General features: G+C 58.2%; 107 protein-coding genes and 1 tRNA gene (1 of these 108 only partly in view). 59 read left to right on the forward strand and 49 right to left on the reverse strand.

Features of this window, described 5'->3' with window-relative positions; all coding sequences use genetic code 11:
* Positions 1-92: 92 nt before the first annotated feature.
* On the reverse strand, positions 93-1,763 hold the full coding sequence (locus J7447_RS05275; RefSeq protein ID WP_152511225.1) for a formate--tetrahydrofolate ligase: 1,671 nt from the start codon (positions 1,761-1,763) through the stop codon (positions 93-95).
* Positions 1,764-1,907: 144 nt separating this feature from the next.
* Complete coding sequence (locus J7447_RS05280) at positions 1,908-2,276, reverse strand: hypothetical protein (RefSeq protein WP_062491737.1); 369 nt, start codon at positions 2,274-2,276, stop codon at positions 1,908-1,910.
* A gap of 132 nt (positions 2,277-2,408) precedes the next feature.
* Between J7447_RS05280 and J7447_RS05285 the strand changes: the two genes are divergently transcribed.
* Positions 2,409-2,969 carry an XRE family transcriptional regulator gene (locus J7447_RS05285; protein WP_023003870.1) on the forward strand — a complete coding sequence of 187 codons (561 nt, stop codon included), beginning with the start codon at positions 2,409-2,411 and terminating at the stop codon, positions 2,967-2,969.
* 24 nt (positions 2,970-2,993) lie between these two features.
* Here the strand turns inward: J7447_RS05285 and J7447_RS05290 are convergent, their stop codons facing one another.
* Entirely contained in the window at positions 2,994-3,524 is a 531-nt protein-coding gene (locus J7447_RS05290) for an Lrp/AsnC family transcriptional regulator (RefSeq protein WP_209168998.1), read from the reverse strand.
* An 84-nt stretch (positions 3,525-3,608) separates the two neighbouring features.
* Here J7447_RS05290 and J7447_RS05295 point away from each other — a divergent pair, with 84 nt between their 5' ends.
* The 4 genes from J7447_RS05295 (at position 3,609) to tdh (ending at position 7,047) form a co-directional block, all read left to right on the forward strand.
* Positions 3,609-3,992 carry a RidA family protein gene (locus J7447_RS05295; protein WP_152507695.1) on the forward strand — a complete coding sequence of 128 codons (384 nt, stop codon included), beginning with the start codon at positions 3,609-3,611 and terminating at the stop codon, positions 3,990-3,992.
* Between the two features lie 46 nt (positions 3,993-4,038).
* Entirely contained in the window at positions 4,039-4,665 is a 627-nt protein-coding gene (locus J7447_RS05300) for a LysE family translocator (RefSeq protein ID WP_055653531.1), read from the forward strand.
* 157 nt (positions 4,666-4,822) lie between these two features.
* Positions 4,823-6,010, forward strand: coding sequence for a glycine C-acetyltransferase (locus J7447_RS05305; RefSeq protein WP_209168999.1), 1,188 nt, complete (start codon positions 4,823-4,825; stop codon positions 6,008-6,010).
* An 11-nt stretch (positions 6,011-6,021) separates the two neighbouring features.
* Entirely contained in the window at positions 6,022-7,047 is a 1,026-nt protein-coding gene (tdh, locus tag J7447_RS05310) for an L-threonine 3-dehydrogenase (RefSeq protein ID WP_208993601.1), read from the forward strand.
* Positions 7,048-7,171: 124 nt separating this feature from the next.
* Here tdh and J7447_RS05315 read toward each other — a convergent pair whose 3' ends face one another.
* Positions 7,172-7,375 (reverse strand): YgaP-like transmembrane domain, encoded by a 204-nt coding sequence (locus J7447_RS05315; protein WP_031270681.1) that lies wholly within the window; start codon positions 7,373-7,375, stop codon positions 7,172-7,174.
* Positions 7,376-7,629: 254 nt separating this feature from the next.
* On the opposite strand from J7447_RS05315, the gene J7447_RS05320 reads away from it, so the two are divergent.
* Positions 7,630-8,694: an NUDIX domain-containing protein gene (locus tag J7447_RS05320; protein WP_077290151.1), complete on the forward strand. Its 1,065-nt coding sequence runs from the start codon at positions 7,630-7,632 to the stop codon at positions 8,692-8,694.
* Positions 8,695-8,750: 56 nt separating this feature from the next.
* Positions 8,751-10,157: a nicotinate phosphoribosyltransferase gene (locus J7447_RS05325; protein WP_209169000.1), complete on the forward strand. Its 1,407-nt coding sequence runs from the start codon at positions 8,751-8,753 to the stop codon at positions 10,155-10,157.
* A 65-nt stretch (positions 10,158-10,222) separates the two neighbouring features.
* Here the strand turns inward: J7447_RS05325 and J7447_RS05330 are convergent, their stop codons facing one another.
* Positions 10,223-11,440, reverse strand: a complete 1,218-nt coding sequence (locus J7447_RS05330; protein ID WP_209169001.1) for a crosslink repair DNA glycosylase YcaQ family protein — start codon at positions 11,438-11,440, stop codon at positions 10,223-10,225.
* A gap of 212 nt (positions 11,441-11,652) precedes the next feature.
* Between J7447_RS05330 and J7447_RS05335 the strand changes: the two genes are divergently transcribed.
* Together J7447_RS05335 and J7447_RS05340 are read left to right on the forward strand one after the other, a co-directional pair.
* Positions 11,653-12,459, forward strand: a complete 807-nt coding sequence (locus J7447_RS05335; protein ID WP_209169002.1) for a transporter substrate-binding domain-containing protein — start codon at positions 11,653-11,655, stop codon at positions 12,457-12,459.
* A gap of 37 nt (positions 12,460-12,496) precedes the next feature.
* On the forward strand, positions 12,497-13,264 hold the full coding sequence (locus J7447_RS05340) for a sulfite exporter TauE/SafE family protein (RefSeq protein WP_209169003.1): 768 nt from the start codon (positions 12,497-12,499) through the stop codon (positions 13,262-13,264).
* 264 nt (positions 13,265-13,528) lie between these two features.
* On the opposite strand, the gene J7447_RS05345 is transcribed toward J7447_RS05340, so the two are convergent.
* Together J7447_RS05345 and J7447_RS05350 are read right to left on the reverse strand one after the other, a co-directional pair.
* Positions 13,529-14,563 carry a GlxA family transcriptional regulator gene (locus J7447_RS05345; protein ID WP_023003882.1) on the reverse strand — a complete coding sequence of 345 codons (1,035 nt, stop codon included), beginning with the start codon at positions 14,561-14,563 and terminating at the stop codon, positions 13,529-13,531.
* 117 nt (positions 14,564-14,680) lie between these two features.
* The gene (locus J7447_RS05350) at positions 14,681-15,526 is read right to left on the reverse strand and encodes a LysR family transcriptional regulator (RefSeq protein ID WP_209169004.1); all 846 of its coding nucleotides are present in this window, start codon (positions 15,524-15,526) and stop codon (positions 14,681-14,683) included.
* Between the two features lie 106 nt (positions 15,527-15,632).
* Here J7447_RS05350 and J7447_RS05355 point away from each other — a divergent pair, with 106 nt between their 5' ends.
* The 6 genes from J7447_RS05355 to J7447_RS05380 all read left to right on the forward strand — a co-directional run bounded on the left by J7447_RS05355 (position 15,633) and on the right by J7447_RS05380 (position 21,254).
* Positions 15,633-16,073: a hypothetical protein gene (locus J7447_RS05355; RefSeq protein WP_023003884.1), complete on the forward strand. Its 441-nt coding sequence runs from the start codon at positions 15,633-15,635 to the stop codon at positions 16,071-16,073.
* A 213-nt stretch (positions 16,074-16,286) separates the two neighbouring features.
* The gene (locus J7447_RS05360; RefSeq protein ID WP_023003885.1) at positions 16,287-17,099 is read left to right on the forward strand and encodes a ferredoxin--NADP reductase; all 813 of its coding nucleotides are present in this window, start codon (positions 16,287-16,289) and stop codon (positions 17,097-17,099) included.
* 244 nt (positions 17,100-17,343) lie between these two features.
* Positions 17,344-18,207 carry an N-acetylneuraminate synthase family protein gene (locus J7447_RS05365; protein ID WP_023003886.1) on the forward strand — a complete coding sequence of 288 codons (864 nt, stop codon included), beginning with the start codon at positions 17,344-17,346 and terminating at the stop codon, positions 18,205-18,207.
* A 65-nt stretch (positions 18,208-18,272) separates the two neighbouring features.
* Complete coding sequence (locus J7447_RS05370) at positions 18,273-19,022, forward strand: class I SAM-dependent methyltransferase (RefSeq protein ID WP_209169005.1); 750 nt, start codon at positions 18,273-18,275, stop codon at positions 19,020-19,022.
* A 31-nt stretch (positions 19,023-19,053) separates the two neighbouring features.
* Positions 19,054-20,235, forward strand: a complete 1,182-nt coding sequence (locus J7447_RS05375; RefSeq protein WP_055653552.1) for an acylneuraminate cytidylyltransferase — start codon at positions 19,054-19,056, stop codon at positions 20,233-20,235.
* Positions 20,236-20,351: 116 nt separating this feature from the next.
* Positions 20,352-21,254: a class I SAM-dependent methyltransferase gene (locus J7447_RS05380; protein WP_209169006.1), complete on the forward strand. Its 903-nt coding sequence runs from the start codon at positions 20,352-20,354 to the stop codon at positions 21,252-21,254.
* A gap of 72 nt (positions 21,255-21,326) precedes the next feature.
* Here J7447_RS05380 and J7447_RS05385 read toward each other — a convergent pair whose 3' ends face one another.
* The 3 genes from J7447_RS05385 to J7447_RS05395 all read right to left on the reverse strand — a co-directional run bounded on the left by J7447_RS05385 (position 21,327) and on the right by J7447_RS05395 (position 24,062).
* On the reverse strand, positions 21,327-23,183 hold the full coding sequence (locus J7447_RS05385; protein WP_209169007.1) for a tetratricopeptide repeat protein: 1,857 nt from the start codon (positions 23,181-23,183) through the stop codon (positions 21,327-21,329).
* Between the two features lie 125 nt (positions 23,184-23,308).
* Entirely contained in the window at positions 23,309-23,743 is a 435-nt protein-coding gene (locus J7447_RS05390) for a hypothetical protein (protein ID WP_209169008.1), read from the reverse strand.
* Between the two features lie 244 nt (positions 23,744-23,987).
* A tRNA-Val gene (locus J7447_RS05395) sits at positions 23,988-24,062 on the reverse strand.
* 386 nt (positions 24,063-24,448) lie between these two features.
* Between J7447_RS05395 and J7447_RS05400 the strand changes: the two genes are divergently transcribed.
* Entirely contained in the window at positions 24,449-26,404 is a 1,956-nt protein-coding gene (locus J7447_RS05400; RefSeq protein WP_209169009.1) for a DUF4139 domain-containing protein, read from the forward strand.
* 18 nt (positions 26,405-26,422) lie between these two features.
* On the opposite strand, the gene J7447_RS05405 is transcribed toward J7447_RS05400, so the two are convergent.
* Positions 26,423-27,085 (reverse strand): HAD hydrolase-like protein, encoded by a 663-nt coding sequence (locus J7447_RS05405; RefSeq protein WP_055656436.1) that lies wholly within the window; start codon positions 27,083-27,085, stop codon positions 26,423-26,425.
* A gap of 412 nt (positions 27,086-27,497) precedes the next feature.
* Between J7447_RS05405 and J7447_RS05410 the strand changes: the two genes are divergently transcribed.
* Complete coding sequence (locus J7447_RS05410) at positions 27,498-27,929, forward strand: hypothetical protein (RefSeq protein WP_209169010.1); 432 nt, start codon at positions 27,498-27,500, stop codon at positions 27,927-27,929.
* A 324-nt stretch (positions 27,930-28,253) separates the two neighbouring features.
* On the opposite strand, the gene J7447_RS05415 is transcribed toward J7447_RS05410, so the two are convergent.
* On the reverse strand, positions 28,254-29,897 hold the full coding sequence (locus tag J7447_RS05415; protein WP_209169011.1) for a methyl-accepting chemotaxis protein: 1,644 nt from the start codon (positions 29,895-29,897) through the stop codon (positions 28,254-28,256).
* A 353-nt stretch (positions 29,898-30,250) separates the two neighbouring features.
* On the opposite strand from J7447_RS05415, the gene rpiA reads away from it, so the two are divergent.
* The 3 genes from rpiA to gor all read left to right on the forward strand — a co-directional run bounded on the left by rpiA (position 30,251) and on the right by gor (position 33,148).
* Positions 30,251-30,943 (forward strand): ribose-5-phosphate isomerase RpiA, encoded by a 693-nt coding sequence (gene rpiA / locus J7447_RS05420; RefSeq protein ID WP_209169012.1) that lies wholly within the window; start codon positions 30,251-30,253, stop codon positions 30,941-30,943.
* A 55-nt stretch (positions 30,944-30,998) separates the two neighbouring features.
* Entirely contained in the window at positions 30,999-31,514 is a 516-nt protein-coding gene (locus J7447_RS05425; RefSeq protein WP_031270696.1) for a DUF2059 domain-containing protein, read from the forward strand.
* Between the two features lie 257 nt (positions 31,515-31,771).
* Entirely contained in the window at positions 31,772-33,148 is a 1,377-nt protein-coding gene (gene gor, locus J7447_RS05430; RefSeq protein ID WP_055656438.1) for a glutathione-disulfide reductase, read from the forward strand.
* A gap of 58 nt (positions 33,149-33,206) precedes the next feature.
* Here the strand turns inward: gor and J7447_RS05435 are convergent, their stop codons facing one another.
* The 3 genes from J7447_RS05435 to J7447_RS05445 form a co-directional block, all read right to left on the reverse strand.
* The gene (locus J7447_RS05435) at positions 33,207-34,754 is read right to left on the reverse strand and encodes a diguanylate cyclase (protein WP_209169013.1); all 1,548 of its coding nucleotides are present in this window, start codon (positions 34,752-34,754) and stop codon (positions 33,207-33,209) included.
* A 196-nt stretch (positions 34,755-34,950) separates the two neighbouring features.
* Positions 34,951-36,414: a diguanylate cyclase gene (locus J7447_RS05440; protein ID WP_209169014.1), complete on the reverse strand. Its 1,464-nt coding sequence runs from the start codon at positions 36,412-36,414 to the stop codon at positions 34,951-34,953.
* Between the two features lie 170 nt (positions 36,415-36,584).
* Positions 36,585-37,778 (reverse strand): aminotransferase class V-fold PLP-dependent enzyme, encoded by a 1,194-nt coding sequence (locus J7447_RS05445; protein WP_209169015.1) that lies wholly within the window; start codon positions 37,776-37,778, stop codon positions 36,585-36,587.
* Positions 37,779-37,831: 53 nt separating this feature from the next.
* Between J7447_RS05445 and J7447_RS05450 the strand changes: the two genes are divergently transcribed.
* A complete protein-coding gene (locus J7447_RS05450; protein WP_209169016.1) occupies positions 37,832-38,428 on the forward strand; it encodes a hypothetical protein in 597 nt (198 codons plus the stop codon).
* A gap of 14 nt (positions 38,429-38,442) precedes the next feature.
* Here J7447_RS05450 and J7447_RS05455 read toward each other — a convergent pair whose 3' ends face one another.
* The gene (locus J7447_RS05455) at positions 38,443-39,174 is read right to left on the reverse strand and encodes a VIT1/CCC1 transporter family protein (protein WP_209169017.1); all 732 of its coding nucleotides are present in this window, start codon (positions 39,172-39,174) and stop codon (positions 38,443-38,445) included.
* A gap of 278 nt (positions 39,175-39,452) precedes the next feature.
* Between J7447_RS05455 and J7447_RS05460 the strand changes: the two genes are divergently transcribed.
* The 5 genes from J7447_RS05460 to gltX all read left to right on the forward strand — a co-directional run bounded on the left by J7447_RS05460 (position 39,453) and on the right by gltX (position 46,156).
* Positions 39,453-40,835 carry a class II 3-deoxy-7-phosphoheptulonate synthase gene (locus tag J7447_RS05460; RefSeq protein WP_023003903.1) on the forward strand — a complete coding sequence of 461 codons (1,383 nt, stop codon included), beginning with the start codon at positions 39,453-39,455 and terminating at the stop codon, positions 40,833-40,835.
* Between the two features lie 165 nt (positions 40,836-41,000).
* A complete protein-coding gene (locus tag J7447_RS05465) occupies positions 41,001-41,534 on the forward strand; it encodes a response regulator (protein WP_209169018.1) in 534 nt (177 codons plus the stop codon).
* Positions 41,535-41,678: 144 nt separating this feature from the next.
* Positions 41,679-43,346 carry an NAD+ synthase gene (locus tag J7447_RS05470; protein WP_152506975.1) on the forward strand — a complete coding sequence of 556 codons (1,668 nt, stop codon included), beginning with the start codon at positions 41,679-41,681 and terminating at the stop codon, positions 43,344-43,346.
* Positions 43,347-43,524: 178 nt separating this feature from the next.
* Positions 43,525-44,742, forward strand: a complete 1,218-nt coding sequence (locus tag J7447_RS05475) for an MFS transporter (RefSeq protein WP_023003906.1) — start codon at positions 43,525-43,527, stop codon at positions 44,740-44,742.
* Positions 44,743-44,794: 52 nt separating this feature from the next.
* Positions 44,795-46,156, forward strand: coding sequence for a glutamate--tRNA ligase (gltX, locus tag J7447_RS05480; protein ID WP_209169019.1), 1,362 nt, complete (start codon positions 44,795-44,797; stop codon positions 46,154-46,156).
* Here gltX and J7447_RS05485 read toward each other — a convergent pair.
* Together J7447_RS05485 and J7447_RS05490 are read right to left on the reverse strand one after the other, a co-directional pair.
* Complete coding sequence (locus J7447_RS05485; protein WP_209169020.1) at positions 46,119-47,459, reverse strand: DUF2865 domain-containing protein; 1,341 nt, start codon at positions 47,457-47,459, stop codon at positions 46,119-46,121. The two genes, gltX and J7447_RS05485, sit on opposite strands and share 38 nt — an antisense overlap.
* 136 nt (positions 47,460-47,595) lie before the next feature.
* Positions 47,596-48,096 (reverse strand): MarR family winged helix-turn-helix transcriptional regulator, encoded by a 501-nt coding sequence (locus J7447_RS05490; RefSeq protein ID WP_209169021.1) that lies wholly within the window; start codon positions 48,094-48,096, stop codon positions 47,596-47,598.
* Positions 48,097-48,466: 370 nt separating this feature from the next.
* Here J7447_RS05490 and J7447_RS05495 point away from each other — a divergent pair, with 370 nt between their 5' ends.
* Together J7447_RS05495 and J7447_RS05500 are read left to right on the forward strand one after the other, a co-directional pair.
* Complete coding sequence (locus tag J7447_RS05495; protein WP_209169022.1) at positions 48,467-49,717, forward strand: MBL fold metallo-hydrolase; 1,251 nt, start codon at positions 48,467-48,469, stop codon at positions 49,715-49,717.
* A 136-nt stretch (positions 49,718-49,853) separates the two neighbouring features.
* On the forward strand, positions 49,854-50,369 hold the full coding sequence (locus J7447_RS05500; protein WP_152506971.1) for a CreA family protein: 516 nt from the start codon (positions 49,854-49,856) through the stop codon (positions 50,367-50,369).
* A gap of 27 nt (positions 50,370-50,396) precedes the next feature.
* Here the strand turns inward: J7447_RS05500 and J7447_RS05505 are convergent, their stop codons facing one another.
* Together J7447_RS05505 and J7447_RS05510 are read right to left on the reverse strand one after the other, a co-directional pair.
* Positions 50,397-51,041, reverse strand: coding sequence for a glutathione S-transferase family protein (locus J7447_RS05505; RefSeq protein ID WP_209169023.1), 645 nt, complete (start codon positions 51,039-51,041; stop codon positions 50,397-50,399).
* 2 nt (positions 51,042-51,043) lie between these two features.
* Entirely contained in the window at positions 51,044-51,328 is a 285-nt protein-coding gene (locus tag J7447_RS05510; RefSeq protein ID WP_209169024.1) for a DUF4242 domain-containing protein, read from the reverse strand.
* Positions 51,329-51,399: 71 nt separating this feature from the next.
* Here J7447_RS05510 and J7447_RS05515 point away from each other — a divergent pair, with 71 nt between their 5' ends.
* The gene (locus tag J7447_RS05515) at positions 51,400-52,425 is read left to right on the forward strand and encodes a LysR substrate-binding domain-containing protein (RefSeq protein WP_286189065.1); all 1,026 of its coding nucleotides are present in this window, start codon (positions 51,400-51,402) and stop codon (positions 52,423-52,425) included.
* Between the two features lie 9 nt (positions 52,426-52,434).
* Here J7447_RS05515 and J7447_RS05520 read toward each other — a convergent pair whose 3' ends face one another.
* From J7447_RS05520 to J7447_RS05530, 3 genes are all read right to left on the reverse strand, one after another.
* Complete coding sequence (locus J7447_RS05520) at positions 52,435-52,776, reverse strand: metalloregulator ArsR/SmtB family transcription factor (protein WP_023003916.1); 342 nt, start codon at positions 52,774-52,776, stop codon at positions 52,435-52,437.
* A gap of 171 nt (positions 52,777-52,947) precedes the next feature.
* Entirely contained in the window at positions 52,948-53,136 is a 189-nt protein-coding gene (locus tag J7447_RS05525; RefSeq protein WP_023003917.1) for a hypothetical protein, read from the reverse strand.
* A gap of 139 nt (positions 53,137-53,275) precedes the next feature.
* Positions 53,276-54,883, reverse strand: a complete 1,608-nt coding sequence (locus tag J7447_RS05530) for a L,D-transpeptidase family protein (RefSeq protein WP_209169026.1) — start codon at positions 54,881-54,883, stop codon at positions 53,276-53,278.
* 439 nt (positions 54,884-55,322) lie between these two features.
* On the opposite strand from J7447_RS05530, the gene cysS reads away from it, so the two are divergent.
* The 5 genes from cysS (at position 55,323) to rarD (ending at position 60,463) form a co-directional block, all read left to right on the forward strand.
* Positions 55,323-56,738 (forward strand): cysteine--tRNA ligase, encoded by a 1,416-nt coding sequence (gene cysS / locus J7447_RS05535; RefSeq protein ID WP_209169027.1) that lies wholly within the window; start codon positions 55,323-55,325, stop codon positions 56,736-56,738.
* Positions 56,739-56,900: 162 nt separating this feature from the next.
* Positions 56,901-57,395: a GFA family protein gene (locus J7447_RS05540; protein WP_209169028.1), complete on the forward strand. Its 495-nt coding sequence runs from the start codon at positions 56,901-56,903 to the stop codon at positions 57,393-57,395.
* The gene (locus J7447_RS05545) at positions 57,392-57,889 is read left to right on the forward strand and encodes a GFA family protein (protein ID WP_031270712.1); all 498 of its coding nucleotides are present in this window, start codon (positions 57,392-57,394) and stop codon (positions 57,887-57,889) included. The genes J7447_RS05540 and J7447_RS05545 overlap by 4 nt, the downstream gene beginning before the upstream one ends.
* A 32-nt stretch (positions 57,890-57,921) precedes the next feature.
* Complete coding sequence (gene cimA / locus J7447_RS05550) at positions 57,922-59,517, forward strand: citramalate synthase (protein WP_055653593.1); 1,596 nt, start codon at positions 57,922-57,924, stop codon at positions 59,515-59,517.
* A gap of 40 nt (positions 59,518-59,557) precedes the next feature.
* Positions 59,558-60,463 (forward strand): EamA family transporter RarD, encoded by a 906-nt coding sequence (gene rarD, locus J7447_RS05555; protein ID WP_206906096.1) that lies wholly within the window; start codon positions 59,558-59,560, stop codon positions 60,461-60,463.
* Positions 60,464-60,503: 40 nt separating this feature from the next.
* Here the strand turns inward: rarD and J7447_RS05560 are convergent, their stop codons facing one another.
* Both J7447_RS05560 and J7447_RS05565 read right to left on the reverse strand, forming a co-directional pair.
* Entirely contained in the window at positions 60,504-61,757 is a 1,254-nt protein-coding gene (locus J7447_RS05560) for a diguanylate cyclase (protein WP_055653596.1), read from the reverse strand.
* A gap of 125 nt (positions 61,758-61,882) precedes the next feature.
* On the reverse strand, positions 61,883-62,500 hold the full coding sequence (locus J7447_RS05565) for a TIGR00730 family Rossman fold protein (RefSeq protein WP_031270713.1): 618 nt from the start codon (positions 62,498-62,500) through the stop codon (positions 61,883-61,885).
* Positions 62,501-62,761: 261 nt separating this feature from the next.
* Here J7447_RS05565 and J7447_RS05570 point away from each other — a divergent pair, with 261 nt between their 5' ends.
* From J7447_RS05570 to J7447_RS05580, 3 genes are all read left to right on the forward strand, one after another.
* Entirely contained in the window at positions 62,762-64,357 is a 1,596-nt protein-coding gene (locus J7447_RS05570) for a LysM peptidoglycan-binding domain-containing protein (RefSeq protein WP_209169029.1), read from the forward strand.
* A gap of 244 nt (positions 64,358-64,601) precedes the next feature.
* Positions 64,602-65,000 (forward strand): metalloregulator ArsR/SmtB family transcription factor, encoded by a 399-nt coding sequence (locus J7447_RS05575; protein WP_031270715.1) that lies wholly within the window; start codon positions 64,602-64,604, stop codon positions 64,998-65,000.
* A gap of 111 nt (positions 65,001-65,111) precedes the next feature.
* Positions 65,112-66,995 carry an ABC transporter ATP-binding protein/permease gene (locus J7447_RS05580; protein WP_055656442.1) on the forward strand — a complete coding sequence of 628 codons (1,884 nt, stop codon included), beginning with the start codon at positions 65,112-65,114 and terminating at the stop codon, positions 66,993-66,995.
* A gap of 173 nt (positions 66,996-67,168) precedes the next feature.
* Here J7447_RS05580 and J7447_RS05585 read toward each other — a convergent pair whose 3' ends face one another.
* Positions 67,169-67,360, reverse strand: a complete 192-nt coding sequence (locus J7447_RS05585; RefSeq protein WP_145903400.1) for a hypothetical protein — start codon at positions 67,358-67,360, stop codon at positions 67,169-67,171.
* 96 nt (positions 67,361-67,456) lie between these two features.
* Here J7447_RS05585 and J7447_RS05590 point away from each other — a divergent pair, with 96 nt between their 5' ends.
* From J7447_RS05590 to J7447_RS05605, 4 genes are all read left to right on the forward strand, one after another.
* Positions 67,457-68,398 (forward strand): LysR family transcriptional regulator, encoded by a 942-nt coding sequence (locus J7447_RS05590; RefSeq protein WP_209169030.1) that lies wholly within the window; start codon positions 67,457-67,459, stop codon positions 68,396-68,398.
* A gap of 71 nt (positions 68,399-68,469) precedes the next feature.
* The gene (locus tag J7447_RS05595) at positions 68,470-69,240 is read left to right on the forward strand and encodes a phosphatidylserine decarboxylase (RefSeq protein WP_353653743.1); all 771 of its coding nucleotides are present in this window, start codon (positions 68,470-68,472) and stop codon (positions 69,238-69,240) included.
* Positions 69,241-69,247: 7 nt separating this feature from the next.
* Entirely contained in the window at positions 69,248-70,120 is an 873-nt protein-coding gene (locus tag J7447_RS05600) for a phosphatidylcholine/phosphatidylserine synthase (protein ID WP_062489071.1), read from the forward strand.
* 81 nt (positions 70,121-70,201) lie between these two features.
* Entirely contained in the window at positions 70,202-70,951 is a 750-nt protein-coding gene (locus J7447_RS05605; protein ID WP_286188938.1) for an SDR family oxidoreductase, read from the forward strand.
* A 97-nt stretch (positions 70,952-71,048) separates the two neighbouring features.
* Here the strand turns inward: J7447_RS05605 and J7447_RS05610 are convergent, their stop codons facing one another.
* From J7447_RS05610 to J7447_RS05625, 4 genes are all read right to left on the reverse strand, one after another.
* Positions 71,049-72,002 (reverse strand): helix-turn-helix domain-containing GNAT family N-acetyltransferase, encoded by a 954-nt coding sequence (locus J7447_RS05610; RefSeq protein WP_055653607.1) that lies wholly within the window; start codon positions 72,000-72,002, stop codon positions 71,049-71,051.
* A 154-nt stretch (positions 72,003-72,156) separates the two neighbouring features.
* On the reverse strand, positions 72,157-75,720 hold the full coding sequence (locus J7447_RS05615; protein WP_209169032.1) for an efflux RND transporter permease subunit: 3,564 nt from the start codon (positions 75,718-75,720) through the stop codon (positions 72,157-72,159).
* Positions 75,717-76,820, reverse strand: coding sequence for an efflux RND transporter periplasmic adaptor subunit (locus tag J7447_RS05620; protein ID WP_023003939.1), 1,104 nt, complete (start codon positions 76,818-76,820; stop codon positions 75,717-75,719). The genes J7447_RS05615 and J7447_RS05620 overlap by 4 nt, the downstream gene beginning before the upstream one ends.
* 27 nt (positions 76,821-76,847) lie before the next feature.
* Positions 76,848-77,405 (reverse strand): helix-turn-helix transcriptional regulator, encoded by a 558-nt coding sequence (locus J7447_RS05625; RefSeq protein WP_023003940.1) that lies wholly within the window; start codon positions 77,403-77,405, stop codon positions 76,848-76,850.
* Between the two features lie 307 nt (positions 77,406-77,712).
* Between J7447_RS05625 and J7447_RS05630 the strand changes: the two genes are divergently transcribed.
* Both J7447_RS05630 and J7447_RS05635 read left to right on the forward strand, forming a co-directional pair.
* Positions 77,713-78,099, forward strand: a complete 387-nt coding sequence (locus J7447_RS05630) for a hypothetical protein (RefSeq protein WP_209169033.1) — start codon at positions 77,713-77,715, stop codon at positions 78,097-78,099.
* A gap of 560 nt (positions 78,100-78,659) precedes the next feature.
* Complete coding sequence (locus J7447_RS05635; RefSeq protein ID WP_209169034.1) at positions 78,660-79,064, forward strand: hypothetical protein; 405 nt, start codon at positions 78,660-78,662, stop codon at positions 79,062-79,064.
* Positions 79,065-79,075: 11 nt separating this feature from the next.
* Here J7447_RS05635 and pcaF read toward each other — a convergent pair whose 3' ends face one another.
* Together pcaF and J7447_RS05645 are read right to left on the reverse strand one after the other, a co-directional pair.
* Positions 79,076-80,278 carry a 3-oxoadipyl-CoA thiolase gene (pcaF, locus tag J7447_RS05640; protein ID WP_209169035.1) on the reverse strand — a complete coding sequence of 401 codons (1,203 nt, stop codon included), beginning with the start codon at positions 80,276-80,278 and terminating at the stop codon, positions 79,076-79,078.
* A gap of 118 nt (positions 80,279-80,396) precedes the next feature.
* Positions 80,397-81,800 (reverse strand): mannose-1-phosphate guanylyltransferase/mannose-6-phosphate isomerase, encoded by a 1,404-nt coding sequence (locus J7447_RS05645; protein WP_209169036.1) that lies wholly within the window; start codon positions 81,798-81,800, stop codon positions 80,397-80,399.
* Between the two features lie 171 nt (positions 81,801-81,971).
* On the opposite strand from J7447_RS05645, the gene J7447_RS05650 reads away from it, so the two are divergent.
* The 9 genes from J7447_RS05650 (at position 81,972) to J7447_RS05690 (ending at position 90,554) form a co-directional block, all read left to right on the forward strand.
* Positions 81,972-82,814, forward strand: a complete 843-nt coding sequence (locus J7447_RS05650) for a metal ABC transporter ATP-binding protein (RefSeq protein ID WP_055653619.1) — start codon at positions 81,972-81,974, stop codon at positions 82,812-82,814.
* Positions 82,804-83,631, forward strand: a complete 828-nt coding sequence (gene znuB / locus J7447_RS05655) for a zinc ABC transporter permease subunit ZnuB (RefSeq protein WP_023003946.1) — start codon at positions 82,804-82,806, stop codon at positions 83,629-83,631. The genes J7447_RS05650 and znuB overlap by 11 nt, the downstream gene beginning before the upstream one ends.
* The gene (locus tag J7447_RS05660) at positions 83,628-84,035 is read left to right on the forward strand and encodes a Fur family transcriptional regulator (RefSeq protein ID WP_209169037.1); all 408 of its coding nucleotides are present in this window, start codon (positions 83,628-83,630) and stop codon (positions 84,033-84,035) included. Before znuB ends, J7447_RS05660 begins: the two co-directional genes overlap by 4 nt.
* Positions 84,036-84,121: 86 nt before the next feature.
* Positions 84,122-85,261: a Gfo/Idh/MocA family oxidoreductase gene (locus J7447_RS05665; protein WP_209169038.1), complete on the forward strand. Its 1,140-nt coding sequence runs from the start codon at positions 84,122-84,124 to the stop codon at positions 85,259-85,261.
* Between the two features lie 100 nt (positions 85,262-85,361).
* The gene (locus J7447_RS05670; protein WP_062489062.1) at positions 85,362-85,946 is read left to right on the forward strand and encodes an NnrU family protein; all 585 of its coding nucleotides are present in this window, start codon (positions 85,362-85,364) and stop codon (positions 85,944-85,946) included.
* 201 nt (positions 85,947-86,147) lie between these two features.
* Positions 86,148-86,831 carry a tetratricopeptide repeat protein gene (locus tag J7447_RS05675; RefSeq protein ID WP_023003950.1) on the forward strand — a complete coding sequence of 228 codons (684 nt, stop codon included), beginning with the start codon at positions 86,148-86,150 and terminating at the stop codon, positions 86,829-86,831.
* A complete protein-coding gene (locus tag J7447_RS05680) occupies positions 86,828-88,180 on the forward strand; it encodes a PQQ-binding-like beta-propeller repeat protein (protein ID WP_023003951.1) in 1,353 nt (450 codons plus the stop codon). Before J7447_RS05675 ends, J7447_RS05680 begins: the two co-directional genes overlap by 4 nt.
* A gap of 47 nt (positions 88,181-88,227) precedes the next feature.
* Positions 88,228-89,649, forward strand: coding sequence for a ribosome biogenesis GTPase Der (der, locus tag J7447_RS05685; RefSeq protein ID WP_023003952.1), 1,422 nt, complete (start codon positions 88,228-88,230; stop codon positions 89,647-89,649).
* Positions 89,650-89,756: 107 nt separating this feature from the next.
* Positions 89,757-90,554, forward strand: coding sequence for an inositol monophosphatase family protein (locus J7447_RS05690; protein ID WP_023003953.1), 798 nt, complete (start codon positions 89,757-89,759; stop codon positions 90,552-90,554).
* Between the two features lie 6 nt (positions 90,555-90,560).
* On the opposite strand, the gene J7447_RS05695 is transcribed toward J7447_RS05690, so the two are convergent.
* The 12 genes from J7447_RS05695 to rpsF all read right to left on the reverse strand — a co-directional run bounded on the left by J7447_RS05695 (position 90,561) and on the right by rpsF (position 101,328).
* Positions 90,561-90,932 carry a VOC family protein gene (locus tag J7447_RS05695; protein ID WP_209169039.1) on the reverse strand — a complete coding sequence of 124 codons (372 nt, stop codon included), beginning with the start codon at positions 90,930-90,932 and terminating at the stop codon, positions 90,561-90,563.
* Between the two features lie 47 nt (positions 90,933-90,979).
* The gene (locus J7447_RS05700; protein WP_209169040.1) at positions 90,980-91,594 is read right to left on the reverse strand and encodes an HAD-IA family hydrolase; all 615 of its coding nucleotides are present in this window, start codon (positions 91,592-91,594) and stop codon (positions 90,980-90,982) included.
* Between the two features lie 92 nt (positions 91,595-91,686).
* Positions 91,687-92,415: an SDR family NAD(P)-dependent oxidoreductase gene (locus tag J7447_RS05705; protein ID WP_209169041.1), complete on the reverse strand. Its 729-nt coding sequence runs from the start codon at positions 92,413-92,415 to the stop codon at positions 91,687-91,689.
* An 82-nt stretch (positions 92,416-92,497) separates the two neighbouring features.
* Positions 92,498-93,970, reverse strand: a complete 1,473-nt coding sequence (gene purF, locus J7447_RS05710; protein ID WP_023003957.1) for an amidophosphoribosyltransferase — start codon at positions 93,968-93,970, stop codon at positions 92,498-92,500.
* A gap of 221 nt (positions 93,971-94,191) precedes the next feature.
* Positions 94,192-94,800 (reverse strand): CvpA family protein, encoded by a 609-nt coding sequence (locus tag J7447_RS05715; protein WP_023003958.1) that lies wholly within the window; start codon positions 94,798-94,800, stop codon positions 94,192-94,194.
* Positions 94,801-94,874: 74 nt separating this feature from the next.
* On the reverse strand, positions 94,875-96,269 hold the full coding sequence (gene radA, locus J7447_RS05720; RefSeq protein WP_062489055.1) for a DNA repair protein RadA: 1,395 nt from the start codon (positions 96,267-96,269) through the stop codon (positions 94,875-94,877).
* A gap of 28 nt (positions 96,270-96,297) precedes the next feature.
* Complete coding sequence (gene alr / locus J7447_RS05725) at positions 96,298-97,440, reverse strand: alanine racemase (protein ID WP_353653744.1); 1,143 nt, start codon at positions 97,438-97,440, stop codon at positions 96,298-96,300.
* Between the two features lie 157 nt (positions 97,441-97,597).
* The gene (locus J7447_RS05730; protein ID WP_023003961.1) at positions 97,598-97,873 is read right to left on the reverse strand and encodes a PilZ domain-containing protein; all 276 of its coding nucleotides are present in this window, start codon (positions 97,871-97,873) and stop codon (positions 97,598-97,600) included.
* Between the two features lie 203 nt (positions 97,874-98,076).
* Positions 98,077-99,561 carry a replicative DNA helicase gene (locus J7447_RS05735; protein ID WP_023003962.1) on the reverse strand — a complete coding sequence of 495 codons (1,485 nt, stop codon included), beginning with the start codon at positions 99,559-99,561 and terminating at the stop codon, positions 98,077-98,079.
* Between the two features lie 365 nt (positions 99,562-99,926).
* Entirely contained in the window at positions 99,927-100,511 is a 585-nt protein-coding gene (gene rplI, locus J7447_RS05740; RefSeq protein WP_023003963.1) for a 50S ribosomal protein L9, read from the reverse strand.
* Positions 100,512-100,627: 116 nt separating this feature from the next.
* Entirely contained in the window at positions 100,628-100,876 is a 249-nt protein-coding gene (gene rpsR / locus J7447_RS05745) for a 30S ribosomal protein S18 (protein ID WP_023003964.1), read from the reverse strand.
* Between the two features lie 5 nt (positions 100,877-100,881).
* Positions 100,882-101,328 (reverse strand): 30S ribosomal protein S6, encoded by a 447-nt coding sequence (rpsF, locus tag J7447_RS05750; RefSeq protein ID WP_023003965.1) that lies wholly within the window; start codon positions 101,326-101,328, stop codon positions 100,882-100,884.
* A gap of 576 nt (positions 101,329-101,904) precedes the next feature.
* On the opposite strand from rpsF, the gene fabD reads away from it, so the two are divergent.
* From fabD to gmk, 7 genes are all read left to right on the forward strand, one after another.
* Positions 101,905-102,849, forward strand: coding sequence for an ACP S-malonyltransferase (fabD, locus tag J7447_RS05755; RefSeq protein ID WP_209169042.1), 945 nt, complete (start codon positions 101,905-101,907; stop codon positions 102,847-102,849).
* A 69-nt stretch (positions 102,850-102,918) separates the two neighbouring features.
* On the forward strand, positions 102,919-103,656 hold the full coding sequence (gene fabG / locus J7447_RS05760) for a 3-oxoacyl-[acyl-carrier-protein] reductase (protein WP_031270724.1): 738 nt from the start codon (positions 102,919-102,921) through the stop codon (positions 103,654-103,656).
* Between the two features lie 245 nt (positions 103,657-103,901).
* Positions 103,902-104,135, forward strand: coding sequence for an acyl carrier protein (locus tag J7447_RS05765; RefSeq protein ID WP_006931822.1), 234 nt, complete (start codon positions 103,902-103,904; stop codon positions 104,133-104,135).
* Between the two features lie 84 nt (positions 104,136-104,219).
* Positions 104,220-105,485 carry a beta-ketoacyl-ACP synthase II gene (fabF, locus tag J7447_RS05770; RefSeq protein ID WP_031270725.1) on the forward strand — a complete coding sequence of 422 codons (1,266 nt, stop codon included), beginning with the start codon at positions 104,220-104,222 and terminating at the stop codon, positions 105,483-105,485.
* A 124-nt stretch (positions 105,486-105,609) separates the two neighbouring features.
* Complete coding sequence (gene mltG, locus J7447_RS05775) at positions 105,610-106,740, forward strand: endolytic transglycosylase MltG (protein WP_023003969.1); 1,131 nt, start codon at positions 105,610-105,612, stop codon at positions 106,738-106,740.
* A 54-nt stretch (positions 106,741-106,794) separates the two neighbouring features.
* Complete coding sequence (locus J7447_RS05780; RefSeq protein WP_209169043.1) at positions 106,795-107,688, forward strand: YicC/YloC family endoribonuclease; 894 nt, start codon at positions 106,795-106,797, stop codon at positions 107,686-107,688.
* 5 nt (positions 107,689-107,693) lie between these two features.
* Positions 107,694-108,401 carry a guanylate kinase gene (gene gmk, locus J7447_RS05785; protein ID WP_023003971.1) on the forward strand — a complete coding sequence of 236 codons (708 nt, stop codon included), beginning with the start codon at positions 107,694-107,696 and terminating at the stop codon, positions 108,399-108,401.
* 44 nt (positions 108,402-108,445) lie between these two features.
* Here the strand turns inward: gmk and J7447_RS05790 are convergent, their stop codons facing one another.
* The 5 genes from J7447_RS05790 to J7447_RS05810 all read right to left on the reverse strand — a co-directional run.
* Complete coding sequence (locus J7447_RS05790) at positions 108,446-109,396, reverse strand: LysR family transcriptional regulator (RefSeq protein ID WP_209169044.1); 951 nt, start codon at positions 109,394-109,396, stop codon at positions 108,446-108,448.
* A gap of 279 nt (positions 109,397-109,675) precedes the next feature.
* Positions 109,676-110,527: a 16S rRNA (adenine(1518)-N(6)/adenine(1519)-N(6))-dimethyltransferase RsmA gene (gene rsmA / locus J7447_RS05795; RefSeq protein WP_023003973.1), complete on the reverse strand. Its 852-nt coding sequence runs from the start codon at positions 110,525-110,527 to the stop codon at positions 109,676-109,678.
* A 14-nt stretch (positions 110,528-110,541) separates the two neighbouring features.
* Complete coding sequence (gene pdxA, locus J7447_RS05800; protein ID WP_209169045.1) at positions 110,542-111,561, reverse strand: 4-hydroxythreonine-4-phosphate dehydrogenase PdxA; 1,020 nt, start codon at positions 111,559-111,561, stop codon at positions 110,542-110,544.
* Between the two features lie 6 nt (positions 111,562-111,567).
* Positions 111,568-112,488, reverse strand: a complete 921-nt coding sequence (locus J7447_RS05805) for a peptidylprolyl isomerase (protein ID WP_075281556.1) — start codon at positions 112,486-112,488, stop codon at positions 111,568-111,570.
* 148 nt (positions 112,489-112,636) lie between these two features.
* A protein-coding gene (locus J7447_RS05810) for an LPS-assembly protein LptD (RefSeq protein WP_035907990.1) crosses the window boundary here: on the reverse strand, positions 112,637-113,712 show its final stretch. 1,246 nt of this gene lie beyond the right edge of the window; only the last 1,076 of its 2,322 coding nucleotides appear in the window; its start codon lies beyond the right edge, outside the window — the gene reads right to left on this strand; it ends in the stop codon at positions 112,637-112,639.

Raw genomic sequence — 113,712 nt, forward strand, 5'->3', positions numbered from 1 at the left:
CGCAGGCTGAGAGACCGTTGGCCACACGCCACACAAAAAAAGGCAGGTCCTGAGACCCGCCTTTTCTGGTATTCGGCATCAATTCCGAATGCTCAGAACAGACCTTCGATCTGACCTTTTTCGTCCAGTTTGATGTGGTTAGCTGACGGCACGCGCGGCAGGCCGGGCATGGTCATGATTTCCCCGCAGATCACCACGATGAAGCCAGCCCCTGCCGACAGGCGGACTTCACGAACCGGCAGGCTGTGGCCGGTCGGGGCGCCTCGGCGCTGCGGGTCTGTCGTGAAGGAATACTGGGTCTTGGCCATACAGACCGGCAGATGACCGAACCCGTCGGCTTCCCAACGCTTGAGCTGGTCGCGCACAGACTTGTCTGCCAGAACTTCGTCTGCCCGGTAGATCCGTTTTGCGATGGTTTCGATCTTCTCGAACAGGGACAGGCTGTCGTCGTAGAGCGGTGCGAATTGCGCCGCGCCGCTTTCGGCAAGGGCTGCCACACGGGTGGCAAGTTCTTCGGTGCCTGCGGAGCCGTTGGCCCAATGGGTCGCCAGGATCGCTTCAACGCCGAATTCGGCGCAGTAATCCCGCACGGCCTGAACTTCCGCTTCCGTATCTGCTGTGAAGTGGTTGATGGCCACAACTGCCGGAACACCGAACTGTTTGACGTTCTCGATGTGGCGTCCCAGGTTGGCGCAGCCTTTTTTCACGGCCTCGACGTTCTCGCTGCCGAGGTCTTCCTTGGCAACGCCTCCATTCATCTTCAAGGCCTTGATGGTGGCGACGATGACAACCGCATCCGGGCTGAGGCCTGCCTTGCGGCATTTGATGTCGAAGAACTTCTCGGCACCGAGATCTGCGCCAAAGCCAGCTTCCGTCACCACATAGTCGGCCAGCTTCAGGGCTGTCTGGGTAGCAACCACGGAGTTACAGCCGTGTGCGATGTTGGCGAAAGGGCCACCGTGAATGAATGCGGGATTGTTTTCCAGCGTCTGCACCAGGTTCGGCTGCATTGCTTCTTTCAGCAGCACGGTCATGGCGCCGTCTGCTTCCAGTTCGCGCGCGGTGATCGCCGTGCGGTCGCGCCGGTAGGCAACGATGATGTCGCCGAGCCGCTTCTGCAGATCTTCGAGATCGGTGGCCAGGCAGAGGATGGCCATGATTTCGGAGGCGACGGTGATGTCGAACCCTGCTTCACGCGGAAAGCCGTTGGCAATGCCACCAAGCGAACAGACGATGGAACGCAGTGCGCGATCGTTCATGTCCATCACCCGGCGCCAGACCACGCGGCGAATGTCGATGCCCAGTTCGTTGCCCCAGTAGATGTGGTTCTCGATCAGGGCGGCGAGCAGGTTGTGGGCCGAGGTGATGGCGTGGAAGTCGCCGGTGAAATGCAGGTTGATGTCTTCCATCGGGACGACCTGTGCATAGCCGCCACCGGCTGCGCCGCCCTTCATGCCGAAACAGGGGCCGAGCGAAGGTTCGCGCAGGCAGATCATCGCGTTCTTGCCGATCCTGTTGAGGCCGTCGCCAAGACCGACCGTTGTGGTCGTCTTGCCTTCGCCGGCCGGGGTCGGGTTGATCGCCGTCACCAGAATCAGCTTGCCGTTCTTGCGGCCATTGAGGTTGGCAATGTAGTCGGCGGAAATCTTGGCCTTGGTGCGCCCATAGGGCAGGAGAGAGTCTTCGGGAATATTCAGCCGTGTGCCGATCTCCTGAATGGGTTTCATCTTGGCTGCACGGGCAATTTCAATATCGCTGGCCATGGGTTCTCTCTCCGAAGCGTTTCCGATTTCTTGTTTTCCGGATGCGGTTTTGCACCGCCCCGACTTGTGCCGGAACGCTATGGGAGAGGGCGGTGCAGCAAATGTTCCGAAAGCGACAGGATGCGCCCCGGAAGCGACGGCAATTCAATCGGCGCGGTTGCGCAGCACTGTTGCGAGAAAAACCAGCATGGTCAGAACCGCCAAAACAGAGCCGGCCTTGGCCATGATTTCCCCTTCGGCGTTGATCGCAAATACGATCCCGGGCACCAGCACGATGACGGTGAGAACCGACAATCCGTAGTGGATGAGCGCAAGGCGCGAGGCGGCAGCCTTTGGTGCAAGGGCGTAGTAGGCACCAAAGACGGCCATCATCACGAAGCCGATCAGGTTGAGATGCCCATGCGCTGGCGCAAGTGTGTGATCAGTGGTCGCGGACATGTGGATGCCCCAGGCCATGCCGATCAGGGCAAAGAGTGCGGCCGTGGCAAAATATAGACGTGGTATCGCTTTCATGTGTTCCCCCCGGAAGACGATGGCCATTTCTGTTTTCAGGTCCTGGCCGAGGGAAAGCTTACATGATTTGTGACATTTGGATGACGGGAAAAGTAAATTGCAATATCTGGCGAAACGGATTTTAGTTCCGCAATGACAGATTCAGACATTCTCTCCCGTTTGCCGGCCCGCCTCAAGAAAGCGCGGCGTGCCCAGGGGCTCTCGCTCGAGGCCGTTGAAAAGCTCTCCGGCGTTTCCCGCTCCATGGTCAGCCAGATCGAGCGCGGGGAGTCGAACCCGACTGTCGCGACCCTGCTCAATCTGACCAGAGCCCTGAATGTCGACTTTGCAGGTCTTTTGGGGGAGGAGGCAGCCGAGGATCGGGTCGAGATCGTGCACGAACATCAGACCCCGGCGCTCGACAGGGCGGGAGACGGCTGCAAGATCCGCATCCTGTCACCGCCTCAGGACACAGGCCGGTTCGAAATCTATGAGCTGATATTCGCGGCAGATGGCAAACTCGACAGCAAACCGCACGAACGTGGGACGCGGGAGCAACTGATAGCCGAAGACGGCCAGCTTGAAGTCACGTCCGGTGTGGCCAAAGGTGTCATCGGAAAAGGAGACACGGCTCGCTATGCCGCCGACGTGCCCCATTGCATTGCAGCCGTTGGCGGCCCGGCCCGGGCGATCCTGATGGTGATTAAGTTCTGAAGGCCGCGAGCGCTTCCTTGACCTTCACGCAGCCGGCAGCGGCACATCAGGCCAGGTTTCCGTGACTTCCGCCTGCACCGGCCGGTCGAGATACGTCGTCAGCACCACATAACTTCTGGTCGCCCTTACACCCGGCAGGGCATAGACCTGTGCAAGGAAGCGTTCCATCGCGTCGGCATTGGCCGTCCGCACCTTCAGGATGACACAACAGTCGCCCGTGACCGAATGGAGCTCTTCCACTTCCGGAAAGTCCCGCAGCTTCATCATCCGCTCGCTCTTGCCCCATCCGCTGGCATCCACATGCACGAAAGCCAGAAACGGTTTGCCGACAGACATGGGATCAATGGCGGCGTTGGTGGAGGAGATAGTGCCGGACGCGATCATCCGCTTTACCCGGTCATGCACCGCTGGTGCGGACAGCCCGACCTTGGTCCCGATCTCGGCATAGGTCTGCCGGGCATTGCGCACCAGCTCGCTTAATATTCTTCGGTCGAATGCGTCCACGGGGCGGCCGGGGGTGCTGTTTTTCTGAATGGTCTCTTTATTTGATTTCATTCGGCCAGATCCTTGTTGCGGTGAATCGTGTTCGTCTGAACAGTCATTTCCGAAACAGATTTCGGAAGAAGGATCTTCGACTTGATGGAGCGGACAATCAACCCGGACAAGGGCATTTACCCGGCAACACCGGATTATGTGCATGCCCTGGAAGTGACTGGTGCAGGGCGGTTGCTCTTCGTCAGCGGCACCATGGGGCTTGATGTAATCGGCCGGGCTCCAGAGAGCCTGGAAGAGCAGCTTGATCTGGTTTGGGCGAACCTGCGCCGGATCCTGACTGAAGCGGATATGACGACCGACAATATCGTCCGCGTCACCAGTTATCTTTCAGATCCCGGCCATGCCGAAAAGAACCAGGCCGCGCGACTGGAGGCACTGGGCACCCGACGCGTCCCGACCACGGCCATTGTGGTTCGAACGCTGACACCCGAGTGGATGATCGAAATCGAAATTGTCGCGGCCGCTTAGGCGAAGCAGCAGTTCTCGGCAAATCTGGCGAGCGCAGGAGAAAGCAATGCAGTTCGAGACCTATCTGATCTTTCTTGTCACGACAGCTGTCGTGGTATTCTCTCCCGGTGCGGCGGCCGTGGCCGTTGCGTCGCAAGGGGCGGCGAATGGTGGGCGTCGGGCACTTGGTGGCGTTTTTGGTATTGCGTCTGCCAATGCCGTTTATTTTGCGCTTTCGGCAACCGGCATTGCCTCACTGATCATTGCTTCCAACCTGGTGTTCTCGGTAATCAAATGGGCTGGTGTAGGATATCTCGTCTGGCTGGGTCTGACCGCACTCTTCACGCCGGCAGGCGCAATCCGCGTCAAACGGTCCGGGCGGCAGTCCAGCCTGAAGGCGTTGTTCGCCCAGGGGTTTGTGATCGAGTTCGCCAATCCGAAGGCACTGCTCTATTTCGCAGCCATTTTGCCCCAGTTTCTCGACATCAATGCCCCCATTGTTCCGCAGATCCTGATCATGGGCATGACGACTTTCCTGATCGACCTGACATCCTACACGGCATATGCCTTTCTGGGGGACCGCCTGACTCGTGGCGAGATGAAGAACTGGGTTGTAGGTCTCGTCAACAAATGCGCCGGGATTGCCTTGCTCTATGCAGGTTTTCGAATGGCGGGTGTCACTGTAATGCGTTAGTATCTGCGGATATTTCCTGGCCGGAAAGGCTGACGCGATCGCCTGGATCTTGCAGAAGGGCAGTTGCAAGAATCCGTGATACCGGAAATCGAATCTTTTATTCCGGACAAATATCCGGCATAGTGGAGGAAATATCCATTTTGCCGGAGGAAGCCCTGTGTCCGATGCCTTTCTGTCGCATATTTCCGAGACGCTTAGAGAAATCGAGGCCGAAGGGCTCTACAAACGCGAGCGGTTGATCACCTCGCCGCAGGGCGGTTTGATCACGGTTGGCGGGCGCGAGGTTATCAACCTTTGCGCAAACAATTACCTGGGTCTGGCCGATCATCCGGCTCTCGAGGAGGCGGCCCGCAAGGCTCTTGAGCCGAAGGGTTACGGGATGGCATCCGTGCGCTTCATTTGCGGAACCCAGGACATTCACCGGCAACTTGAGCAACGCCTGGCCGAGTTTCTCGGCAAGGACGATTCCATTCTGTTCGCTGCCTGTTTTGACGCAAATGGCGGCTTATTCGAACCTTTGCTCGGTCCTGAGGACGCGATCATATCGGACGCGCTCAATCACGCATCGATCATAGACGGTATTCGCCTGTGCAAGGCCCAGCGCTATCGCTACGCCAATTCCGATATGGCGGATCTGGAAGCGAAGCTGAAGGAAGCCCGGGCCACCGGTGCCCGCCACATCATGATCGCGACCGACGGTGTCTTCTCGATGGACGGCTATCTGGCCAACCTGCCGGGGGTGACCGAACTCGCCAGGCAATATGATGCCGTGGTGATGGTCGACGATTGCCACGCGACCGGTTTCATGGGGCCGAAGGGCGAGGGCACACCGGCGCATTTCGGGGTTGATGTCGACATCCTGACCGGAACGCTCGGCAAGGCGCTGGGCGGCGGCATTGGTGGTTACATTGCCGGGCCTCAGCCGGTTATTGACCTGCTGCGCCAGCGGGCAAGGCCCTATCTCTTCTCCAACTCCCTGCCACCGGCAGTGGTCATGAGCGGTCTTGAGGCCATCCGCCTGGTGGAAGAGGGTGACGATCTGCGCAAGAACCTCTTCGACAATGCCGGCTATTGGCGTGCAGGCCTCGAAGCGCTCGGCTTCACGCTTCTGCAGGGTGAGCATCCCATCATTCCGGTAATGCTGGGCGAGGCAAAGTTGGCCCAGGAAATGGCGGCAAAGCTGTTTGAGGAAGGCGTCTATGTCTCCGGTTTCTTCTTTCCTGTGGTGCCGCGCGGTCAGGCCCGCATTCGCACGCAGATGAACGCGGCTTTGACCCGGTCCGATCTGGATCGCGCACTGGAAGCCTTCGAAAAGGCCGGCAAGGCGACGGGGGTTCTGTCATGACCAGCAATCAAATGAAGGCGCTGTCCAAGTCCGAGCCGAAAGAGGGCCTCTGGATGACCCGCGCGCCGGTGCCGGAAATCGGTCCGGACGACGTTCTGATCAAGATCCATAAAACCGGCATTTGCGGCACGGATATTCACATCTGGAACTGGGACGACTGGGCGTCGAAGACCGTGCCGGTGCCGATGATCACCGGTCACGAATTCGCCGGCGAAATTGTCGAACTCGGCAAGAACGTCACCGACCTTGAAATCGGCCAGCGATGCTCAGGTGAGGGGCACCTGATCGGACGGCACTCACGCCAGTCTCGCGCGGGCAAGTTTCATCTGGATCCGGAAACCCGCGGCATAGGCGTCAACGAGCAGGGTGCCTTTGCAGAATATCTGCGCTTGCCGGCCTTCAATGTTGTGCCTTTGCCGGACGAGATCGACGATGAGATCGGCGCCATTCTCGATCCGCTCGGCAATGCGGTTCATACCGCACTCAGTTTCGATCTGGTTGGAGAGGATGTTCTGATCACCGGAGCCGGTCCGATCGGCATCATGGCCGCTGCTGTTGCCCGTCATGTTGGGGCGCGCAATGTCGTTATCACTGATATCAATCAGGCGCGTCTCGACCTTGCAACGAAGGTGGCCGACGTGGTGCCGGTCAATGTCGCCCGGGAAGATCTGAAAGGCATCGAGAAGAAACTCGGCATGAAGGAAGGCTTCGACGTCGGCCTGGAAATGTCCGGCAGTCAGGTAGCGCTCGATCAGATGGTCGAGAACCTCGTGATGGGCGGGCGAATTGCACTGCTTGGTATCCCACCCGGAAAGTCGCCAGTCGACTGGTCACGCATCGTGTTCAAGGCCATCACGATCAAGGGCGTTTACGGCCGGGAAATTTTCGAGACCTGGTACAAGATGATTGCCATGCTGCAGAACGGTCTGGACGTGCGCAATGTCATCACGCACCGGTTTGGTGTCGATGATTTCGAAAAAGGTTTTGCTGCCATGAAGTCCGGCGAAGCTGGCAAGGTAGTCCTCAGCTGGACCTGAGCCGGCTGAATGGCGAAGGGAACTTCAGCAGCTACATCAACAATCAAGTGACGCAAGATCGCTCTCGATCAGATCGAAGGCGATCTTTTCGCGCGCGTTTCTTTCCTGGCGGCGTTGCACCGTCTCAGGCAAAGCCGGATTTCTGCGGCAAACCCAGCTTTTTCAGGACCATCACCACCGGGCAAAGTCCGGTAAAGGACGCCTGGACGAGATGGGCGCCGAGAATTCCGGTGAGCCAAAGCCAGTTGAGATTGACGTAGACAGCCAGCAATACCGACGCAAGTATCAGCAGGCCGACCACGAGAAGAATGGCGCGTTCGACGGTCATCGTATTCTCCCAAGTTTCATTCATTCGAAACAGAGAAATTATGCGCCCATTTTACCGCGTTGAACAGGTCCTTGGTTCCGGCGTGACATATCGCCAGGTGGGGATCTCACGGGCGTAATCGCGGCAATTTCCGGATCGACAAGAGAATAATACTCATTTTGAGCATTATTCTCTTGCTAATGCTCAAAATGAGTATTAGATGAGATGCAGCTGAGGAGTTCGGCTGCATTCCAAAAAATTCGAGGGAGGCTCGAATGTCAAAATTTCACTACGGCGTTTTTGTCGGCCGCTTTCAGCCGTTGCATGCCGGCCATGAGGCCGTCATCAGATCTGCTCTGGAACAAGTCGATACGCTGATCGTGCTGATCGGGTCTTCCGGTCAGGCGCGCAGCCCGCGAAATCCCTTCACTTGCGCCGAACGCGAAGAAATGTTCGCAAAGGTGTTCAAGCACGAGCTGACCACCGGCCGTCTGATCCTGAAGCCTGTTTCGGATCATCCCTATTCGGATGCTGCCTGGTGCGCCGAGGTTCAGCGGGCCGTCAATGAAACCGTGCTTGCCGATTACAACAAGGGCGGTGTCGTTCTGCATGGCTTGCAGGATATCGAGATCGCACTTGCAGGCTATGGCAAGGACCGCACGAGCTACTATCTCAAGCTGTTTCCCGAATGGGGCAATGTGCAGTTGGCCAGCCAATACGGCACCTTCTCGTCGACAGACGTGCGCAGGCAGTTGTTCCAGCGCATCCCGGTCATATCGCGGTCGGTTCTGTCGGCCGGCGTGGTGGAGTGGCTGGAAGCCTTCGTTCTGACGGAGACCTTTCGTGCACTTCTGGAAGAGGCCGAGTACCTGGATGCCTATCCCGGGCAATGGGGAAGGGGACCGTTCGTGACGGTGGATGCCGTCGTCATCCAGTCCGGAAACATTCTTCTGGTCGAGCGCGGCCAGGCTCCCGGCAAGGGATTGCTGGCTCTGCCCGGCGGTTTCCTTGATCCCAGTGAAAGCATAAAGGATGCCGCGATCCGCGAGTTGAAGGAAGAAACCGCCATCAGCGACCACAAGGGAGAAATCCCCCCGGCGATGCTGGCGTCTTTCATAGACGGAACCAAGACAAGGGTCTTCGACCATCCTGACCGGTCGTTGCGTGGCCGCATCATCACCCACGCGTTTCTGTTTCGCCTGCCTGAACGGCGCGAACTGTTTTCAGTCACGGGTGGTGACGATGCCAGGTCAGCCAATTGGCATCGCCTTGGCGATCTGAAGTCCGAGCAGTTCTTCGAAGATCACTGGTCCATCATCCAGCTGATGGCGGACCTGTAACAGCGCCCGCGGGGGAGGCCCGCAGGCAATCGCACCTGTCACGTGAGGAGTTCACAATGACAAATCCACTTCTGGCGACTGATAGCTACAAGCAGTCGCATTTCAAGCAATACCCTCCGGAAGCCCGCAGGATTTCTGCTTACCTGGAAGCAAGGCCAAATCCGTTTTCGGACAGCGTCCTGTTCTTCGGGCTGCAAACCTACCTGAAGGACGTGCTTCTCAAGCCGATCACGACATCGGACATTGCGGCGGCTGATCGGATCTGTGCCGCCCATGGCGTTCCCTTCAACCGGGAAGGTTGGGAACAGATCCTGACAGATTACGGTGGCCTGTTTCCGCTGGAGATCAAGGCGCTGCCGGAAGGAACACTGGCACCGAGTGGTGTGCCGCTGGTGCAGGTGGAAAACACCGACGAGCGCATGCCCTGGCTGACGACCTGGGTGGAAACCGCCTTGTTGCGGTCGGTCTGGTACCCGTCGACGGTTGCGACGTTGTCTTTCAAGTGCAAGGAGATCCTGTATCGCGGTCTTCTGGACACATCCGACGATCCGGACAGTCAGATTCCGTTCAAGCTGCACGATTTTGGCGCGCGCGGTGTATCTTCTGCCGAAAGCGCCGCTCTTGGCGGCATGGCCCATCTGGTCAACTTTGCCGGCACCGACACCATGGAAGCTCTGGAAGCGGCCATGACCTGGTACGGCGCGGATGTGGCGGGCTTTTCGATCCCGGCAGCTGAACACTCGACTATGACGAGTTGGGGCCGTGAGCGGGAAGTCGACGCGTACCGGAACATGCTGGTGCAGTTTGGCCATCCCAATGCTCTGGTGGCGGTCGTTTCAGACAGCTACGATCTCGGCAATGCTGTCGAGAACCTGTGGTGCGGACGGTTGAAGGACGAGGTGCTGAAATCGGGGGCAACGGTCGTCATCCGCCCGGATTCCGGCGACCCTGTCGAAATGCCGTTGAAGGTTATGGAAACCCTTTGGCAGCACTACGGCGGCTCTGAAAACAGCAAGGGGGCGCGCGTATTGCATCCGTCGGTTCGCGTCATTCAGGGTGACGGCATGAAGCTCGACACCATCAGGCAACTGGTGGAAGAGCTGGTGCGTCGCAATTGGTCGGTCGACAACATCGCCGTCGGAATGGGCGGGGGACTGTTGCAGCAGGTCAACCGGGACACGATGCGCTTTGCCATGAAGGCAAATGCGATGAAAACTGCTGATGGCACCTGGCGCGATGTCTCCAAGAACCCGGCGACCGATCCCGGCAAGGCGTCCAAGGCCGGTCGGCAGGTGACGGTCCTGGAAAACGGAGTGCTGAGCGCGGTTCGTCTCGAAGCGGTTGGCGGCAGAACCGATCAGTTGCAGACGGTCTACCGCAATGGCGTACTGGTGAAGGACTGGACTTTCGAAGAGGTACGCGCTCTGGCCCGTAAGCACCTGTTGGAAAGGGTGGCGAGCTGACCACATGATTGACCCATGGTGTTGGCCGGATGACCGGCCAGCACTGGAAACAACGGTGCGGACGGCTAAAGGGCCGTCCGTTGCCAATCCGGTTCGTAGGTGATGTCGGAAACGCCGGCAAAGCGGGCGGTGCGTTCCAGCTCCGCCTGTAGTTTGGCCTCTCGGCCCTTTGAGGCTCTGATGCCTTGTTCCGGCCAGTAGGCCCGCACATGAAGCCTGTTCTCGCTCCTGAGTGCCTTCATGTCGATGCGGCCGATCAAACGGTCACCTTCCAGGACAGGGAAGACGTAGTAGCCGTATTGGCGCTTCGGTTCAGGAACGAAGATCTCGATCCGGTAGTAGAAACCGAACAGGCGCTCGGCCCTTTTGCGGTCGCGAAGTGCAGGATCGAACGGCGACAGGATCCGCACCCGCGAAGGCGGTTCGGGAAGCTCGGAAACGGTATCCAGCGTCTCCGGATAGGCGAACACCTTCCGCCAGGATCCATCGACACACTCAACTTCAATCTCGGTAATCGTGCCCGCAGCCTTTGCTGCCGTACACCAGTCCTTGGCTTCCTGTGGCGTGATCAGGTCCCAGAAAGCAGCGATCTCGCCGGAGGTCGCAAAGCCCAGCCTGTCGAGCGCGGAGCGGGCTGCCCAATCTGTCGTTTCTTCAAAGTCATGAACAGCATTGAGATGTTGCGCCGGAATGACCCGTTCCGTCAGGTCGTAGACTTTCTGAAATCCGTTCCGGCCGGTTACCGACAATTCGCCGGTGCGCCACAGAAACTCGAGAGCTGCCTTTGAGGGGTGCCATTCCCACCAGCCGCCATTGCTGCGTTGCTCGTCTTCTCCGACAGATGCCGACGTGACCGGACCATGGTCGCTGATCTTGTTCAGAATCTCGTCGAATTTCCGTTCGAACTCGTTCTGGTGCCAGTTGCGCCACCTGTTGATGAGGTTTTCCTTGTCCCGACTGAATCGCAGGCGCCAATGCCGGAAAAACTCTGTCGGTATGACCGACGCATCGTGCGTCCAATGCTCGAACAGATGCCGGTCACGCTCGGCAAGAAGCTTGAGGTTCTTTTCCTTGTAGGCTGGTCGCCGGGCAGCCAGGATCATGTGGTGCGCGCGGGCGACAGTGTTGATGCTGTCGAGCTGCACGAAGCCGATCTGGTCTATGACCGCAGCAAGATCATCGCCTTTTCCGGTTCCCTTGGGGGCGGATGCAAGGCCGTGTCTTTCGAGGAAGAGGTGCCGAGCAATACGATTCGGCAGCCGGGGCAGGGGGGAGGCACTCATGCGGCAAGGCTAGCATCTTCCAGGTTTCAAAGAAAATGACCGCAGGGATCTTATTGTGAATTTTTGCAAGAGCGACAGATGCCGTTGTCAAAATGAAACCGCAAATACAACGCGTGCACACGTAAAACGTGTTTTTTTGATTGACCGATTAGTCAAAAGAAGTTTCACTGATTTGTCTGACTTCATTCATGGCTTTGTTTGAGCGGTATAAAATGAGTGTTTTCAATCATTTGAGAAAGAGAATACTGGTTTCGGGTCTTGCTTGCCTGGCTTTGACGCTGTCCTCTGCTGCCAGTGCCGACACGAATGACTGTTCCTCCGTCAAGTTGAACGGTTCCAGTGTCTGGTACCCGATTTCCATGCGCCAGGAAGCCGATGTCGGCCTCAATGGTGTGTTTCCCGACCTCGCAATTGAAATCTTTTCAGCATTGGATTTGCCTTTGGTCATGGGGCCGGATCTGCCGTGGAAACGGCTTTTGACATTGCTTGAGCATGGGCAGATCGACGTCCTGGCGGGGGCCTATCTGACTGACGAAAGGCTCGCCAAGTTCGGCGTCAGTCTGCCGGTCATGCGCGAAGATGTCGGTGTCTTTGTCCGCACCAGCCTGGATATCCGCCCTGCATCTCTTGAAGACCTTGCGGGACTGAGAGGCGTTGCACCGTTCGGGGCATCGTTTGGCGAAGAATTCGAAACCTATGCGGCTGCCAAACTGTCCATCGATCGGCAACCCTTCGACGACTTCAAGACCAACATGTACCTGCTGGCAGAGGATAAGGCCGACTATCTGGTCATTGCACGCCGGGACGGCGAGATGATGATCCAGGAAGCCGGGGTCGAAGGGAAGGTCGAAGTCCTGCCGTGGTCTGCGGCTGTCAACACGGTTCATTTCCTGTTCTCCCGCGCGACACCGTGTATAAGAATGCTGGAGTCCTTTGACGAGGAACTGCAGCGTCGCCGTGAATCCGGTGAGCTGAACAAGCTGATCGAAGGCTACACTCTGCCCACGGGCGACGGATAGAAGAAGCAAGAGACCCCATGCAGCAACAGGTGATGGCGTGACGGATTTAGGCGCAGCCGGTCCGGGACTGATACTGATTGCCGTGCTGGTGTTTCTGAGCGCAGGGTTCATCAAGGGGCTTGTGGGCTTCGGATTGCCGACAATCGGGCTTGGCCTGATGACTGTGTTTGTCGGTGTCGAAAAGGCGATGGTCCTTATCCTCTGGCCGGCATTCCTGACCAACCTCTGGCAAAGCCTGTCCGGTGGTTACCTGCGGGTTCTCTTGCCCCGTCTCTGGCCGTTTCTGGTGTCAGCCGTGGTGATGCTCGCCGCCGGAACCTTCATCCTCACCCAGTTGCCGGAAGGCGGCGCCGATCTGCTTCTGGGGGTACTGATGGTTTCCTACGCGGTGCCGATGCTTGCAGGGCTGGTGCTGCATATTCCGGAAAACCGGGTCGTCCCGGTTGGAGTGGTCGTCGGGCTGGTTAACGGTGTCCTTTCGGGACTGACGGGGTCCTACACGGTGCCCGGTGTCATGTATCTGCAGGCGCTGGGGCTCACGCGAGACGAACTTATCCAGGCAATGGGTCTCTTGTTCCTGCTGTCGACGACGGCGCTCGGTATTTCACTTGGCGGTTTCGGACTGATGGGAGGCCAGGAAGCCGTGGCCTCTGCTGCGCTGGTCGTACCGGCCCTGACCGGCGTCTGGTTTGGACAGCGCGCACGCAAGAAAGTGTCGGAGGCCGGTTTCCGCCGGCTCGTGCTGGCAGCCATCCTCGCCCTTGGCCTTTACCTCATTCCACTGGGTCTCTGGCGGCTGCTCTAGCTTTTCCGGCAGAAGTCTCGGCGGGAAATTGTGGCGCTTGGGAGCGCAGCCAAGGACTTGCGTTTCCAACGACATTCCGGCCAAGCGAAGCGCGAGCCGGGACAGAGACAACGTTGTGTTCGCTGTCTTCTTCGGCTTGTTTCGCCAGATCTCGGCACACCGATCACGGATCTTCGCTACGCTACGTCCTGGTTGACCATGGCGGGCTACAAAAAAACGCCGCGAAGACCGCGGCGTTCGAGGACTGGTTTTTCAGGCCGCGTCTTACTTGGCGATCAGCCGCATGGGGGTGGCGGTGCCGACCCCGGATGTCGTCTTGGTGTTGGCCCACTGGTAGGACTGACGTTCCTCCGTCGGTGTGCACAAGAAGCGCTCGCGGTAGCATTTGGTGAAATGCGAGGTGGAGGCAAAGCCGCAGGCCAAAGCGACATCCAGCACCGGGCGGCTGGTCCGGCGCAACAGGTCGCGCGCGGTTTCAAGGCGCAGGCGCAAGTAGTACTGGCCGGGCGTGCAGTTGAAATGACGCCGGAACAGGCGCTCCAGCTGGCGCGGCGACAGGTTGACCGTCATCGCAAGTTGCTGGCAGCTCAGCGGGTCTTCGATATGCAAATCCATGATCCGGATCGCGTCGAGGATCTTGGCATTCGAAATGCCGGTCCGGGCCTCGATGTCATGGCGCTGTGCAGATTCGCCGGAACGCATGTTCTGGTAGAGCGCGACTTCGGCAACTTCATGGGCAAGATAGGCACCATGCTGGATCGCGATCAGGCGCAGCATCATGTCGAGCGACGCCATGCCGCCGGCACAGGTGATGCAGTTGCGGTCGATCGCAAAGATATCGGACGTTACTTCGACATCCGGAAATTCTTCTCGCAGGGATCTCAGGTTTTCCCAATGGATCGTGCAGCGGCGACCATCGAGAAGATGATACCGGGCAAGCAGATAGGCACCGGTGCAGATGGCGCCAAAGGTGCGGCCCATTGCGTTCAGACGGCGCAGCTTGTTGCCGAGTTCCGTGTCCAGCGGCAGGCGCTCGACGTCGATGCCGGTGCACAAAAGTGTAATGTCTGCATCGTGCAGGTCGCGAATAGATTTTTTGACCGCGACTTCGCAGCCGTTGCTCGCCGTGACGGGATTCCCGTCAAGCGAATAAGTTGTCCATTGGTAGTACTCTCTTCCCAAAAGGCGATTTGCTATTCTGACAGGTTCGATAACGCTGGCGAAAGCGTTCATGGAAAATCGCTCCATGAGCACGAATGCTATCTTCTGGCCTGATTCATCGTGCGCGCGTCCGGACATTTACTGTGCCTCTATGGAAGGTATTATTGCCATTTGTCTTTGGCTTTCAGCAAGTTTTGCAGTTTGTATTTATCTGTCAAATAAAAAACGCTTACAGACCTGATATTCTCGTAAATGTCACAAACGAATTGGCAACGTTGCCCAGCCCGTCATCCAGGTGCGGAACATTTCATCGGCAAATGCTGTCTTTTTCACCGCGATGCCGACGCTGCGCCGCTCCAGGCCTTCATGGTCGAGCGGGACGCCTGTCAAAGTATCCTTCATCTTCAAATGACCGGCTGGAAGGATGGCAGCGCCAAAGCCTAATCCGGCCAATTCCAGTACCTGCTGATCGTTGACCGCTTCAGCTGAAACGTTCAACGGCAGGCCCGCCAGGGCGAATTCAGCCAGCAGGGCATCGTAATTCGGGCAATATCTGCGGGAGATCAGGGAAACGGACTGAAGGTCGTTCATGGAAATCCTGTTGCTCCCGGCCAGCGGATGAGACCTTGCAACGGCAAGTACATAAGGTTCGCTGTAGAGTTCCCGGTACTTGTGGCTCTTGGGGGAACAGGCCTTGTCGACCAGAGAAAGTTCCGCGTCCGCCGCTGCCTGCTCGAAACGCATCTCAAGTGTCGGATAAGTGGTGCGTAGGGCATGGAATGCCCCTTGAAACGCGGGAAGCAGAATATCGGGCGCCGTATAGAGGCTCAGGCGAAGCGGGGGCTCTTTCAGGAAGCGGTTCTCGGCGTCTCCGACAGCCCGGAGGATAGACTGGGCATGGTGATACAAATCGCGGCCAGCCGGTGTCGGGCGTAACCCGGTGCGGGAACGGACAAACAGCGACGTTCCAATTGCGTCTTCAAGTTTTTGCAAGGCCTGGGACAAGGACGGTTGGGAAATGCCGTGTCCCGAGGCAGCCGCGCTGATCGTTCCCAATTCGAAGGCGCTGACGAAATAGCGAAGCGGGGTTACTTCAAGCATAGGAATTGCCTATATCAACGATAGAAAGCATAGGAGTATACTGTAAAGCAAGCTGAGGGCACAACTCGGGCGGTCAATTGCAACGCCGTACCGAAGGAACTTCCGAATGAATTCCGCAATACCCCTGTCTCCGTCAGAAACCTTTCCGCTGCCTCGAACCGAACCGATCGCCATTCATCGTGTGCTTGATCTGTTTGAAAAAGGGTCACCGGAACTCTTCGGCGAACTGTCGGAACAGTTGGACTTCCGCATCGACCACTACCGCGATGAAACCGACGTTGCCTGGCAGGTGGCCTCCGGGCTGGAGGAAATGGCTGGTGTCCTGCAGCGCCTTGCACAGGACGTTTTTCCGAAGGGAACACATATTCTCGCTCTCGCCTCCCAGGCATTGGGGCAGGGATGGTTCCTGACCCGGTTCGAGCAAAGGTTCTTCTATCCTGTCAGGAACTGCGAATGCGAAAGCATCACCTATATCCTCAGCCACGAAGACAACGGAAAGCTCGATTTCTTTCGGGAAACCGTGACGACAATTGAAGAAAGACGCTGACGTGTAATGCAGGTGGCGTGGCCGTCCGGCATCGCCGGATGGCCTGTCAGGAAAGGCCAGCGAATGCCTGCAGGCCGGAATCTTGAACATTTTTAGAATGATTTTTTTGAACTAAGTGCGTTTAGTGGATCGCAGTTGCTTCAAGTCAAGGCTGGACTAGTGCTACATGAGGCACAATCTAATACGAGCGCTGACATACGGACCAAGATTGACATGAACGTACTTGCCAAACCCGCCGACCTCGAAGCTGCCGCCCCGGCTGGCGCTTTCGTCGAGGAAGTGAAATCCGTCCAGCATTACACGGACCGCCTGTTCCGCTTTCGCATGACACGCCCGGCGAGCTTCCGCTTCCGGTCTGGGGAATTCGTGATGATCGGTCTGATGATCGACGGCAAGCCGCTCTATCGCGCTTATTCCATCGCCAGCCCGGCATGGGACGAAGAACTCGAGTTCTTCTCCATCAAGGTTCCGGACGGCCCGCTGACGTCTCATCTTCAGAAGATCCAGCCGGGTGATGCCGTGCTGATGAAGAAGAAGCCGACCGGCACGCTGGTGAACGATGCGCTCATCCCCGGCAAGCGCGTCTACATGTTCTCCACCGGAACCGGCATCGCACCGTTTGCGAGCCTGATCCGTGACCCGGACACCTACGAAAAATTCGACCAGGTGATCCTGACCCATACCTGCCGTGAAGTTTCCGAGCTGAAATACGGCGAGGACCTCGTGCAGGAAACCATCAACGATCCGCTGATCGGTGAGTTCGCAAAGGACAAGCTGGTCCATTACACCTCCGTGACCCGGGAAGACTTTCCGCGTCAGGGCCGTATCACCGATCTGATCAAGTCCGGCAAACTGTTTGAAGACCTCGGCGTGCCGCCGCTCGATCCCGCCGTTGACCGCGGCATGATCTGCGGTTCCATGGACATGTTGAAGGACACCAAGGCGCTTCTGGAAGAAGCAGGCCTCACCGAAGGTGCAAACAACAAGCCGGCAGAGTTCGTTGTCGAGCGTGCGTTTGTCGGCTGAGTCGGCAACGGCTTAATCTGTTATTAATGCTTAGATCTTTGGCCGGGGGCGCGTGTTTAACACGTGCCCCCGCGGCTTTATTAATGATCTATTTTGGGTTTTCCAAAGAAAGCAGGGTCGATACACCCTAATATGGGGTTCGCGGGTGGACAGACATTGCCTGCAGTGGCAAGAATCTGTCTTAAAAATGGCAAGTCAGCAGGGCCACTTGAACGCTGCAGGCCAAACATCAAGGTACTGAGCCATGATCTCCGACAGTCGAACCTATGTGATTGCCGAAATCGGTATCAACCATAATGGCGATATCGACCAGGCCCTCGAAATGATCCGCAAGTCGAAGGAGGCCGGGTGCGACGCAGTCAAGTTTCAAAAGCGTACGATCGACGTCGTCTATTCCGCTGAAGAGCTGGCGCGTCCCCGTGAAAACGTCTTCGGCGCGACGAACGGTGATCTGAAGCGCGGTCTGGAATTCGGCAAGGCCGACTACGACCGCATCGACAAGCTGTCGAAGGAACTGGGCATCGACTGGTTTGCCTCGCCATGGGACGAAGGCTCAGTCGATTTCCTGCTGGACTACGACACGCCCTATATCAAGGTCGCTTCCGCGATGGTGACCGATCGGGATTTCCTGGAGTATTGCGCTCGCAGTGGCCGGCCCTTGCTGGTTTCCACCGGCATGAGCGACATGGCTATGGTGAAGAGCTTCGTTGACGTGATCGAGCGCTCCGGCGGCGAGATCGCCTGCCTGTACCACTGCACCTCCACCTATCCGACGCGCGATGACGAGATCAATCTGCTCGGCATTTCGACCCTGAAGGACGCTTTCCCTCATCTGAAGATCGGTTTTTCCGGTCACGAAGAAGGCATCCTGCCAAGCGTCTGTGCCGCCGCTCTTGGGGCGTGTTCCATTGAACGGCATGTCACGCTGGATCGCTCGGACTGGGGGTCCGACCAGAAGGCGTCGCTTGAAATGCCGGAAGTCGCTGAGCTGGTTTCGCAGGTGCGCCGGGTGGAAGTGGTCCGGGGTGACGGGGTTCTGCGCTTCTATGAAGACGAGAAGCCGATTGCGGAAAAGCTTCGCCGGAAAGTCACGCTGCAGGCGGCGTGAGACAATTGAGGTATTGGTGGGCTGACCGGAACCGGTCGGCCCTTTTTTTTGTTCAAGAGCCATTTATGTCCATCATTGACCGCTGCCTGAATCTTTACCGGGGGGAGAGCTATTATGTGGCTTATCCAGCCCGGCCGCTCCCGCAGGACTATTGGGAAGCAAAGACGGATCCGGACGGCAAGGTCAGGGATATTGAAGCCGAGCGTGATCAGCGCAAGGAAGATGTTCGCTATATCGCGGACTACGTCAACGCACGGTCGCCGGGACGAGTGCTTGATATCGGCTTCGGCCTTGGCGAATTGCTTGAGCAGCTCACTGGCAAGAACGAGTGTTTCGGCCTGGATCCTTCCGAGAAGGCGGTAGAGGTCGCTCGCCAATGGTGTTCGGCAGAGCTTCGGCACGGTGTTCTGGAGAAGGGTACGTTTCCTTCAAGCACGTTCGATGTGGTGACCGCCAACCATGTCATCGAGCATGTCGACGAGCCGATCCCCTTTGTTGAAACCATCTTCGAGATCCTGAAACCGGGTGGTGACTTCATTTGTGGCACGCCGAATTTCGCTTCAGCGGCCGCCCGGGTCTACGGTGATCGTTTCCGGTTGCTGCATGACCCAACTCATGTGAGCCTGTTCTCTGACGATTCTCTTGTCAGGCTGCTGCGTGACACGGGATTCCGCATCGAAATGGTCGAATATCCCTATTTCGGAACGCGTTTTGCCACGCGCGAAACGTTCGACAGCATGGTACGGGGCGACGCGGATGTGTCGCCGGCGTTCTGGGGATCTTTCGTAACCGTGTTCGCGCGCAAACCAGAGTGACTCCAGCTTCCCCGAGGTGGTTGAGCAGAAAATGAAAATAGTAGCGGCCATTCCTGCCAGAGGCGGTTCCGTCGGTCTTCCGGGCAAAAACATCCGGCCCTTGAACGGCATTCCGCTTGTCGGCCGGACCGTGCGTGCTGCACGCGGGTCGCGTTTCGTGTCTGAAGTATTCGTTTCGAGCGATTCAGCGGAAATTCTGACAGTCGGTGAGAAATACGGGGCAAAATCCGTTTTGCGCCCGACCGAGCTTTCCGGACCGACCGCGAGCTCGGAATCCGCGTTGATCCATCTTCTGCAGAACGAGCCAAGCCTTGTCAGCGAACCGCCGGACATTCTGGTTTTCCTGCAGTGCACGGCCCCTTTCACGCAGGCGCATCATGTCGATCATGTTGTGGAAGCGCTGCTGGCCAAGAATGCGACCAGCGCGATCTCGGTGGTCGATGACCATGGCTTCTACTGGGAAGTCGGCCCCAGCGGCGAAGGCGTCGGTCTCAACCATGATCCGAGCAAACAACGCGTGCGCCGGCAGGATATCTCTGCAAGATACAGGGAAAACGGTGCCGTCTACGCCATGCGTGTTCCCGAATTCCTGGAAGCAGGCAACCGTTACTGCGGAAAGACGATCCTGGTTCCGGTGGATTCGACCTGGATCGAGATCGATACTTCGCAGGACTGGGACATGGCCGAGGCTTTCATCCGGTCAGAACCCTTCACCGGCTTTCTGACCGAGACTGAGACCCAGCCCTTGCGGGCGGTGGTGACCGCCTTTGCCGGTGTGCACACGGACAATACGGTTTTCGTCAATCGAGACGGCACGGAGTCAATCGTCTGCAACCGGTATGATGAAATCGGTCTCGATCGTCTGCTTGGCCGCGGCATGATGTTGCTGATGCTGGATCGGGAAGAGGACAGTCTCGCTGTCCAGCGCGCCCGCAAGCTTGCCATGGATTACAAGCATCATCTGTTCGACAAGATGGAAACCCTTTCGGACTGGCGCACCAAAAAGGGGCTGGAGTGGTCCGAGATTGCCTATATCGGCGCAGACATTGCGGATCTCGACTGCATGAAGGCTTGCGGTCTGAGCATCGCGCCGCGCAATGCGCCGGCTGAAGTGAAGGCAACGGCAACGGTGGTTCTGGAAAGCGCCGGCGGTGCCGGTGTGCTGAATGAAGTCTCCGAGCTGCTGATTGCACGGGGCATGATTGCCAACTGACAGGACCGTCATCACTCCAGGTGGTGACATGGAAGAATTTGGGTTCGGGGATCGCGATACGTGCAATCTGCAAACGTCTTCGCTCTCCGGGCACCTTGCGACTGAGAAGGTGAAATATGGCCGTAGACCCACTGCAAAAGAACGTTTCGGTGTTCGATACACTGCAGCAGCTCGGCCTTGCATCCCTTGAAACCCAGAGTGTTTTTGCACCCCGGACCCGCGACAAGGAGGGTTTGACCGTCTATCGCGACACGGTTTCAGGTGTTGTCTACATAAATGATTACTATGTCGGTGACGAGACCTACGAAGGCGCTGAACACCGCAAGGACGACTTCTACAAGCGCATCGACTGGGACTATGAATACCAGCAGGATCAGTACCGGCGTCTGGATGCCTACAAGCAGTTTTATACGGGCAAGACGGTCACCGAGTTTGGATGCTGGAAGGGACTTTTCCTGAGAGAGGCAGCCAGTCGTGGTGCCGATGTCACGGGGATCGAGCTGCACAGGGGCTACATCGAGGCGCTGGTTGCCGATGGCTATCGCTGCGTGGACAATCCAAACCAGATCGCTCCGGCAACGCAGGATGCGGTCTTTGCCTTTCATGTGCTGGAGCATCTTCCCGATCCGCTTTCAACCTTGCGAGACTTGCGCGCACTGCTGACAGACACTGGAACACTCGTTGTCGAGGTTCCGCATGCTTCCGATTTCCTGTTGTCCAATCTTCAGAACGAAGCTTTCAAGAATTTCACCCTCTGGAGCCAGCACCTTATTCTTCACACCCGCGAAAGCCTGAGGCGCCTGCTTGTCGCTGCCGGCTATGCGGATGTCGTGATTGAAGGGGTGCAGCGGTATCCGCTTTCCAACCATCTCGGCTGGCTTGCCAACGGCAAGCCCGGAGGCCACAAGTCAAGCCTGTCCGCATTGGAAACACCGGAACTCAGGTCGGCTTACGAGGCCGCGCTCCGCAAGATCGACGCGACCGATACGCTTGTTGCGATTGCCAGAAAGGCTCGCTAAGGCGGGGCGGCCAGTTCAACGAATGATCGCACTGCTTTGCCGCAGGTTCACTGGCAGCGCCTGCAAAGCTTTCTACAGGCCCAGCCGTTCGTTCCGTTTGCCAGGATAACCGGCTGCCAGTTCTTCACGCATGACCTGAACGACCTGCGGTACCATCTCCACCGTCGGATGCGTCTCGTCGATGTAGATGTACTTCATGCTTGGATACCAGGGCGGATTGGCCTGGCCGAGCAACAGGGCGGGTTCCACCGGGCCGAAGCGCACGCAGGGAACACCCAGAATGCCCGCCATGTCTGCAACACTGGTATTTGCCGAAACCACAACATCGCAAATGGCGGTCAGGTCAGCGGCCGCCATCAGGTCGTTGAAGAGATCGACGTCCGGGAAATAGGTGAACTTTCCTTCCGAGCGGGCCACCAGGAAGTCGAGCTCCTTTTGCAGGGCCATGTACTGAAGATTGACGTAGATCGCGTCTTCAGCATCAAGGATCGGCGCAAAATCAGGCGCGGACAAGTAATAGCGCGCGCGGTATTTTTCCAGGTTCCGTGAGCGCCAGGAGACGCCGATAATCGGTTTCTTGTCGGCGTCCGGCAGCCTGCCGAGATATTCGCGGGCCTTTTCCTGGTTGAATTTGTAGACCGGGTAGGGGGCGTTCTTGAAGCTCTTGAAATCTCGCCGGAAATAGCGCGCAAGATCGACCATGTTGGCCGTTATGTCGTAATCCGCATCCTCCGGGGCCTGGTCGTCCTTTGGCGTGCCGGGCCTGACAAGGATCTCCGGAAACGAATTCTGGAAGAAGGGAACGGACTTCGCCGACACTTCGAGAATGAGCTTTTTCGCTCGCGCCTGGATATCGAGAAACATCGTGCCGCACTTGAGCGCGTCACCAAGCCCCTGGTCGCCCCAAAGCAACACCGTCTTGTCCGAGATATCCTCGCCTTCCCATTCCGGCTTTGGAAACTCCCGTCGCTGGGAAGTTGCTTTCTTGTCTTCAAAGCGGGCCGCGTGAATGTCCCAACCCGTTTCGAGGTTGCCCATCGACAGATAGGCGAGCGACAGGTTCCAGTCGAGGCCGGAAATCACGCCGCCAGGCGCTTCCTCCTTTGCCTTCTGCAGAATGTCGATACTGTCCTGTCCGCGGCCGAGCATCAGGTAATGCACCCCGAGCGTGACCTTGCAGTGATAGTTGCCTGGTGTGCCTCTGACGGCCTCTTCGGCGTATTTCAGGCCCTCGTGTGCTCTGGAGATCGAGAACAGGACACGGGCCTTTTCGTGGAGAAGGAGCGGGTTGTCCGTGAAGCGCTCCAGGGCCTTGTCGATCGCCTCGAGCGAGGCGTCGAACTGTTTCAGTTCAAGGCGGCAACGGGCCTGTTCGATGCAGTTCTCGACGTTGTCCGGTGCGAGTATTTCCGCGCGTTTGAAGAAGGTGAGTGCTTCCTCGAAACGGTTGTTCTTGCGCAGAAGCAGGCCATAGTTCGTATAAACTTCGCCGTGGTTCGGATTGGAGACAAGCAGGCTCTTGAAGATCGCTTCCGCTTCTTCAACCCGTTGCAGTCCGGTCAGCGCAATTGCCTTGATGTTGAGCGCCTCGCGCTCCTTCGGGTTGAGCGACAGGGCTTTTTCCGAAACGGCGAGCATGCTTTCCGAATCCGTTCCGATGTCCATCATCGCTCGGGCGAGGTTGGCATAGAACGACGCCTGGTTCGGATTCTGCGCAATTGCCTTCTGGATGTATTCAACGGCCTTTTTGGGAGATCCCAATTGCCTGTAGGTCACGCCTAGCAGATTGAGCGCATCCGGATTGGTCGGCGCCTTTTTCAATACCAGCTTGTAGCACCGCTGCGCCTTTTCGATCTCTCCGGACTGATGATAGGACAGCCCCTTGACGAGCTTTTCGCGTAAAGGATTTGGAGCGGTTTGGGTGGCCATCTTCTATCTGCTCTTCGGGAATCACTTGAAGAACAATAGCAGGAAGGGGTCTCAAAGGCAGGCCGACAAGCCAAACTGTCCGGATTACCTTGGGGATTGAACCTGAATTTCTTGCTCGATAGAGCTTATTGCCGGCGGAACTGCTGTGACTGGAATTGCTGGCGTTGGTATTGTTGCGGCTGCCCCCGCTGCGGCCGGTAGTCTTCGCGCTGGTATTGCTGGCGCTGATAGTAGGACCTGTTTTGCGGCAGGCCCAGCCGGCGTTGTCTTTCCAGTTGCAAAAGGCGAACTCTTTCTTCGCGCAATTGCTGAATGCGCTGCGCTTCTTCCAGTTCACGCCTTTCCTGTGCCAGTCGTTGTCGCTCGAGCTCCAAAATCAACATCTGCTGCTGCAGAAGCGATTGATTGAGTCGCTGTTGCTCGTCGGTGAGCAGGGGGGCAGACGGCAGTTGGATGTTCTGCGAGGACTGCGCGCGAGCGACCGTTGCGGGCGCAAGGACCGCAAATAACAGGAAAAGTGCCGCAGCTTTTTTGGTCGCGGAGCGAAACATGTCATCCATGCCCAGTGCCGGAGCCAGGGCTTTGCTGGCGGGCAACACGAAACCGGATCACTTCCGGTACGCCCGATCATCAGGATCCGCTCAACAGAACGGATCCGACCAATATACACGCTCACCTTTTGCAGGGCTGGTTTTCAGGAAAATTTGCCCAGATTTCTGGCAAGAGTTGCAATTGTGGTGAATCGGATCACGGCAAAGTAGTGAAAATTGCGGCAACCGGATCTGGAGGTAATCAAAAGGAAAATGGTGGGCGATACTGGGATTGAACCAGTGACCCCTCCCGTGTGAAGGGAGTGCTCTCCCGCTGAGCTAATCGCCCATGCCTTGGCGGCTGGTGGCGCGTATCTAGGGCAAATCAACGGCTTGCGCAACACCCTTTTTCTGAAGCCGACGTCTGTTGCTGGGGCTCATCGGTTCAAGCCAATTGCTTTTTGTACTGATGCCACGGAAAGAGGTGACCCGCTGTCCCGGGCGAAAATATTTGTCGTCTGACCGGCAATGTCTGGAAAATCGGGGTGCCGTCATGTGGAGCGGTTTCTTGTCGGCGCGGTCTTCCGTCTGGTGAGGTATTCATCGAGCGGTCGGATCCGGAAGGCTGTCGTATCGCGTGACAGATTATGTCAGGAGCCGTTATCAGTCTTCGCGAAAAGGCCGTATTTAAAGCAGACGATCGGATACGCTGACTGTTTTTTGGAGTGTTTTTAAATGATTGCACGCGTTTCTTCTCTCGCGCTCGTGGGTCTTTTCCTGCCTGCCGGGGCGTTTGGCGCCGACAATGGGCCCATTACCAGCATCACGCTGTCTTCGGGTGGTCTCGCCGAAGTGGTGCGCAAGGCGGATATTGACAGCAGCGGTCTGATCAACATGACGGTCCCGCTCGAACAGGTGAACGATGTGCTGAAGAGCATTGTCGTGTTCGACGAGGCAGGCGTTGTCGAGGGCATTACTCTTCCCGGCCCGAACCCTCTGGCGGAAACCTTCAAGAACCTGCCGTTCACCGTTGAGGACCTGCAGTCGCCCGCACGCCTTCTGGCAAAACTGCAGGGAACCCGCGTGCGTCTGGAAAAGGCCGGGTCTACGGTCGAGGGTCTCGTTCTCGGCGTGTCGGTGCAGGATGACGGCGACAGGGGGCAGTCCTTTGTCATTTCGGTTCTCAGTGATGGTCGTATCACCGGTGTCGGCCTGTCCGCAGATACCGAAGTCACGTTTCTCGATGAAGACATTCAGCAGAAGGTTGCCAAGGCCTTGTCGGCCGTTGGCAACGGCAAATCGGACGGCGCGCGAACCGTTGCCTTGAAAGTGGCAGGCGAGGGCGAACGCGAAGTCGCGGTTTCCTATGTCGTGCCGGCGCCCATCTGGAAGACGGCTTACCGCGTGGTGACGATGGCCGATGACAAGGCCCGGCTGCAGGCCTGGGCCGTGCTTGAAAACGCCAGCGGCGAAGACTGGGACGATGTCAGGATAACCCTGTCCTCCGGCGCACCGGTAACGCTGAAACAGCGGCTCCACGATCTTTACTGGAAGCAACGGCAGGAAGTGCCGGTGGATGTGTCCAGCGGCTACGTGCCTCCTGTCGACATGGGGGCGGAACCGCAGTTTGATGTTGCCGAGAGTGAGGCCCGCATGCCGGGCGCGGCGCGATCCAGTTTCATTGGCTCGGCGGTTGCGCCGGAAATGGTTCTCAACATGGCCGCTGCCAATGTCGGCGAGGTGAGCGAAGGCGCGGTCACCGCGTCCTTCACAATTCCATGGCTTGTCGAACTTGAAAGCGGGGAAACCCTGTCGGCACCGATCGTCGACAAGGTCGTGTCCGCCGAGACGGTTTCCGTATTCCAGCCTGAAAGCGGCCTGCAGCATCCCATTGCTGCAATCCTGATCAAGAACGAGACCGAAACCAGCCTGCCACAGGGCATCCTGACGGTTTATGACGAAAAGGAAGGATATGTCGGTGATGCGCAGATCAGCGGCATGCCTTCGGGCGAAAGCCGCATGGCAAGCTTTGCGACCGACAAGAAGGTCAGGATTGCACAGTCAACATCTGCCGACAGCCAGATCGTCTCGATCAAGGTCAATGACGGGGTTCTGAACGCGATGGTGCGCGAGCGATCCTCGACGCAATACGCGATCAAGGGAGCCCCGGACGGTGACCGCACGATCGTCATCGAGCATGCCAAACGTTCCGGGTGGCAGTTTTCCTCCGAGCAGGAATTGGACAGCACCGCAACGCACCACCGTTTGAAGGTGGAAGTGCCTGCGGGAACAACGGAAACGGTTGCCGCCCTGCAGGAGCGGACCTTGTCGGAGACCTATTCACTGATCTCCACCGATGCGAACCAGCTGCTTTATCTCTCCAGGCGCTCGCCGGACAAGGAAACCGCTGCAAAGCTGAAGGAACTGTCGGAGCTGCAGAACGAGATCGCGCAGATCGAGCGCCAGATCCAGCGCTTGCGGCTGGAAAAGGATGAGGAGAGCCGGGACCAGGAACGCCACCGGGCCAACCTGGCGGCTCTGGAGCCGGGTGCCGATCTCTACAAGCGTGCCGCCCGCAAGCTGGAGGAAAGCGAAACCCGGATCGAGGATGTCGATACGGAAATCGCCGCACTATCCGTGCGCCGGGAAGAAATCCGTGAAACCCTGGGCGATGCCATCAGGACGTTCTGATGTCTGACAGAACCTGCCTCAGGACTTGAGCGAAGCGATTGCACCAGCCAGCTCGTCGAAATGCGAAATGACCCGGTCCGGGGAAAGGTCCCGGACCGGCACGACCGTATAGCCGAAATCGACCGCGATGACCGGAATGCCGGCGTTACGGGCGGCATCGATGTCGGTGCCGCTGTCACCGATCATGATGGAACCGCCGATTTCTCCACCCGCCCGGTGGATGGCACCATGCACGGGTTCGGCATGCGGTTTGGCCACGGAAAACGTATCGCCGCCGACGACGGCGTCGAAATGCCTGGCGAGATCGAGTGTAGCCAACAGCGGATGCGTCAGCCGCTCGGCCTTGTTGGTGCAGACCGCCAGTTTCCATCCGTCTTTTCGGAAGTTTTCCAGCGCCGCGACAACGCCGTCGAACGGTTTGGTGTGAACCGCGATATTGGCGGCATAATGCTCCAGAAAATGCACATAGAGCGGCGCCACGGTTTCATCGGTCCAGGAAATGCCGTTGAATTCCAGGCCGCGCTGGATCAGCACCTTTGCACCAAGGCCGACCATGTTGGCGACGTTGTCCTGAGGAATGGCCGAATGTCCTGCGGAGGTCATGACGACGTTCAAGGTGGCGACGAGATCTTCCATGGACGACACCAGCGTGCCATCCAGATCGAAAACCAGAACGGACATGAGACCCTCTGAAATGCAGGAGCAGGACGGCAAGAACGCATTCATGCTGAAAGGCATGATTGCGGGCAGGTAAACCGGCCCCGGAATGTGGAAAAGGCCTGCATTCACCCGAACGCAGGCCACCTTCAATGCCTAGCTGCATAGCCGCTCCGCCGCAAGGGGCGTGATGGGCAGGGCTGGAAAGTTAAATGGCATTGACCCATAAACGACGCGAAATGGCTTCACCTTATACAGTGAGCGTGTGGCTGGGTATGCAGCCAATCCGCGCATTTTTCCTGACATAGTTTTGCGGTTTGTCACGCCGGTAACATCGCATTTTTAATGCCAGTGAAAGACTACCCGCAGGATGATTTACTCGCTAACAATGCCAATAGTCTTGCGCGGTCGCTGGTTTATGAAAGAGAGAAAGAACATGAAATATCCGATGTTGATAGCCGCAATTTTGGCGTCAACTTTAGCTATCGAGTCAGCACGAGCTGATTGCTACGGAATGTGGGACAGTGATCATGAAGACGTAAAAAGAAGCAGTGAAAAGCTTTTGGCTGGTAATTATGAAGATTTTATAGGCGTAATTGACAATATTATTTCGGCGCCTAAAGATAACTTCGATGCTGTGGTCGAACCATTTTTGCGGTATTTTCCAGAAGGTTTCGATAAGTGTAGAATATTGGCACGAAAGAATTACTCAGAAAGCATGTCGTCGTACCTTTTTGAGTTCTCAAAAACTGGATCAATTGTATATCTTTATGAAGTCGCTCTTAATGGTGCGGGAGGTTTTGATAGTGGAGTAATACAGGTTCAAGTAACTACAAATTTCAATGAAATTTTTGACTATTTTGATTAATTATTATTTTAATTCTTTAGAGGTTCATGCAGTCAATTCTGATGTATGACCAAGTCAGTAAGGTGCCGATGACAAGGCAGGCTCAAACACAAAAATGGCAGGGCTTCCATACTGGCTCCCTAAGTCGACATTGCGAAGTGTGGTAGCTGCTTCGCAATAGTTAGAGAAAATCTTCGAACGGGTCCTGCGCTTGATCGGCACTATTTTATCGATAGTGCAAGACGTGTTTATTCTCTCGTTTGGACGCTCTCATTTAATGTAGGCCCATATTGCCATGTCCGTTCTTTTGAGGAAACTGGACCATCATACTCCGCGATCAAAACGCTAGAGTTTGTACGCGGTCCGGAAGCCACCCCAGTGACGGCCCTGAACGATGATCGGCGCGTCGATCTCCTTCATCCAGACGATATTGCCGCCGCCCATGTCCCGGGCATAGGACTGGATCAGGAAGGGGCGCGTGTTGCGCGCCGCGCTGAGGCCGGCCCGGTCATCGAAGATGCGCTTGTTGCGGCAGTTGGCCGTGTTCCAGGCAACATCATCCGGTTTTTGCGGCTTCGAGTAGATCAGATTGTGTACCGGCAGATAGCCGTTGCGATCGACCGAGGCACAAAAGGCCATACCCTTGCATTTGCCGAGGATTTCTTCCTGGATCGTTGGCAGGATCTTTTCCAGATGAGCCAACGCGCGCGTCGACACTTGCGGCGGGTTGGTGCCGGCTATGTGCTGGTAATTGGTATCGAACAGGTCGTCCATGGTCAGCTGGTGCTGCGCGATAAGATCTTCCATCGCGTTGGAAATGCGTGAAGCCCCAGTCTGGACGCGTTCCACTTCGGCAGCGTGGCTTTCATGAATGGATGCGATCTTGCGCTCCAGGGCCGCCTGAAACCCGGCATCCTTGTTGACGAAGCAACCGTGGCAACCATGTTCGGAGACGGCGACGATGCGGACTTCCACCTGGCCGATCCCGGTGAGATCAAGACGGGCATTCATGCCCTGTTTCAGGTTGGAGCCACCTTCGGGCCGGAACAGCGTGCCGCCTTCCGAAATATCGTGGGTCTCGATCTGTGCGGATGTTCCGCCTGCTGTCACCGATCCGGAAATCTTGATCGGCAATCGGTCGTGCTGACGACGATCGCCGATTTCGGTCTGCCGGATCATCATGGTGAAGCGGGACTGCAGCGCTTTGGAAGCCGTGCTCATTTCCGCACCGGTTTCGCGCGCCAGCATGCCACCTTCTTCTGCTGCCGCAGCAGACTCCGTGATCGTCTGCGCGGTGCGCAGCACTTCCTGAACGAAGTCCGCCGTCTGCTGTGCCTGGTCACCGATCCGGTTCGTGGTCTCTACCTGGGTCTGAACCGCATCTTCGACCGCGGCAAAGCTGGGCCGTATCCTGCCGATAACATCGATGATCTGGTTGACCGAGCCAAGGCTGAGTTCCGCTGACTGGTTGAGGCGGTCGATGTTGGCGACGATCTGTTCTGTTGCCGACTGGGTTTCCACCGACAACGCCTTCACCTCGCTCGCGACAACGGAAAAGCCACGACCGGCTTCGCCTGCACGGGCAGCTTCGATGGTGGCGTTCAGGGCCAGCAGGTTGGTTTGCTTGGCAATGTCCGAAATCAGGCTGACGACATTGGCAATGTCATCGATCGCGTTCTTGAGCTCCAGAACACCCTGGTTGACCTGGGCTGCGACGTCGCGCGCCTCTTGTGCCAACTGGTTGGACACACCGACCTGCTGTCCGATTTCGCTGCTGGAGGTGGTGAGATCCTGAATGGACGTGGCCAGTCCCGAAGCGTTCTCATTGGCAACGGCCGATTGGTCCGCAAGCGACTGACTGTCGCTGCGGATGGTCTCCAGCTTGTCCATCTGACTGACGAGCCGGTCCTGCACCTTCTCCGCCGCGGCGTTGATGGTCTTGGCCGCGACTTGCAGATCGTCTTCCAGGCTGTCCAGTACGAAGCTCATCTGGCTGGCCGCCAGCTGCGCTTCCGGCTGGTTTTCGGAAGTATTGTCAGTTTCCTCAGGGGCAGGTATCTTGTTGTTTAAATTATTGTATTCGTCTTTCTGCCTTGGTCTAAGTCGAAGAATGTTCATTTGATTCTGTGCTTTCCAAACCCTAGACAATTGAAAGCATTATCTATTGTTGGTCTGAAATGATGGTTAATAAACCACGGATATGGGCGCTATGGCGGTGTTTCCCCGTTGAAGAGGGGGAATGTCACTGGACCGGCGGACGCCGGCCATGTTAAGCACCCGGCGGCCGGATGGAGATGATTGCTTGGTCTTCTCCGCCGACAGGTTGGCCCTAGGAACGGTAAATGAGCGACCAGTACAAGAAACTGGCGGCGGAGCGCGCTGCCGACGATGTCACATCCGGAATGCGTCTTGGAATTGGGACCGGTTCGACCGCGGAATTCTTCGTCCATGCACTTGCCCGTCGGGTACAGGATGGCCTGGACGTTATCGGTGTGCCGACTTCGGAGCGCACGCGGAAACTGGCGTCGAGCCTCGGCATTCGGCTGACCACGCTTGATGAATTGCCGGAACTTGATCTGACCGTCGACGGCGCCGATGAACTGGACCCGCACCTGTCGCTCATCAAGGGTGGTGGAGGAGCCTTGCTGCGCGAGAAGATCGTGGCATCAGCGTCGGCCAACATGATCGTCATTGCAGACGGCAGCAAGGAAGTTGCGACGCTTGGCCGCTTTCCCCTGCCGATCGAAGTCGTTCCCTTCGGCCTGGAAGCAACGCGGCGCGCGATCCTGAAAGTGTTTGGGGATCTTGGTCTGCCGTTGAACATGGCTTTGCGCGGCGGATCGGCTCAGCCTTTCGTCACGGATGGAGGTCACTTCATCCTGGATGCGCAGCTTGAAAGCATACCCGAGGTCCAGACCCTGGGCGACCGGCTGGTTGCCATTCCGGGGGTTGTCGAACACGGCCTCTTCATTGAACTTGCAACAAAAGCTTACGTGGCCGGCACAGATGGGGTAAAGACCGTCTTGCCCATCTAAGTGGTGTGGATTTGGCTTTCCAGACTAAAGATGAAAGCCGCCTAGGAGTAGAAAAATGAAGCTTATCAAATCTTTCCCGCGGGCAGCTGTATTGGGCGCAGCCATGATGGCCGCTGGTTTTGTCGCCTCGGGCGCAGCCGCACAGGATGCCGTTTCTGAAAGCCACCTTGCCGCAGCCAAGCAGGTTGCCGTTGTGACCAAGGTTTTGGAACCGTTTGACGATATTCTTCCGATCCTTGCTGAACAGACCCGGACGGCTTTCATTCAGTCCGACCCGACCCGTGCGGAAGAAATCGCCGAAGTCGTTCAGAATGTCGCGCTGACGCTGGCGCCGAAGCGGACCGAGCTCAACAATCTGGTTTACAAGGCCTGGGCAGACGCCTTCACCGAAGAAGAGCTGAACCAGCTTGCTGAATTCTACAGCACGGAACTCGGCCAGAAGCTGACCGAAAAGATCCCGACCATCACGCAGTATTCCGTTGGTGCTGCCCGTGAATGGCAGGACAAGGTTTCCACCGAAATGGTGACCATGGTTCAGGAAGAACTGGCGAAGCTGAACGCAGCTCAGTAAGGGCAGGGCTCCCGCGTCGGCCATGCCGATGGCAGGGAACACGCCTTTCACACGAATAAGTGAGGCCGGGGTCATGTCCGGCTTTCGGGCCGCGCAAGCGGCCCAATTCTTTTGGAAATGGCCCGTTTTGGCTGTCCCTGATGGCCTGGCCCGACCGGGCATCCGGACTTGTACCGCAGCTTCGGTTGCCTATCTGCGGGGCTGGCAAGGCTCTGCCGGACGGCAGCCGGCGGACTTTTGATCACGATGAGGCACTGATGACCGACTACGATTACGATCTCTTTGTTATTGGCGGCGGCTCCGGCGGCGTACGCGCTGCCAGAATTGCCGCGACACACGGCGCCCGGGTCGGTATCGCCGAGGAGTACCGTTACGGCGGTACCTGCGTCATTCGCGGCTGTGTGCCCAAGAAGCTGTTTGTCTACGCCTCGAAGTTTTCCGAAGAGTTCGAAGATGCGGAAGGCTTTGGCTGGACGGTCGGCGAACGCGCCTTCTCGTGGGACAAGCTTGTCGCGGCAAAGGATCAGGAGATCACGCGCCTCGAAGGGATCTACCGGCGCAATCTCGAGCGGACCGACGTGGAAGTCCACGACAGCCGCGCGGTGATCGAAGATGCCCACACCGTCCGCCTGCTGTCCACCGGTCAGACCTTGAGCGCGAAATATATTCTCGTGGCCGTCGGCGCGTCTCCGAACGTGGACGAAGGTCTGCCGGGTGGCGAGCATGTCATCACCTCGAACGAAGCCTTTCACCTTGCCGAACTGCCGAGCAAGATCGTGGTTGCCGGTGGTGGTTACATCGCGGTCGAGTTTGCCGGTATCTTCAACGGGCTGGGGGTCGATACGACGCTGATCTATCGCGGAGAGGAAATTCTGCGCGGCTTCGACGGTGAGCTTCGGACCGCGGTTCGCCAGGAAATGGAGAAGAAGGGCATCAAGGTGGTGCTCAACGACACGTTCTCCAGGATCGAGAAGGCGGCAGACGGCACTCTGACAGGCCACACCAAGGGTGGGCTTGCGCTGGAAGCAGGTCAGATCATGTTCGCCATTGGCCGCAACCCGCATACCCGTGACCTCGGTCTTGAGAAGGCCGGTGTCGAGATGGATGCGGCGGGTGCGATCAAGGTTGGTGCGGACTCCCGCACCAATGTGGCATCCATCTATGCCGTTGGCGACGTCACCAACCGTGCCAACCTGACACCGGTTGCGATCCGGGAAGGCCATGCCTTTGCAGACACGGTCTTCGGCAACAAGCCCTGGACGGTCGACCACAGCCTGATTGCCACTGCCGTGTTCTCGCAGCCGGAAATGGGCACGGTCGGTCTTACACAGGAAGAAGCACTGCAGCGGACGCCCAATCTGGATATCTACAAGTCCAGCTTCCGTCCGATGAAGCACACCTTGTCGGGCCGCGATGAAAAGATGCTCATGAAAATGATCGTCGATGCAGACACGCAGAAAGTGCTCGGTGTCCACATCATGGGACCGGATGCCGGCGAACTGGCTCAGATCCTCGGCATCACCTTGCAGATGGGCGCGACCAAGGCCGACTTCGACAGGACGATCGCCGTTCATCCGACAGCTGCTGAAGAACTCGTCACGATGCGTGAACCGACCGAGCGTCTGCGCGGGTAGTTCGGCAGCAATTCAGAAAGTCAGGAGCCGCTGCGGGGTAACTTGCCCCGCAGCGGTTTCATTCTGCAGGTCCTGACGCTGCCCGCCGCAGCGGCTCGTCTTCAGGGTCAGTCAACACGCCGTCTGGTCCAACTTCCAGATCGAGTGAATCGGAATAGAAGGAATACCGGCCCCGGCCGAGTTTCTTCGACTGGTATAGCGCGGCGTCCGAACGGGTGACGAGTTGTTCGGAAGTTGTTCCGTCCTCCGGGGCGATCGCGATGCCGACACTAAGACCGATCTGCGCAATATCGCCACTTGAGATCGGGACGGGCAATTCGCCGGCAGCAACAAGGGCCCGGCAAAGTGTGTTCAAGGTTTCCCGCACAACACTGCCACGATAGATCACCATGAATTCGTCGCCACCGATACGGCAAACCAGACCGGGTTTGCCGACGGCTTTGCTCAGGCGCTCCGCCATGGTCTTGATGACGATATCGCCCGCGGCATGTCCGAAGGTGTCGTTCACCGCCTTGAACTTGTCCAGATCGCAGTGAATGACGGCAAAGGGCTTGTCCGGCAGGGTTTTGACCGAGGATTCCAGGACACGGTTGAACTGCAGGCGGTTAGCGAGCCCTGTTAACGTATCGTGCAGAGCCAGATACCTGTTCTGGTGTTCGCTCGCCTGAAGGGATGTGGTCAGCTGGCCGATCCGCCAGGCAATGCCGAAGGCGAGGGCGCCAAGGGCAACACTCAGAACCACGATGACAGGGACGATGGTTGGCCAGATGGATTCGCCGACGGTCTGGCTGTCCCAGCGAAAGGTTCCGAGCTGGTCGTCATTCTGATCCTTGACAAGATGGCGCGGCCCTTTGCCGGGCACGCCTGCATCTTCCTCAAAACCGAAATTGGCGAAATTCAGCTGCGCGTTGAGCTGACCGAGCAAGTAGGCGTCAACATAATGGGCTGACAGCAGCACGGTGGGAGGCCCGTCGGGCAAAGTCTCTTCATAGTCGTCCGGAATGATCGGCATCGCGCCGAATATGGCCGGTTTGCCGTCGATATGGACAAAACCCATGACGGCATATTCCCCGGGATCTGCTCCTTGCAGGGACTTGTGACCGAAACCGCCAGGCACCCGCACGCGGTTTTGCAGGTACAGCGCCTTCAGTTTTTCATGAACAATTTCAAGCTCCGGCGTTTCGGAGACGGGACGCCGGATGATGTGAGTATAGTCTGCGAAGGATTCAGCCAGAACGTCCCCGTTTCCGGAGATCAGCATTACTTTGCTGTGGCGATAGGTTGACCACAGGGTGTCGAAGCTGCTTCGAACGTAGTCGGGATCGAAATTGCGCACCAGCTTGAGCACCGACTGGTCGGACGACGCGATGCCGATCTGCTCGCGAACGATGGTGCGAAGGTGATCTGCCAGCGTGCTCTGGAACAGACGTTCCTCGTTGGCGATGGCCTGCTGCCGGGAAGCTTGAGAGGCAACGAAACCGACGAACAGCAACGAAACGGACGTAACAGCAATCAGCAATCCGGCAAGCAGAAACGCCAGCCGGGAAATATGCTGCCGGGGAATTTTCGCGGCCTGGTCGCTATATCTACGCCTAAACTCGGTCAAGTTGAGATCCCGATTGGGTCTTTGTTTGTTATTCTGAATTCTTGCCACTAAAGAGTAAAGTGATTGTATCAATGAATACCTTAACAGGATGTGGGAGTATTAAAAAACTCAGGAGTTTTCGTGAGGTGCATCCTCAAAGGACTCTGCCTTTTATAGTATTAATGACAATGTAATTTGCCGCTTTCGGCAGTGCCCGCTAGCGTGACGCCGGAATTGCTTGCAGATCCATCTGCTTGCGGGCCTTGGTATCCTCGATACTGTGCGGGCCTGCAAACTCATAGGCATTGCGGCCCTTATCCTTCGCCCGGTAAAGCGCCATGTCGGCCATGCGGATCAGATCTTTCTCGCTCGTGCCGGACTCTGGCGCGCTGGCAATGCCGATGCTGACACCGATGTCGACCTGTTGCCCTCCACCAATGTCTATCGGCTCGGCAATCGACCGGCGGATTTCCTCGGCCAGTGCTGCAAGCCTGTCCCTGTCTGTATGCTTGGTGAAGAGGACAATGAATTCGTCTCCTCCAATCCGGCTGACGACACCATCCTTGCCGACCAGAAGCCGCATTCTGTCGGCGACAGTACAGATGACCCGGTCACCGGCTTCATGCCCATATGTGTCGTTCACCGGTTTGAAGCGGTCGAGATCACAGGCAAATATCGCAAATCCACGATCCGGCAGGCCATCCAGCGAGAAAGTGAGGCAGTCGGAAAAATGATGCCGGTTCGGCAGCCCTGTCAGAGCGTCGTGTCGCGCAAAGTGGCGGTTCTTCCGTTCGCTTTCTTCAAGCGATGCAGACAGACGGCTGATCTTAGTTGCAAGCGCGAAGGCGACGATTGCGATGATGGACGCCAACAGGACGATCAGCGGCAGGGCCATGATCCAGATTTCGCGACCCGGTTTGGAATGGTCCCATTTGAAATAGCCGAACGTGGACCCGTCTGCCGCCTGTACAAGGTAATTCGTTGGGTGTTTGCGTTCAGGTTCACCGGGGAAAAACCGGAAATCCCTGTAGCCGAGTTGTTCGTTCAGTCCGGTCAGCCAGTCCTGATCTATGTAGACGGCATTGACCAGGATTGCCGGATAGTCGCCCACCAGCCGGACATGACCTTCATCGGGTAGAACCGGGATGGCGCTGAGGAATGCTCGGGATCCGTCGATCTGGGCAAAGGCGGATTGAGACGTTTCCAGCAAGGCGGACTGAGGCATGTACCATTCGGCAAAAACGGAGTTGGAACCGTCCTGCCGCTTCCTGAAAGCCGCAGCCGTTTGTTCGGCAAGTTTCCGAACAAGATTTTCGGCCGGCAATTGCCGATTTTCAATCAGGACATCGTCCCTGATTGCCTGCGCGATCAAGGTCCCGTCCGGCATCACGACGAAAGTCCGGTCGAGGTTGAAATCTTCCCAAAGGTCGCCGATCAGTTCGTCTTCGATGAACTCGCGGTCCAAAGGGGTCTGAAGGGCGTTGAAGGTATCGTCCCACTGAGCCATCGTCACCTGGTCTCGCGCGACCTGGCGGTGGATGTCCTTCAAGGTGTTGGTCAGGCGCATCTGCTCGGCTTCAAGAGCGCGCCTGTCGGCTTCGCCCCAGGCCATGTGGGCAATGAAGGTGAGGGAAGCGGTCGACAGGAAAATCACGAGCGCTGCAAGGCTGTAGATCCACACCGTGATCCGCCGGCCGGCTTCTGGAGCCTCCAACCCTGGATGTGTTGCTTCAGATGTCTTTTTCTTCAAACGGAACAAGAAACCGCCATCCCCTCTTACCCGGATGCGACAGCTGTTTAGCCGAAGAACTTTAACACCGGGTGGGGGAGGCGCTTTTCTAGGGTGCTCACCTAGCGAAAACTACCGAGACACTTAACAAAGCGTTCAATTTCCTCTTCGCAATTGAACGCATGAACCGACGCCCGCACCACGGCATCAAGACCCCGGAGCGGCAAGTCGATCCGGGCTGAGCTGGCCTGGCTGACCGAAACGTTGATACCGGCTTGCCCAAGCCGTAGTTTGGTCTGTGCCGGGCTTTCACCGGCCAGCGAGAACGTGACGATGCCGCCCTTGCGCTGGCCCTTGTCGTGAAGGGTTACTTCGGGAAGTGCAGATAGCTCAGATCGGAGCTGAGCGCCAAGCCCGCAGATCCTGTTGCCGATCCGCTCCATGCCGAAGCCGATTGCATAGCTGACGGCAACACCCAGACCGATCTGCCCCGCGACATAGCGTTCCCAGGTTTCGAAACGGCGTGCGTGGGGAACAAGTTCATAACGATCCTCGTCGATCCACTCCGTTGCCTGAAGATCGACAAACGGCGGTTCTACCTGGTCAAGCACGGCGTCGCTGACGTAGAGAAATCCGGTGCCGCGCGGACCGCGCAGATATTTGCGCCCGGTGCCGGACAGGATATGGCAACCGATTTCGTCGACATTCAGCGGGATCTGCCCTGCGGACTGACACGCGTCGAGAAGATAAAGGACACCGGTTTCCTGCGCGATCTCTCCAACCTCTTCGGCAGGATTGATCAGTCCGGAAAAGGTCGGAACGTGCGTAAGGGCGATGAGCCGCGTTTTCGGACCAATCGCGGCTTTCAGGGCCTTCAGGTCGATTTGCCCGAATTCATCGTCCTCGACAATATCGATCTCGATCCCCTTGCGGCGTTTCATCTGCAGCAGGGCAACGTAGTTGGAGACGTATTCGGCACGGCCGGTGACAACCCGGTCTCCTTCGCGGAAGTCGATGCCGTAAAAAGCCATGTCCCAGGCCCGGGTGGCATTTTCGATATAGGCGATTTCCTGCGGTTTGCTGCCGATCAAAGCTGCCAGAGACGTATAAAAGGTGTCCATTGCGGTCTTGGCGGCCGCTGCGGCTTCATATCCGCCGAGGGTCGCTTCAAGATCAAGATGCTGCTTAACTGCTTCAAGAACAGGAGTGGGGGCCAGCCCCGTTCCCGCATTGTTAAAGTGAATGAGCTGACGTACACCCGGAGTATCGTCCCTCATGAGGTCGATATCCTGCTGGGTAAGAGACGGAACGATCATGACACCCTCGGAAACAATCTAAGAAAAACATACAAGCACTAGACAAGCACCAGATGACGATCACATATTTTGGTTATGGTTCCCTAGTCAATATTGACACTATTCCCGCCGGCGTTGAAGTGACGCCCGGAACCCTCCACGGTTGGGTGCGGGAATGGAAAGTGTGCGGCGAGAGCCCGGACGGCCAGGGGCGCTGCGCCCTGACTGTACGGGAAAAGGAAGGATCACGCATCATGGGGGTGATGGCGCGTGAACCCAAGACCCGCCTTGCCGAGCTGGAACTGCGCGAGAAACGATACCTGAAGGTCGAAGCTGTCGGCGGCGCATTTCGTTGCGACGCGTCCATGCGGCCGGGGCCTGACGAACTGTTTCTTTTTAGGGCTGCTCCCGAACATTGTCGCTGGGGCACGGACAAACATCCGATCCTGCAAAGTTACCTGGATTGCGTTCTGGCCGGGTTCTATCGTTTCTGGGGAGAAGCAGGGATCGATCATTTTCTGGAAACGACTGAAGGCTGGCATGTGCCAGTACTGCCGGACCGTGCATATCCGCTCTATCCGCGCAAGATTGTGCTCGATCCGGAAGTGGCGAAGCTGATCGACAGCAAGTTGAAAGACCTCGGGGTCAACTTTCTTTCCCCAGCCACTTAGGCATTATTGTACCGTCAGCCGAGCAGCGTTTGCAGGCCGTATCCGACCGCAAAGGCGATGCCCGCGGCCAGGGTGCCGATTGCGCTTGTTTCCAGCCCGCAGGAAAACCAATGCCGCTGCGACCAGCGCGCCCTCAGGGAGCCGATGGTAAAAAAGGCGAGTATCGTGAGGATTGTCGCGGTTTCTGCACTGGCTGGCACCGGAATGACGAACGGCAGCAGTGGGATCGAGCCGAACAGAACGAAGGCGGCGAAGGTGTAAAGCGCTGCCTTCATTGGCGATCGCGCCGTGTTCGACAGACCGTATTCGGCCTGCATCATGGTTTCGATCCAGATGGATTTGTTGGAGGAAACCAGCTCGACCAGGGTTTCCAGGTCTGGTCCGTCATAACCCTTGGCGCGGAAAATCTGCCGGATTTCCTCCCGTTCGCCATCTGGCGCCACGGCGATGTGCTTTTCCTCGACCGCCTTGAGGCGCGCGTAATCCTCGATTTCGGATTTGGAACCGGTGTAGTTGGCTGCCGCCATGGAAAACCCGTCGGCAAACAGGTTGGCAGCTCCCAGGATGAGGATAATCGACGGAGAGAGGTCCGCGCCGACAGACCCTGCAACAATGGCAAAGGTGGTGACGGCGCCGTCTATGCCGCCATAGACCCAGTCTCTCAGATAGCTTGCATCCGGTCCTGAAGCGAGCCGGTTCGCGATGTCATCGGGCCTGTGGCTATGCTCCAGACGAGGTGTCGGCATGAGGTCATCCTGTATGATTTCACACACGATGCCCCCCTGGATCACCACCCGCAATGATCCGCCTCAAAGGCAAGGATTTCGTGTCCACGCAGAAGTGGCGAAAATGATCCTTGAAACAGGGTATATTTTGGGGGATTGCCCTGTGGCCTTGGCGGCCCATGAAGTGTATAAGGCCGCACGTTTGCCTTCAATTGGCAGGCCCAAACGAACGAAAATGTCGCGGACCGCGTGATCTAGGGTGTGAAACGAACCTGCGGGTCCAGTGAGGAGTAGGAAGTATGGCGGAGAAGTGGAGCCCGGACAGCTGGAGATCGAAGCCGATCTTGCAGGTTCCGGAATACCCGGATCAAGAGGCTTTGGCGGATGTTGAACAGCGCCTGTCGACTTATCCGCCGCTGGTTTTTGCAGGTGAGGCACGTGCGCTGAAGAGCCAGCTGGCAAATGTCGCGCAGGGCAACGGTTTTCTGCTCCAGGGCGGTGACTGTGCCGAAAGCTTTGCCGAGCATCATCCCGACCACATCCGTGATTTCTTCCGCGTCTTCCTGCAAATGGCCGTCGTGCTGACTTATGCCGCCAGCCAGCCGGTTGTGAAAGTCGGCCGGATCGCCGGTCAGTTCGCCAAGCCGCGTTCTTCCAATTTCGAGAAGAAGGGTGACGTCGAGCTGCCGAGCTACCGCGGCGACATCATCAACGACATCAATTTCACCCCGGAAAGCCGTATCCCGGATCCGGGCCGCATGGCCATGGCTTACCGCCAGTCGGCAGCCACGCTGAACCTTTTGCGCGCCTTCGCGCAGGGCGGTTTCGCAAACCTCGACCAGGTTCATCGCTGGATGCTCGGCTTCATTTCCGATAGCCCGCAGGGCCATCGCTACAAGGAACTGGCCGACCGCATTTCGGAGTCGCTGAACTTCATGAAGGCCTGCGGCATCAACGCCGATAGCGTTCCGCAGCTTCGGTCGACCGATTTCTTCACCAGCCATGAAGCTCTGCTGCTTGGCTATGAAGAAGCCCTGACGCGCGTCGATTCCACCTCGGGTGACTGGTATGCGACTTCCGGCCACATGATCTGGATCGGCGACCGGACGCGTCAGCCGGACCACGCCCATGTGGAATTCTTCCGCGGTATCAAGAACCCGATCGGCCTCAAGTGTGGCCCGTCCATGTCACCGGATGGCCTGCTGGAGCTGATCGACATCCTGAACCCGGAAAACGAACCGGGCCGCTTGACGCTGATCGCCCGCTTCGGCGCCGACAAGGTGTTCGACCACCTGCCGCAGCTCGTTCGCGCTGTCGAGCGGGAAGGCAAGACGGTGGTCTGGTCCTGCGATCCGATGCATGGCAACACCATTTCCGCTGGCGGTTACAAGACCCGTCCGTTCGACCGGATCCTGAAGGAAGTGGAAGCCTTCTTTGCGGTTCATCGTGCGGAAGGCACGCATGCCGGTGGTGTTCACATCGAAATGACCGGCCGGAATGTGACCGAGTGCACGGGTGGGGCACGCGCCCTGACCGAGGACCAGCTCGGCGACCGGTACCACACCCATTGCGACCCGCGCCTCAATGCGGATCAGGCGTTGGAACTTGCATTCCTGATTGCGGAAAACCTGAAGAAGGAACGCGACGGCCGGCAGGTCGAGCCGCTTGCGGCAAGCGCATAAAGAGGATTGCCTCTTCCGTTACGTTATCTGAAAGGGCGGCACTTGCCGCCCTTTTGCGTTTTTTTCGGATTTTTCGGGTTGAACGTGCCCTGAGGTAAGCCTCGCTTAACGCTCGACGCGCATACCTTCTTTTTAGGGAAACGGGTGTAGTGGGGAGTTTGAGTTGTGCGCGATAAGTGGGATCTGACGAAGGTTTCCTGCCTGATTGCGGAAGACAATCCCCATATGCGCTCGATCCTCCGCTCCGTGCTGGCGGGCTTCGGCATCCGTTCGGCTTATGAAGCCAGCGATGGTGCGGAAGCCCTGGAAATGGTCGTTGACCGCAAGCCGGACATTGTGCTTTGCGACTGGGTCATGAGTCCATTCGGCGGCAATGAGTTTCTTCGCATCCTTCGTGCCGACAGGGACCTTGTGGTCAGCACCACGCCGGTTCTGATCGTGACTGCCCATGCCAAGCGCGCGACAATTCTGGAAGGCATCGAGATCGGTATTCACGGGTTCGTCGCCAAACCGATCGCTCCTGTCATCTTGTATCGTCACATCGGCGAAATCCTTGAACGGCAGGAGATGCATGGGCGCTCGAAAGGTCTTCTCGGCCCCGGGCATCAGCAGCCGCTGCGCAAACTGAATGTCACGGACATCTCGTCCACGGCAGCATTGGAACCTTCAGCCGATCAAGCCGGGCTCGCCTTGCTCTGACGATGCCTTCGGGCATGGCCCATCACGACCGGGCTTTTGACAGGTGCCGGCAAATCTACTTCTGGACGTATGCAAATTCAGATTGGACGTTCGCCGATCTAGCGGCTACACCAGAAAGCAATGTCACTTCCTGGTAATTTTCCGATGATTTCAGACCGTTTCAGACTGGCTGTCGCGCAGCTAAACCCGACTGTTGGCGATGTGGCCGGCAACGCAGAGCTCGTTCGCAAGGCCCGTCAGGAAGCCGCCTCTCAAGGGGCCGACCTTGTCTTGACCTCCGAACTGATGCTCGCCGGGTATTTGCCGGAAGACCTTGTTCTGAAACCGGCTTTCGTCAGGCGCTGCATGGAGGCGGCCGAAACCCTTGCCGGTGAAACCGCAGATGGCGGCCCGGGCATCGTGCTGGGGTCTCCCTGGCGTAGCGAGGAAGGTAAAGTCTATAACGCTGCCCTGCTGCTGGACCAGGGTGAGATCAAGGCCGTTCGCTACAAGTACGACCTGCCCAACTATAGCGTCTTTGACGAGAAGCGGGTTTTTGCTGCCGGCCCCTTGCCCGGACCTGTCGACTTCCGCGGTGTGCGCATCGGCTTGCCGATCTGCGAGGATATCTGGAACGACGAGGTTTGCGAGTGTCTGGAGGAAACCGGCGCGGAGCTGCTGCTGGTTCCCAATGGCTCACCCTACTGGGAACACCGGGCGGAACACCGTCTGCAGGTGGTTGTTTCGCGTGTGGTCCAGACCGGATTGCCGCTGATCTACTGCAACCAGCTTGGCGGGCAGGACGAGCTTGTTTTCGACGGCGGATCTTTCGCGCTTCATGCCGATCGCTCGCTGGCATTCCAGATGCCCCAGTTTGAAGCTGCTCTTGGTATCAGTGACTGGAAGCGCGAGGGCGAGACCTGGGTTTGCGAGAACGGCACTTTTGCAAGGCTTCCGGAACTCGATGAGGCGAATTGGCGGGCCTGCGTCATGGGTCTTGGAGACTACGTCACCAAAAATGGCTTTCCGGGGGTCGTACTGGGTCTTTCCGGTGGTATCGACTCGGCCATTTGTGCGGCAATGGCGGTTGATGCGCTCGGTGCCGACAAGGTCCATGCGATCATGTTGCCCTATCGCTATACTTCGGAGGAAAGCATCACCGATGCGGCCGCCTGCGCCAACGCGCTGGGTATTCGCTATGACACTGTGCCCATTTCCGAACCGGTTGAAGGCTTCAGGTCGGCGCTGAGCGATCTGTTTGCCGGCACGAACGAAGACACGACCGAAGAAAACCTTCAATCGCGTGCGCGTGGTGTCATCCTGATGGCAGTTTCCAACAAGTTCGGGCGCATGGTCATGACCACCGGCAACAAGTCGGAAATGTCGGTCGGCTACGCCACGCTTTATGGCGACATGAACGGTGGCTACAATCCGATCAAGGATCTCTACAAGACGCAGGTCTATCACCTGGCTGCATGGCGCAATGCCAACCTGCCGGAAGGGCTGCTTGGTCCGGGTGGAGAAGTTATTCCGTCCAATATCATCACCAAGGTGCCGACTGCCGAACTGCGTGAAAACCAGACCGATCAGGATTCCCTGCCACCTTACGATGTTCTCGACGACATCCTGGAATGTCTGGTGGAAGACGAGATGTCGGTGGGCGACATTGAAAAACGCGGTCACGACCGGGCACTGATCCACCGGATCGAACATCTTCTTTATATTGCCGAATACAAACGCCGGCAGGCGCCTCCGGGGGTGAAGATCACCGAGCGCAACTTCGGCAAGGACCGGCGATATCCCATCACCAACAGGTTCCGCGATCGCTCTTGAGAGGCAGGGCATTCATAAGTGCCTGCCTGGCTGATGTTTCGCAGAATCTGATCGTTTGATTTTGAACGGGCGTGGCAGAAAGCTACCGCCTCATCCTTCGAGACAGCGCTTCGCGCTTCCGCGGGGTGGGTTGTTTTGTGGATCGTCAGTTGTTTGTTGAAAGTGGGCTTTTGCCTCGATGACCTATTTCTCCTTCCTGCGTGAAAACGCCCGCTGGCTTGCCGCCAGTTACCTTCTCGCGGTCTTTTCCGGCTTCGGGCAGACGTTTTTCATCTCGCTGTCGGCGGGGGACCTCAGGGCGGAGTTCGGTCTCAGTCACGGTGACATTGGCCTGCTTTACATGGTGGCGACCCTCGGCAGTGCCCTGACCCTGCCTTATGTCGGTCGCAGCCTGGATCACTTCCCGGTACAGAAGATCGCAGCGGTGGTGATGACAGGTCTCGCCCTGTTCTGCCTGGCGATGGCCAACACGTTTTCCGTATGGATGGTCGGACTTGCCTTTTATGGCCTGCGGCTGTGCGGGCAGGGCATGATGACACACACGTCGGTGACCGCTGCCGGGCGATGGTTCACTGCGCAGCGGGGCCGGGCGGTGTCGATCGCCGTTCTCGGTTTTCCGACGGCAGAAGCGCTGTTTCCGCTGTGCTTCGTTGTTCTGGCCAATGCCTTCGGGTGGCGCGGTGCCTGGACGGTATCGGCCATCGTGCTGGCTGTTGTCGCCCTGCCGGTCTTGTTGACGCTCCTGGCAAAGGACCGCATCCCTTCCGCGCTCGAAACGGCCTCGGCCAAACCGGAAGGCCGCCAGTGGACACGAGGGGAAGCGCTGCGCGATGTCCGCTTCTGGCTGGTCAACTGCGGTGTCAACGCGCCGGCCTTTATCGGAACGGCAATCTTCTTCCACCAGGTCTATCTGGTGGAACTGAGAGGGTGGACGCTGGAATTGTTTGCAAGCGCCTTCCTGCTGATGGCATCCGGCGTGGTCTGTGCATCCCTGGTGATAGGCCCGTTGATCGACCGGTTTTCCGCGCGTCAGTTGCTGCCATTCACCCTTGTTCCCCTGACACTGGCCTGTTTCGTGCTCGCCAATTTCCACGCGCCAGCAGCTGCTTTCGTTTTCATGCTGCTTGTCGGCATCTCGAACGGTTTCAACAGCACGCTGGTGGGCGCGCTTTGGCCGGAGGTTTACGGCACGCGGCACATGGGGGCCATTCGGTCTGTCGCGTTTTCGGTGATGGTGTTTGCTTCCGCGGCCGGTCCGGGTCTCGTCGGCTGGCTGATCGACAAAGGTGTCTCGTTCGACCTGCAGGTCATGGTAATGGGGGGCTACTGCCTCGTTTTCTGCGGTGTGCTCGGGTTCGTGTCGCGCACCTACCGGTCTTCCGAACATTCTTCATAAGGTCCGGTAGTTTGGGGTTGCCGTCCGGTTCAACCCCGGCTAACTCATCGCCATGACCGTCACTGTTCGCTTCGCGCCGTCGCCGACCGGCCATATCCACATCGGCAACATCCGTCCTGCGCTCTACAACTGGCTTTTTGCCAAGAAGATGGGCGGCAGGTTCATCCTGCGTTTCGACGACACGGACCTCGTCCGCTCGAAGCAGGAATATGCCGATTCCATCGAGACCGACCTTCACTGGCTCGGGATAGAACCGGACCTGAAGGAGCGGCAATCGGACCGGATCGCCAACTACGATGCCGCGGCGCAGAAGCTGAAAGATGCGGGCCTTCTTTACCCGTGTTACGAAACGCCGGATGAACTGGAACGCCGCCGGTCGCGCCAGCGAGCGCTCGGCAGACCTCCGGTCTACGACCGTGCAGGCCTGAAGCAGACCGCCGAAGAGCGGGCGGCTTTCGAAGCCGAAGGCCGCAAGCCGCATTGGCGCTTTGTCCTGCCGAACCACGACGGAAACCCGTTTGAAACCAGACGTACGGATGTCGCCTGGTCGGATCTGTGCCGCGGCGACCAGACGATCGATCTGGCCTCCATGTCCGATCCGGTTCTGATCCGTGCGGACGGTTCGTATCTCTACACCTTCACCTCAATTGTCGATGACATCGACATGGATGTGACCCACATCATCCGCGGCGAAGATCACGTCTCCAACACAGGTGTCCAGATTGCCATCTTCGAGGCGATGGGGGCAAAACCGCCGGTATTCGGTCATCACAACCTCCTGACGACGATCGATGGCGAAGGTCTTTCGAAGCGCAAGGGGGCATTGTCCATAGGTTCGCTGCGCGAGGCCGGGCTTGAGCCAATGGCGGTCGCTTCCCTGGCCGTTTTGACCGGAACCAGTCAGGCGGTCGAGCCGGTTGCGTCCATGGATGCCCTGATCGAGAAATTCGACCTGACCAGCGTTTCGCGGTCCTCCGCTAAGTTCGATCCGGAAGAGCTGAAGTCACTCAACGCGCGCCTCGTACATGATCTGCCCTTCGACGCGGTGGAGAGCCGTCTTGCAGCGATGGGCATCAGTGGGGGGGCTGACTTTTGGGATACCGTGCGGGGCAACTGCGAAACAGTTGACGACGCGCGTGCCTATTGGCAGGTCGTCACGGGTCCCGTGGAAAGCCGGATCGAGGATGAAGACCAGGAATTCGTTTCAGGTGCAAAGGCCTTGCTGCCCGAGGGTGACATCACCCTGGAGACCTGGGGAGAGTGGACGTCTGCTCTGAAGGCTGAAACCGGCCGTAAAGGTCGCGGCCTGTTCATGCCGTTGCGCAGGGTGCTGACCGGGATGGATCACGGTCCGGACATGAAGGCCTTGCTGCCGCTTATTGGGCGACAAAATATTCTGGACCGACTACCCTGACAGGGGCCTTTCGGTCCGGCGCTGCGCTAAAACCGTCGTCTTCTGCCTTGAACACAGGCGAAAAAGCCGCCAGTTCCTCGTCATCCGTTTCCTTGGGGGAATGGATCGACAGGACCGGGAAACCGTCCTTGAAACCGGAACTTGAAGCAACCTTGTCCTCGTCGCGCTCAAGTCGTGTCGCGGCGAGATCAAGCCGCGCCGACACGTCGAAGCCCTTTTCCATGTTCATGAGCGTGTCGGGATCTTCAAAGCGCGGAAGCTGCGTTCTGGTCAGCGGGGTTCTGGTCAGCGGAGAGGGAAGGTCTTCTTCGTGTTCGTAGGTTCCACCGCGGCTTGGCTGAAGTGTCCGCCTGGGAAGGCCGGCGCTGATGTCGGTGAAGAATACCCTGTTTCCCGAGCCGGTGCTGAGATCCGTCCAGGCCGATTGTGCCTTCGATTGACGGGTTGCTCGGCAACTGCAGCCTTCAACGAATTCGCTCTTGTAGCGATAGGCGAAGGGCTGTTCGGAGTAGAGGTTGCCGGCTAGAGACATCATCTGGGCCTGGTCGCCACCCGGGTTGCGATAGACGTATAGCTCGGTTTCCGCAGCCGGACAGATTTCCGAACATCTTGCTTCGTCGTTGGCAAACTGGCTCTTGCCCGTCGAAAAACTTACCGGGAAGAAATAGCCGTCGCAGGTTCTGACGCATACGGTCCGGAATGCGCCACCGGAAGGCAGGGAATATCGTTTGGTTTCGCTGCGGGCTTGCCGGCGCACCGAAGCGATTTCCCGGTCGCCCGTCGTTACGGAGGCAAGTTCGACGCGCGGCTGCGGGTTGAAGATGCGGGCCAGGAGAGACTGCGGCTTGTCCTCGCCGCTGGCGTTTTGTTGTCGTGCTTCGCGGGTCGGGGCATCGCATTTCTGTTTTGCCAGCGAGGCCCGGATCTGCCTTGCACGTTTTGCATTCTTCGACGATCCGCCACCGGACTTCGCAAGCTGACGTTCAATTGCAGAAAGGTTGGCCTTCATGCGCTTGATCTTGTCATTTAGACCACTGCATTTGGGGGATGCGTTTGAAGCGCAGCCGAAGTAGTTTGCATCCCGTTCTGCGGCATTGATGGCCTTTTGCTGCTGGGATTTGGCGGTGGTCCATTTCTGGGCTGCGGGAGACTGTGCTGTCGAACGCGATTCCAGCCGCTGCAGTTCGGCCTTCAGGCTGGAGCAGGTGGCCGCGCTCACAGTATGTGCGCACAGCACAAGCCCGGCACCAAACGCGACAGCGCGTGCCATTACCTTGGACCCGGCAGACCAGCTACGTCTCATCACCCATCCCCTACAGCGTTTTTGCCGCGCCGTATCGGTCTTTAACCGACCTCGGCACTATCGCTGCTGGACCTATCAATAGCAATGAAAGCTCTCACGTTAGGTTAATGGCGGAGCGGCAGGACCACGCAGGATTTCAGTCACTTTCCCCGGATCGCGTGGCCTCGTGCAGACGGTCAAAAATCTCGTCCAGGACCGACTTCTGTTCCTCTGTCAGCGCGTCTTCCAGGCTCTTGCTGTAGGCGAGGGCTTGAGGGACAATTTCTTCGTACATGGCATTGCCCTGATCAGAAAGGCACAGGGTCTGTTCCCGCTGATCGTCCCTGTTCTTGTCGCGCACAAGCAGGTCGCGCTTTTCCAGGGCGGCGACAGCCCGACTGACCTTGGTCTTGTGCATGGAGGTTGCCTGGCTGATATCTCGTGCAGTCATGGCCTTGTATTCGCCAAGAGTGGCAAGCACCCGCCATTCGGGAATCCCGATACCGTAGGTGTCGGCATAAATTCTGGAAAAGGACCTGCTGACGGTCTCGGCCAGATGGTTGAGCCTGTAAGGCAGGAATGCGCTCAGCTTCAGGACAGGTTTGGAAGGTACCTTGCCTGGGGAAACAGTGGATTTGGACCCTTGCTGATCGGACATGGATAAGTCGACGCCTTGGAGATTCGTTAAGCCTGATTGAGCAGGCAGATGAACAATGCCGTTATCCGGCCATTTTCTGTGACTAGCAAGTATATCCGGTTGAATAACCCCGGAAAGACACCCCGGGCAGCTACGAAAAAGTAGCAGGATTGAAAGCAAGTATGGCCAAGAGCTTTGTCAGGTGCAGTCAAAATACGGCGAAAGAGCTGACCTATCTGTTGATAAAGAGAGAATAGTTAAGGAATTGGCGCGTGAAAAATTGCGAATCAGACACCGAAACTGAGACGCTTCAGTCAACAGGAAAAAGCGCGGCAAAGTTCGCGCAGGCCGAAACAGGCAGTCAGACATCTGGCAGGAAAGCGAGACCGTTATGGTAGAGATGACAAACAGGTCCGAAGCCGTTCCGGGTGAAAACGAACGGTTCGAAGAGCTTGGACGCGGCTGTTATGCCTATAGCGCGGATGGCTGTTCCAACACCGGTGTGGTCATCGGCGAAAAAGGTGTTCTGATTGTCGATGCCCAGGCAACGCCGGCCCTTGCGGAAAAGGTTCTGCAGAAGGTTCGCGAGCTCACGGACAAGCCGATCAAACAGGTCGTTCTGACGCACTTCCATTCAGACAACACACTTGGTGCCCTGGCATTCGAGCCGGGCGAGGTCATTGCTTCCGATCTGACCAGACGGATGATGGAAACCCGCGGCGTCGAGGAAATCCGCGTGGCCCGGGAGCGGGATGCGGCACTGTTCGCCGGACTACCCGGCAACACCGGTGTAAGCATGCCGTCCATGACCATTGCATCTTCAATGACCATCGACCTTGGCGGGCTGGACGTCCGGCTGATGCATCTGGGCCGCGCCCATACGATGGGCGATCTGGTCGTATGGGTTCCGCAAAGTGGCGTGATCTTCGCGGGAGATCTGGTTCAGAAAGCCGCTGTTCCTTATTGCGGAGATGCCCATCTGGCCGACTGGCCGCGCGCGCTCGACCGCATCACGGCGTTTCGTCCGACTGCGCTGATGCCGGGACGCGGGAAATCCGCCATCGGTGCGCAAGCCGTGGCAACGGCCGTTGAAACCACCCGTGATTTTGTCGTGACCTTGCGGGACGCGGCAGCTGCATGTGTCGAGCAGAGCCTTGGTCTGAAGGATACTTTCCAGGCTGTTCGTGACGCGCTTGCTGCCCGTTTCGGCTCGAAGGCCGACTTTGAATTTCATCTGCCCGTAAGTGTTGCCCGGGCCTACGACGAAGCTCTTGGCCTCGACCAGCCCCAGATATGGACACGGGAACGGATCGCCGATCTTTACGATGCCCTGGACGGAACAGCCGGCCTGAGTGAGGGGGCACCGGAGCAGGTTGCGGCGGAAATGGCTGTCGCCGATGCGCCCGCGTCGGAAGTCTCGGAAGAGGCTTCGGCAACGGGCGGAGAAGCACAAGCATCCGATCTCGTCTCGGACAGCGATTTTGCTGCCTCGCTTGCACTCGGTTCTGAAGAAGAGCAGCCGGAAGACAGCGAAGAGATGGAGCTATCGGCCGAGGACATCGTCGAGGACGAAAAGCCGTCGGATACACCGGCTCCTGAAGAAAAGGCGGCCGCAGACAAGGTTCTTGAAGACGCCCGCTAACATCGCGTCGAAAACCCGGTAAGATGAAGTTGTGAGGCGCGCGCCTGATGGGCGCGCGCTTTGTTTTTCGTCTGACGCTTGATCGCGCTTTCGTGATCCCCACATGTTGGGCGGTTGAAAATCTGGAGGATTTCTAATGCGTTTTCTGGTCGCCGCCGCTCTTGGCGCATCTTTGCTGCTGCAAGGCGTGGGCGCTGCTCTTGCGGCGGATGAGCCTGATCTGATCTTCAAGAAATCAACCGTCTGGAAGTTCCTGACGCCCGACCACAAGTTGGCGACCTACGCCATAGACGATCCGATTATCGACGGTGTCTCCTGCCACTTCACCGTTCCGGAGAAAGGCGGCGTTTCCGGTTGGCTCGGCGTTGCGGAAGAAGTCTCTGACGTATCGTTGGCGTGCCGTCAGGTTGGCCCGGTCACCATCAAGGAGAACTTCGAACAGGGCGAGGAAATGTTCCGCCAGCGCCGCTCGTTCATGTTCAAGAAAATGCGGATCGTCCGTGGCTGCGATGCCAAGCGAAACGTTCTTGTCTATCTGGTCTATTCCGACAAGCTGATTGAAGGCAGCCCTAAAAACTCGACCTCAACCGTGCCCTTGATGCCCTGGGGAGATCAGCAGCCCCCGAAATGCGGTGATTTCGTCCAGGACTGAGGCCAACTGGTTTTGGTTGTTCGGGCGTCAGGCGGCCAAGGGGGCAGTGTGCATTTCCAGCACCTTTCTGTAGGCCGGTCTTTCCCGAACCGCCCTGCAAAGCTTTCCGACGTGTGGATTGGCCTCAAACAAGGCCTGACGGTCCGCAGACCATTCGCTCAGCATCGCCAGATAGATGTCCAGTGCGGTGAAGCCACGTGCCAGGAAATAGGGGCGGCTGGCAATAGCACCGTCCATGACAGCGAAAAACTCCGCTAGATGGCTTTCCGCACGCTGCCGGACACTCTCATTGGCCTCGGCGTTGGTGGTGAATTGTTCGGGGTGCCAGGCACGCGAAAAAATCGGGTAACCGTTCGCGGCCATGGATGTCAGCCAGAACAGAAATTCCGGCCTGTCGGGATCGTCCGGTGCAGGGACAAGGTCGGAGCCGGCATGCGCTTCGCCGAGGACAAGCATTATTGCGGAGCTTTCGCCAATGACCTTGCCATCCGGCAACCGGAGCGCAGGAATGCGCATCACGGGGTTTAGTGACCGGTACGCTTCCTGCCGATGATCGCCTGCTGTCATGTCAACATGAACAAGACAATGACTGACATCCAGTTCTTCAAGCATGACTTGTGGTGCGATGGCGCCGGATAAACGTTCCCAGAAGAGGGTGTAGGGAGCGAGCATGTTCACGCCCCTTTACTGTTTTCAGTGGTCGGATCGATTTCGCATGCCACTTCGGTGATGTTGTTGGCTGGAAAACCGCTGCGACGGGCGTGTTCAAGGATCGTGGTTTCGTCCTTTGCCAGATAAATGCAGAAGGTCTTGTCCCCGGCAACGTAGGAATGTTGCCACTGTATGAACGGTGCCAATTCTGCCAGCGCTTCATTGGATTTCCGTGAGGCTGCTGCGAGATCCTGGGTACTCATGTTGCCGGCACCCGGAATATCTCGTTCGATGACGTACTTCTTCATCCTGGTAGTCCTTCCGTGGAAGATGAGGCGAAACTTTTTCTTCCCTCATGACAAGGTCAGTCGGTTTGCAGATGACAGGATCGCTCCGATTTTCCGTAAGGTCAGCTCATTTTGTCTCGCTACGTGAAAAGAAAATCTTTAGTAATAGGCGTATGAAAGTATCGCATCTGAACGCATTACGAGCTTTCGAGGCCGTGCTGAGGACAGGAACGTTCCGGGCTGCGGCGGAAGAACTTGGCGTCACAACAGCAGCGGTCGGCCAGCAGATCAGGGGACTTGAGGCCTATCTGGGCAGAACTTTGTTTTTGCGCAGTTCATCGGGGGCCAAGCCGACGGATGAAGCACTACGCGTCAAGGATCGACTGACAGGCGGCTTGTCCATTCTCGATGACGTCTTGATGGAATTGAGGCGGGTGCGCACAGCCAACCAGGTTTCTGTAACGCTCCCTGAATCCTTCGCTGAAAATTGGTTTACGCCGCGTATTTCGGATTTCTATCGTCTCAATCCTGCGGTTGATCTCAGGCTCAACGCATCAAACAAACGGATCGATCTTGCTGCCGACGGCTTCGATTTCGCAATTCGCTACAGTCCGCCACCCGAGTCGGGACTCGATGCGATCGATCTCTTCGGCGACTATGTTGTTCCGGTTTGCACGCCGCAGTTCGCGGACCTTTATGGTGTTTCGCAAGAGCTGAAAAGCGTGGCCAAGGTGCCTCTTGTGCATCTGGACAACAGGACACCTGATCCCAAATGGGCAAGCTGGCAGGACTGGTCGCTAGCCTTCAGCGTCACTACGGGCAAAAAGGTTTCAGGAGTACGCTTCTCGAGGATCAGTTCGGGAATGCAAGCAGCCCTGTCCGGCCAGGGCCTTGTGCTTTGCGGCGTCACGGAAGCGTTTGACGCCTTGGTTGGCGGGCACTTGATAATGCCCTTTGGTCCCGCAAAACATGTTCAGACAGGCTATCGTTACCGGCTCTTGTCGATAAGTGGCCGTGTAATGCGGCCGCAGCAAAGGCGGTTCTGCGACTGGGCTATCGAGCGGGCTGCCGCGTTCCGGGAAAATGTCAGAGATTTGCTGGAGCTGAAAGAAGCCTGACCTTGCAGGTCAGTCCGCGTCCAGTGCTTCCAGCTGCATTGGGCCGGGCAGTTCGGCATCCGCGCAGAAGTTCTTGTAAAGCACGGACATGATGTCCCTAACCGGTTCGCTGGCGAGCCGGTAATAGATGGTCGTGCCTTCGCGGCGGGTCGTGACGAGACCCTGCGCGCGCAGAAGGGCGAGCTGCTGCGAGACGGTCGGCATGCGCATGCCGGTTTTTTCTGCCAGTTCGCCAACGCTGCGTTCGTTGTCGAGGACAAGACACATCAACAGCAATCGCGGCGCGGATGCCATCATCTTCAAGAATTCCGCCGCGGATTCTGCTTTATCTTCAAGTGCTTTGTAGTCCATGGGACAACCTTGCCAAACATCGGAGTAAACTGCAAGCAAAGAGGCTGGAATGTCCTGTGTGCGACCAATCTCAGACAAGATTCCCACTCTTTTCAAGTGGAAACAACTTTGAAGGTACACGCGCTTTTAGGTGAACGTTCACCGGTTCCCGCAATGCCTGCGAGCGCGCTTTTATATCCGACTGGCCACCGTGACAATGATATTCCCGTTGCCGCAGCCGGTGCCGGTGGTCAGGCACATGCCCTTTTGCTGGGCTTCCTGGCCAAACGCCTTGGTGCCGTCGGTGATTGCGATGATGGCTGCAAACGGGCCACCCAGGATGAGGGCCAGGAAGAAGATGACGAAGAGGCGGTTCAGCATGGGTAACTCCAGATGGCAATCCGTTTCGATTGACTGGAGATTAGTGGGGCCGGCTTGAACCCATGCTGAGTGCCGCATTCAGCTACTGTTCAGATATCTAAACGGAAGTAAAGTTCAATTAGAACAGTATGTTATGCCTCTAGAGGTTCTCTGTCATCGCTCTGCGAAGCGCTTCCAGCAGCACCTTGTCGCGGTCGTAGATGTCTTTTCTGAAATGTGTTGATCCGTCCTTGTTCATCCACGCGGTCAGGTAGGTGAGGTGCACGTCGATTTCGACCTTGGTTTTGACGACCGTACGCTCGCCGCTGTCGCGAATGGCTTCCCATTTACCCGGAGTGGCGTCGGAATCGACCAGAAGAACATCCGCAAGGGCAAAAGGATCCGATACGCGAATGCAGCCGTGGCTGAAGGCGCGCTCCGCTCTGGTGAACAGGGATTTCGACGGGGTGTCGTGAATGTAGATGTTGAACTGGTTGGGGAACATGAACTTGATGCGACCAAGCGCATTGTCCTCACCCGGGTCCTGGCGCAGCCGGAACGGGAAATTGCCACCGGAATAGCTGTTCCAGGCAACGTGTGTCGGCGCGACCTCGTTGCCTTCCTGGAAGATCCGGATGCTCTTGTTGCTGAGCGCCGTGGGGTTCTGCTTGAGTTTCGGCAGATACTCCTTCGTCGCGATGGAATAGGGCACGTTCCAGTACGGGTTGATTTCCACATATTCCAGCCGGTCGGAAAACACCGGCGTTGCGTGGTAGGGCTTGCCTACAACGACCCGCGCCGTGTGAATGGTCTTTCCGTCCCGCACCACCTTCAGGTTCTGGTCTGCCAGATTGACGAAGACGTAGAACTGTCCCGGATCATCCGGCATCCAGCGACGCCGCTCCATGTTGAGCTCCATCTGGATGAGCTTTTCCTGGATCGGAATGTTGAGCTGGGCAATTGTCGCCTTGCCGATGACACCGTCGGTTTCAAGGCCGTGGTACTCTTGGAACAGCTTGACGGCTTCCACCAGGGCGCCGTCATAGACATCACCGGTGTGATCTCCGGCAACGACAATGTCTTCTTCCATGAGCCGAGTTCGCAAAACCTCCAGGCGCGGATCGCTCATGCCTGGTTTCAGAACCTCACCATCCGGAACCTGGGTAAAGCCGCCGGCAGCAGCCTTCTCCCGGTATTGGGCAAGGCGCCGCTTCAGGCGGGCATAATTATCGGTCTGGGGTGCGAGGCTTTCCAGAAAGGCCCCGAAGTCCACAGCCTGTTCGGCATTTTCAAAAAGCACTTTCGGATCAGGCCGATCCGGAAACACGTTCAGCGCCTTGTTGACCTTGTTGGGTTGAACGCGGCCGGAGGAGAGGTGAGTCGCATAGCGCAGGAACTGTACGGACAGGTCCAGATCGAACTGGGCCCATTCCTGCTCGCTCTGGGAAGTTTCCGAACGCTTTATGAAGCCGAGGGGATCGTAATTGTTGGGGTTGAGCGCATGATCGTTCGCCGCCGCCATGGCGGCAATGGTCAGATGAGCGTCTTCCGTGAGGCCATTCTCGTTGAACCAGACCGGTGCGAAAGCGCGTTCGCCATAATAGAGTGCAAGACCTTCGGGCAGGTTCGTAGAAACTTGCGCCTGAATGGCCCTGGCGATCGGCGTCTGCGGTTCCTCGAAAACAGGGGGCGGAACGACCTGGGTTTCGCTGGTCGCCGGTGCCGCGGTTTGTGCCTGGACATATGGTGCCGAAAGTGGTCCGGACAAAAACGCTGCCAGCGTGAAAAGAAGACCAAGATGTCTGTTACGGCACGTGCAAAATATTCCCATCGGAAATACCCCCTCTGATTCCCAACGGGGAAAGTCTAGTGCATCTTGCGCATAATTGAACTGCGTTAAGCTTCCTTGCCATTGCAAAGCCGATCCCATTTGTTGCCGCAACAGGAAAAGCGCGCGATCCGTTATCGCTCGTGGGAGTGACGCGTTGCGGCCACAAGGCACGGAATTTGGCGTTTCAGCGGCAACTGCAGCCTTGACCGGGTTCTGTTTTCCGGTCCATAAAGCGCTCCATGATGACGGCCACACGGAACATCATTTCGATCACCATTATTTGCAGCTAGCGACACCGCTGGCTGTGGCCGTTCCCTCTTGGCAAAATTTCCTTTGAGACGGACCGCCCGGCCAGCCGGCCAGGAGACCGTTTGACATGAGCGCCGCTGAGACAGAGAAATCCGGCACTTTCAAGGGCTTGAAGCTCACCAACACATTGACGCGCCAGAAGGAGGACTTCCGGGCGATCGATGACGGGAATGTGCGTCTCTACGTCTGCGGACCGACCGTCTATGACTTTGCCCACATCGGTAACGCGCGACCGGTCATCGTCTTCGATGTGCTCTTCCGGCTTCTGCGCCATCTTTATGGTGCCGACCACGTCACCTATGCGCGCAACATCACTGACGTTGACGACAAGATCAACGCACGCGCACTTCGTGACTTTCCCGATCTGCCGCTCAATGAAGCCATTGCCCGGGTGACGCAGAAGACTGCGGACCAGTTCCATAAGGACATCAGGTCTCTGGGTGTGCTGGAGCCGAGCATCGAACCTCGGGCAACACAGCATATCAGCGGCATGGTCGAGATGATCGCGGCGCTGATCGAAAAGGGACACGCCTATCAGGCGGGCGGTGAAGTTCTATTCGACACCCAGTCCATGCCCGACTACGGCGGCCTGTCAAAGAGAAAGCTGGACGAGCAGCTGGCCGGGGCTCGCATTGCGGTTGATGCTCACAAGAAGAACCCCGGAGATTTCGTGCTCTGGAAACTGTCTTCTGAAGAAGAGCCCGGCTGGGACAGCCCGTGGGGCAGGGGGCGTCCTGGCTGGCACATCGAGTGCTCTGTCATGAGTGCGCACCATCTGGGTGAAGTGTTCGACATTCACGGCGGCGGGCTGGACCTTATCTTCCCGCACCACGAAAACGAAATCGCCCAGTCCCGCTGCGCTCATGGCACCAAGGTCATGGCCAACTACTGGATGCACAACGGCTTCCTGCAGGTGGAAGGCCGGAAGATGTCCAAGTCCGAGGGCAACTTCTTCACCATTCAGGAGCTTCTGGAAACGGACAGTTTCGGCGGCCGCATGTGGCCGGGCGAAGTGCTGCGCCTTGCCATGTTGATGACCAACTATCGAGAGCCGATCGATTTCTCCAAACGCAAGCTTGAAGAAGCGGAAAACCTTCTCGCCCGTTGGCCGGATCCGGTCGAAACGGATGCAGCCCCTGCCGCCGAGGTGCTTGATGCCCTTTTGGACGACCTGAACACCGCAGGCGCCATTCAGGCGCTCCACGCGCTCGCCGTCGAGGCTTCCAAGGACCCTGCCAAGCTGGAAGTTTACTCGGCATCTGCCGCACTCCTCGGCGTTCATCCGGTCAAGGCGGATTTGTCTGGCGTTGATGAGGCCGGCATTCAGGCAGCCATCGAAAAACGCCTGCAGGCCCTCAATGCCAAGAACTGGGCCGAAGCTGACGCGATCCGCGATGAACTGACGTCTCAGGGAATTCTTCTAAAGGATTCAAAAGACTCAGAAACCGGTGCCCGCGTGACAACCTGGGAAGTCAAGCGGTGAGACCGAGCCGGGCGGAAAGACGGTATACCTTCGTCTGTCTGCTAGCGCGGACATCTCCATCGCAAGAGGAGAGTAAGGCGCAAGTTACCAGCCTTTTTTCCGCGGTTCGGCGCGGCGGTGCTGAAGCAGCTTTCTCCGATCACACGGCAGGGAGAGTTTCTGATGGGCGATAATGTTCAAAAGCTGAGCGGCGGTTGCCAGTGCGGCGCCGTGCGTTACCAGGTGACGGGAGAGGTCGGTCATCCGCATCTGTGTCATTGCCGCATGTGCCAGAAGGCATCGGGGAATTTCTTTCTGCCGTTGATCGGTGCTGCGAAGTCCGATTTTGAATGGACCCGCGGCGAACCCTCCTGGTTCCACTCTTCCAAGCCTGTCCGCCGGGGTTTCTGTGGAACCTGCGGCACGCCTCTGGCCTTTGATACGATTGGCGACGACCACATTTCCTTTACCCATGGCAGCCTGGACGATGTTGCCGCAGTCACGCCGGTTGAACAGTCCGGTGTCGAGGGGCGAGTGTCGTTCTATGGGCATCTTTTCGAACTGAACGAAACGCAGTCAAATCGGGACGACCTGCCAGGTGGGATCAATGATGTCACGGCAACCAACAATCAGCACCCCGATCATGACACGGATCATTGGGAAGTGAGGGGCGGATGACGGAGATCCATACCGGCGGCTGTCAGTGCGGTGCCTTGCGGTTCAAGGTGGAAGGGCCACTGGGCGAGGCTTCCATTTGTCATTGCCGCATGTGCCAGAAGGCCTTTGGTGGCTTTTACGCGCCACTGGTCAGTGTTCCCGAAACTTCCAGGCTTGTCTGGACTCGTGGATCGTTGAAGCACTTCCAGAGTTCCAATCACGCAACCCGGGGCTTTTGCGCCGATTGCGGTACGCCGCTGACCTATGAAGCGCCGGATGGCATTGCATTGGCCATCGGGACCTTTGACGATCCATCGCAAATCCCGCCCAGCATCCAGTTCGGCGTCGAGGCAAAGCTGCCTTATGCCGACAGCATGGCTCAAATTCCCGAAAGGGTGACGGAAGACGATATGGAGGCAGCGCCTTTTCTGGCGTCGCTCGTTTCGTTCCAGCACCCCGATCACGACACGGAAACCTGGCCACCGGTTCGCACCGGGGCAAATGACAACGAATAAAAGACAGCCCCGACGCTGCTCAGGATACGGATATGACCAAGGAACGGCTTTTTCTTTTCGACACGACATTGCGTGACGGCGCCCAGACCAGCGGGGTCGACTTCTCTGTCAACGAGAAGGTTGTGGTTGCCGAACTTCTGGAGCGGCTTGGCGTCGATTACATCGAAGGTGGCTATCCGGGAGCCAACCCGACCGACAGTGAGTTCTTCAGTGAAAAGCGGACGCGCAAGGCAACGTTCACCGCGTTTGGCATGACCAAGCGCGCAGGCCGCTCGGCCGCGAACGATCCGGGGCTTCAGGACGTGCTGTCCGCAAGTTCCGATGCCTGCTGTTTCGTGGCCAAGGCATGGGACTACCATGTCCGGGTCGCGCTTGGTTGCACCAACGAGGAAAACCTCGATTCGATCTACGAGACCGTTACCGCAGCCGTTGCTGCCGGCAAGGAAGCGATGATCGACTGCGAGCATTTCTTCGATGGCTTCAAGGCCAATCCGGAATACGCGCTCAATTGTGCCCGCACGGCATACCATGCAGGCGCGCGGTGGATCGTTCTGTGTGACACCAACGGCGGCACGCTGCCCGATGAGATCTTCGACATCGTCACCAAGGTGCAGGAGGTTGTTCCCGGAACGCATCTCGGCATCCACACCCACGATGACACCGGTCACGCGGTCGCCAACTCACTGGCGGCAGTGGATGCCGGCGTAAGGCAGATCCAGGGAACCTTGAACGGGCTGGGTGAGCGCTGCGGCAACGCCAACCTCATCACCCTGATCCCGACACTCAAGCTGAAACCGGCATTCTCAGATCGGTTCGAAATCGGTGTCAGCGACGCTCAGTTGAAAGAGATCACTTCAATCTCCCATGCGTTCGATGAAATCCTCAACCGGTCGCCGGACAGGCAGGCCCCCTATGTGGGTGAAACCGCCTTCGCCACAAAGGCCGGTATTCATGCCTCCGCGATCCTGAAGGATCCGCAGACCTATGAACACGTCGCACCGGAAAGTGTCGGCAACCAGCGGCGGGTGCTGGTGTCCGACCAGGCCGGCAAGAGCAACCTTCTGGGAGAGTTGGCCCGGGTGGGCATCGAAGTCGACAAGTCAGACCCGCGTCTTGACCTACTGTTGGCGAAGGTCAAGGAACGGGAAGCCGAAGGCTATGCCTACGAGGCTGCCGACGCCTCGTTCGAGTTGCTTGCGCGCCGGGAATTGGGCGAGGTGCCGCGTTACTTCGCAGTTGAATCCTTCCGCGTGATGGTGGAGCGCCGGTTCAACGCAATCGGTGATCTGGTCACGGTTTCGGAAGCCGTGGTGAAGGTCGATATCGACGGCGAAACCCGAATGTCGGTTGCTGAAGGCAACGGCCCGGTCAACGCGCTGGACATGGCACTGCGAAAGGATCTGGGCAAATACCAGTCTGCCATCGACGGCCTGGAACTGATTGACTATAAGGTGCGCATCCTCAATGGTGGCACGGGCGCTGTCACGCGCGTTCTGATCGAAAGCCAGGACACAGTCACGCACCGGCGCTGGTTCACGATCGGGGTATCCTCCAACATCGTCGACGCCTCTTTCCAGGCCCTGGTCGACTCCATTACATTCGCGCTGATGAAAGCCAACGTGGCCTGATCCTGGTCACGCGCCTTTCGGGCGCCAGAAAGGCAATGCCATGTCGCAGACGGTGACCAGCACCGAAGCGAATGCCGAATTCCGTCAGGGCCTTCTGTTTGGCCTGGCGGCATACGGCATGTGGGGCTTCCTCCCGGCCTATTACAAACTGACCGATACCGTGCCAGCAGATCTTGTGGTGTCCCACCGGATCCTCTGGTCGGTGCTGTTTGTCGGTCTGTTTCTCTATGCGCGCGGCCGCTGGCAGGAAGTGCGCGAGGTTTTTCGCCAGCCGAAGGTGCTCATGGGGCTGACGGCGTCTGCCACTTTCATTGCCGTCAACTGGCTGACCTTCGTCTGGGCAATTTCCAATAATCACGTGCTCGATATTTCGCTCGGCTATTTCATCAACCCACTGGTCAGCATTCTGGTTGGCCTGTTCGTGTTGAGGGAAAAACTGACGACCTGGCAGGGGATTTCTGTCGGCGTTGCCGCCATTGCGGTTGTTCTGCAGGCGATCCTGGCAGGCGGTTTGCCGTGGGTGTCTCTGGTGCTGGCGTTTTCCTTCGCAGGCTACGGCTACGTGCGAAAAGTGACGCCCGTGAAGGCGACCCCGGGACTGTTCGTGGAAACGCTTGTGCTGTTTCCGCTCGCCGCCGGCTACATGCTGTTGAGCCTCAGCTGGGGTGTCGACGCAATGGTCTTGAACGATCCGCCGGTTCTGCTCGCCCTCGTGGGGACGGGCATTGTCACGGCCTTGCCGCTGATCTGTTTTTCTTCTGCCGCCCGGCGCCTGCCGCTCTTCATGCTGGGGCTTATGCAGTACATGGCGCCGTCCATGCACTTCCTGATGGCGATTTATATCTGGGGCGAACCGCTGGACCCGACCAAGCTGATGACGTTCGGCATGATCTGGGCTGCGCTGGTGGTGTTTACCTACGACAGCTGGCGGCGCTACCGGAGCTGAAACTAGGGTAATCGCAGCCAGAGCACTGTGGAAGATGCGGTCAGTCCGAAGAAACCAGCTGGCCGCGGCCACTGCGTTTGGCGGCATAAAGCCTGTGGTCGGCGGTCTTCAGAGCGTCGCCAAACCTGCCGCTTTCGAGCGGGGCGACGCCGACGCTTGTCTTCATCAGATGTTCCTCGCCGTCGTGACGCACGGGCGAGGCCAGAACATTGTCCAGAAGGTTTTGCAGTCCATCGACAACCTCGGCTTCTTCCTTGTCCCGGAACACGATGCAGAATTCGTCGCCGCCGAGCCGCGAGACGATATCGTCTTCCTTTGCGAGCTTCATCATGTGGCGGGCAAAACTGATCAGAACCGCATCGCCGAAATCATGGCCGAGTGAATCGTTGATTGCCTTGAAGGAGTCCAGGTCGAGGAGCGCGAGCCAATGCGCACGTCCTTCGGACACCGGCCAGGTCGCGATTGCCTTGGTGGCCTGTTCCAGAAGGTAACGGCGGTTGTAGAGACCCGTGAGGGAGTCCCGCATCGCCATGTTGTTGAGTTCCTCGATCCGGTAGATGTAATCGAGGTTCTGCGACACACGCAGCAGCAGCTCTTCCGGAGGACAGTTCTTGTCGACGAAATCCGCTGCACCGTATTTCAGGAACCGCACCCGGTTGTCCGGATTGGCATAGGACGACATGCCGATGACGCCGACTTTCTCCGGGTCATGCACTCTGCGGACGGCTTTCAGAAAGGCAAAGCCGTCCTTGTCCGGCATGAAATAGTCCGCCAGGACAAGTTTGATGTCCTTGTAATCCTTCAGGGTCTGGAGGGCTTCGTCCGTAGAGCTGGCCTGATAGATCTTGTAAAGGTGCTTGCCGACGATCTTGGAGATCACGTCCCGCTCCACCGCGGAATCGTCCAGAATGAGAATGCCGATCTTGGGGTTCTGGGCCAGTTTCCGGATCAGGTCCGCAACATAGTTCAGGCTGCCGGGAGAATCCTTCAGAACGTAGTCAATAACGCCTTTTTCCAGGAACTTGCTTCGGGTTTTCGGGTCGAAGCGGCTGGTGAAGACGATCGTGGGAATATTCCACTTCTCGCAAAGATCGACGATTTCGCCGTCGGGGGCGTCTGGAAGGGTCAGGTCGACAAGAGCAAGGTCAGGTTCACCGATAGGTAGATTGAGGCAGTTCTCGGCCTCTTCGTAGCTACGTGCCACCATGATCTGGTGGCGGCCGACCTCATGCAGTTTCTTGACGATTGCCTTCTCGAAAAACGCCGCATCTTCAACAAGAAGGGTAGTTTGCATTTAATGGCCTGTTCTTCCTGCGTTTCGTGCGACGGTACTATTCAAGTCCTCAGACTGCAAATCGAATTGGTTCCAATATTCACAGTCATGGGAACGTATTCCCAACCTCTATACTCAGTAGAGTTTTAGAGATCTGTTACCGAGGCGCATGCTTCTTGTGCCGGCAGGGGTTCACCGTTGATCGCGCGGCGCAGCATGGGCAGGATATCGTCCACGGATCGGGCAACAAGATAAGGAACTTCAGTGTCCGGACGGATGTATCCCTGTGCCCGCATATGATCCAGAAGTTCCAGCAAAGGCGACCAGAAGCCGTTGAGGTTGGCCAGTGCCACCGGCTTGCGGTGTTGTCCGAGTTGGGCCCAGGTCATCATTTCGACGGCTTCTTCCAGGGTGCCGATACCGCCGGGCAACGCGATGAAGGCATCGGCTTTCTCGAACATCAGGTGTTTGCGCTCGTGCATGTCCTGCGTGACGATCAGGTCTTCGAGGGTGTCCAGCATCACCTCGCGTTTTTCCAGGAAACGCGGAATGATTCCCGTCACCTTGCCGCCGGCTTCGAGGGCGGCATTGGCCACGGTTCCCATCAGACCGACAGAGCCGCCGCCATAGACAAGTCGAAGGCCAGCCTCGGCAATTAGCTGGCCCAGACGGGTGGCGGATGCCTCGTGTGCAGGGTCCGAACCGAAGCTGGACCCGCAGTAAACACAGACGCTTGTAAGCTGATTTTGAGAAACCGTATTCATGACGCAAAGATGTGGCATTCAGATTGCCACAAGGTCAAGCATTCTGTTTGAAAGGCCTTGGTTCTGAACCGGGTTTTCTTGCCGCGCCTGGAAAAGACGGCTATGCATGAACCACGATCTGAAGAAGAGCCGACGGCAAAGGAAACATGGCCATCAAGGTCAGGAGTTCGGCTGAGACAGGCAGCACCCGAAAGGGCGCAAACAGGGGAACGGATTTGGAAAGCGCCGCATCGCCTGGCTGCTTTCCCGGCAGGACACACAATGAATAACAAGACACTCATCTGGACTTTGATCGTAGCCGTGCCTGTTGGCCTGGCCGCTCTCGTGACGGGCTACATCTATCGCGATACGGGGCGTCTGCCTTTCCAGAGCGGTCCCGAAGTTGCCGCCACGCCATCGGTCTCCGGCGACAGTGCCACGACCGAACAGGCTGCAGGCTCTGATACAGGCACAAAGACGCAATCTGCAGAAACAGATAAGGCTGATGCGTCAGATGAGGCGCCTGCCGCGGAAACGGCAAGCGCAGGCCCTAGTTTTGACGTTGTCGGCGTTGAGCCGACCGGTGAAACGGTCGTTGCGGGCCGGTCTGTCGCTGGCGCTATCGTTGCCTTGACTGCCAACGGCAAGGTTGTCGGCAAGAGCATTGCCAATGAGGTCGGTGAATGGACCATCATTCTGGATGAGCCGTTGAAGCCGGGCGACTATGACGTTGGCCTGGAGGTTCATGACGATACCGGCAAAGCGATTGCCACGTCCGAAGAACGGCTTGCCGTTTCTCTGCCGGAAGGCGGCAAGGAACAACCCCTTGTGGTTCTGAACACGCCTGACGGTCCGTCGGACGTCTTGCAAAAGCCTGAGGCCGAGCAGCAGGTGGCTTCCATCACTTCGACTGGCGAAGGTTCGCAAACAGCTGCGACAACGGATTCTGCAGAAGGCACCGCCACCGAGGCCTCCGGGTCGACGTCCGCAACTGAAACTGCTGCTGCGGAACCCGCCGCAGGGACCTCTGCAAGCCAGCAGACGGCCTCCCGGGAGACGAGCGAACAGCCCGCCGGTACCTCTGAGCAGACCGCTGTTGCGTCTGCCGACACCACTTCATCTGGAACAGGCACCACGGAGCCGGAAACGGCCGGCAATGGTGCCGCCGTTTCAACGGCTGAAGCATCCGGACAGGCGGCTTCAGCAGAAACCGAAGTTGCTTCGACGTCATCAGGGGCAGCGCCGGCAGCTGTAGCAACACAGGACAGTGGCGCAGACGTTGCGCAAGCCGGCCAGAATGAACCGGCTGATGTTCCCGCAGCAGCACCGGATGCGCCGACGGTGACCGTGGAAGCCGTTGAGTCCGAAAAGGACAAGGTCTTTGTCGCCGGTACCGGCGAACCTGGGTCATCGGTTCGTGTCTACGTCGGCGACGAGTTTCAGGGCGAGGCTAAGGTCGGTTCGGGCGGGAAGTGGCTGATTGAAGGCGGCAAGAATATTTCTGAAGGAAATGTCGAGGTTCGCGCCGATTTGATCGGTGAGGATGGCAGCTCGGTCGACGCCCGTGCAGCCGTTACCTTTGAAAAGGAACAGGACAAGCAGATTGTGCTGACCAAGGTCGTCGCAAGCGGTGAGGGTGCAGGAGCCGACGGCCAGGGCGCGGAAGTGAAAAAGTCTCTTCCCGTCGTTATCATCCGCAAGGGGGATAACCTGTGGCGGATCTCCCGGCGTCTTTATGGAGAGGGCGTTCGCTATACGACGATCTACAAGGCCAACCAGCAACAGATCCGCAATCCTGACCTGATTTACCCGGGGCAAGTGTTCCTGACACCAGAAGGCGATCTGAGCTGGCCGAAACCTGACGAAAACAACGGCTGAGGTGACACCGGCCTCTGTCGGCACTTCGGGCGTTGTCGGCACGTCTGAAAACGGCCATGGGCATTTATAAAATTCTCGGCTGTTGTCGCTGCTTATCTCTGTCAGTTACGCCTTGGTCGAATGTTATAAATGAAGGCAGGGGATCGGAATGATCCTCTGCCTTTTTGCATCAGCCCCTTGTTTTTTTGATGATTCATCGCATATCAACGATGAAACAAACAATCGTGAATGAGGAAACCGCCCCATGAGCGGGACGGATCTGCCGGCCGGTGGAAATTGCATGACCTCCAAGGAGGGTCTGGCAAGTTGCGAGGAACTCGCGGCTATCTTCCGTGCACTTGGACATCCGGCCCGGTTGGCAATCATCAAGCAGCTCGCAAGCCGTCAGGGCGCCTGCTGCGGTGAGATCGTCAGTCACCTGCCGTTGGCTCAGTCGACCGTGTCTCAGCATTTGCAGGTTTTGAAGGACGCCGGGCTCTTGTGCTGCGACACGCGGGGCAGGAATTGCCACTACGCGCTCAATTGGCAAGTGCTCAGTCTGGCGGAGTGCCGGACCAAGGACTTCTGGGAGCGCCTGAACGCGGCGCAGCCGGACCAGGCAGGACAGTCAGCCGGTGCGCAAGTGGTTTCCGCTTCAGACTAACCCAAGTGGCCGCCTTCCGCGGCCTGGAGATTTTGTGTGACCGATCAGACAGCGACCCCGCCGCAAAAGCCTTCGGCTGCGGCTGCCGGCAGCCATTCCGCTCAAGCGCACATCCGCAAGCCTGTCAACGCAGACGAAGGCAGCACCTTCACGACGCTGGCCAACCTGTGGCCCTACATCTGGCCGTCTAATCGGCCGGATCTCAAGCAGCGCGTGCTTCTGGCCATTTTCGCACTGATCATTGCCAAGATCGTGACGGTCCTGTCGCCGTATTTTTTCGCCTGGGCGACGGATGCTCTGACGGGTGAAGGCTCCAACCTGCCTGCTTTCCTGGTAGCTCCGGTCATGCTGGTGCTTGCCTATAATGCAGCCCGCGTATTGGCAGTGGCTTTCAACCAGCTGCGTGATGCGCTGTTTGCCCGGGTCGGCCAGCATGCCGTACGCCAGCTCGCAATCCTGACATTCCGCCACCTGCACCAGCTTTCCCTGCGTTTCCACCTTGCCCGGCGGACGGGTGGGCTCAGCCGTGTGATTGAGCGCGGGGTGAAGGGCATAGAAGCGATTGTCCGCTTCACCATCTTGAACGGCATTCCGACGGTTCTGGAATTTGCCATCATGGCAGCCGTGATCTGGTACCAGTTCGGTTTCCTTTATGTTGTCATCGTCGCGGTGATGATCGTCGCCTACGTCTGGTTCACCATCAAGACCTCAAACTGGCGGATCGGCATTCGCCGTGAGATGAACGACAGCGACACGGATGCCAACTCCAAGGCCATCGACAGTCTGCTCAACTTCGAAACGGTCAAGTACTTCGGCAACGAAAACATGGAAGCTGCGCGCTTCGATGTCTCCATGGCGAAATATGAGAGCGCGGCGACGAAAACCTGGACGTCCCTTTCCTGGCTCAACTTCGGTCAAGCGGTTATCCTCGGCATTGGCATGGCCGCCTGCATGGGGTTGTCTGCTCAGGCCGTACTGGCGGGCGAGCAGAACATCGGCGACTTTGTCCTGATCAACGCGCTGCTGATGCAGATTTCCATTCCGCTCAACTTCATCGGCTTCCTCTACCGCGAAATCCGTCAGGGTCTTGCGGATATCGAGTCCATGTTCGACCTGCTGATGGTTCCCGCCGAAATCGAGGACAAGCCCGACGCCAGCCCGTTAAAGGCTGTTGAAGGAAAGATTGCGTTCAAGGACGTTCGCTTTCACTACGATCCCGACCGGCCGATCCTCAAGGGGATCGACTTTGAGGTTCCAGCAGGCAAGACCGTCGCCATCGTCGGTCCCTCCGGTGCGGGCAAATCGACGATCTCCCGCCTCCTGTTCCGGTTTTACGACGTCACCGACGGTTCAGTCGAGATCGATGGCCAGGATGTCCGAAACGTGACGCAGGAAAGCGTGCGTCAGGCCATCGGCATGGTTCCGCAGGATACGGTGCTCTTCAACGATACCATTGCCTACAACATCCGCTATGGCCGACCGGACGCCAGCGACGAGGAAGTGCGGGAGGCTGCGCGCATGGCGCAGATCCATGACTTCATCGAAAGGCTGCCTCAGGGCTATGACGCGGAAGTCGGCGAGCGCGGATTGAAACTGTCGGGCGGTGAAAAGCAGCGTGTTGCGATTGCACGCACCATCCTGAAATCTCCGCCGATCCTCATCCTCGATGAGGCGACATCGGCGCTCGACACCCACACGGAACGCGAGATCCAGTCGGCGCTGGATGAGGTTTCGCAGGATCGGACGACGCTGGTGATTGCCCACCGCCTGTCGACCGTGGTCAACGCAGACCAGATCATCGTTCTGGAAGGTGGCGAGATTGCCGAGCGCGGCACCCATCAGGAGCTTCTGGCCAGAGACGGTCTTTACGCTTCCATGTGGGCTCGCCAGCGCGAAGCGGACGAGGCCGAGGAACGGCTGCGTGCCGCAAGGGAAAATGACGATCTTGGTATCGTCACACGTGGTCAAAGGGCTGATTACGTACCGGCGAAATAGGTCTGGCGACAGCTATTTCTGGTCATCCGGGCCTGGCCGAGCCTTAACCGGGAGAGGGCATGCTCCGGTTCCCGGTATGACGCTGACCCTTGCATGAGAGATCTAGGCTCACTGATCCCGGGTCTCCACCACCGGTCTTCCTCTATGAAAAAGAGGCAGAAACTTGCCGGAGGTCAGGCCGCACGAATTGATTGCGGTGCCTGATCATTGTCGCAGGCCACATGGCCTGTTGTCGGCACATTGGTGTTTGGGGCAGCTTCACCCCTTTTGAACAACAGTCTTGAAAGTGCCTTGGCAAGGCGGCGCAGTTCCTGGTGGCGGGAAGCGCGGGCGCGGGCTTCGTAGTCGTCTCCTGTATGTGTCATGGTGCTCTCCATCGCTTGGGATGAGCATTTGTCTCATATTGCGTTCCTTCGAAGAATGAGGCTAGTGTAGAATTAATTCTTCGAAAGATTGGAACAATGAGACTGGAAGACCTGCAGTTTTTTGTCCGCATCGCGGAACTGGGCAGCATGGCTGCTGCCGGCCGGGAAATCGGCTTGTCGCCTTCAGCTGCCAGCACGCGGTTGACCGGCCTTGAGAAGTCCTTCGGATCCCAGCTTTTTGCCCGCACCACCAGACGCACGATGTTGACGGAAGCCGGCCGTGTTTTGCTGCAACACGCGCGCACTGCAGTTGGTGAGATCGAACAGGCCCGCTCGATCCTGGAAGCCTCCACAGAAGCGCCGCGCGGCTCGCTTCGGTTTTCCTGCAACACATTCTTCGGAAGAAAGCACATTCTGCCGTATCTGGTGGAGTTCCGCGAACTCTACCCGGATATCAGGCTGGAAATGGACTTTTCCGACAGGATCGTGGACGTGATCGAGGAAGGCTATGACATGGCGGTGAGGGGAGCGCCACTGACCGATTCCTCTCTGCTGGCCCGCAAGCTGGGCGGCAATCCAAGGGCCCTGTGTGCATCACCGGCCTACCTTGCTCGCAAGGGCGTACCCCATACACCGGAAGACCTTGCCAACCACGACTGCATCGCCATGGCCTCCATGCCGTTCTGGTATTTCAACGGGCCGGAGGGAGAGGTCGCCTTCGAAATCCAGAAGCCGGTCATCAAGGGTGATAGCGGCGACCTGACTTACGACGCCGCGCTTCACGGCCTTGGCCTCAGTCTGAAGTCACTGGCACATGTCTGGGAAGACCTGCGCGACGGGCGTCTGGTCGCCGTCATGGAAGACTATACGATTGCCCGCACCGGGGCGATCTGGGCCGTTTATCCGCCAAGCCAGTTCGTTCCGCCCAAGGTGACCGCCTTTGTCGATTTCCTGATTTCAAAGTACGGTCGACCGCCCTACTGGGAGAGCGACTATCGGACGGCTTCCACTGGCTCAAGTGGGTCGCAAACCGTGTGATTTTCATGAAAAGCAGGTTCTCTTTGCCTTGAAAAGCCACTAGAAGCGGGGCAGAAGCTAAAGCGCAACGGGTGCGTTCAGTCCCGGGCCGGGAATACGCCTGCCGCCAGGCAGCAATGGAAAGCGAAGAAAAGAAGATGTCGATAGTCGATTCCGTCTCCAAGGCCATGGTGCCGATCCATCGTGAAGGCTGGCCCTTCATCGCGATTGCTCTGGTGGCGACGCTCGTTATCGGCTGGTTCATCGATCCGCTGTTCTGGATCGGCCTCTTCCTCACGGGGTGGGTCTGTTATTTCTTCCGCGATCCCAAGCGTGTGACGCCTGTCGGCGAAGGGCTGGTGATTTCTCCGGCAGATGGTGTCGTCAGCCTAGTTGGCCTGGCACGCCCGCCTGCTGAGCTGGAACTCGGCGCTGAACCGCTGATGCGGGTCTCCATCTTCATGAACGTGTTCAACTGCCATGTGAACCGGGCACCTGTTGGCGGGCGCATAGAGCGCGTCGCCTACCGTGCCGGCAAGTTTCTGAACGCGGAACTGGACAAGGCCAGTGAAGACAACGAGCGCAACGGACTGGTCATCGATACCGGCAACGGCCGGATCGGTGTCGTGCAGATCGCCGGTCTTGTTGCCCGCCGTATTGTCTGCTTCGTTCGTGAAGGAGAAAATCTCTCTGCTGGCGAGCGCTTTGGTCTGATTCGTTTCGGTTCGCGTCTTGATGTCTATTTTCCGGTCGGAACCCAGCCAAAGGTTGCCCTCGGCCAGACCATGATTGCCGGCGAGACCGTGCTGGCCGATCTGTCGGCACCGCAAAGCCCGGCTCAGTCCCTGACCCGTGTAAGCTGAGGCCACCGTGAACGAGACGCCCGATCAAGGACCGGCCGACACCCGCAGAACACCGCGCTTCCGGCGCGTACCCTTGCGCCTGATCATTCCGAACATGGTGACGTTGCTGGCGCTGTGCTCCGGTCTGACGGCTGTGCGCATGGCCTTCGAAGGCCGCTGGGAATTCGCGGTCGGTGCCGTTCTCGTGGCAGCCGTGCTGGACGGGCTCGATGGCCGTGTCGCCCGCATGATGAAGGGAACGTCGCGTTTCGGTGCGGAACTGGATTCCCTCTCGGATTTTGTCAATTTCGGCGTCACGCCGGCCTTGATGCTCTATCTCTGGATCCTCAAGGATGCAGGCAACATGGGGTGGATCGCAGGCCTTATCTTCGCGATTTCCGCCGCACTTCGTCTGGCGCGTTTCAATGTGGCCCTGGACGATCCGAACAAGCCTGCCTGGGCGTCACGTTTCTTCACAGGCGTGCCTGCACCGGCCGGAGCACTGACCGTGCTCCTGCCGCTTTATCTCGATTTTCTCGGCCTGTTTCCGCACTGGTTCGCAGATTCAGCTTTTGTTGCAGCCTATACGATCGGAGTTGCCTTCCTGCTGATCAGCCGTTTGCCGACCTATTCCGGCAAGACGCTGGGCACGAGGGTGCGCCGCGACTTTGTATTGCCGTTATTCCTGGTTGCGGTTCTGGTGGTGGCGCTGACCGTTTCCTATCCCTTCCGGATGTTGGCGGGAGGAGCGGTCCTTTACCTGCTGACCATTCCGTTGTCCTGGCGTGCGCACAGGAAGCTGGTGCTCGCAGACGCCTCGCTGGGCCTCGATGACGACGGTGACGAATGCGATACAGATCTCGACAATATCGCGGACAGGGACAAGGACCACGGCGGCTGACGCGCGCCTGATCGCAAATCGGGTTTCAGCAGGCGCTTTTCTGGTTCAATTAGGCCTCCTCGACAAATGAGGAGCCTTCTCATGCTTGATGGAAAGACAATTCTGATCACCGGTGCCAGCAGTGGCATCGGAGCGGCTGCTGCGCGTCTTCTGGCTGACACCGGTGCGAACCTGATGCTGGCTGCCCGACGGGAAGACCGACTGAAAGAGCTGCGGTCGTCATTGCCCCATGCATCCAACCGGATCGCACTGTTCGTTGGCGACGTCTGCGATACCACATTTTCCGAAGCTTCCGTGAAAGCGACCCTCGACGCCTTTGGTGGCCTCGATGGTGCCTTCAATAATGCAGGCACCCTTGGAGAGATGGGGCCGGTGCCGGACATGAGCATGGAAACCTGGAACCATGTTGTCGCCACCAATCTCAACAGCGCCTTTCTCGCGGCCAAATACCAGATCCCGGCCATGCGCGAACGGGGAGGCGGGTCGATTGTGTTCACCTCGTCGTTCGTTGGCCATACCATCGGTTTTCCGGGCATGGCCGCCTATGCGGCTGCGAAGGCGGGGCTTGTCGGCCTGACACAGGTTCTGGCCGTGGAACACGGACCGGAAAACATCCGGGTCAATGCGCTTCTACCTGGTGGCACGAAGACCGAGATGGGGGGCGATGACCCGGCATTCCGCGAGTATATCGCCGGCCTCCACGCGTTGAAGCGAATGGCCGAACCCCAAGAGATCGCCAAGGCGGCTGCATTTCTGCTGTCCGACGCCAGTTCTTTCGTCACCGGTTCCGCCATGCTCTGTGATGGCGGGAACTCCATCTCCAAGGGATGAGTCAACACAGGAACGGTTCTGGCGAAGACCCGAACCGTTCCTTTTGGGCTGAAAGGCTGATATGGCCCGGTGATAGGGGGCCTGCGGGGCTGCGAATTTATTTCGGGCGAATTCTTATGAATTTCTGTTCCGTGACGGCCTTGCCCCACTGGTCGCCGACATATTCCTCCGCAAGGGTGAACCCGTTTCTTTCGTAGAGCACGCGTGCGGCTTCAAGCCCCTTGAGCGTCCAGAGGTGGATTTCATCGAACCCAAGCGCATCCGAGTGTTCCAGGGCTTTCTGGAGCAGCACTTTTCCCAGTCCTTTGCCTCGCAGGCGTTCGGACAGAATGAACCAGCGCAAATGTGCGATGTTGTTGCCAAGGTCTTCGCCATCGATGGTGATCGATCCGATAACGGCCCCGTTTTCGAGCACGCTCCAGCTGTTGTTCATCGGTTTGCCGATGCGCGGCATGAATTCGGCCATGGCGTTTGAGACCACACTTTCAAAGGTTGGCCCCATACCGACGATGTGGCCGTGAGTGCGGGCATGCATTCCGGCAATGTCGCCGATCATTCCGGTTTGATAACCTTCAGCGACCGTGAATTGTGGCTGGTAATCTGCCGGCGTTTCCTGCGGCATGGCGAGCGCTTCCGCATAGGCGGACATGGCATCGCAAATCTCTTGTGCCTTGTCCCCGTTGATCCGTTTGAGCGCCCTTCGGGCAAGGGCGTCGCCAAAGTTGTCGATCTTCGCAAAGGTGGCCTTACCGGTTTCGGTCAAAGTCAGTCCGAATGATCGGCCATCGCTCTCAGACCGGGTTTGCGTGATTTCCCCGCGGGCCTCGAGTGACTTCAACAAACGGCTGATGGTCGATTTCTCGAGCTTCAGTCTCGTCGAGATTTCCTTGGCCGTAATGCCAGGGTTCAAACCGATTTCCATCATTGCGTGGACACCTGAACCGGACAGATCCGTACCGGCGATGGTCTTGTCAAGAAAGCCGAATTCCCGGACCAGTTGGCGGGACGCTGCACGGATATCGTTGACGAGGGAGGGAGAATGCTGGGACATGCAAAAGCCTGTATAGTTGTATATTGCAACTATATTGATTGATGGGCCGCAATTCAAGGGGCAGTGGTTGGAATTCGGGTGAAGACACGCTGCGTGTTGCAAACAAAAAAGGCCGCCGGAAACCGGCGGCCTTTTTGCTTGGAGGTGCTTAGGATCACTCTGCCGCGTGCGGCAGTTCCTCCTGCGGGGGGATTTTCGGTTGCGACGGCTTCGGCATGGAAACCACTTTTGCAGCTGGGCGCTGTTCGGGCTGATCGCCAAGAGCCACAGGTTCCGGAGTTACCACCTCGGTGGCAGTACCTGGCTTGCGCCGTACGGTGGACACCACCTTCCAGAAGGTGCTTGACCATACACTGGGCAACGCGATCATGACCGGGATCATCAGCAGCGTCAGCAAGGTGGAGAAAGCAAGGCCGGATATGACCGCCGTTGCCAGCTGCACCCACCAGACCGCCGTGATGCCGCCATAGGTGATCACCTGATTGAAGAAATCGAAGTTGATCATGGTGGCCATGGGCACCAGGCCGGCGATGGTCGTGATGGTGGTCAGCAGGATCGGCCGGATACGCTGAGCGGATGTTTTCAGGATCGCGTCCAGCGGGGGAAGGCCGTCATGAAGGAACCTGTTGTAGGTATCGATCAGAACGATGGCATTGTTGACCACAATCCCGGCAAGAGCCACCACCCCGGTCCCGGTCATGATGATCGAGAACGGCTGATTGGTGACGAGCATTCCGAGCAGCACCCCGAACACTGACAGAACCACCGTCGAGAGCGTCAGGATCGTCTGGTAGAACGAGTTGAACTGGGTCAGCAGGATCAGGAACATCAGGAACAGCGATGCCACCATCGCCTTCATCAGGAACTCGCCTGACTCCTGCTGGTCCTCATCCGCGCCGCGGAATTTCAGAAACACGTTGGCAGGCCATTCCTGCGTATCCAGCCACTTCTGAAGAGCTGCAACCTGTTCTGTCGGCGTGGAACCGCTTTCCGGATTGACCGCCGCCTTTACGAACATGGAATAGAGCCCGTCACGACGCACGATTTCCGACACCTTCTGGGCCGGTTCGCGGCTGACGAAGTTTGCCAGCGGCACCAATCCAAGCGAGGTCTGCAGCCGCAGCTGGTCGAACCGGTCGATGGTCCGCTCGTTCTCCGGCAGGCGCACGCGAATGTCCACCTCGTCCTCGCTGTCTCCGGGACGATAGGTACCGATCAGAACACCGTTGGTGACCAGCTGGACCATGTTGCCAACGGAAGCGATACTTGCCTGGTAGCGGCCGGCCTGTTCCCGATCGATGGAGATCTGCCATTCGATGCCGGGCAGGGGACGGTCGTCCTCCTGGTTCATCAGTGTGTCCATGCCGTTGATGTGCTCGCGAACGCGGGCGACAGCAGCAACCATGTCGTTGTAATCGGTGGACTTGATCTCCAGCTGAACGTCCTTGCCCGTTGGCGGACCGCCTTCGATCTTGCGGGTCTCCACCTTGATGCCGGGGATGTCACTGGTCGCGTTACGGATGTCGGCGAAGATCTCCTTCGCCACCCGGCGGCAGCAGAAGTCTGCAAGCTCGATATTGATCTCGCCCATCACGTCGGCAGGCTTGTCCTGGACGTCGCCGACGGAGGGGCCGCCGGACGAACCGCCGGGTGTGAACGCGTTGGTGATGACATTGTCGACGCCCGGAATGGACATGATCCTGTCTTCAACCTGCACAACGAGATCGCGCGCTTCCGAGGCAGACATGTTGCCACGGCCGGAGACAAGAACCACCGCCTGTTCCGGTTCTTCATCGATGAAGAACTGCACGCCGGTCGGGTTCGCCATGAACGCGCCGACGATCGCAAAGCAACTGCCGATCAGCAGCACGATGGCGGCGATGTTGCCGATCGGGTTGCCTGCAAACATCTTCAGGATGCGAACATAGATGCCGGTGAACCCGCTTACTTTCTTGACATCGAAAGCTTCAGAGCCGGAAAGGGCGGCAGCTTCCGCACGTTCCTTTTCGGCCCTCTTGGCAGCTCGTGCCTGAGACCAGCGCACAAACGGACGCAGCAGCTTGTAGGAAACAAAGCCGACAAGGACGAGGGCCACCAGGCCGCACAGGATGGCGATACCGGTTGCAGCCACCGCTGGCACGACGCCTTCGAGAGCCATAGGTACGAACGGGCCGAATCCGACAATGACGGCGGCCAGAACGCCAAATGTCAGCGCCAGAAGTCCAGCGGCATATCTGTTCAGGAAATGCGAGACCTGGGCCAGGATGCCCCCTGTCACCGGCAGGAACACCATGGCGGTGAACAGCGAGGCGGTCAGGACGATGATCACCATGATCGGCAGGTAGCTCATGAACTCGCCGGCAACACCCGGCCACAGCAGCATGGGCAGGAACGCTACCAGCGTGGTGGCCGTCGAGGAGACGATCGGCCAGAACATCAGCTTCGCGGCGCGGATATAGGCCTCGCGGTCTTCCATGCCTTCCTGGATCTTGCGGTCGGCATATTCGGTCATCACGATGGCACCGTCGACCAGCAGGCCAACGGTCAGAACGAGGCCGAACATGACCATGTTGTTGACCGTGTAGCCAACGCCGCCAAGGATCAGGAAGCCAACCATGAAGGAGGTCGGGATCGCCAGACCGACGAGCAGCGCGGAGCGCATGCCAAGCGCCGCCAGAACAAGGATCATCACCAGGAAGATCGCCGTCAGGATCGACGATTGCAGCGAGCCGAGCACTTCGAAGATGTTGTTGGACTGGTCGAGCATCATGTCGACACGAACGGTTTCCGGCCAGTCCTTGGAGGCATGTTCGACAACTTCACGGACTGCCGCGTTGTTCTCGATGATGTTGGTGCCGATACGCTTGACGACCTGAAGAGCAATTGCCCGGTTGCCGTTGACGCGTGTGTAGGCGTTGGGATCCTTGAAGGTGCGCCGGATCTCGGCGACATCTGCAAGGGTCACGACACCTTCACCGCTCTGTTTCAGCGGCAGCGTGTAGACATCCTCTGCGGTCTCGACGAGACCGGGCACCTTAACGTTGAAGCGACCCTTGCCGCCGTCGATAAAGCCCGCAGGAACAAGCTGGTTGTTGAGCTGCAGCGAGTTGAGGAGCTCCTGCTGGGTGATCGAGTAGGATTCCAGTTTCTGGGTGTCGATCAGGACTTCCAGCAGCTCTTCGCGGTGCCCGGTCAGATCCGCCGACCGGACGGTGTCGATAGCCTCGATCTCGTCCTTGAGACGCCGGGCGTGCTTGTACAGCGTGCGCTCCGGCACGTTGCCCGACAAGGCGATGATCATGGTCGGCGCAAGTGCGAAGTTCATTTCCGTGATCGTCGGCTCTTCAGCCTCGTCCGGCAGCTTGCTCTTGGCCTGGTCGACCTTGTCGCGCACGTCCGCCAGCGCCTCGTCCTTGTTGAACGAGATGTCGAACTCCAGCACGATGCCGGCATGACTTTCCGACGCGATCGCGGTGATTTCCTTCAACCCGTCAAGGCCGCGCAATTCCGTTTCCATCGGTCGCACGAGCAGGCGCTCGGAGTCTTCCGGAGAAATGCCCTGCTGGGTGATCGAAATGTAGAAGATCGGCAGATCGATGTCCGGGCTGGCTTCTTTCGGGATCGAGATATAGGTGGCGACACCGGCAACGATCAGCGCCAGCATCATCACGAATACCGTCTTGGGGCGCCGAAGGACGCCTTCAAGCATGTCTATCATTGACTCACCTCTGCCGTCTCAAAGACCGGTTGCACGAGTTCTCCATCCGAGACGTATTCCTGCCCCACGGTGATGGCGACGACTTCGTCGGGAAGACCGCCGATCCACATTCCGTCCTGTTCTCCACCCAGCACCTTGACGGGGTAGAAGACAGTCTTGTTGTTTTCATCGACTGCACGAATGCCGACCTGGCCGGCGTCGTTCAACGTCAGAATTGCTGGCGAAATCTTATGTGCTTTCTCCGCAGCCAGCTCCAGTTTGGTGACTGCCGTCACGCCGTCCCTGGCCTTGCCGTCGGGATTGGGAAGCTCGATCTCGATACGGAAGGTTTTCGTGTCCGGATTTGCCGTCGGCGAGATGTAACGCACCTTGCCGTTGAGCGATTCACCCGTCACGAGCGTGACCGTTGCCGGCATGTCCAGCGAGATTTCGGAGATATTCAGTTCCGACACTTCGCCGATGGCAATCATCGGATCCGCATCAACCACCGTCGCGCAGATGCCGCCTTGTTCAAGCTGTGCGCCGATTTCAGCCATGGGGCTCTGGATGACACCAGCAATCGGCGAGCGGATAACAGTGTGTTCCAGCTCCTGCTCGGCCTCAATCAGGCGTGCCTTTGCAGCATCTAGCTGGGCCTGCAGGGCAGCCACACGGGTTTGAGCGGTAAAGCCCTTGCTGTTCAACTGAGTTGCTGCCTCATGGTCCAGTTGCGCCTGAGCCAGGGCAGCTTTGGCTTCCAGAATGCGTGACTGCCGCGATCCCTTGTCGAGAACACAAAGCACATCGCCGGCGGCGACATGCGCGCCTTCCTGCGCCGGGCGCTCCACCACATCATCGGTTGTCTTGGATCTGACAGCCACCGTGGCTTCGGCTTCGGTGCGCCCGCGCACTTCCAGAACGGCTCGACGGTCTTGCGCCACAAGACGTTCCACCTGAACACGGAAGGTCTCCGTGGACGCCTGGCTGACCCTGAGCGCCGGGGGCGGGGTGGCATGTTCGCTGTCGCCGACACCACCGATCACCATCGTGCCGCTATACATCCAGAAACCGATACCGGCCGCGATGCCGGTCGCCAGGAGGTAGGAAAACTTCACTCGCATTGTCTAAAGCTCCGAAACGTCTTGCGCTTACTCTGCGGCTGCCGCAACCGGCTGCGCCGCTTCTTCAGCAATCCTGATCAGTGCCTCGCCATGTTCTTCCAGATAGGCGAGGGTGAAATTCATGCAGGCAATGCCGTATTCACGGGTCCAGTTGGACCCGGGGTGCGAACATTCCTGGTCTTTTTCGTTGTCTGTCAGCAGGCGCAACTCAGCGTGCACCTGCGCCTTGCGCCGTTCGACCGCGCGGCGGATGACCTCGGGAGGCAGTTGCGCGGCGTTGAGGGCGATCAGCAAAAAGGGTGATTTGAAAGTGTCCGGCGCCTGTGGATCGCACAGGGACTGGATGAAGTCTTCCCGGCCGGCATCGGTGATGGAATAGACCTTGCGGGCAGGTTTGCCTGCCTGCGGCTCCTCGCGCACGGTTACCAGCCCTTCCGATTCCAGACGCGCCAGCGCCGGATAGATAGAGCCGAAGCTCGCATCATCGAAATAGCTGAACCGGCCTTCGGTCGACTCCTTCCGGATTTCGTATCCGGTGGCATCCCCGAAAGAAAGGATTGCGAGGCAGAGACTGCGTACACTCATTGACAACTCCGTGCCTGGGAGCGTCCTCCCGGCATGACGGTCTTCATACGAGCCCGGTTGCGATCCGGATGACGCTATAGGCATCGTAAGAAGTGTCATATGTTGGTTCGATATATCGAACAAATATATGCTCACGCATTTGTAATCAAGAGTGCGCTGCACAAATCTTGCGTCGAAGATGAATAAACTATGAGCTGATCTTCAAAATGATCTTAATCGGTCTATTTGACAGGTTGTTGGCAGGTATCGATCGGCGCTAGGCTGATCATGCATCGCAACAGCAATCGCAGAGCGAGGAGTGCGCGCCATGGCATTGTCGATGAAGGGGCCGGTTCGCTTGAAGCTTCCGAGAGATCCCTTGTTTCGTCTGCTTGCAGTCAACGGCCTGGCGGGAACGGCAATTGCCGGCCTCGTGCTCGGTGGCATTTTCCTCGGCAATATCGGTAATCTGAGAGTGCTTGTCATGTCGGCAGAGGACCCGGTGCTGCCGGTCATCATGCTGGCATTCGGCCTGTTCATCACCCTCGGATCCGTGGTCATGGGCTCAGCCATCATGCTGTTGGGTGAAACCGGCCGAAGCGGAAAAGGCGGAGGTGGGGCCGCAAGGCACAGACTGCCGATATCTTTCACCGGGCAAATGAAACCGGTGCCGGTTCCAGCCAGAGCAAATCGCGGGCACGATCTGCGCCGGTGAACCTTATCGGTCAGTGCGGCACCTTGCGTAAACGGTCAATGAGCGAGTTGCTGGTAAACTGACTTGGCCTTGGCGGAAGTCGAGGGCTGTGGCCCCAAATCAGCAAACAAGGTCATGGCCGCAGCTGCTAAAAGTAGCAGCAATCCCAGGGATGAGAGCCTCATCTCACCGGTCCTTTCGATCATGACGTCCTCCGTTTTGATGCCGCGCTTATACAGTCCCAGGATCTAAAGTCCCGGTAATACCGCATGTAAAATTTTACGTACCTGCAAATACCTACAGGCAAATCTGACAGTGCCCCATTTTCGGTGCCGGGAAGGGGCGGCCAGGTCATGTAGCTGAAGGACTGTCAGTACGTCCGCAGTGGTTCGTTCCAGGATCGGGAAGCGAAGAAGGGTACGTCTCCGAACAACGCAGACCGCTGTTAACCATGGCGTTCGAAAAAAAGGGAGAACTGCAAGGACAGGTTGCAGATCTTCCACGCGCCCTGTACGACCAATGGTAGTTTAACGTTTTGTTAATTATTCATTGGGGTTGCAATGCGATTTCTTTTGAGAAACTTGCACGTTTTTGTTTTTGTTAGCCTTTCAGCGTCAGCCGCCTTTTGGGTTGCTAGCCATTCCGACCAGGCGGTAGAGGTTGCGCAGCCACTGGTCGAAGACGCGGTCGAACTTCATGTGATGGCGGAAAATGCCCTGCGCGAGATCGGTCAACTGGACCTGGAAAAAGCGGCAGATGAGGCGATTTCCTACTATGTCGCGACGCTGCGCATGCCCAGCCTGCTCTTCGAAAGGCTGTCGGATGAACTGGGCGAAGTCAGCGACACGATGGAAAAGAGGGTGCAGTCAGGGCCTTTTCCTCAGACAGCAACACCTGCCGCAAAAGACCGGCCGGTGCCGGTGGGGACTGGCCCGAGCCGGTATTGGCGCACAGGTGAAGACCGGTACGCCAAACTGTCGATCTGATCAGAAACGCCTCACGCTGATGCCAGAGCCAGCGCTATACCCTGGCCGACACCGATGCACATGGTGGCAAGCGCCAGGTTTCCATCCCGTTTTTTCAGTTCCAGGGCTGCTGTTCCCGTGATTCTGGCGCCAGACATCCCCAACGGATGGCCGAGTGCAATCGCACCGCCGTTCGGATTGAGGATTTCACTGTCTTCGGGCAGGCCAAGGTCTCGCATGACCGCAATGCCCTGGGCGGCGAAAGCTTCGTTGAGTTCGATCACGTCGAATTCCGGCAGCGCGATTCCGAGGCGCGCGCAGAGCTTGCGTGTCGCCGGCGCGGGGCCAATGCCCATGATCCGCGGCGGAACGCCGGCGGTGGCTCCGCCGACGACGCGGGCGATCGGCGTGAGATTGTGCTTGGCCACCGCAGCTTCCGACGCGATCAGCAAAGCCGCAGCACCGTCGTTGACACCGGACGCGTTGCCGGCGGTCACCGAACCATTTTCACGGAACGGTGTCTTGAGCGCCGAAAGGGCCTCCAGCGTTGTGTTCCTGGGGTGTTCGTCCTTGTCCACCAGAATAGGGTCGCCCTTGCGCTGGGGGATCATCACGGGAACGATTTCTTCGGCGAACCGACCGGATTGCTGAGCGGCGGCGGCTCGCTGCTGGCTGCGCAGCGCGAAGGCATCCTGGTCCTGTCGCGAGATCTGGAATTGTTCGGCAACGTTTTCCGCCGTTTCCGGCATGGAATCGATACCATATTGGCGTTTGAGAAGCGGATTGACGAAGCGCCAGCCGATTGTCGTGTCGAAGATTTCAGCCGAGCGGGAAAAGGCGGTGTCTGCCTTTGGCATGACAAAAGGTGCGCGGGACATGCTTTCTACGCCGCCAGCGATGGCCAGATCGATTTCGCCGGCCTTGATCGCCCTGGCCGCAGTCATCACGGCATCCATTCCCGAACCACAAAGCCGATTGAGCGTCAGACCGGGAACTGTATCCGGCAGGCCCGCCAACAGTGCCGACATGCGCGCGACGTTTCGGTTGTCTTCACCGGCCTGGTTGGCACAGCCATAAAAGACGTCATCTACCTCGGCCCAGTCCGTGTCCGGATTGCGCTCCATGAGGGCGCTGATGGGGATCGCACCTAGATCGTCAGCGCGGACAGAGGACAGCATGCCGCCATAGCGTCCGATGGGGGTGCGGACATAATCGCAAATGAAGACATGATGCATGAGCGTTTTCCTCTCCGTCGCGTGGCGTTGGCCTCTGGGGCATGGTCGCGAATTGACGTGAAGTCTTGCCGGAAATCATCTGGCAGGGCAAGAACGCATCACAGGAAAATAGATCTCGTCAGGGATTTTGTGATGTTTCCGGATGGCGCCGGATATCGTCTTCCTGCAAGTAGGTTCCGGACTGCACCTCGATCATCCGCACCGGAATCTTGCCCGGGTTATGCAACGTGTGCTGCGCTCCAAGCGGCACATATGCGGACTGGTTTTCGCTGAGCAGGCGCGTTTCGCCATTGATCGTGATCTCGAGAGTACCGGACACCACCACCCAGTGCTCCGTCCGGTGAAGGTGGCTTTGCAGGCTGAGCCTCTTGCCCGGCTTGATCATCATCGACTGAACGGAAAAACGCTCGCCGGCGTTGATGCGTTCGGTGTAGCCCCAAGGACGGTAGGACCTCGGGTGCCGGTCCACCTCATGCCTGCCTTCTGCCTTCAGTTGCTCCACAACGGTCTTGACGTCCTGCGCCTTGTCCTTGTGGGCAACAAGAACGCTGTCGGTTGTGGCGATCACCATGACATCCTCAAGGCCGATAACGGATACGAGCCCGCGTTCAGCATAGGCCAGGCAGTTGTTGCTATCGAGAAAGCGGGCATCGCCCAATCCGGAATTGCCCTGGGCATCCTTGTCCAGGACCGTCCAGATCGCGGACCAGGAACCCAGGTCGTCCCATTCCGGTGCAACGGGCGCGCAGACGACGTTGTCCGCCTTTTCCATGATGGCGTAGTCGATGGAAATGTTGTCCAGTGCTTCGAAGGCTTCCTGGTTCAGTCGCGTAAAATCCAGATCCCCATGCCGTGTCTTCATGACGGCGACGATGTTCTCGTAAAGCTCCGGCTGGTGCTTCTTGAAAGCATCAATCATCGTATTGGCGGCATAAAGAAAGATGCCGGCATTCCAGACATAGCTGCCGTCCTTCAGGAAGGCATCGGCACGGTCCTGGTCAGGCTTCTCGACAAAGGCTTCCACAGGCCGCACAGGCTCGCTACCACTTGCAACTTTGATGTATCCGTATCCGGTGTTGGCTTCGCTGGGTTCGATGCCGAAGGTCACGATCTTGCCTGCGTGAGCGGCTGTCTCCGCCTGATGGACGGCAGTCAGGAAAAGATCTTCCTTCCGGATCAGGTGGTCTGAGGGCAACAGCAGGATCAGGGCGTTCGGGTCGGTTTCAGCGGCAATCAACGCTGCCATCAGGGCAGGGGGCGCTGTATTTCGGCCGACAGGCTCAAGCAGGATGGACCGGGCTTCGAGCCCCAGTTCGTTGAGCTGCTCGCCGATCAGAAACCGGTGAGCATTGCTGCCGATCACGATCGGAGCGGCAAAGTCCGGCCGATTGACGCGCTTGCAGGTCTTCTGGAACAGACTTTCCCCGCCAAACAGTGGCAAAAACTGTTTTGGCCGGTCGGTGCGTGACAGCGGCCACAGCCGCGAACCGACACCACCGGACAAAATACAAGGGAAAATCATGCTTTGCTTCCTGTTCTGCTGGCACATTCGGGCGCTTGCGGGCGCACCGGTGTTGCTTTGAGTGTTAATCAGCACCGGGACAAGTTGCAAGCAAGTGGCTTGAACGCTACATACGTAATAACGTAACGCCAGGGCGTTGGTTCCCAAAGAGCGCAGCAGGCTTTCAGGACTATGACAAATTCGGATACCAGGCTTGTTCAGCTTGACCGCGCAGGCATCCGCAAGGGCGGTGAATGGCTGGTGCGCGGCGTAGATCTATCGGTTTCACCGGGTGAAATCGTGACGCTTATCGGGCCCAACGGTTCCGGCAAGTCGACAACGGCCAAGATGGCGCTTGGGATCCTGAGCCCGAGCGAAGGCCGTGCCGAACGCAAGCCTGGCCTGAAGATTGGCTATGTGCCGCAGAAGCTCGCCATCGACTGGACGTTGCCGCTGACGGTCGCCAGGTTCATGCGGCTGACGAACCCCCTGTCCGATGCCGAATGCCGCGCTGCGCTGGCGCGCACCGGCGCTGAAAGGCTGATGACTTCCCAGATGCGCACGCTCTCCGGCGGTGAAATGCAGCGTGTCATGCTGGCCCGCGCGATTGCCCGCAATCCCGGGCTGCTGGTGTTGGACGAACCGGTGCAAGGCGTGGATTATGCCGGTGAGATCGCGATCTACGACCTCATTTCCGAAATCCGCAACACGCTTGGCTGCGGCATCCTGATGATCTCTCACGATCTTCATGTCGTGATGGCGGCAGCAGATCAGGTGATTTGCCTCAATGGTCACGTTTGCTGCCGCGGAACCCCCTCTGACGTCAGCCGTGACGACCGGTATCATGCGCTGTTTGGCAACCGGCGCAATGCGGCGATTGCCGTCTATGAACATCACCATGACCACGTGCATCTGCCGGATGGAAAGGTGCGCCACGCGGACGGTTCGCTGTGTTCCTCCTGTTCCGGCGAGCATCATCACGCACCTGCCGACGCGGCTGCGGAGAAAGAAGGCGGCATTCGAAATGCTGGATGATTTCTTCACCCGTGCACTCATTGCCGGCATAGGTGTGGCACTTGTTGCAGGACCGCTTGGCTGTTTCATCGTCTGGCGTCGCATGGCCTATTTCGGCGATACGCTGTCGCACGCAGCCTTGCTGGGCGTTGCCCTGTCGCTGCTCCTCAACGTCAACACCACGTTGGCAGTCGGGGTTGTTTCCATCCTTCTGGCGATCGTGCTGATGGCACTGAGGCGCAGCGACACGCTGTCTTCCGATGCATTGCTTGGCTTGCTGTCCCATTCCGCGCTCGCCCTGGGATTGGTCTGTCTGGCCTTCATGACATGGGTCCGGGTCGATCTGCTGGGGCTGCTCTTTGGCGATATCCTGGCCGTCACACCCATGGACATTGCCATGATCTACGCTGGCGGTGCCATCGTGCTCGGTGTCCTCGTGGTCATCTGGCGTCGCCTGTTCGCAGCAACGGTCAGTCCGGACCTTGCCGCGGGCGAGGGGCTGAAGCCTGAGCGGACCGAGCTGATCTTCATGCTGCTGACGGCAATCGTCATTGCCATTTCACTGAAGATCATCGGCGCGCTGCTGATCACCGCGCTGCTGATCATTCCCGCCGCCGCCGCCCGGCGCCTGTCGGCATCGCCGGAACAGATGGCGGTGATTGCAGCTCTGACCGGAGCCGCCGCCGTCGTCGGCGGGCTCTATAGTTCGCTGGCCTATGATACCCCGTCCGGCCCCTCCATCGTCGTTGCGGCGATGGCGCTGTTTGTCGTCAGTCTTGTCCCGGGCGTGCAAATCGTGAGAAGGGTGAGATCGAGCACGAAAGGAGATCGTCCGTGAGCGTTGAGACACATCCCGAACTGACCAAGAACCAGGCCCTGGTGTTCGGCTCGTTGTCGGACGCGGGTGGACCTTTGACGGCCTATGCGATTCTCGATCTGTTGCGCGACAGCGGTTTCCGTGCGCCGCTGCAGGTCTACCGGGCTCTCGACAAGCTGGTGGAATACGGAATGGTCCACCGGCTGGAAAGCCTCAATGCCTTTGTGGCCTGTTCCCACAAGGGCTGCTCCGGTCATGGCACGGCTGCCTTCGCCATCTGTGAAAAATGTGGTGTCGTCAGCGAGTTTACTCCGGACAAGGCCATTTCTCTCCTGAGGGAATGGACGCAGAGCGAAGGCTTCCAGTTGTCCCGGACAACCATCGAACTGCGCGGTATCTGCCGGCAGTGCACCATGCCGATGTAACCCTGGCGGCGTTTCCCGGCATCCATTTGATTTCCGAGACACTGTCTTTGTTCTAGGATGTCTGCATCGAATCCGCGGAGAGGTTCATGGCAGACAAACTGGGCATCGGCATCATCGGATGCGGCACCATCTCAAAGACCTATTTTGATCTGGCGCCAAAGTTCAATGGCCTTGAAATCAGGGCCTGTGCGGATCTGAACCGTCATGCTGCGGAAGAGCGCGCATCCGAATACGGCGTGCGTGCACTCACCGTGCACGACCTGCTTCTGGCGGATGATGTCGATCTGATCGTCAATCTGACTGTTCCCGATGCCCATTATCTCGTTTCCCATGAAATCCTGGCGCACGGGAAGCATGTCTACTCGGAAAAACCTCTGGCTCTGTCGATCCGGGACGGGCAGGCGCTTGCCGATTTTGCGCGCAAAAAACATCTGAGGGTCGGGTGTGCACCGGATACGTTTCTGGGCGGGGCACATCAGATTGCCCGCAAGGCAGTTGACGAAGGACTGATTGGAGAAATCGTTGGCGGCACGTGCCATGTCATGAGCCACGGTATGGAGCATTGGCATCCCAACCCGGACTTCTTCTTCAAGCCGGGAGGGGGGCCGGTTCTCGACCTCGGACCTTATTATATTGCCGCGTTGCTCAATCTGATCGGCCCGGTAAAGCGTGTGTGCGCCATGTCAGCCATGCCGTTCAAGACCCGGACGATCGGGAGTGGCACTCGAAATGGTGAAAAGATCGATGTCACCACCCCAACCACGATCCATGCGATTCTCGAGTTTCTGTCCGGTGCAAAAGTAACGCTGACGGCGAGCTGGGACGTCTGGGCACACAGGCACCAGCCTATGGAGCTTTACGGTACCCGGGGAACACTTTTTCTGGCTGACCCGAACTATTTCGGCGGAGACGTAAGCCTGGTCACCGAAGATGGAACGACAAAACCACTAGACGATGCGATGCACCCGTTCGGCTTGGCGAATGTCGATGACAACGGCCTGCCGCGTGCGAACTACCGCGCTGCCGGCCTGGCAGACATGGCCCAGTCGATCCTGAGTGGAGACGACACCGAGTTCCGCTGTTCGCTCGAACGGGCACTGCATGCGGTCGATGTCATGGTGTCGATTTTGAAATCCGCCGAAACGGGAACGTTCGTTGAAATCGAACACCAGGCCAGCCGTCCACAGGCGCTTGCTGCCGCTGAGGCAGTCAAATTGCTCGTCTGAAGCTGGTTGCAGGTGCACCGCCAGCCACCTATCTTCGCCGCAAGGGATGTCCGGGTCTGAGGGCACCCGGCCGCTTGCGGGCAAAAGAGGGAGAGCGGGAATGGCCTTGTTGATCGCCGGCCTTGTGCTGTTTTTGGGAATTCACACGTTGCCGATGTTTCCGGCAACGCGCAATGGGCTGGTCTCAAGGCTCGGCGAAACACCGTACAAGGGTCTATATACGCTCTTGTCGTTCGTCGGTCTGGGGCTGATCGTTTACGGTTATGGCGTGGCCCGTTTTGAAGGCCCGCCGGTGCTGTACGATCCGCCGTTCTGGCTGCGCCACGTCACCATGCTGTTCATGGTTCCTGTTTTCATTTTCCTTGTCGCTGCCTATGTGCCGTCGCGGATCAAGACAGTCCTGAAACATCCGATGCTGGTAGCCGTAAAACTGTGGGCATTGGCTCACCTTCTGGCAAATGGCGATCTGGCTTCGGTGCTTTTGTTTGGCGGTTTTCTCGCCTGGGCAGTGGCAGACCGGATTTCGGTCAAGCGCCGCGGGCCCGGCGCAGGGCAGATAGGTGCACTGGCAACGGCCAAGCCTGGAAAATACTCCGATTTTGTCGTGATTCTGTTGGGCTTGGTTCTCTACGGACTGTTCGCGTGGAAGCTGCACGCCTTGTTGATCGGCGTTCCGGTGGCCTGATAGCGGTCGCGGAGCTTGAAATTACGTTAGAAATCCGGCATTCCGTGCCGGATTGCCCCACTTGCGCCATGAAGGACCGATTTAAGCCCCTTCAGGGAATTGCCCGAGCCGGATCAAGTGGATAATGTGCGCCACTCATGAAGGGGCCGTGCCCGGGCAGACGTGCCGGGCCGAAGAAGTGAATGCAGGAAATAGACACGCATGTCTGACATTTTTCGTGAAGTCGATGAAGATATCCGCCAGGAAAAATACCGTCGGCTTTGGGACCGCTTCGGTCCGTGGGTGCTTGGCGTTGCGGTCTTGATCATTGTTGGAACCGGCGGCTATCGCGGCTGGCTCTACTGGCAGGAACAGCAGTCCCAGAGCGCTGGCGACACGTTCTTTGAAGCCGTGAGGCTTTCCGAAGCCCAGAACTACGAAGAAGCAGCAGCTCTTTACGGTGAACTGGACAATGCCCTTGGTGGATACCCGGCCTTGGCGAAACTGCGCCAGGCAACCGATCTTTCCAATTCCGGCAAGACTGAAGAAGCCCTGGCCGAATTCGATGCCCTGTCGCGCGATACCAGCATCATGGATGCTCTTCGTGATGTTGCAGCGCTGCGTGCTGCTTATCTTGCCGTCGACACCCAAGGCTACGGCGATATTGCCGACCGGGTCGAGAAGCTGACCGGCGACACTGGTCCGTTCCGTGCAGCTGCACGCGAACTTCTTGCCCTAAGTGCATGGAAAGCCGGCGATATTGAAACAGCCCGTCAGTGGATTTCCGCTCTTGAAGACGACGCGGAAACACCGGCAGACGTGAGCCGCCGCGTGTCGATCCTGAGTGACGTGATCCGGTCCAGCAACGGCGAAGCCAAGGCGGACAGTGAAGGAAACAACCAGTGAGTTTTGTAACCGTTTCTTTCCGCAGACGCGGTGTTTTTGGTGCCATTGCGCTTTCGCTCGTCCTCACCGGTTGCGGATCGGTCAGCGAATTTACCGAGAACATAAACCCGTTTGCTCGCGAGAAAATCCTCAAGGGTGAGCGCCAGCCCGTGTTCGACGGCGCCGATCCGGCAGCCGAAGCGCTCGGCCAGGCAGCAAAGGTCGGTTCTGCGACTGGCGGGCAGTCCTGGTCAACAGCCGGTGGTGGCCTGACCAACGATCCGGGCAACGTCGCCATATCCGTCTCCGGCAATCGTGCCTGGCGCGCTCAGGTCGGCTCGTCCGGCGGCGGGCTGACAACATCCGCACTTCGGGTGTCTTCCCGTCCGGTCAGCGATGGCAGCCGTATTTATGTCTACAAGCCGAATGGCGAAGTCGTAGCGTTGTCGACGGGCGGTGGACGCCAGTGGACCCAGAACCTGCGTCCGGAAGGCGAAAGGGATGTGGGTCCTGGTGGTGGTGTTGCCGTTGAAGGCGGCGTTGTCTACGCAGCCACCAGCTATCGTCAGGTGGCGGCTCTTGAAGCCGGCTCCGGCCGGGAAATCTGGAAAGTCGACATCGACACGCCGGCTCGTGGTGCGCCTGTTGCCGGTGCCGGTCATGTGATCGTTGTATCCCAGTCCAACGAAGTCTATGCCCTGAAGCAGTCTGACGGCAGCGTTGCCTGGACCTATGCAGGTATCGAGGAAACCGCTGGTCTGTTGTCTGCGGCCAATCCGGCCATTTCCGGCAACCGTGTCATCGTGCCGTTCTCCTCCGGTGAAATCATGGCCATCGACATCAAGTCGGGCGAACCGGCCTGGATCGATGGCGTGTCGCGCGGCTTCAGGACACTTGCCCTTTCAGGTCTCGCGGACGTTTCGGCGAGCCCGGTTGTCTCCGGCAGTACGGTTTATGCCACTGGTGTTGCCGGCCGCACGGTTGCGGTGGATGCCCGCACCGGCCAGCGTCGCTGGGAACAGGATCTCGGCAGCGTGCACACGCCGGTTGTCTCCGGCAGCGCGTTGTTCATGGTTGATCTCGATGACCGTATGGTCGCCCTCAATCTGAAAAACGGGGAAACCCTCTGGGCAACGGCCTTGCCGCGTCCGGAAAAGAAGAAGAAGCGCCGCAATTGGGCTGGCCCGATCCTGGCGAATGGGGCACTGGTTGCCTTTTCCAGCGACGGTCAGATCGCAATCGTGGATGCCGCTTCTGGAAAAACCATGTTGACGCAGCGGACCAATACGGATGTCTATGTGACACCGATCGTCGCCGGAGGCCGGATTATCGTGCTGACAGGCAATGACGGCGTCGCTGCCTTCAACTAGCATTTGAGGCAGGGCCCGAAGAGGCCCGCCTATCAGGAGAATCTGCTGTGGGCGCTACTGTCGCCATTATCGGACGGCCGAATGTCGGCAAGTCCACCCTGTTCAATCGCCTTGTGGGCAAGCGCCTGGCGCTGGTAGACGACACACCTGGTGTGACGCGAGACCGGCGGCCGGGCGATGCCCGTTTGGGCGACTTGCGCTTTACGATCATCGACACCGCCGGTCTCGAAGATGCGGACAAGGAATCCCTTGAGGGCCGCATGCGCCGGCAGACCGAGGAGGCGATCGAAACCGCCGACGCGGTTCTGTTCGTGATTGACGCTCGTGCCGGTGTAACGCCGCTTGATGCCCATTTTGCCGAAGTCGCACGCAAGACCACCCGTCCGGTGATCCTGCTGGCCAACAAGGCGGAAGGCAGGGCCGGAGAGAGCGGGCTTTACGAATCCTATTCGCTTGGTCTTGGTGATCCGATTGCAATCTCCGCTGAACACGGCGAAGGGCTTGCTGATCTCTATGACGCTCTGAAACCTCATGTCGACCGGGTCACGGAAGAAGAAGAGGCAAAGCGCGAAGAGGCGATCACCAACGTAGATGTCGACGAGGACGGTGAATTCGTCGAGGACGAAGAGCCGGTCGGTACCATTGAAAGACCGCTGCGTGTTGCCATCGTCGGCCGCCCGAATGCGGGCAAGTCGACGCTGATCAACCGCATGCTGGGCGAAGACCGCATGCTGACCGGACCGGAAGCAGGCATCACGCGCGATTCCATCTCGGTAGATTGGGTCTGGCGCGACAGGCATATCAAGCTGTTCGATACGGCCGGTATCCGGAAAAAGGCGCGCGTTCAGGAAAAGCTCGAAAAGCTTTCCGTGGCTGACGCTCTGCGTGCGATCAAGTTCGCCGAAGTGGTCGTTGTCACGCTGGACGCCACCATGTCCTTCGAGAAGCAGGACCTGCAGATCATCGATCTGGTTGCGCGCGAAGGCCGCGCGCTGGTGATCGCGATCAACAAGTGGGACCTGATCGAAGACCGGGAAGAAGCCTGGAAGAAAATCAAGGACGCCAACGAGCGGTATTTCAACCAGATCCGCGGTGTTCAGATCGCGACTTTGTCCGGCCAGCAAGGGCAGGGCGTCGATCGCTTGATCGAAAGCGTCTTTACCGCCTACGAGGCCTGGAACTCGCGTGTCTCGACCGCCAAGCTGAACCGTTGGCTGGACAAGGTCACCGCGAACCATCCACCCCCCGCAGTTGCCGGACGCCGGGTGCGCCTGCGTTACATGACCCAGCCCAAGACGCGGCCGCCACATTTCGTGGTTTTTTGTTCGCGTCCCGAACAATTGCCGGAAAGCTACACGCGTTATCTGGTCAACTCGCTGCGCCAGACCTTCAACATACACGGAACTCCCATTCGCCTGTCCTACCGCAAAGGCGAAAACCCTTACGCCCCGAAGAGAAAACGGGGCTGAGTGGGGAGGGCAGCCTGCCATTTTGCCAGGCTGCCTGCCAGTATTCTTCTTTCCTGGCGGGAAAGTAGCTTTCCGCCGCGCTATCGACACTTAAGGGAGTTTGAACCATGTCCATCGACCGGCTGGAATTCGCCGTTGCCCTTGCCGAAAAGGCTGGCGAGCTCGGTCTCGACTATTTTCACAAGCTGGACACGCTGACGATTACGCAGAAGGGTCATCAGGACCTCGTCTCGGAAGCGGACCGCAATGTGGAAACGCTCATCCGCGCGGAGCTCGCAAAGAGCTATCCGGACGACGGTATACTGGGCGAAGAGCATGGCATGGAAGAAGGGTCTTCGGGCTACACCTGGGTTACCGACCCGATCGACGGTACGGCAAATTTTGTTGCCGGCATTCCGCAGTGGTGCGTCATCATCTCCTGCGTTCATCAGGGCCAGGTGATTGTCGGTGTGATCCATGATCCGGTGTCCAAGGAAACCTTCAAGGCTGCCGCCGGTCACGGTGCGTTCCTCAATGGCAAGCCGATCCGTGCCTCCGACAGCGAAAGCCTTTCTCACGGCTCTGTCGGTGTTGGTTTCAACGGCCGCACTGCCGTTACGGATGCGGTCAACGTCGTCGGTGCCCTGGTCTCCAAGGGCGGTGTGTTCTTCCGCAACGCCTCGGGCGGTCTGATGCTTGCCTACGCGGCTTCCGGGCGCCTTATCGGCTATGTAGAATCCCACATGAACGCCTGGGACTGCCTTGCAGGCATGCTGATCACCAAGGAAGCCGGTGGTGAAGTTCTGGAACAGGACATCAACCAGTCCCTTTATGACGGCGCACGTGTCGTTGTTGGCGCTCCCGGCGTCTTTGCCGACCTGAAGGAAATCGCCGAAAGTTCCTTTGCGCCTTTCGAAGCTGCTTAATCAGCCTCACACATGCTGGTCGACGAGAACCGGGTTTCCATCCGGGTCGACCAGCATGAAGCTGGCCCGACCACTGCCGGCCTCGTCAGCTTCGGATGTGAAAGCGTATCCCTTGGCCTTCAGCGTCTTTTGGATGTCCCGCACATCCTGAAAATCTTCCAGTGTCCTGGCATCCTGATCCCAGCCGGGATTGAAGGTGAGTATGTTCTTGTCGAACATGCCCTGAAACAGCCCGATGATGGTATCGCCAATCTTTAGGACCGCCCAGTTGTCCGCGTCCGAGATGCCGATATCCACGAAGCCAAGTCCTTCGTAGAACGCCTTCGATTTTTCGAGATCCTTGACGGCCAGACTGACCGAGAACGCGCCGAGTTTCATCTTCCTGGCTCCTCTGCAGTGACCGCCGCTGCATACCCTGCATGCTTTCAAAGTTCCAGAAAGGAAGCAAGTTCCAGGCGGGTCTCCTCGGTAAAATGAAAGCCCTTCCAGCCAAGCGCCTTCGCTACGCGAACGTTTGTGGCGCTGTCGTCGATCAGCAAGATCTCGGACGGGGCAACCTTGAGAGTGTCGCTGACATGGACGAAGAACGCGGTGTCCGGCTTGGCTGATTTGATGCGGCCGGAAGAGAAAATCTGGCTGACCAGCGAGCCGAAGCCGGACTGATGCTCGATGTAGCTGGAGCGGCGATCTTCATTGTTCGTCGCAATCACCTGAACGACGTCATGGCTTGTCAGATGTTCAAGCAAGCTGCAGGTGAAGGGATCCCGCAGATCATCCTTGGCAAACCAGTAGTCGAGAAGATCTCCCGCATCCAGGAGGTAGCCGCACCGGTCAAGCCAGTCTTGCAGGTGAGTTTTTATGTCCCGTTTCCCTGAGATGACTTGCAGGAAGGAGGCATCGAAGACGCCGCGTTCGAATGCATCGAGTGCAATTCCGAGGTCGCTCTCCAGCGTGTCAGCCCAGATGAACCTGCCGTCGACGACATTGCGGTTTAGAACGCCGTCGAAATCCCAGGCGATGACACTGATATCTGACCGCATGGCATGCTTCCCTTCCGATCATCGATCGGAAGGCGTAAAGAGAATGAACGGGCTATGCAACCCTTGATTGGATCTGCCCAGCAGGATCCGCCTTAGGGCTGAATCCATTCTCCGCTGACGCGGTCGTACAGGCGGCCGGTTTCCAGAATGTCCGGCATCAGCAAGGGCAGAAGATCTGCCGCAACATCATCCGGCGTCGGAAGATTGGTGGCAAGCTCGCCTGGCATTGCCTTGGCACGCAGCCCTGTGCGGGTAGGGCCCGGGTCGGCCAGGTTGATCTTCATGTTCGTCTTCAGGCTTTCATTCGCCCAGGTCCGCGCCATGGCTTCCACGGAAGCCTTGCTGATGGACTGAAGACCCCAGAAAGGTGTGCAGGTGCTTGCATGAACGGAAGACAGGAACAGTGCACGGCCCGCGTCCGACTGGCGCAGGAGCGGGTCCAGAGAGCGGATCAGCCGCCAGTTGGCAACGACATTCACCGCCGTCACTTTCTCGAAGTCCTTCGGGCTGATGTGGCCGATCGGCGACAGAACACCCAGGATGCCGGCATTGGCAACGAAGATATCGAGCTTCTTCCAGCGTTCGTAGATCGCGGCGCCAAGCCGGTCGAGCGCGTCGAAGTCGGTCAGGTCAAGCGGGACGAGCGTTGTTTCCCCGCCTGCGGAGCGGATCTCGTCATCGAGGTCTTCCAGGCCGCCGACGGTCCGTGCAAGCGCAATGACATGCGCACCACGTTCGCCGAGCTGCTTTGCGATCTGATAGCCAATTCCGCGGGAGGCGCCGGTGACGAGAGCGACCCGGCCTTCAAAGTCTTTGATCATGCGTGATCTCTTAGATCAATTTGCCCTCCGGCGGTACCGCCGAAAGGCATAAATTGAAGCGGTCCAAAGAGTTTTGAGCGCTTTAGCCGACCTCGACCAGGCGAGGGGCGCTGACGAAGTCCTGATCCTCGGAAAGATCGGTCAGCGGTGTCGGGTAATCGCCGGTGAAACAATGATCCGTGAACTGCGGGTTGGCATCGTCGCGGCCATCGTAGCCCATGGCCTTGTAGATGCCATCGACGGACAGGAAGGCCAGGCTGTCGGCACCGATATAGGCGCGCATTTCCTCAAGACCGTATTTTGCAGCCAGCAGTTTTTCACGCACCGGCGTGTCGATGCCGTAGTAGTCGGAATACTTGATCGGCGGGCTGGCGAGCCGGAAGTGAACTTCCTTCGCACCCGCTTCGCGGATCATCTGTACGATCTTGACCGATGTTGTTCCGCGCACAAGGCTGTCGTCCACAAGCACGACGCGCTTGCCTTCGATCTGAGCCCGGTTGGCGGAGTGTTTCATCTTCACGCCAAGTGCACGGATCTGCTGGGTCGGTTCGATGAATGTGCGGCCGACATAGTGGTTGCGGATGATGCCGAGTTCGAACGGCACGCCGCTTTCCTGGCTGAAGCCGATGGCCGCCGGCACACCGCTGTCCGGCACCGGAACGATCACGTCGGCTTCGACGTTGGATTCCCGGGCCAGCTGGCGCCCCATTTCCCGGCGAACGTCGTAGACGCTGCGACCGCCGACAACGCTGTCGGGGCGGGAGAAGTAGATGTATTCGAAGATACACGGACGAGCCGGGCGTTTGCCGAACGGAAAGAAGGATTCAATCCCTGTTGACGTGCAGACGATAACTTCGCCGTTTTCCACTTCGCGGATGAACTTTGCCCCGATGATATCGAGTGCGCAGGTCTCCGAGGCCAGGATCGGAGCACCGTTCAGGTCGCCCAGGACCAGCGGGCGAATGCCGAGCGGGTCGCGTGCGCCGATCAGTTTCTTCGAGGTCAGCGCCACCAGAGAATAGGCACCTTCCATCTGGGTGATCGCATCGATGAAACGTTCGACGATCTTGCCCTTGCGCGAGCGGGCAACGAGCTGCAGGACCACCTCTGAATCGGAGGTCGACTGGCAGATTGCTCCGTCTCGGATCAACTGGCGGCGCAGGGTGAGGGCGTTGGTGAAGTTGCCGTTGTGGCAAACGGCAATGCCGCCACCGTCCAGCTCGGCAAAGAGCGGCTGCACGTTCCGCAGGATGGTTTCACCGGTCGTCGAGTACCGAACGTGGCCGACAGCGGCCTTTCCGCTCAGCCGCTCGATGGTGTCGGCGTCGGAGAAATGATCGCCCACAAGGCCTAGATGGCGTTCCGCACGGAACTGCTCGTTGTCAACGGTGACGATCCCCGCTGCTTCCTGCCCGCGGTGCTGGAGCGCATGAAGCCCGAGCGCGGTCAGCGCGCTGGCATCCTCATGACCCAGAATGCCGAAAACACCGCATTCTTCGCGCAAGGTATCTGCATTGATGTCGAACGGTTCGTGCACGTCGGTTCCGCCAGCCATGGCGAACACTCCTTCGTTCTGGCCGGTGGGAGGACCGGCCGGGTCTTGCGGTCAAAAGTCTGTCATCGTCACGCAGGTGGACGAAACATTGGCCGCTTTGCAAATGGTACATCGTCCCGCACATATTTGGGCGCGGGATGCCTCATTCAACGCTGCACCTCAAGCGGTGCCCGTTACTGCCCCAGTCTCGGTTAGTGTCCCTGGTTTATGCCCAAGGCCTGTTAGTTACTATCCGTCGTCAGCTGTTCAAGTCCCTGACGTTCTGAATCGCTGTAGGCCGGTTCATCAGTCGGGGTTGCTCCCCCTCCGGCCTGGTTGTTCTGCCGGATCTTGTCCAGGATCGCCTTTTCCGGGTCTTCTGGCAGCACAGCCACCAGCCGTTCACCGATAGACAGCAGGATCGGCCGCGACTTGGCTGTCTTGACCCAGTTCGGCTGCTGTTCCGGCTGGACGAACCAGTTGAAGAACATCATCGCGACGACGACCAGCAGCAGACCGCGCACAGCTCCGAACACGAACCCGAGGGTCCGGTCGAGGGCGCCGATCCGGCTGTCGAGCACGAAATCGGAAATCCGCATGGTGATATAGCTGACAACAAGCAGCGTGACCAGAAAGACTGCCGCGGCAGATACGCCCATGGCAACCAGGTCATGGTTGATATACTGCTTTGTGTAAGGAAGAACCCGTTCGTACAGCAGGAATGCCGCAGCTGCCGCAGCCACCCAGGAAACGATGGAAAGAACTTCCCTGACAAATCCGCGGATCATCGCAAGGACCGCCGAGATGAACATGATGACCAAGAGCAGTCCGTCCAGCAGCGTTATCGGCATGTTCCTGAAAAATCCTCTGTCTGGCGCTCTTTCAAGAGCTTAAACTTTTTGCCCAAACCCGTCACCATCTTGCGTCAGGTCTGCCCCGTAGCACTAGCCTCCGCCGAAAGTTTGGCAACAAAGTCCCCAAGTTCCGGCACGCCTGTCGTCCTGAACGAAGACACGGTGCCGTCCTTGAGATTGCCCTCCGGACAGTAAGCCTGATCGAAGCCGAGTTTCTCGGCTTCTTTCAGTCTGGAAGGGGCTTGGGCGACCGGCCTGATGGCCCCCGACAGGCTGACTTCGCCGAAATAGACGCAATTGGCCGGAAGGGCAAGTCCGCTGAGTGAGGAGATTAACGCTGCTGCCACGGCAAGATCGGCTCCAGGCTCGTTGATCTTGAGACCACCGGCGACGTTCAGATAGACATCATGTTGTGAAAAGCGGACGCCGCACCGTGCCTCAAGCACGGCCAGGATCATGGAAAGCCGCGCGCTGTCCCAGCCAATGACGGCCCTGCGCGGTGTTCCCAGCGAAGACTGCGCCACCAGCGCCTGGATCTCGATCAGGAGAGGTCTTGAGCCTTCCAGACCGGCGAAAACGGCTGCACCGGGCGCGGACGTGTTTCTGTCTCCCAAGAACAGGGCAGAAGGATTGGGGACTTCCTGCAGCCCCTTTCCCGTCATTTCGAAAACGCCGATTTCATCCGTCGCGCCGAAGCGGTTCTTGACCGAGCGCAGGATACGATACTGATGAGCGCCGTCGCCCTCGAAATAGAGCACCGCGTCGACCATGTGCTCGACCACGCGCGGACCGGCAATCTGTCCGTCCTTGGTCACATGGCCGACAAGAACAAGAGTGGTGCCGTTCTTCTTGGCATAACGCACCATCGCCTGGGCGGACGCACGCACCTGCGTCACGGTGCCGGGAGGAGATTCCACCTGGTCTGTCCAGAGCGTCTGAATGGAGTCGAGGATGAGTAGGGCCGGCGCCGTGTCGGATTCCAGCGTCGCCAGAATGTCTTCAACGCTTGTTTCCGCAGCCAGTGCCACGGGGGCCTGGGCGAGCCCCAGCCTTTCGGCCCGGAGCCGAACCTGTCCAATGGCTTCTTCGCCCGAAATATAGACGGTCTTGTGCCCGAGGTTTGCCAGTTGCGCAGCCGCCTGGATCAGCAATGTCGATTTGCCGATGCCGGGGTCGCCGCCGACCAGCAGGGCAGACCCTCGTACGAAGCCGCCGCCGGTCACCCGGTCAAGTTCAGGCACCTTCGTCTGGATGCGCGGGGCTTCCTTGGCATCGCCGGAAAGGCCGACAAGGGGAATGACACGGCCCTTGCTGCGGGAAGCCCTGCCGGGCCCACCACCGACGCCGCCGCCGGTCTGCTCCTCCACGATGGTGTTCCATTCACCGCAGCTTTCACAACGGCCAACCCACTTGGCGGTAACCGCGCCGCAGGACTGGCAGACGAAGGATGTGGAGCGCCGTGCCATGCAAATTGCCTTTCGCTCTCGGCTCCGGTCAGGTCAGGGGCGCATAGACGCGCTCAAACCGACGTCCGAGGCTTGTCAGATATTCGTAGTCGATGGTTTCCGCATAAGCGGCAAGATCGGAAGCTGCAACACCTGGCCCCAGCATTTCCACAAACGCGCCGCGCTGAAGCAGGTGTTCAGGCACATCCGTCACGTCGAGAGTGATCATGTCCATTGAAATCCGGCCGAGGATCGGCGCCTTGTAACCGCCGATCAGCCCGAAGCCGCCCGGGCGGTCGTCCGTGGAGCCGGCACGGCGGATCATGCCATCGGCATAACCGGCGGCCACGACGGCATTGCGCAAAGGGCGCTTTGCGGTTTGTTTCGCGCCATAGCCGATCGTATCGCCCTGTGGAACGTCGCGCACGATCATGATGCGTGCTTCCACCTTGGCGACCGGTTTCATCGGGTTGGGCTCGGTTTCGATGGCCTGCCCGCCGTAAAGCGCGATCCCGGGACGGACAAGGTCGAAGTGGTAGTCCGGGCCAAGCAGCACCCCGGCTGAATTTGCCAGCGACCGCGGAATGTGAGGGAAGGGGGCGGTTGTCTCTGTAAACAGCTTGAGTTGCCGCCGGTTCATGTCGTGGTCGGGTGTCGAGCCACAGGCAAGATGGCTCATCACCAGTGATGGCTGGAACGGCCCCAGAACGGCGTTGTCACCCAGAGCGCGGGTGAGTTCAGCCGGAGACAGGCCCAAACGGTGGATGCCGGTATCGACATGGACAGCGGCGGCATTGTTCTTGCCCGACGCCTTGCAGACTTCCCCCCATTCCAGAAGTTCTTCCAGACTGCCGAGGACGGGACGGATGTCATGGGTCAGAAAGTGGTCGGCCGTTCCCGGAAACAGCCCGTCGAGCACGTAGATGACGGCGTCCGGAAGACTTGCACGTAACGTCAGGGCCTCGGTCGGCACCGCGACGAAAAACGTCCTGCATCCCGCCTGGTAGAGGGCTGCAGCGGTTTTGTCCTGTCCGGTTCCATAGGCATCGGCCTTCAGAACGGCAGCGCAATCGGTGCTGTCGCTTACCTTGCCTTTCAGCAAGGACCAGTTCGACACGATCGCATCAAGATCGATCGTCAGTCGTCCGCCGTAAAGATTGGATGGGAAAGCTTGTTCAATCGTCGCAGGCACGGTCCGGATATCTCTCCAGTCAGAATCAATGTCTGAAATTCGAGAGTGAGCTTAGCGCATCGGGGCGTATTTGCACCAACGGCCAAACCGCCAAAAGCGTGACCAAGTGAAGCGCACTGCAGCGCTCCCCCCGGGAAGTGCGCTGAAGAGCGGAAGCTCAATCCATATAGAGGAATTCGACGCCGGCTTCGCCGGAGCGCACCCACCGAATTTCACCGTAAAACCGCAATTTCCGGCTTTCGATTTCGATGGTGATACGCTGATGCCGTTCAAGCCCCTTGGTGTTGGTCGCAACGCGGCAACCACCGACGCTGATGTCTTCGACCACGCAGGGGCGATGGGTCGCGTCCTGCTTCAAAAGGCCGGACCACTTGCATCTTTTACGCGGAAAGATGCGAGCTTCTTCGAGGAGTTTTTGTGCCGACGAATACAAGATGCGGTCACCTGGAAAAGATTTTAGGCGAAATTCTTTCTACTTAAAGTAAGTGAGGAGTTTTAACAGTGGCTTAATCGTGAGCGACGGCGTGTCCATTGCCAAATGCCGCAAGTGAGCCGCAGACGAGAGCTTGAATGCGGCATCAGGCGGCTATCGGGGCACCTTGTCTCAAGGACCGTCCAAAATCGCGAAGACGTCTGTTATTCGTAGCGTTCGGGCAGGTGATCTTCTTCGGCAAGATCGGAGAAGCGGGTGTACTGGCCTTCGAAGTGCAGGTTCGCCGTACCGGTCGGGCCGTGACGCTGCTTGGCGATGATGACTTCTGCCTTGCCTTTGAGCCGCTCCATATCCCGTTGCCAGTTTTCGTGTTCGACAGTTCCGAATTCCGGCTCGGTCTTGGACAGGTAATATTCTTCACGGAACACGAACAGGATCACGTCGGCGTCCTGCTCGATGGAGCCTGATTCACGCAGATCCGACATCATCGGTCGTTTGTCGTCACGCGATTCCACCTGACGGGAGAGCTGTGACAGCGCGATGATCGGGACGTGAAGTTCCTTCGCAAGCGCCTTCAGACCCGTTGTGATTTCGGTGATTTCCTGAACGCGGTTGCCGGAGTTCTTGTTCGAGCCCGACAAGAGCTGGATATAGTCGACCACAAGCAGGTCGAGACCGCGCTGACGCTTAAGACGCCGCGCCTTGGCAACCAGCGAGGCGATGGAAATACCACCGGTCTGGTCCACATGAAGCGGGACGGCCTGCATGGTCTGGGCACAGGCGGCCAGCTTCTCGAATTCCGCTTCGGTGATATCGCCGCGGCGAATTTTCGAGGACGAGATTTCCGCCTGTTCGGAAATGATACGGGTGGCCAGCTGTTCGGCCGACATTTCCAGAGAGAAGAAGCCGACAACGCCGCCGTTCACGGTCTTGATCGAGCCGTCGGGCTGTTCTTCGGACTTGTAGGACTGGGCGATGTTGTAGGCGATGTTGGTTGCCAGGGAGGTCTTGCCCATCGCGGGACGACCGGCAAGCACGATCAAGTCCGAATGCTGCAGACCACCCATCAAACGGTCCAGTTCGCGCAGGCCTGTGGAAATACCGGAAAGGGCACCTTCGCGGTTATAGGCGGCGTGCGCCATCTCGATGGTTTCGGTCAGGGCGTCGCCAAACGCGACGAACCCGCCTTCGCTGCGGCCGGTTTCTGCAAGTTCGAACAGGCGGCGCTCGGCATCATCGATCTGCTGGGAGGGGGGCACATCGATCGGGGCGTCGAAGGCGATATTGACCATGTCCTCGCCGATGCGGATCAGATTGCGACGGATCGCCAGGTCGTAGATGGTCCGGCCGTAGTCTTCGGCGTTGATGATCGAGGCGGCATCACCGGCCAGGCGCAGAAGAAACTGGGTCGCGGACAGATCCGCAATCTTCGCGTTGGCGGGATAGAAGGTCTTCAGCGTGATCGGCGACGCGGTTTTGCCGGCGCGGATCAGATGGCTGATCTTCTCGTAGATATCCTGGTGAGCAGGCACGAAAAAATGATGTGGTTCCAGAAAGTCTGAGACCCGGTAGAACGTCTCGTTGTTAACGAGAATCGCTCCCAGAAGCTGACGTTCCGCCTCGGCATTGTGTGGTGCCAAGCGCTGGATGTCTTCTTCCGTTTCGACCTTCTGTAGCGTGCCCTTCATAACGACCCCCGTTGACCCAAGTTCATTGGGAATACTCTGTGACGGGGGAGGGCTCAAGGTTCAAAAATGGCTGATTTCGATTCCCACCGGCTTGGACAAATCAGCGGGGAAAGAATCGAATCCAGCTTGACTCTGAACTCGATTGAAGACTCAAGGGCCTACCTCTTAGTTATTGAAATTTATGATATTTTTGAGAAGATTAATAGCTGGTTAATGAATTTTCGAGCAGTTTCAAGGCCTTAAACCGGAAACTGAAAAGCTAGGATTAGGCGTGGCTTGCCATCATTTCAAAAAGTTGCCGGCAAACAAAAAAACGGCGCTGAAGCCAGCGCCGTTTTCTAAAGTCCACAAGGGAAGCGAAGTGCTTAGGCTTCTTCTTCCGCTGCTTCTTCGGAAGCTTCTGCACCTTCTTCGGTGTCTTCTGCTTCTTCGTCTTCTTCGAATTCGAAGACGTCCATTTCCGGCGTGGAGAGATCTTCGCCGGCAGCCTGACGGACAGCTTCGTCTTCAGAACGGGCAACGTTGACGCTGATGGCGACTTCGACTTCCGGGTGCAGCTGGATCAGAACGCTGTGCAGACCGATCGTCTTGATCGGGTTGCGCAGTTCAACCTGGCTGCGGGAAACGGAGAAGCCGGCATTGGTCAGGCCGTCAGCAATATCGCGCGTGGAAACGGAACCGTAGAGCTGGCCGGTTTCACCAGCGGAACGGATCATCACCAGGGATTCGCCGTCGAGCTTGGAGGCAACGCCTTCAGCTTCGTTCTTGCGCTCAAGGTTACGAGCTTCGAGCTGAACGCGCTCACGCTCAAAACGCTCGAGGTTCGACTTGTTGGCGCGCAGTGCCTTGCCCTGCGGCAGCAGGAAGTTACGGGCATAGCCGTCGCGTACGCGAACGGTGTCGCCCATCTGGCCGAGCTTGGCGATGCGCTCAAGAAGGATAACTTGCATGTCATTTCTCCTACTGTCCCACCCGTTGAGGATGGTTAGAGGCCGTTTGCCCGCGGCCCCAATTCGGGTCTTCCGGGAAGCCCCGAAAGAAACGTCTCAAGATTTTCGAGAAACGCTTAGCTGATCACGAACGGCAGCAGGCCGAGCAGGCGGGCGCGCTTGATCGCACGGGCCAGTTCACGCTGCTTCTTCGCGGAAACCGCGGTGATGCGGCTCGGAACAATCTTGCCGCGCTCGGAAATGTAGCGCTGCAGCAGACGGATGTCCTTGTAATCGATCTTCGGCGCGTTGGTGCCGGAGAACGGGCAGGTCTTCCGGCGACGGAAGAACGGACGGCGGCTCGGGAGCTGTGCAATATCAACCATCAATCTTACTCCCCTTCTGCGCGGCGCGGAGCGCGCTCACCGCGGTCGCCACCGCGTCCACCGCGGTCACCGCCGCGATCGCCACCACCAAAGCGGCCACCACGATCGCCACCACGGCGGTCGTCACGGTCGCGCTTCTGCATCATTGCAGACGGCTCTTCGTCGAGTTCATCGACCTTGAAGGTCATGAAACGCAGAACGTCTTCGCTCAGACCCATCTGACGTTCCATCTCGGCAACCGCGGCGTGCGGAGCGTTGATGTTCATGAGGGTGTAGTGAGCCTTGCGGTTCTTCTTGATGCGGTATGCGAGGGAACGCAGACCCCAGTTTTCCACCTTGCCGATAGTACCGCCAGCGCCTTCGATGAGGCCCTTGTACTGTTCGACGAGTTGTTCGACCTGCTGGGCCGAAACGTCCTGGCGAGCCAGGAATACGTGCTCGTAAAGAGGCATGGAAATAGCCTTTCTTCGTGTTGACAACGCGGGATCGGCGCAGAGCCTCCTCGTAGCCCCGGAAAGGCACGAGAATTCTAACGAGAGCGGGAACACGGGAAGTCGGATCCGATCAAGGATCCTGGCGTCATGCCCTTCCGTTCAGCCCCCGGCCAAACCCCGGATGAAGCGCGCTCTATACTCTGTTTTGCGGAAATTGCAAGCAGCATACGCCCGAAAGGATCGAAAATCGGAAGACGATACGAATGCTGCCGATTTGGAAGATTGCCTGACTGTCTATATATATCGAGTTCCCGAAGCAGGTAAGGGGAGGACCGGTTTCGCGCGCAAGACAACGCCCATTGGGTTGCCGGGCATTTCAGGGATAATCAGGACAAAGGAAAACCGGCAAAACCGCCCGAAAAGCGGAAATGATTGCCCTGTGGGCCTTGACAGTTTGGTCAAGACCGTATCATAGCCTCGCGCCAAGTTCGATTTCAGCCTGCACGGGCTGTCTTCTCCGCTTTCTAATAAGCCGTCGACCTTTCGCTATAAGAACAACTAAGGTCCGCTCACGAGTCACGGAGGCGTTTCCAGATGACCATTGCATTCACATTTCCCGGCCAGGGCAGTCAGGGCGTTGGAATGGGTAAAGCCCTTGCCGATGCGTTCCCGGAAGCAAAAGCCGTTTTCGACGAAGTCGACGAGGCGCTTGGCCAGAAGCTGTCCGATGTCATGTGGACTGGTCCGGAAGAAACGCTGACGCTGACAGCAAATGCTCAGCCTGCACTTATGGCGGTCAGCCTTGCGACCATGCGCGTTCTGGAAGCCCGCGGCCTCGATCTTGCCGGCAGTGTTTCCTTTGTCGCAGGACATTCTCTTGGTGAATATTCCGCGCTGGCTGCTGCCGGCAGCCTGGATATTGCGACCGCTGCAAAGCTCCTGCGCGTGCGCGGAGATGCCATGCAGGATGCGGTTCCGGCCGGTCAGGGCGCAATGGCTGCGTTGCTCGGGCTGGAGTTTGATGTTGCCGCGGAAGTGGCCGAGGCTGCCGCACAGGGCGAAGTCTGCCAGGCCGCGAACGACAACGCGCCGGGGCAGGTGGTTGTTTCCGGGCATCTGGCCGCCGTCGAGCGCGCCGTCGAGATTGCCAAGGCCAGGGGCGCGCGCCGTGCGGTGATGCTGCCGGTCAGCGCACCGTTCCATTGTTCCCTGATGGGCCCGGCTGCCGACAAGATGGCCGAAGCTCTGGCGAATGCCGAAATTCGCTCTCCTGTCGTGCCGCTGGTCGCAAACGTGCTTGCGCGCCCGATCACTGACGCAAATGAAATTCGCGATCGTCTTGTTCAGCAGGTGACCGGTACCGTGCGTTGGCGCGAAAGCATCACCTGGCTTGCCGACAACGGTGTCGACACCTTTGTCGAGGTTGGGGCAGGCAAGGTGCTGACCGGCATGGTCAAGCGGATCGCCAAGGAAGCCACCGGCATGGCGGTCAATTCTCCGGAAGACATCGACGCCCTTATGGAAAAGATCTCCGGATAAGGCTTATAACGGCCGAGGCGACGATTTGGTCCGCCGCGGACCCAAACAGGAACAATGGAAGGATCCCGAATGTTCAGCTTGGAAGGGAAAAACGCGCTTGTCACCGGTGCCACCGGTGGGATCGGCGAAGCAATCGCCCGGTCGCTCCATGCACAGGGCGCAACCGTCTCCTTGTCCGGCACGCGGGCTGAAAAACTGGAAGCGCTTGCTGCTGATCTCGGCGAACGCGCCTATGTGACGCCGGCCAATCTGTCCGACCGTGCGGCTGTTGATGCCTTGTTGCCGGCGGCTGAAGAGAAAATGGGCTCTGTCGACATCCTGGTGAACAATGCCGGGATCACGCGCGACAACATCTTCATGCGCATGAAGGATGAAGAGTGGGACCAGGTTCTGGAAGTGAACCTGTCGTCCGGCTTCCGTCTGTGCCGCGCCGCAATCAAGGGCATGATGAAGCGTCGGTCCGGCCGCATCGTCGGCATCACGTCCGTCGTCGGCGTCACCGGAAACCCCGGTCAGGTCAACTATGCGGCGGCCAAGGCCGGCATGATCGGCATGTACAAGTCGCTTGCCCGGGAAGTCGCCAGCCGCAACATCACGGTCAATACGATTGCGCCCGGTTTCATCGAAACGGCAATGACCGACGCGCTGAACGACAAGCAAAAAGAATCGATTTTGACGAGCGTGCCTGCAGGGCGTTTGGGCACTTCCGCAGAGATTGCCGCAGCCGCCGTCTACCTGGCCAGCGATGAAGCCGCTTACGTGACCGGGCAGACCCTGCACGTTAATGGCGGCATGGCTATGATTTAAAAGGAATTTTTGCCGAGCAGGCAAAAAGAATCCGGGCCGCTCACAAGCGGTCTGGATCGGCTGGTAAAGGTCAACAAAGTGTGTTACCAACCCGCCGATTGTTTCGAATTGCACAGTTGGCCAAATAAACTGGCCTGGTGTGCGGCGACATCTTAAAGACCGCGAGTTCGCGCCACCGCTTGTTTGCAAACCGGATGGGGGCAGTTTCGCGAGTGACGAATAGATGAAAACTAAGGAAGTGAAAGATGAGCGATATCGCGGATCGGGTAAAGAAAATCGTCGTTGAGCACCTCGGCGTAGATGCTGACAAAGTTGTTGAAGGTGCAAGCTTCATCGACGACCTGGGCGCAGACAGCCTTGACACGGTCGAGCTGGTCATGGCGTTCGAAGAAGAATTCGGCGTAGAAATCCCGGACACCGCAGCAGAAACCATCCTGACCGTTGGCGATGCTGTCAAATTCCTGGAAGCCAACAAGTAAGGGTAACTCCCTTCTTGTGAATGTTTGAAGATCGGGCCGGCGGGGCGAAACCCCGCCTGGCCCTTCCAACGTAAGTGCGGGTGTATGAGGCGAGTTGTCGTAACTGGGTTGGGCATGGTGACGCCGCTTGGCTGTGGTGTCGATGTCACTTGGAAAAAGATCCTTGAAGGACAGAGCGGGGCCAACAAGGTCACGAATTTCAAAGTTGACGATCTGGCCTGCCAGATCGCATGTCAGATCCCGCGTGACTCGTCCGTTGAAGGCGCGTTCAATCCGGATGACTGGATGGACGTCAAGGAACAACGCAAGGTCGATGATTTCATCGTCTACGCGATGGCGGCTGCCGATCAGGCAATGGCCGATTCCGGCTACAAGGCCGAGACTTACGAACAACAGGTGCGCTCTGGCGTTTTGATCGGCTCCGGCATCGGTGGTCTTCAGGGCATCGAGCAGGGCGCCAATCTGCTGGCCGAAAAAGGCCCGCGCCGCATTTCTCCGTTTTTCATTCCCGGCCGTCTGATCAACCTTGCCGGCGGGTATGTCTCGATCCGTCACAGCCTGAAGGGCCCGAACCACGCTGTCGTGACCGCGTGTTCGACCGGCGCGCACGCCATTGGCGATGCATCGCGGTTGATTGCCTTCGGTGATGCGGATGTCATGGTTGCCGGCGGTACGGAATCTCCGGTCTGCCGTCTTGCACTCGCGGGCTTTGCTGCCTGCCGTGCGCTTTCCACGGCTTTCAACGACACTCCCGAAAAAGGTTCCCGCCCTTACGACGTCGCCCGCGACGGCTTTGTGATGGGCGAAGGTGCCGGTGTCGTCGTGCTCGAAGAATACGAGCATGCAGTTCGCCGCGGCGCAAAGATCTACGGTGAGATCATCGGTTACGGCTTGTCCGGCGATGCTTATCACATCACCGCTCCGTCCTCCGATGGCGATGGTGCCTACCGTTGCATGGAAGCTGCGCTGAAGCGCGCCCAGGTCACGCCGGCCGACATCGACTATGTGAATGCTCATGGAACCTCGACGCCGCTTGGCGACGAGATCGAACTTGGTGCTGTCACCCGGCTTGCGGGAGAACATGCCGCCGATCTGACAATGTCATCGACCAAGTCCTCCATCGGTCACCTTCTCGGTGCTGCTGGTGCGGTCGAGGCCATTTTCTCGGTTCTGGCCATGCGTGACGGTATGGCTCCGCCGACGATCAACCTCGATAATCCGTCTGTCGAGACGGTTATCGACTTGGTGCCGCACAAGCCGAAGAAGCTGGATATCAATGTCGCCCTTTCGAACTCGTTCGGCTTCGGCGGCACAAATGCCTCGCTTGTCTTCCGCAAAGTTGCCGCATAACCCATTCAAGTTCTTCAGGCCGGTCCGATTCTCTCGGGCCGGCCTGAAACTTTGATTGTGACAACTGGTCCGTTTGAGCCTAAGTCAGGGATTTGGGGGCTCAATCTTGGAGGTGCGACCCAATATGCGCATTAAGCCCAAAAGCCCGCGTGAAGCCTTGCAGCCGGAACCGGCGCCTGCGCCTCCGCAACGCTCCAGGCACGTACGCAACCCCTTCGTCATTCTGATCAACATGGTCATCACATTGACCGTGTTCGGACTTGCCGCGTTCGGGGGCGCGCTTTATTTCGGCAAACAGAAATTCGAGGAAAAAGGCCCGCTGCAGAAGGACGCCACCGTGGTGATTTCTTCAGGTGCCGGGCTTTCCGGTATTACCGACAGGCTTTCAGGGCAGGGCGTCATCAGCGACAATCTGCTGGACGAGTGGATCTTCAACCTGGGCATCCGCTTCTACAAGAACGCCACCAAACTGAAAGCCGGTGAATACGCTTTTGCGCCCGGCGTCTCGATGCAGGAGATCATGACCGATCTGGTGGAGGGCAATGCCGTCACCCATTCGGTAACGATCCCGGAAGGCTGGACCACCGCCCAGATCATCGAGCGCGTGCGCGAGCACCCAGTGCTTGTAGGCGAGATTACCGAAGTTCCGGAAGAAGGTGCACTGCTTCCCGAAACCTATACCTTTGCACGTGGCGCCTCGCGCCAGGAAGTTCTCAACCAGATGAAAGCGGCGCAGTCCAAGCTGCTGAGCGAAATCTGGGGTCGCCGGACGGAAGGCCTGCCGGTCGAAACGCCGGAAGACCTGGTTATTCTCGCGTCGATCGTGGAAAAGGAAACAGCCCTGGCAGACGAGCGACCGCGTGTCGCCGGTGTTTTCGTGAACCGTCTCAACAAGAACATGCGCCTGCAGTCCGACCCTACGATCCTTTACGGTCTTTATGGCGGTGAAGCGTGGCTCAAGGACCGCTCGGCAATCAAGCAATCCGAGCTGAAGGCGGACAACAAATACAACACCTACCAGATCGACGGCTTGCCGCCAGGACCGATCGGTAATCCGGGCCGCGCAGCCATGGAAGCGGTCGCCAATCCTTCCCGCACGCAGGATCTCTATTTCGTGGCCGACGGAACCGGTGGCCACATCTTTGCCGAGACCTACGAGCAGCACCAGGCAAACGTCCGCAAGTGGCGTCAGGTGGAAAGAGACCGTCGTCAGGCGGAGCAGAACCAGGAAACGCAGCCAGCCACATCCAATTGACCGGAGCCCGCCTTTGCGGCGGGCCGGTGGCGGCACATTCGCAAAGGGGGGCACATGGCACTTGCCAGCATGACGGGCTTTGCACGGGCCCTTGGAGAATCCGGACCGGTTCGCTGGACTTGGGAACTGAGATCTGTCAACGGCAAGTCCCTTGACCTTCGTATCCGCATACCGACGGGTTTGGAGACGCTCGAACCGAAGATCCGCGAGCGTTGCGGCAAGCTTCTTCGGCGCGGAAATGTTTCCGTCGGGCTCTCCATGCAGAGAGACCAGTCCGAACAGCAGCTCCAGGTCAATGAATCGGCTCTTGAAGCTCTCCTTGCGACAATCGATCTCCTCAAGAACCGGGTACCTGATCTTGCTCCGCCGTCGCTTGACGCCATTCTGGCGCAAAAAGGCGTCTTTGAGCTCAAGGAGCCCGAAGAAGACGAAGCGGTTCAGGCAGCGCTTCACAACACTCTTCTGACGACCCTCGATGCTGCGCTGATTGACCTTGTCGACATGCGCCACAGCGAGGGGCAGGCAATTGGCAGGGTGATCCGAGATCAGATCGACAGGATCGCCGAACTGACCCAGGCCGCCGAGGATCTGCCTGCGCGCAAACCGGATGCCATAAAGGCACGGCTGAAGCGACAGCTCGCAGAGCTGATGGATGCCTCGGACGGTCAACTGGATCCGCAGCGCGTGCATCAGGAAGCTGTCTTCCTGGCAACCAAGGCTGACATCCGTGAGGAGCTGGATCGCCTGCATGCCCATGTGGCAGCCGTGCGTGAATTGATGGACACCGGTGGAGCAATCGGAAGGCGCCTGGATTTCCTGGCTCAGGAATTTAACCGGGAAGCCAACACTTTGTGTTCAAAGTCCAACGACGTGGACCTGACAGCCATTGGGCTGGACCTGAAGTCCGTTATCGATCAAATGCGTGAGCAGATACAGAATCTGGAGTGAGCCACATGACCGACGCACCTGCCGGTACCTCAACGGGAACCACTGTCAGTGCGGAACAGGCCGAGCAGCAGCGCCGTGGCCTGATGCTGGTGCTGTCGTCACCGTCCGGAGCCGGAAAGTCGACGATCGCGCGCCTCCTGCTGCAGAACGAAGACAATCTTGCCCTGTCGATCTCCGTGACCACGCGGCCACGCAGGTCCAGCGAAGTTGACGGCGTGCACTACCACTTCATTGATGCCGGCAGGTTCGAGCAGATGCGCGAGCACGATGAGCTGCTGGAGTGGGCCGAGGTGCATGGCAACTACTACGCCACACCGCGTGGACCGGTCGAAAATGCTATTGAAAATGGCAAGGACATCCTGTTCGACATCGATATTCAGGGAACCTTCCAGCTCTATGAAAAGATGCGTGACGATGTCGTTTCCATCTTCATTCTGCCGCCGTCCATCGCGGAAATGAAATCACGGCTGAAGCGGCGTGCTGAAGATGAGGACACTGTTATCCTCAAGCGGATGAAGACTGCAGTTGGTGAAATGCGCCACTGGTCGAAATACGATTATGTTGTGGTGAATGACGATCTGGAACGCGCTTACGAAAACGTTCGTGCAATCCTGAAAGCAGAAAGATTGAAGCAGTTCCGCTCGCCGAAAATCGGTCCGCTCATTCAGGGCATGGTCGATGATCTGGAAAACGAGCTGGCCGAAAAATCCTGACGTCTCAAGCGCTGTTTGGACTGGCCATTCAGCGTCAATAGAAGCTAGGAAGACGAAGAACCTGCACCTGCGACATGAGCTGTATCCCTTTGCTCTGCTCGAGAGGCTGTTTCTGAAAACCTTTGCCGAAAGAGCTTGGCGACGCGATCCTTGACCTCCGACAGCATCGGGTGGAAACGCAGTCTTTCGTGAAAGCTCATCCATGACTCTCCCTGATCGAGTGGGGAAGCGGTCAGGCGTGTCAGACCCTCCGTTTCCGCGATCCAGTCTGGTAGAACGCCCATGGCGTGCCCGGCGTTCAGAATATTGCAGAGCGATACGGAATTGTTGACGGCGTAGCGGCATGTCTTGCCCAGCAGAATGGCGTTGAGCAACTGCGAGGACTTGAGCCGCGCCCGGCTGCCGCAATATCCCGCCCAGATCTGTTCCTGCCAGGTCGAGGGGTCAACAGCGTCCGGCCGCTTTCGGCAGTAGTCCTTTGAGGCGTAGACGTGAAACTGGATCTCACCCAGTTTCTGGACAATCAGGTGCGGATGTTTGGGCTGTCTGTTCCCGATGGCGATGTCGGCGGAGTTCCGGCTGAGATCCCAGAAGGCATCGTCCGCGAAAAATTCTATCCGGACACCGTCAAGACCATCGGTTATCTGGTCGACGTGCCGTGTCAGATAATGCTGCCCCCATTCACCGAGCGTGATCCTGCAGACCTGCTCTTTTGAGCCGACCTTTTCCAGATCAACCGCGCGCCTGAAGTCCGCCGCTCCGCGTGCCATGGATCTGGCAATCTTGATCAAACGTCGGCCACCACCCGTCAGTTCGTAGCCGGTCTGGCGTCGATCGAACAATTGTACGTCCAACTGTTCTTCTAACCGCGCAATATGGCGGCCGACGGTTGGTTGGGACAGGCAAAGAACCTGGGCGGCTTTGCTGAGGCTCTGATTCTCGGCAACAGCAAGAAAGACGCGTACGGCATCCCAGTCAAAATCGATTTCATTCATTTTTGAATGATATCATGCAGCATCATTCAATTACATTCTAAAAAGGTTCTGACATCTTCTGCCCGTCATCAACGGGAGATGAGACAATGGTCAGCTTTTTAAGGGTCCTGTTTTCAAGAAAACGAAACGTTTGGTACACCGGTCCGGACAAGGCTGACCGAAGAAACCAAATGCCGGATTGGATGATGCGGGATCTCGGGTTGGATAACCCGGACAACCTGAAAGCCGTTCAGGCGGGCAAGTGCCGTAAACCGGAACTTTCCAGCATCCTGCCAGTCGTCAAACTGCCTGAGCGGCCCTGAACGTGTTGGCAAGTTCAACGAACCCTGCGATGTCGATTTCTTCGGCACGGGCCGTCGGCTTCAACCCGGCCCTTGTGACCAAGTCTTCTGCGTCCGGTGTCAGTGACTTGAGGCTGGCACGCAGCATCTTGCGTCTCTGGCCAAAGGCCGCAGCGGTAATCTTTTCAAGGGCTTTCAGGTCGCAGGGCAGGGGCGAAGGATTTGGCGTCAGATGAACCACAGCCGACGTCACTTTCGGGGGCGGCGTGAACGCCTTTGGGCTGATGTCGAACAGGATCCCGCCCTTGCAGCGCCAGCCTGCCAGAACTGCAAGCCTGCCATAGGCCTTGGACGCGGGGGGCGCGCTGATCCGCTCACCGACTTCCTTCTGGAACATCAGCGTCAGCGACGACCAGAATGGCGGCCACTGCGGTGTCGTGATCCAATTGATAAGCAGCTGGGTGCCAACGTTGTAAGGCAGGTTCGCGGCAATGCGGACCTTGTCTCCTCCAGTCAGGGCCACCGGATCGATTTCAAGGGCATCGCCTTCGATGACTTCCAGGCGCCCCGGATAGTGTGCCGAGATTTCGGCAAGAGCCGGCAGGCAGCGGCTGTCCTTTTCAATCGCGATCACCCGCTTCGCTCCTGCGGCCAGCAGGGCACGGGTCAGCCCACCGGGACCAGGGCCGACTTCCAGAACGGTGCAATCTTCAAGACTGCCCGCAGATCGGGCGATGCGAGAGGTGAGATTGAGATCGAGAAGGAAGTTCTGTCCCAGCGACTTTTTCGCATTGAGACCATGAGCGGCGATGACGTCGCGCAACGGGGGCAGGTCGTCTATCTGAGCCATTGATCGCTATCGCCCTAGAACCGCTCGGGGTTGGCAAGCACATCCGCCATGCGCAAGGACGCAGCGAAACTGTCGACCCGGGCGGTGCCGGTTCCAGCCAGGTTGTATGCCGTGCCATGGTCGGGAGAGGTGCGCACGAAAGGCAGGCCCAGCGTGACATTGACACTCTCATCGAAACCGATGGTCTTCGCCGGTATCAACACCTGGTCGTGATACATGCCAAGCACGCAGTCATAATGCTGCCGTGCAGGCGGGTGAAACAGAGTGTCGGCTGGATGCGGACCTGTCGCCTCGATACCCATCGCTCGCAGGCGAGAAATGGCTGGCTCTATAATGTCGCGGTCTTCTGTTCCCATCGAGCCGTTTTCACCCGCATGAGGGTTCAGCCCGCAAATCGCCAATCGTGGCGACGTGTAGCCAAACCTGGTCTTGAGGTCGCGTGCGGTAATTTCCGCAGTCCCAACGATAAGTTCAGTCGTGAGAGATGTCGGAACATCGCGAATTGGAATGTGAATGGTGACCGGAACCACCATCAACTCCGGTCCGGCAATCATCATCACGGGTTTTGCCGGTTCTCCGGGCCAGTGCATCTCTGCAAGGGAGCCCAGATATTCCGTATGCCCGGGGAAGGCGAAGCCGGTTCGATAAAGCGCAGCCTTGTTGATCGGACTGGTCACGAGGGCGCAGGCATGGCCGGACTTTATATCGTCGACACACCCTTCAATAGCAGCAACAACGGAAGCTGCCGTTTCAGGTGCTTCCACACCCGGCTGGTCAGGTAGGGCCGGCCCGGTCTGTACAACGGGCAAAGCTTTGGTGAAAGTCGCTACGGCTTCGTCCTGCGCTACCAGCCTGAGCCGCGCGTTCAGACCCATTTTCTGTGCACGTTCGTGCAGCAGGGCTTCGTCACCGCGAATGTAGAATGGCGGCAATCCGAGAGCTTTGCGATTAGCCCATGCAATCAGAGCCAGGTCCGGGCCGATCCCGGCAGGTTCTCCCATACTGACGGCGATCGGCTTCTGGTTGGAGCGCATGTAGGATCAGCGATAAATGATGGTGGAACGACGGCGGATTTCCAGGAGATACCGACGGGACTGGCTTTCGCCTTCCTTCTGTCGCAGCTCGTTTTCAAGTTCCGTGCGAACGGCTATGTCCGACGCGATTTCGCGTTTTCCGCAAACCGCGATCATTTCGTAACCGACGGGCGTGGTGGAAGGTTTCGTCAACTTGCCCGGTGTCATTTTTTCGATTTCGGCGCGCATGTTTTCCGGAAGCTCGGTTTCGAGCCGGCGTCCGATAGGCTGCACAACCACTTCACTGTATTTGCCGAGAATGGCGCCGGATTCATCGCAGCCGTTGAAAGCAGCCCGGATCTGGTTGCTCTCGTTCTTGCGCTTGGACTTGAAACCACCGGAGGAGTTCTTCGGTACCACGACAATGACCCTTTTGAGGTCATATTCCACTGACTTCTGACGGTCTTCCTCGTCGGTCTTCTTCAGGGCCGCGATCACGTCGGATTCATCCACTTCGATCCGGCCACTGAAACGGGACCGCAACACCTGGTTCCAGGCAAGCTGCGCCTTGAGGCGTTCCTTCAAGGTATCGGGCTGAACACCGCCACTGCGAAGCGCCTTGGAAAGCTGGGCCGGAGACATCTTCACATTGCGGGCAATGTTGTTGAAAGCGTTGTCGACTTCCGACTGGCTGACGTCAACGCCGACACGTTCGGCTTCGGCAAGTTTGACCTGGTCGTCGACCAGTTCCTCTTCCGCCTGCTTTTTGGCGATGGATGCGGACTTGCGCTGGGTCATTGTAATCAGCCGGGCGCGTTGGCTGATGTCGTAGTCGGTAATCGGCACATCGTTGACAATGATTTTGATCGCTGCATGGGAAGGCGTTGCCAGCGGCGCTGCCAGGATCAAAGCTAGTCCAAAGAATACCGGAACGATACGAAGTCGCATTGAATAACCATCCATGCTGGCTTGAGGCCAAACCGAAGTTCGTTGTTTTATGACATGATGTTTCGCATATCATGCCCGAAATTTCAAAGGTTCCACGCATCATGCCTTTTTTCATGGCGGCATGATGACCTACGGTCAGTCAGATGGCCTAGTTGAGAGCGCCGCTTGAAACCTGTGTCGTGCCGATGGTCCTCAACCCGATGCGGAAATAAAGCGTCCGGTTGACGTCATCGCCATCGTTGCGGCTGCGGTCTTCAGCATAGGTGACGGACAGCGAAAAACCTTCGTCGTCATAACCGATCCCGAGACCGTCCTGCACGATGTTGCTGTTTTGCAGATCGTATCGCATGGAGCCGAAAATGCGCCAGTTTTCCTCAAGGCGAAGGCTCGCGGAGCCTAGCAGTTCCTCTCGCGGATCATCGATCCCGACATCCGGCTGCGCGTTCAGGAACGCATAGGCAAGGGAAGACACGACCGGGCCGTAGATACCGCTGGCCTGTGCCTGTATCCGGTTAACGGTGAAATCTTCCTTGTCGAGCCGGGCCTGGGCGCCGACCTTCACACCGTATTGCGTGTCCAGATAGAGGCTGCCGACGTAATCGGACAAGGAAGTTTCCAGACCGGAATCCTGCGTCGCACCGAGTATGTCCGGAATGGCATAAGAGTTGTCGCCGGCAAGCTGATAGGACCGACCGAACAGGCCGCTGACATAGTAGCCGCTATCCAGTTGCAGCTTGTAGTTCAGACCGACGTTAAGACGTGTGCCGCCTTCGGCGCGGTCAAAGCCCGAGAACTTGTCGTAGTCGAACAGGGTCGTCGTATCAAAGACGATGCTTTGCGCGTCGTCGTTCGGCAGTTCGCCTATCCGCTGCTCGTTCGGACGGGCCACAACCTGGGCGACAGGCTCCAGGATCTGGTTGCCGCCGTTGAAGGTTGCAATGAACGGATACCGGTATTCCAGGCCGATTGCGGGCATTGCACGGCCCACGAAACTTTCGCCGGTGAGAGCGGTCACGTCAGAATCAGGTGAGGCCAGAAAGAACAGGTCACCGCGCATATAGGCAAACGGCGTGAACGACTGTCCAAGCGGATCGATGAATGTGCGGCGCCAGTTCCCCTTCACGGACACGCGCGAGAAGGTGCCGTCGATACCACGGAATTTCGCGGTTGTGCCGCCATCAATGGAGAAAGCATCCGTTTCATCGCGTGTCAGCGAGGTGAAGT

Source organism: Labrenzia sp. R5_0, assembly GCF_017743835.1.
GTDB classification, from domain to species: domain Bacteria; phylum Pseudomonadota; class Alphaproteobacteria; order Rhizobiales; family Stappiaceae; genus Roseibium; species Roseibium algicola.

What these genes read in the sequence shown, in the direction of transcription:
- J7447_RS05505 (WP_209169023.1), bottom strand. Translation starts at nt 51,041, where the DNA reads ATGCTCGCTCCCTACACCCTCTTCTGGGAACGTTTATCCGGCGCCATC.
- fabG (WP_031270724.1), top strand. Translation starts at nt 102,919, where the DNA reads ATGTTCAGCTTGGAAGGGAAAAACGCGCTTGTCACCGGTGCCACCGGT.
- J7447_RS05280 (WP_062491737.1), bottom strand. Translation starts at nt 2,276, where the DNA reads ATGAAAGCGATACCACGTCTATATTTTGCCACGGCCGCACTCTTTGCC.
- cysS (WP_209169027.1), top strand. Translation starts at nt 55,323, where the DNA reads ATGAGCGCCGCTGAGACAGAGAAATCCGGCACTTTCAAGGGCTTGAAG.
- rarD (WP_206906096.1), top strand. Translation starts at nt 59,558, where the DNA reads ATGTCGCAGACGGTGACCAGCACCGAAGCGAATGCCGAATTCCGTCAG.
- J7447_RS05525 (WP_023003917.1), bottom strand. Translation starts at nt 53,136, where the DNA reads ATGCTGAACCGCCTCTTCGTCATCTTCTTCCTGGCCCTCATCCTGGGT.
- J7447_RS05765 (WP_006931822.1), top strand. Translation starts at nt 103,902, where the DNA reads ATGAGCGATATCGCGGATCGGGTAAAGAAAATCGTCGTTGAGCACCTC.
- J7447_RS05605 (WP_286188938.1), top strand. Translation starts at nt 70,202, where the DNA reads ATGCTTGATGGAAAGACAATTCTGATCACCGGTGCCAGCAGTGGCATC.
- J7447_RS05415 (WP_209169011.1), bottom strand. Translation starts at nt 29,897, where the DNA reads ATGAGCTTCGTACTGGACAGCCTGGAAGACGATCTGCAAGTCGCGGCC.
- J7447_RS05690 (WP_023003953.1), top strand. Translation starts at nt 89,757, where the DNA reads ATGTCCATCGACCGGCTGGAATTCGCCGTTGCCCTTGCCGAAAAGGCT.
- J7447_RS05345 (WP_023003882.1), bottom strand. Translation starts at nt 14,563, where the DNA reads ATGTCCGGACGCGCGCACGATGAATCAGGCCAGAAGATAGCATTCGTG.
- J7447_RS05330 (WP_209169001.1), bottom strand. Translation starts at nt 11,440, where the DNA reads ATGAGTGCCTCCCCCCTGCCCCGGCTGCCGAATCGTATTGCTCGGCAC.
- gor (WP_055656438.1), top strand. Translation starts at nt 31,772, where the DNA reads ATGACCGACTACGATTACGATCTCTTTGTTATTGGCGGCGGCTCCGGC.
- J7447_RS05320 (WP_077290151.1), top strand. Translation starts at nt 7,630, where the DNA reads ATGTCAAAATTTCACTACGGCGTTTTTGTCGGCCGCTTTCAGCCGTTG.
- J7447_RS05565 (WP_031270713.1), bottom strand. Translation starts at nt 62,500, where the DNA reads ATGAATACGGTTTCTCAAAATCAGCTTACAAGCGTCTGTGTTTACTGC.
- J7447_RS05510 (WP_209169024.1), bottom strand. Translation starts at nt 51,328, where the DNA reads ATGAAGAAGTACGTCATCGAACGAGATATTCCGGGTGCCGGCAACATG.
- J7447_RS05285 (WP_023003870.1), top strand. Translation starts at nt 2,409, where the DNA reads ATGACAGATTCAGACATTCTCTCCCGTTTGCCGGCCCGCCTCAAGAAA.
- mltG (WP_023003969.1), top strand. Translation starts at nt 105,610, where the DNA reads ATGCGCATTAAGCCCAAAAGCCCGCGTGAAGCCTTGCAGCCGGAACCG.
- J7447_RS05470 (WP_152506975.1), top strand. Translation starts at nt 41,679, where the DNA reads ATGATTTCAGACCGTTTCAGACTGGCTGTCGCGCAGCTAAACCCGACT.
- J7447_RS05495 (WP_209169022.1), top strand. Translation starts at nt 48,467, where the DNA reads ATGGTAGAGATGACAAACAGGTCCGAAGCCGTTCCGGGTGAAAACGAA.
- J7447_RS05665 (WP_209169038.1), top strand. Translation starts at nt 84,122, where the DNA reads ATGGCAGACAAACTGGGCATCGGCATCATCGGATGCGGCACCATCTCA.
- J7447_RS05455 (WP_209169017.1), bottom strand. Translation starts at nt 39,174, where the DNA reads ATGCCGACACCTCGTCTGGAGCATAGCCACAGGCCCGATGACATCGCG.
- purF (WP_023003957.1), bottom strand. Translation starts at nt 93,970, where the DNA reads ATGGCTGGCGGAACCGACGTGCACGAACCGTTCGACATCAATGCAGAT.
- J7447_RS05650 (WP_055653619.1), top strand. Translation starts at nt 81,972, where the DNA reads ATGACAAATTCGGATACCAGGCTTGTTCAGCTTGACCGCGCAGGCATC.
- J7447_RS05575 (WP_031270715.1), top strand. Translation starts at nt 64,602, where the DNA reads ATGAGCGGGACGGATCTGCCGGCCGGTGGAAATTGCATGACCTCCAAG.
- rsmA (WP_023003973.1), bottom strand. Translation starts at nt 110,527, where the DNA reads ATGGCTCAGATAGACGACCTGCCCCCGTTGCGCGACGTCATCGCCGCT.
- J7447_RS05425 (WP_031270696.1), top strand. Translation starts at nt 30,999, where the DNA reads ATGAAGCTTATCAAATCTTTCCCGCGGGCAGCTGTATTGGGCGCAGCC.
- J7447_RS05355 (WP_023003884.1), top strand. Translation starts at nt 15,633, where the DNA reads ATGAATTCCGCAATACCCCTGTCTCCGTCAGAAACCTTTCCGCTGCCT.
- J7447_RS05290 (WP_209168998.1), bottom strand. Translation starts at nt 3,524, where the DNA reads ATGAAATCAAATAAAGAGACCATTCAGAAAAACAGCACCCCCGGCCGC.
- J7447_RS05630 (WP_209169033.1), top strand. Translation starts at nt 77,713, where the DNA reads ATGGCATTGTCGATGAAGGGGCCGGTTCGCTTGAAGCTTCCGAGAGAT.
- J7447_RS05520 (WP_023003916.1), bottom strand. Translation starts at nt 52,776, where the DNA reads ATGGACTACAAAGCACTTGAAGATAAAGCAGAATCCGCGGCGGAATTC.
- J7447_RS05620 (WP_023003939.1), bottom strand. Translation starts at nt 76,820, where the DNA reads ATGCGAGTGAAGTTTTCCTACCTCCTGGCGACCGGCATCGCGGCCGGT.
- rpsF (WP_023003965.1), bottom strand. Translation starts at nt 101,328, where the DNA reads ATGCCTCTTTACGAGCACGTATTCCTGGCTCGCCAGGACGTTTCGGCC.
- J7447_RS05390 (WP_209169008.1), bottom strand. Translation starts at nt 23,743, where the DNA reads ATGGATGACATGTTTCGCTCCGCGACCAAAAAAGCTGCGGCACTTTTC.
- J7447_RS05485 (WP_209169020.1), bottom strand. Translation starts at nt 47,459, where the DNA reads ATGAGACGTAGCTGGTCTGCCGGGTCCAAGGTAATGGCACGCGCTGTC.
- rpsR (WP_023003964.1), bottom strand. Translation starts at nt 100,876, where the DNA reads ATGGTTGATATTGCACAGCTCCCGAGCCGCCGTCCGTTCTTCCGTCGC.
- J7447_RS05380 (WP_209169006.1), top strand. Translation starts at nt 20,352, where the DNA reads ATGGCCGTAGACCCACTGCAAAAGAACGTTTCGGTGTTCGATACACTG.
- J7447_RS05715 (WP_023003958.1), bottom strand. Translation starts at nt 94,800, where the DNA reads ATGCCGATAACGCTGCTGGACGGACTGCTCTTGGTCATCATGTTCATC.
- J7447_RS05450 (WP_209169016.1), top strand. Translation starts at nt 37,832, where the DNA reads ATGACGATCACATATTTTGGTTATGGTTCCCTAGTCAATATTGACACT.
- J7447_RS05590 (WP_209169030.1), top strand. Translation starts at nt 67,457, where the DNA reads ATGAGACTGGAAGACCTGCAGTTTTTTGTCCGCATCGCGGAACTGGGC.
- J7447_RS05405 (WP_055656436.1), bottom strand. Translation starts at nt 27,085, where the DNA reads ATGTCCGTTCTGGTTTTCGATCTGGATGGCACGCTGGTGTCGTCCATG.
- J7447_RS05670 (WP_062489062.1), top strand. Translation starts at nt 85,362, where the DNA reads ATGGCCTTGTTGATCGCCGGCCTTGTGCTGTTTTTGGGAATTCACACG.
- J7447_RS05675 (WP_023003950.1), top strand. Translation starts at nt 86,148, where the DNA reads ATGTCTGACATTTTTCGTGAAGTCGATGAAGATATCCGCCAGGAAAAA.
- J7447_RS05585 (WP_145903400.1), bottom strand. Translation starts at nt 67,360, where the DNA reads ATGACACATACAGGAGACGACTACGAAGCCCGCGCCCGCGCTTCCCGC.
- J7447_RS05350 (WP_209169004.1), bottom strand. Translation starts at nt 15,526, where the DNA reads ATGCTTGAAGTAACCCCGCTTCGCTATTTCGTCAGCGCCTTCGAATTG.
- radA (WP_062489055.1), bottom strand. Translation starts at nt 96,269, where the DNA reads ATGGCACGGCGCTCCACATCCTTCGTCTGCCAGTCCTGCGGCGCGGTT.
- J7447_RS05365 (WP_023003886.1), top strand. Translation starts at nt 17,344, where the DNA reads ATGATCTCCGACAGTCGAACCTATGTGATTGCCGAAATCGGTATCAAC.
- J7447_RS05375 (WP_055653552.1), top strand. Translation starts at nt 19,054, where the DNA reads ATGAAAATAGTAGCGGCCATTCCTGCCAGAGGCGGTTCCGTCGGTCTT.
- J7447_RS05410 (WP_209169010.1), top strand. Translation starts at nt 27,498, where the DNA reads ATGAAATATCCGATGTTGATAGCCGCAATTTTGGCGTCAACTTTAGCT.
- J7447_RS05570 (WP_209169029.1), top strand. Translation starts at nt 62,762, where the DNA reads ATGAATAACAAGACACTCATCTGGACTTTGATCGTAGCCGTGCCTGTT.
- J7447_RS05735 (WP_023003962.1), bottom strand. Translation starts at nt 99,561, where the DNA reads ATGAAGGGCACGCTACAGAAGGTCGAAACGGAAGAAGACATCCAGCGC.
- J7447_RS05385 (WP_209169007.1), bottom strand. Translation starts at nt 23,183, where the DNA reads ATGGCCACCCAAACCGCTCCAAATCCTTTACGCGAAAAGCTCGTCAAG.
- J7447_RS05695 (WP_209169039.1), bottom strand. Translation starts at nt 90,932, where the DNA reads ATGAAACTCGGCGCGTTCTCGGTCAGTCTGGCCGTCAAGGATCTCGAA.
- J7447_RS05560 (WP_055653596.1), bottom strand. Translation starts at nt 61,757, where the DNA reads ATGCAAACTACCCTTCTTGTTGAAGATGCGGCGTTTTTCGAGAAGGCA.
- J7447_RS05275 (WP_152511225.1), bottom strand. Translation starts at nt 1,763, where the DNA reads ATGGCCAGCGATATTGAAATTGCCCGTGCAGCCAAGATGAAACCCATT.
- gltX (WP_209169019.1), top strand. Translation starts at nt 44,795, where the DNA reads ATGACCGTCACTGTTCGCTTCGCGCCGTCGCCGACCGGCCATATCCAC.
- J7447_RS05315 (WP_031270681.1), bottom strand. Translation starts at nt 7,375, where the DNA reads ATGACCGTCGAACGCGCCATTCTTCTCGTGGTCGGCCTGCTGATACTT.
- J7447_RS05645 (WP_209169036.1), bottom strand. Translation starts at nt 81,800, where the DNA reads ATGATTTTCCCTTGTATTTTGTCCGGTGGTGTCGGTTCGCGGCTGTGG.
- J7447_RS05335 (WP_209169002.1), top strand. Translation starts at nt 11,653, where the DNA reads ATGAGTGTTTTCAATCATTTGAGAAAGAGAATACTGGTTTCGGGTCTT.
- J7447_RS05615 (WP_209169032.1), bottom strand. Translation starts at nt 75,720, where the DNA reads ATGATAGACATGCTTGAAGGCGTCCTTCGGCGCCCCAAGACGGTATTC.
- pcaF (WP_209169035.1), bottom strand. Translation starts at nt 80,278, where the DNA reads ATGCATCATGTCTTCATTTGCGATTATGTCCGCACCCCCATCGGACGC.
- J7447_RS05540 (WP_209169028.1), top strand. Translation starts at nt 56,901, where the DNA reads ATGGGCGATAATGTTCAAAAGCTGAGCGGCGGTTGCCAGTGCGGCGCC.
- J7447_RS05780 (WP_209169043.1), top strand. Translation starts at nt 106,795, where the DNA reads ATGGCACTTGCCAGCATGACGGGCTTTGCACGGGCCCTTGGAGAATCC.
- J7447_RS05370 (WP_209169005.1), top strand. Translation starts at nt 18,273, where the DNA reads ATGTCCATCATTGACCGCTGCCTGAATCTTTACCGGGGGGAGAGCTAT.
- rpiA (WP_209169012.1), top strand. Translation starts at nt 30,251, where the DNA reads ATGAGCGACCAGTACAAGAAACTGGCGGCGGAGCGCGCTGCCGACGAT.
- fabD (WP_209169042.1), top strand. Translation starts at nt 101,905, where the DNA reads ATGACCATTGCATTCACATTTCCCGGCCAGGGCAGTCAGGGCGTTGGA.
- J7447_RS05610 (WP_055653607.1), bottom strand. Translation starts at nt 72,002, where the DNA reads ATGTCCCAGCATTCTCCCTCCCTCGTCAACGATATCCGTGCAGCGTCC.
- fabF (WP_031270725.1), top strand. Translation starts at nt 104,220, where the DNA reads ATGAGGCGAGTTGTCGTAACTGGGTTGGGCATGGTGACGCCGCTTGGC.
- tdh (WP_208993601.1), top strand. Translation starts at nt 6,022, where the DNA reads ATGAAGGCGCTGTCCAAGTCCGAGCCGAAAGAGGGCCTCTGGATGACC.
- znuB (WP_023003946.1), top strand. Translation starts at nt 82,804, where the DNA reads ATGCTGGATGATTTCTTCACCCGTGCACTCATTGCCGGCATAGGTGTG.
- J7447_RS05805 (WP_075281556.1), bottom strand. Translation starts at nt 112,488, where the DNA reads ATGCGACTTCGTATCGTTCCGGTATTCTTTGGACTAGCTTTGATCCTG.
- J7447_RS05400 (WP_209169009.1), top strand. Translation starts at nt 24,449, where the DNA reads ATGATTGCACGCGTTTCTTCTCTCGCGCTCGTGGGTCTTTTCCTGCCT.
- J7447_RS05790 (WP_209169044.1), bottom strand. Translation starts at nt 109,396, where the DNA reads ATGAATGAAATCGATTTTGACTGGGATGCCGTACGCGTCTTTCTTGCT.
- J7447_RS05705 (WP_209169041.1), bottom strand. Translation starts at nt 92,415, where the DNA reads ATGATCAAAGACTTTGAAGGCCGGGTCGCTCTCGTCACCGGCGCCTCC.
- J7447_RS05475 (WP_023003906.1), top strand. Translation starts at nt 43,525, where the DNA reads ATGACCTATTTCTCCTTCCTGCGTGAAAACGCCCGCTGGCTTGCCGCC.
- J7447_RS05445 (WP_209169015.1), bottom strand. Translation starts at nt 37,778, where the DNA reads ATGATCGTTCCGTCTCTTACCCAGCAGGATATCGACCTCATGAGGGAC.
- J7447_RS05700 (WP_209169040.1), bottom strand. Translation starts at nt 91,594, where the DNA reads ATGCGGTCAGATATCAGTGTCATCGCCTGGGATTTCGACGGCGTTCTA.
- J7447_RS05490 (WP_209169021.1), bottom strand. Translation starts at nt 48,096, where the DNA reads ATGTCCGATCAGCAAGGGTCCAAATCCACTGTTTCCCCAGGCAAGGTA.
- pdxA (WP_209169045.1), bottom strand. Translation starts at nt 111,561, where the DNA reads ATGCGCTCCAACCAGAAGCCGATCGCCGTCAGTATGGGAGAACCTGCC.
- J7447_RS05360 (WP_023003885.1), top strand. Translation starts at nt 16,287, where the DNA reads ATGAACGTACTTGCCAAACCCGCCGACCTCGAAGCTGCCGCCCCGGCT.
- J7447_RS05295 (WP_152507695.1), top strand. Translation starts at nt 3,609, where the DNA reads ATGGAGCGGACAATCAACCCGGACAAGGGCATTTACCCGGCAACACCG.
- gmk (WP_023003971.1), top strand. Translation starts at nt 107,694, where the DNA reads ATGACCGACGCACCTGCCGGTACCTCAACGGGAACCACTGTCAGTGCG.
- J7447_RS05460 (WP_023003903.1), top strand. Translation starts at nt 39,453, where the DNA reads ATGGCGGAGAAGTGGAGCCCGGACAGCTGGAGATCGAAGCCGATCTTG.
- J7447_RS05300 (WP_055653531.1), top strand. Translation starts at nt 4,039, where the DNA reads ATGCAGTTCGAGACCTATCTGATCTTTCTTGTCACGACAGCTGTCGTG.
- J7447_RS05515 (WP_286189065.1), top strand. Translation starts at nt 51,400, where the DNA reads ATGACAGGATCGCTCCGATTTTCCGTAAGGTCAGCTCATTTTGTCTCG.
- J7447_RS05325 (WP_209169000.1), top strand. Translation starts at nt 8,751, where the DNA reads ATGACAAATCCACTTCTGGCGACTGATAGCTACAAGCAGTCGCATTTC.
- J7447_RS05500 (WP_152506971.1), top strand. Translation starts at nt 49,854, where the DNA reads ATGCGTTTTCTGGTCGCCGCCGCTCTTGGCGCATCTTTGCTGCTGCAA.
- J7447_RS05545 (WP_031270712.1), top strand. Translation starts at nt 57,392, where the DNA reads ATGACGGAGATCCATACCGGCGGCTGTCAGTGCGGTGCCTTGCGGTTC.
- rplI (WP_023003963.1), bottom strand. Translation starts at nt 100,511, where the DNA reads ATGCAAGTTATCCTTCTTGAGCGCATCGCCAAGCTCGGCCAGATGGGC.
- cimA (WP_055653593.1), top strand. Translation starts at nt 57,922, where the DNA reads ATGACCAAGGAACGGCTTTTTCTTTTCGACACGACATTGCGTGACGGC.
- J7447_RS05625 (WP_023003940.1), bottom strand. Translation starts at nt 77,405, where the DNA reads ATGAGTGTACGCAGTCTCTGCCTCGCAATCCTTTCTTTCGGGGATGCC.